The 115,343-nt window shown below is 72.4% G+C and carries 97 protein-coding genes and 1 riboswitch (2 of these 98 running past the window's edge); of the genes, 60 read left to right on the top strand and 37 right to left on the bottom strand.

The features are described from left to right. Both KUM42_RS04235 and KUM42_RS04230 read left to right on the top strand, forming a co-directional pair. Positions 1-1,432 carry the end of an ExeM/NucH family extracellular endonuclease gene (locus KUM42_RS04235; RefSeq protein ID WP_237495219.1) on the top strand. The gene continues 1,535 nt to the left of window position 1, outside the view, so the window shows 1,432 of its 2,967 coding nt (coding positions 1,536-2,967); its start codon lies beyond the left edge, outside the window; its stop codon occupies positions 1,430-1,432. 101 nt (positions 1,433-1,533) lie between these two features. Beyond that, on the top strand, positions 1,534-2,139 hold the full coding sequence (locus KUM42_RS04230; protein ID WP_237495217.1) for a GNAT family N-acetyltransferase: 606 nt from the start codon (positions 1,534-1,536) through the stop codon (positions 2,137-2,139). Here KUM42_RS04230 and KUM42_RS04225 read toward each other — a convergent pair. Further along, complete coding sequence (locus KUM42_RS04225) at positions 2,126-2,902, bottom strand: hypothetical protein (protein WP_237495215.1); 777 nt, start codon at positions 2,900-2,902, stop codon at positions 2,126-2,128. The two genes, KUM42_RS04230 and KUM42_RS04225, sit on opposite strands and share 14 nt — an antisense overlap. A gap of 51 nt (positions 2,903-2,953) precedes the next feature. Beyond that, a complete protein-coding gene (locus KUM42_RS04220) occupies positions 2,954-3,994 on the bottom strand; it encodes a glutathione S-transferase family protein (protein WP_237495212.1) in 1,041 nt (346 codons plus the stop codon). Between the two features lie 143 nt (positions 3,995-4,137). Here KUM42_RS04220 and KUM42_RS04215 point away from each other — a divergent pair, with 143 nt between their 5' ends. After that, the gene (locus KUM42_RS04215) at positions 4,138-4,434 is read left to right on the top strand and encodes a hypothetical protein (RefSeq protein ID WP_237495211.1); all 297 of its coding nucleotides are present in this window, start codon (positions 4,138-4,140) and stop codon (positions 4,432-4,434) included. Here KUM42_RS04215 and KUM42_RS04210 read toward each other — a convergent pair whose 3' ends face one another. Next, positions 4,435-5,283 carry a formate/nitrite transporter family protein gene (locus KUM42_RS04210; RefSeq protein ID WP_237495209.1) on the bottom strand — a complete coding sequence of 283 codons (849 nt, stop codon included), beginning with the start codon at positions 5,281-5,283 and terminating at the stop codon, positions 4,435-4,437. A 176-nt stretch (positions 5,284-5,459) separates the two neighbouring features. Here KUM42_RS04210 and KUM42_RS04205 point away from each other — a divergent pair, with 176 nt between their 5' ends. Next, a complete protein-coding gene (locus KUM42_RS04205) occupies positions 5,460-5,717 on the top strand; it encodes a hypothetical protein (protein ID WP_237495207.1) in 258 nt (85 codons plus the stop codon). A gap of 8 nt (positions 5,718-5,725) precedes the next feature. Here the strand turns inward: KUM42_RS04205 and KUM42_RS04200 are convergent, their stop codons facing one another. Genes KUM42_RS04200 through KUM42_RS04185 form a run of 4 tightly spaced genes read right to left on the bottom strand, consistent with a single transcriptional unit; the run spans position 5,726 to position 10,726 of the window. Further along, positions 5,726-6,313 carry a helix-turn-helix domain-containing protein gene (locus tag KUM42_RS04200; protein ID WP_237495205.1) on the bottom strand — a complete coding sequence of 196 codons (588 nt, stop codon included), beginning with the start codon at positions 6,311-6,313 and terminating at the stop codon, positions 5,726-5,728. A gap of 31 nt (positions 6,314-6,344) precedes the next feature. Then, positions 6,345-8,201, bottom strand: coding sequence for a glycoside hydrolase family 15 protein (locus tag KUM42_RS04195; RefSeq protein ID WP_237495202.1), 1,857 nt, complete (start codon positions 8,199-8,201; stop codon positions 6,345-6,347). Beyond that, positions 8,198-9,091, bottom strand: a complete 894-nt coding sequence (locus KUM42_RS04190; RefSeq protein ID WP_237495200.1) for a glucose 1-dehydrogenase — start codon at positions 9,089-9,091, stop codon at positions 8,198-8,200. The genes KUM42_RS04195 and KUM42_RS04190 overlap by 4 nt, the downstream gene beginning before the upstream one ends. 54 nt (positions 9,092-9,145) lie before the next feature. Further along, positions 9,146-10,726, bottom strand: a complete 1,581-nt coding sequence (locus KUM42_RS04185) for a protein kinase (protein WP_237495199.1) — start codon at positions 10,724-10,726, stop codon at positions 9,146-9,148. A 132-nt stretch (positions 10,727-10,858) separates the two neighbouring features. On the opposite strand from KUM42_RS04185, the gene KUM42_RS04180 reads away from it, so the two are divergent. The 4 genes from KUM42_RS04180 (at position 10,859) to KUM42_RS04165 (ending at position 14,669) form a co-directional block, all read left to right on the top strand. Then, a complete protein-coding gene (locus KUM42_RS04180; protein WP_237495197.1) occupies positions 10,859-11,389 on the top strand; it encodes an NUDIX hydrolase family protein in 531 nt (176 codons plus the stop codon). An 81-nt stretch (positions 11,390-11,470) separates the two neighbouring features. Further along, on the top strand, positions 11,471-12,988 hold the full coding sequence (locus KUM42_RS04175) for a DUF4407 domain-containing protein (RefSeq protein ID WP_237495196.1): 1,518 nt from the start codon (positions 11,471-11,473) through the stop codon (positions 12,986-12,988). A gap of 83 nt (positions 12,989-13,071) precedes the next feature. Beyond that, positions 13,072-13,632 (top strand): sigma-70 family RNA polymerase sigma factor, encoded by a 561-nt coding sequence (locus tag KUM42_RS04170; protein WP_237495193.1) that lies wholly within the window; start codon positions 13,072-13,074, stop codon positions 13,630-13,632. 23 nt (positions 13,633-13,655) lie between these two features. Continuing rightward, positions 13,656-14,669 carry an LLM class flavin-dependent oxidoreductase gene (locus KUM42_RS04165; protein ID WP_237495192.1) on the top strand — a complete coding sequence of 338 codons (1,014 nt, stop codon included), beginning with the start codon at positions 13,656-13,658 and terminating at the stop codon, positions 14,667-14,669. Between the two features lie 23 nt (positions 14,670-14,692). On the opposite strand, the gene KUM42_RS04160 is transcribed toward KUM42_RS04165, so the two are convergent. The 6 genes from KUM42_RS04160 to KUM42_RS04135 all read right to left on the bottom strand — a co-directional run bounded on the left by KUM42_RS04160 (position 14,693) and on the right by KUM42_RS04135 (position 19,997). Next, the gene (locus KUM42_RS04160) at positions 14,693-15,943 is read right to left on the bottom strand and encodes an MFS transporter (protein ID WP_237495190.1); all 1,251 of its coding nucleotides are present in this window, start codon (positions 15,941-15,943) and stop codon (positions 14,693-14,695) included. A 147-nt stretch (positions 15,944-16,090) separates the two neighbouring features. Continuing rightward, entirely contained in the window at positions 16,091-16,747 is a 657-nt protein-coding gene (locus KUM42_RS04155; RefSeq protein ID WP_237495189.1) for a response regulator transcription factor, read from the bottom strand. After that, a complete protein-coding gene (locus KUM42_RS04150) occupies positions 16,744-17,916 on the bottom strand; it encodes a sensor histidine kinase (RefSeq protein ID WP_237495187.1) in 1,173 nt (390 codons plus the stop codon). The genes KUM42_RS04155 and KUM42_RS04150 overlap by 4 nt, the downstream gene beginning before the upstream one ends. A gap of 32 nt (positions 17,917-17,948) precedes the next feature. Next, positions 17,949-18,776, bottom strand: coding sequence for an ABC transporter permease subunit (locus KUM42_RS04145; RefSeq protein ID WP_237495185.1), 828 nt, complete (start codon positions 18,774-18,776; stop codon positions 17,949-17,951). After that, on the bottom strand, positions 18,773-19,690 hold the full coding sequence (locus KUM42_RS04140) for an ATP-binding cassette domain-containing protein (protein ID WP_237495183.1): 918 nt from the start codon (positions 19,688-19,690) through the stop codon (positions 18,773-18,775). Before KUM42_RS04140 ends, KUM42_RS04145 begins: the two co-directional genes overlap by 4 nt. A 109-nt stretch (positions 19,691-19,799) precedes the next feature. Continuing rightward, complete coding sequence (locus KUM42_RS04135; protein WP_237495181.1) at positions 19,800-19,997, bottom strand: hypothetical protein; 198 nt, start codon at positions 19,995-19,997, stop codon at positions 19,800-19,802. 137 nt (positions 19,998-20,134) lie between these two features. Between KUM42_RS04135 and KUM42_RS04130 the strand changes: the two genes are divergently transcribed. Both KUM42_RS04130 and KUM42_RS04125 read left to right on the top strand, forming a co-directional pair. Further along, positions 20,135-22,819: a S8 family serine peptidase gene (locus KUM42_RS04130; protein WP_237495179.1), complete on the top strand. Its 2,685-nt coding sequence runs from the start codon at positions 20,135-20,137 to the stop codon at positions 22,817-22,819. An 83-nt stretch (positions 22,820-22,902) separates the two neighbouring features. Further along, positions 22,903-23,778, top strand: a complete 876-nt coding sequence (locus tag KUM42_RS04125) for an alpha/beta hydrolase (RefSeq protein ID WP_237495178.1) — start codon at positions 22,903-22,905, stop codon at positions 23,776-23,778. Between the two features lie 30 nt (positions 23,779-23,808). Here the strand turns inward: KUM42_RS04125 and KUM42_RS04120 are convergent, their stop codons facing one another. Both KUM42_RS04120 and KUM42_RS04115 read right to left on the bottom strand, forming a co-directional pair. Continuing rightward, positions 23,809-24,267, bottom strand: coding sequence for a hypothetical protein (locus tag KUM42_RS04120; RefSeq protein ID WP_237495176.1), 459 nt, complete (start codon positions 24,265-24,267; stop codon positions 23,809-23,811). Positions 24,268-24,320: 53 nt separating this feature from the next. Further along, the gene (locus KUM42_RS04115) at positions 24,321-25,685 is read right to left on the bottom strand and encodes an amidase (RefSeq protein ID WP_237495174.1); all 1,365 of its coding nucleotides are present in this window, start codon (positions 25,683-25,685) and stop codon (positions 24,321-24,323) included. A 162-nt stretch (positions 25,686-25,847) separates the two neighbouring features. On the opposite strand from KUM42_RS04115, the gene KUM42_RS04110 reads away from it, so the two are divergent. Together KUM42_RS04110 and KUM42_RS04105 are read left to right on the top strand one after the other, a co-directional pair. Continuing rightward, positions 25,848-26,255 (top strand): hypothetical protein, encoded by a 408-nt coding sequence (locus KUM42_RS04110; protein ID WP_237495172.1) that lies wholly within the window; start codon positions 25,848-25,850, stop codon positions 26,253-26,255. Between the two features lie 33 nt (positions 26,256-26,288). Beyond that, complete coding sequence (locus tag KUM42_RS04105; protein ID WP_237495170.1) at positions 26,289-27,848, top strand: helicase HerA-like domain-containing protein; 1,560 nt, start codon at positions 26,289-26,291, stop codon at positions 27,846-27,848. A 46-nt stretch (positions 27,849-27,894) separates the two neighbouring features. Here KUM42_RS04105 and KUM42_RS04100 read toward each other — a convergent pair whose 3' ends face one another. Next, entirely contained in the window at positions 27,895-28,902 is a 1,008-nt protein-coding gene (locus tag KUM42_RS04100) for an alpha/beta fold hydrolase (RefSeq protein WP_237495168.1), read from the bottom strand. 53 nt (positions 28,903-28,955) lie between these two features. On the opposite strand from KUM42_RS04100, the gene KUM42_RS04095 reads away from it, so the two are divergent. The 3 genes from KUM42_RS04095 (at position 28,956) to KUM42_RS04085 (ending at position 31,635) form a co-directional block, all read left to right on the top strand. After that, positions 28,956-29,504, top strand: coding sequence for a GIY-YIG nuclease family protein (locus tag KUM42_RS04095; RefSeq protein WP_237495166.1), 549 nt, complete (start codon positions 28,956-28,958; stop codon positions 29,502-29,504). 71 nt (positions 29,505-29,575) lie between these two features. Then, a complete protein-coding gene (locus KUM42_RS04090) occupies positions 29,576-30,808 on the top strand; it encodes a Tm-1-like ATP-binding domain-containing protein (protein WP_237495165.1) in 1,233 nt (410 codons plus the stop codon). Between the two features lie 2 nt (positions 30,809-30,810). Next, positions 30,811-31,635, top strand: coding sequence for a phosphoenolpyruvate hydrolase family protein (locus tag KUM42_RS04085; protein WP_237495163.1), 825 nt, complete (start codon positions 30,811-30,813; stop codon positions 31,633-31,635). Positions 31,636-31,676: 41 nt separating this feature from the next. On the opposite strand, the gene KUM42_RS04080 is transcribed toward KUM42_RS04085, so the two are convergent. The 4 genes from KUM42_RS04080 to KUM42_RS04065 all read right to left on the bottom strand — a co-directional run bounded on the left by KUM42_RS04080 (position 31,677) and on the right by KUM42_RS04065 (position 39,048). Next, positions 31,677-32,897, bottom strand: a complete 1,221-nt coding sequence (locus KUM42_RS04080) for an NADH:flavin oxidoreductase/NADH oxidase (RefSeq protein ID WP_237495161.1) — start codon at positions 32,895-32,897, stop codon at positions 31,677-31,679. A 735-nt stretch (positions 32,898-33,632) separates the two neighbouring features. After that, positions 33,633-36,587 carry a Z1 domain-containing protein gene (locus tag KUM42_RS04075; protein ID WP_237495158.1) on the bottom strand — a complete coding sequence of 985 codons (2,955 nt, stop codon included), beginning with the start codon at positions 36,585-36,587 and terminating at the stop codon, positions 33,633-33,635. Then, positions 36,587-37,561, bottom strand: a complete 975-nt coding sequence (locus tag KUM42_RS04070; RefSeq protein WP_237495156.1) for a PD-(D/E)XK motif protein — start codon at positions 37,559-37,561, stop codon at positions 36,587-36,589. Before KUM42_RS04070 ends, KUM42_RS04075 begins: the two co-directional genes overlap by 1 nt. Next, positions 37,558-39,048 (bottom strand): ATP-binding protein, encoded by a 1,491-nt coding sequence (locus tag KUM42_RS04065; protein WP_237495154.1) that lies wholly within the window; start codon positions 39,046-39,048, stop codon positions 37,558-37,560. Before KUM42_RS04065 ends, KUM42_RS04070 begins: the two co-directional genes overlap by 4 nt. A 534-nt stretch (positions 39,049-39,582) precedes the next feature. On the opposite strand from KUM42_RS04065, the gene KUM42_RS04060 reads away from it, so the two are divergent. Continuing rightward, positions 39,583-40,536 (top strand): HNH endonuclease, encoded by a 954-nt coding sequence (locus tag KUM42_RS04060; protein WP_237495153.1) that lies wholly within the window; start codon positions 39,583-39,585, stop codon positions 40,534-40,536. On the opposite strand, the gene KUM42_RS04055 is transcribed toward KUM42_RS04060, so the two are convergent. The 5 genes from KUM42_RS04055 to KUM42_RS04035 all read right to left on the bottom strand — a co-directional run bounded on the left by KUM42_RS04055 (position 40,520) and on the right by KUM42_RS04035 (position 52,887). Continuing rightward, positions 40,520-41,611 (bottom strand): DNA cytosine methyltransferase, encoded by a 1,092-nt coding sequence (locus KUM42_RS04055; protein ID WP_237495151.1) that lies wholly within the window; start codon positions 41,609-41,611, stop codon positions 40,520-40,522. The genes KUM42_RS04060 and KUM42_RS04055 overlap by 17 nt on opposite strands. A 128-nt stretch (positions 41,612-41,739) precedes the next feature. Continuing rightward, the gene (gene drmB / locus KUM42_RS04050) at positions 41,740-43,545 is read right to left on the bottom strand and encodes a DUF1998 domain-containing protein (protein ID WP_237495149.1); all 1,806 of its coding nucleotides are present in this window, start codon (positions 43,543-43,545) and stop codon (positions 41,740-41,742) included. Then, entirely contained in the window at positions 43,542-46,658 is a 3,117-nt protein-coding gene (locus KUM42_RS04045) for a helicase-related protein (RefSeq protein ID WP_237495148.1), read from the bottom strand. The genes drmB and KUM42_RS04045 overlap by 4 nt, the downstream gene beginning before the upstream one ends. Continuing rightward, complete coding sequence (locus KUM42_RS04040; RefSeq protein ID WP_237495146.1) at positions 46,655-48,238, bottom strand: nuclease-related domain-containing DEAD/DEAH box helicase; 1,584 nt, start codon at positions 48,236-48,238, stop codon at positions 46,655-46,657. Before KUM42_RS04040 ends, KUM42_RS04045 begins: the two co-directional genes overlap by 4 nt. Next, positions 48,235-52,887: a DEAD/DEAH box helicase gene (locus tag KUM42_RS04035; protein WP_237495144.1), complete on the bottom strand. Its 4,653-nt coding sequence runs from the start codon at positions 52,885-52,887 to the stop codon at positions 48,235-48,237. The genes KUM42_RS04040 and KUM42_RS04035 overlap by 4 nt, the downstream gene beginning before the upstream one ends. 313 nt (positions 52,888-53,200) lie before the next feature. Here KUM42_RS04035 and KUM42_RS04030 point away from each other — a divergent pair, with 313 nt between their 5' ends. Together KUM42_RS04030 and KUM42_RS04025 are read left to right on the top strand one after the other, a co-directional pair. Beyond that, a complete protein-coding gene (locus KUM42_RS04030) occupies positions 53,201-53,632 on the top strand; it encodes a very short patch repair endonuclease (RefSeq protein WP_255557572.1) in 432 nt (143 codons plus the stop codon). A gap of 10 nt (positions 53,633-53,642) precedes the next feature. After that, a complete protein-coding gene (locus tag KUM42_RS04025; RefSeq protein ID WP_237495142.1) occupies positions 53,643-54,758 on the top strand; it encodes a DNA cytosine methyltransferase in 1,116 nt (371 codons plus the stop codon). Between the two features lie 183 nt (positions 54,759-54,941). On the opposite strand, the gene KUM42_RS04020 is transcribed toward KUM42_RS04025, so the two are convergent. From KUM42_RS04020 to KUM42_RS04010, 3 genes are read right to left on the bottom strand one after another with little or no spacing between them, the layout of a single operon-like run. Then, entirely contained in the window at positions 54,942-55,085 is a 144-nt protein-coding gene (locus KUM42_RS04020) for a hypothetical protein (RefSeq protein WP_237495141.1), read from the bottom strand. Next, on the bottom strand, positions 55,082-55,777 hold the full coding sequence (locus KUM42_RS04015; RefSeq protein ID WP_237495139.1) for an HD domain-containing protein: 696 nt from the start codon (positions 55,775-55,777) through the stop codon (positions 55,082-55,084). Before KUM42_RS04015 ends, KUM42_RS04020 begins: the two co-directional genes overlap by 4 nt. A gap of 25 nt (positions 55,778-55,802) precedes the next feature. Further along, positions 55,803-56,528 (bottom strand): hypothetical protein, encoded by a 726-nt coding sequence (locus KUM42_RS04010; protein WP_237495137.1) that lies wholly within the window; start codon positions 56,526-56,528, stop codon positions 55,803-55,805. A 1,594-nt stretch (positions 56,529-58,122) separates the two neighbouring features. Between KUM42_RS04010 and KUM42_RS04005 the strand changes: the two genes are divergently transcribed. From KUM42_RS04005 to KUM42_RS03945, 12 genes are all read left to right on the top strand, one after another. After that, complete coding sequence (locus KUM42_RS04005) at positions 58,123-58,698, top strand: hypothetical protein (protein WP_237495135.1); 576 nt, start codon at positions 58,123-58,125, stop codon at positions 58,696-58,698. Positions 58,699-59,065: 367 nt separating this feature from the next. Further along, positions 59,066-60,337, top strand: a complete 1,272-nt coding sequence (locus KUM42_RS04000; protein WP_237495133.1) for a hypothetical protein — start codon at positions 59,066-59,068, stop codon at positions 60,335-60,337. A gap of 92 nt (positions 60,338-60,429) precedes the next feature. Next, on the top strand, positions 60,430-60,816 hold the full coding sequence (locus KUM42_RS03995; RefSeq protein WP_237496635.1) for a VOC family protein: 387 nt from the start codon (positions 60,430-60,432) through the stop codon (positions 60,814-60,816). Between the two features lie 104 nt (positions 60,817-60,920). Next, a complete protein-coding gene (locus tag KUM42_RS03990) occupies positions 60,921-61,358 on the top strand; it encodes a VOC family protein (RefSeq protein WP_237496634.1) in 438 nt (145 codons plus the stop codon). After that, positions 61,355-62,227 carry an alpha/beta hydrolase fold domain-containing protein gene (locus tag KUM42_RS03985; protein ID WP_237495131.1) on the top strand — a complete coding sequence of 291 codons (873 nt, stop codon included), beginning with the start codon at positions 61,355-61,357 and terminating at the stop codon, positions 62,225-62,227. The genes KUM42_RS03990 and KUM42_RS03985 overlap by 4 nt, the downstream gene beginning before the upstream one ends. 82 nt (positions 62,228-62,309) lie before the next feature. Then, positions 62,310-62,501 (top strand): hypothetical protein, encoded by a 192-nt coding sequence (locus KUM42_RS03980; RefSeq protein WP_237495129.1) that lies wholly within the window; start codon positions 62,310-62,312, stop codon positions 62,499-62,501. A gap of 123 nt (positions 62,502-62,624) precedes the next feature. Beyond that, on the top strand, positions 62,625-62,933 hold the full coding sequence (locus KUM42_RS03975; RefSeq protein WP_237495127.1) for a hypothetical protein: 309 nt from the start codon (positions 62,625-62,627) through the stop codon (positions 62,931-62,933). Between the two features lie 152 nt (positions 62,934-63,085). Beyond that, positions 63,086-64,579 carry an amino acid permease gene (locus KUM42_RS03970; protein WP_237495125.1) on the top strand — a complete coding sequence of 498 codons (1,494 nt, stop codon included), beginning with the start codon at positions 63,086-63,088 and terminating at the stop codon, positions 64,577-64,579. A gap of 164 nt (positions 64,580-64,743) precedes the next feature. Next, positions 64,744-66,591 (top strand): DUF1524 domain-containing protein, encoded by a 1,848-nt coding sequence (locus KUM42_RS20230; protein WP_304610742.1) that lies wholly within the window; start codon positions 64,744-64,746, stop codon positions 66,589-66,591. Between the two features lie 181 nt (positions 66,592-66,772). Beyond that, positions 66,773-67,756 carry a GGDEF domain-containing protein gene (locus KUM42_RS03955; protein WP_237495124.1) on the top strand — a complete coding sequence of 328 codons (984 nt, stop codon included), beginning with the start codon at positions 66,773-66,775 and terminating at the stop codon, positions 67,754-67,756. Between the two features lie 136 nt (positions 67,757-67,892). Then, on the top strand, positions 67,893-69,623 hold the full coding sequence (locus KUM42_RS03950) for a bifunctional diguanylate cyclase/phosphodiesterase (RefSeq protein WP_237495122.1): 1,731 nt from the start codon (positions 67,893-67,895) through the stop codon (positions 69,621-69,623). Between the two features lie 103 nt (positions 69,624-69,726). Continuing rightward, the gene (locus tag KUM42_RS03945; protein WP_237495120.1) at positions 69,727-70,608 is read left to right on the top strand and encodes a matrixin family metalloprotease; all 882 of its coding nucleotides are present in this window, start codon (positions 69,727-69,729) and stop codon (positions 70,606-70,608) included. On the opposite strand, the gene KUM42_RS03940 is transcribed toward KUM42_RS03945, so the two are convergent. Beyond that, positions 70,605-71,690: an epoxide hydrolase family protein gene (locus KUM42_RS03940; RefSeq protein ID WP_237495118.1), complete on the bottom strand. Its 1,086-nt coding sequence runs from the start codon at positions 71,688-71,690 to the stop codon at positions 70,605-70,607. The genes KUM42_RS03945 and KUM42_RS03940 overlap by 4 nt on opposite strands. Before the next feature lie 184 nt (positions 71,691-71,874). On the opposite strand from KUM42_RS03940, the gene KUM42_RS03935 reads away from it, so the two are divergent. Continuing rightward, positions 71,875-73,080, top strand: coding sequence for an HNH endonuclease signature motif containing protein (locus tag KUM42_RS03935; protein WP_237495116.1), 1,206 nt, complete (start codon positions 71,875-71,877; stop codon positions 73,078-73,080). Between the two features lie 209 nt (positions 73,081-73,289). Further along, positions 73,290-73,811: a DUF4234 domain-containing protein gene (locus tag KUM42_RS03930; RefSeq protein WP_237495114.1), complete on the top strand. Its 522-nt coding sequence runs from the start codon at positions 73,290-73,292 to the stop codon at positions 73,809-73,811. A 57-nt stretch (positions 73,812-73,868) separates the two neighbouring features. On the opposite strand, the gene KUM42_RS03925 is transcribed toward KUM42_RS03930, so the two are convergent. Further along, positions 73,869-74,963, bottom strand: a complete 1,095-nt coding sequence (locus KUM42_RS03925) for an ATP-binding protein (RefSeq protein WP_237496632.1) — start codon at positions 74,961-74,963, stop codon at positions 73,869-73,871. A gap of 181 nt (positions 74,964-75,144) precedes the next feature. On the opposite strand from KUM42_RS03925, the gene KUM42_RS03920 reads away from it, so the two are divergent. Both KUM42_RS03920 and KUM42_RS03915 read left to right on the top strand, forming a co-directional pair. Next, positions 75,145-76,902, top strand: coding sequence for a bifunctional diguanylate cyclase/phosphodiesterase (locus tag KUM42_RS03920; RefSeq protein ID WP_237495112.1), 1,758 nt, complete (start codon positions 75,145-75,147; stop codon positions 76,900-76,902). A 75-nt stretch (positions 76,903-76,977) separates the two neighbouring features. After that, entirely contained in the window at positions 76,978-79,707 is a 2,730-nt protein-coding gene (locus KUM42_RS03915) for a glucosidase (protein ID WP_237495110.1), read from the top strand. Between the two features lie 58 nt (positions 79,708-79,765). Here KUM42_RS03915 and KUM42_RS03910 read toward each other — a convergent pair whose 3' ends face one another. Continuing rightward, the gene (locus tag KUM42_RS03910) at positions 79,766-80,269 is read right to left on the bottom strand and encodes a C40 family peptidase (RefSeq protein WP_237495108.1); all 504 of its coding nucleotides are present in this window, start codon (positions 80,267-80,269) and stop codon (positions 79,766-79,768) included. Positions 80,270-80,311: 42 nt separating this feature from the next. Further along, positions 80,312-80,422, bottom strand: a riboswitch (cyclic di-AMP (ydaO/yuaA leader). 437 nt (positions 80,423-80,859) lie between these two features. Between KUM42_RS03910 and KUM42_RS03905 the strand changes: the two genes are divergently transcribed. The 8 genes from KUM42_RS03905 to KUM42_RS03870 all read left to right on the top strand — a co-directional run bounded on the left by KUM42_RS03905 (position 80,860) and on the right by KUM42_RS03870 (position 89,297). Then, a complete protein-coding gene (locus KUM42_RS03905) occupies positions 80,860-81,531 on the top strand; it encodes an aspartate/glutamate racemase family protein (protein WP_237495106.1) in 672 nt (223 codons plus the stop codon). Continuing rightward, positions 81,528-82,976: a four-carbon acid sugar kinase family protein gene (locus KUM42_RS03900; protein WP_237495104.1), complete on the top strand. Its 1,449-nt coding sequence runs from the start codon at positions 81,528-81,530 to the stop codon at positions 82,974-82,976. Before KUM42_RS03905 ends, KUM42_RS03900 begins: the two co-directional genes overlap by 4 nt. After that, entirely contained in the window at positions 82,969-83,832 is an 864-nt protein-coding gene (locus KUM42_RS03895; protein ID WP_237495103.1) for a class II fructose-bisphosphate aldolase, read from the top strand. Before KUM42_RS03900 ends, KUM42_RS03895 begins: the two co-directional genes overlap by 8 nt. A gap of 29 nt (positions 83,833-83,861) precedes the next feature. Beyond that, positions 83,862-84,881 carry a sugar-binding protein gene (locus tag KUM42_RS03890; protein ID WP_237495101.1) on the top strand — a complete coding sequence of 340 codons (1,020 nt, stop codon included), beginning with the start codon at positions 83,862-83,864 and terminating at the stop codon, positions 84,879-84,881. Positions 84,882-84,912: 31 nt separating this feature from the next. Continuing rightward, positions 84,913-86,421 (top strand): sugar ABC transporter ATP-binding protein, encoded by a 1,509-nt coding sequence (locus KUM42_RS03885; RefSeq protein ID WP_237495099.1) that lies wholly within the window; start codon positions 84,913-84,915, stop codon positions 86,419-86,421. A gap of 19 nt (positions 86,422-86,440) precedes the next feature. Beyond that, positions 86,441-87,457, top strand: a complete 1,017-nt coding sequence (locus KUM42_RS03880; RefSeq protein WP_237495097.1) for an ABC transporter permease — start codon at positions 86,441-86,443, stop codon at positions 87,455-87,457. A gap of 50 nt (positions 87,458-87,507) precedes the next feature. After that, complete coding sequence (locus KUM42_RS03875) at positions 87,508-88,290, top strand: FadR/GntR family transcriptional regulator (RefSeq protein WP_237495095.1); 783 nt, start codon at positions 87,508-87,510, stop codon at positions 88,288-88,290. Positions 88,291-88,409: 119 nt separating this feature from the next. Further along, entirely contained in the window at positions 88,410-89,297 is an 888-nt protein-coding gene (locus KUM42_RS03870) for an NAD(P)-dependent oxidoreductase (protein ID WP_237495094.1), read from the top strand. On the opposite strand, the gene KUM42_RS03865 is transcribed toward KUM42_RS03870, so the two are convergent. Further along, on the bottom strand, positions 89,294-90,190 hold the full coding sequence (locus KUM42_RS03865) for an NAD(P)-dependent oxidoreductase (RefSeq protein WP_237495092.1): 897 nt from the start codon (positions 90,188-90,190) through the stop codon (positions 89,294-89,296). The genes KUM42_RS03870 and KUM42_RS03865 overlap by 4 nt on opposite strands. A 165-nt stretch (positions 90,191-90,355) precedes the next feature. Here KUM42_RS03865 and KUM42_RS03860 point away from each other — a divergent pair, with 165 nt between their 5' ends. The 13 genes from KUM42_RS03860 (at position 90,356) to KUM42_RS03800 (ending at position 101,890) form a co-directional block, all read left to right on the top strand. Beyond that, positions 90,356-90,931 (top strand): TerD family protein, encoded by a 576-nt coding sequence (locus KUM42_RS03860; protein WP_237495090.1) that lies wholly within the window; start codon positions 90,356-90,358, stop codon positions 90,929-90,931. Positions 90,932-91,006: 75 nt separating this feature from the next. Then, positions 91,007-91,585 (top strand): TerD family protein, encoded by a 579-nt coding sequence (locus KUM42_RS03855; protein WP_237495088.1) that lies wholly within the window; start codon positions 91,007-91,009, stop codon positions 91,583-91,585. A 57-nt stretch (positions 91,586-91,642) separates the two neighbouring features. After that, entirely contained in the window at positions 91,643-92,317 is a 675-nt protein-coding gene (locus KUM42_RS03850; protein WP_237495087.1) for a hypothetical protein, read from the top strand. An 82-nt stretch (positions 92,318-92,399) separates the two neighbouring features. Then, positions 92,400-92,978, top strand: coding sequence for a TerD family protein (locus KUM42_RS03845; protein WP_237495085.1), 579 nt, complete (start codon positions 92,400-92,402; stop codon positions 92,976-92,978). Between the two features lie 34 nt (positions 92,979-93,012). Further along, a complete protein-coding gene (locus KUM42_RS03840) occupies positions 93,013-94,242 on the top strand; it encodes a toxic anion resistance protein (protein ID WP_237495083.1) in 1,230 nt (409 codons plus the stop codon). Positions 94,243-94,281: 39 nt separating this feature from the next. Next, a complete protein-coding gene (locus KUM42_RS03835) occupies positions 94,282-94,770 on the top strand; it encodes a hypothetical protein (protein ID WP_237495081.1) in 489 nt (162 codons plus the stop codon). Between the two features lie 10 nt (positions 94,771-94,780). Further along, positions 94,781-95,344, top strand: coding sequence for a TerD family protein (locus KUM42_RS03830; RefSeq protein WP_237495080.1), 564 nt, complete (start codon positions 94,781-94,783; stop codon positions 95,342-95,344). Positions 95,345-95,357: 13 nt separating this feature from the next. Beyond that, positions 95,358-96,611 (top strand): hypothetical protein, encoded by a 1,254-nt coding sequence (locus tag KUM42_RS03825; RefSeq protein ID WP_237496715.1) that lies wholly within the window; start codon positions 95,358-95,360, stop codon positions 96,609-96,611. A gap of 115 nt (positions 96,612-96,726) precedes the next feature. Then, the gene (locus tag KUM42_RS03820; protein ID WP_237495078.1) at positions 96,727-97,881 is read left to right on the top strand and encodes an HpcH/HpaI aldolase/citrate lyase family protein; all 1,155 of its coding nucleotides are present in this window, start codon (positions 96,727-96,729) and stop codon (positions 97,879-97,881) included. Beyond that, on the top strand, positions 97,878-99,263 hold the full coding sequence (locus KUM42_RS03815) for a phosphoribosyltransferase domain-containing protein (protein ID WP_237495076.1): 1,386 nt from the start codon (positions 97,878-97,880) through the stop codon (positions 99,261-99,263). Before KUM42_RS03820 ends, KUM42_RS03815 begins: the two co-directional genes overlap by 4 nt. Beyond that, on the top strand, positions 99,260-100,396 hold the full coding sequence (locus KUM42_RS03810) for a cysteine protease StiP family protein (RefSeq protein WP_237495074.1): 1,137 nt from the start codon (positions 99,260-99,262) through the stop codon (positions 100,394-100,396). The genes KUM42_RS03815 and KUM42_RS03810 overlap by 4 nt, the downstream gene beginning before the upstream one ends. Continuing rightward, positions 100,393-101,253 carry an HAD family hydrolase gene (locus tag KUM42_RS03805; protein ID WP_237495073.1) on the top strand — a complete coding sequence of 287 codons (861 nt, stop codon included), beginning with the start codon at positions 100,393-100,395 and terminating at the stop codon, positions 101,251-101,253. The genes KUM42_RS03810 and KUM42_RS03805 overlap by 4 nt, the downstream gene beginning before the upstream one ends. A gap of 133 nt (positions 101,254-101,386) precedes the next feature. Beyond that, the gene (locus KUM42_RS03800; protein WP_237495071.1) at positions 101,387-101,890 is read left to right on the top strand and encodes a hypothetical protein; all 504 of its coding nucleotides are present in this window, start codon (positions 101,387-101,389) and stop codon (positions 101,888-101,890) included. 60 nt (positions 101,891-101,950) lie between these two features. On the opposite strand, the gene KUM42_RS03795 is transcribed toward KUM42_RS03800, so the two are convergent. After that, positions 101,951-102,787 (bottom strand): hypothetical protein, encoded by an 837-nt coding sequence (locus KUM42_RS03795; RefSeq protein ID WP_237495069.1) that lies wholly within the window; start codon positions 102,785-102,787, stop codon positions 101,951-101,953. Positions 102,788-102,975: 188 nt separating this feature from the next. On the opposite strand from KUM42_RS03795, the gene KUM42_RS03790 reads away from it, so the two are divergent. Both KUM42_RS03790 and KUM42_RS03785 read left to right on the top strand, forming a co-directional pair. Further along, positions 102,976-104,778: a metallophosphoesterase gene (locus KUM42_RS03790; protein WP_237495068.1), complete on the top strand. Its 1,803-nt coding sequence runs from the start codon at positions 102,976-102,978 to the stop codon at positions 104,776-104,778. Positions 104,779-104,934: 156 nt separating this feature from the next. Then, positions 104,935-105,699 (top strand): biosynthetic peptidoglycan transglycosylase, encoded by a 765-nt coding sequence (locus tag KUM42_RS03785; RefSeq protein WP_237495067.1) that lies wholly within the window; start codon positions 104,935-104,937, stop codon positions 105,697-105,699. Positions 105,700-105,733: 34 nt separating this feature from the next. Here KUM42_RS03785 and KUM42_RS03780 read toward each other — a convergent pair whose 3' ends face one another. After that, complete coding sequence (locus tag KUM42_RS03780; RefSeq protein ID WP_237495065.1) at positions 105,734-106,897, bottom strand: RtcB family protein; 1,164 nt, start codon at positions 106,895-106,897, stop codon at positions 105,734-105,736. 157 nt (positions 106,898-107,054) lie between these two features. On the opposite strand from KUM42_RS03780, the gene KUM42_RS03775 reads away from it, so the two are divergent. From KUM42_RS03775 to KUM42_RS03765, 3 genes are all read left to right on the top strand, one after another. Next, on the top strand, positions 107,055-107,522 hold the full coding sequence (locus tag KUM42_RS03775; protein ID WP_237495063.1) for an NUDIX domain-containing protein: 468 nt from the start codon (positions 107,055-107,057) through the stop codon (positions 107,520-107,522). A gap of 77 nt (positions 107,523-107,599) precedes the next feature. Continuing rightward, complete coding sequence (locus tag KUM42_RS03770) at positions 107,600-108,568, top strand: TIGR03557 family F420-dependent LLM class oxidoreductase (RefSeq protein WP_237495062.1); 969 nt, start codon at positions 107,600-107,602, stop codon at positions 108,566-108,568. A 90-nt stretch (positions 108,569-108,658) separates the two neighbouring features. Further along, positions 108,659-108,805 carry a hypothetical protein gene (locus KUM42_RS03765; protein WP_237495060.1) on the top strand — a complete coding sequence of 49 codons (147 nt, stop codon included), beginning with the start codon at positions 108,659-108,661 and terminating at the stop codon, positions 108,803-108,805. 59 nt (positions 108,806-108,864) lie between these two features. Here the strand turns inward: KUM42_RS03765 and KUM42_RS03760 are convergent, their stop codons facing one another. The 3 genes from KUM42_RS03760 to KUM42_RS03750 form a co-directional block, all read right to left on the bottom strand. Continuing rightward, positions 108,865-109,869 carry a zinc-binding alcohol dehydrogenase family protein gene (locus tag KUM42_RS03760; RefSeq protein ID WP_237495058.1) on the bottom strand — a complete coding sequence of 335 codons (1,005 nt, stop codon included), beginning with the start codon at positions 109,867-109,869 and terminating at the stop codon, positions 108,865-108,867. A 55-nt stretch (positions 109,870-109,924) separates the two neighbouring features. Next, a complete protein-coding gene (locus KUM42_RS03755; RefSeq protein ID WP_237495057.1) occupies positions 109,925-112,210 on the bottom strand; it encodes a GAF domain-containing SpoIIE family protein phosphatase in 2,286 nt (761 codons plus the stop codon). A gap of 95 nt (positions 112,211-112,305) precedes the next feature. Beyond that, positions 112,306-115,343, bottom strand: partial view of a DUF4011 domain-containing protein gene (locus KUM42_RS03750; protein ID WP_237495055.1) — the end only. The gene runs 3,289 nt beyond the window's last position; 3,038 of the gene's 6,327 nt are visible here — the last part of the coding sequence; the start codon falls outside the window, past its right edge; its stop codon occupies positions 112,306-112,308.

The raw sequence follows: 115,343 nt of genomic DNA, 5'->3' as shown, positions 1-115,343 counted from the left end.
CGAGGTCGTCACCCTGCTGGAGATCGAGGACACCGACTCGACCGGCCTCACCCCCGGCAACGCCGACACCGCGCTGGCCGACCTCGTGTCCCGGCTGAACACCGCCGCGGGCAGCACGAAGTGGGCGTACGTGCCGATGCCCGACGAGCTGTACGGCGTCGACCGCGACGTCATCCGCAACGGGATCATCTACCAGCCCGCGGCCGTGCAGACCGTGGGCGACCCGGTCGGCCTGGTCGACGAGACGGTGTGGTCCAACGCCCGCGAGCCCCAGGCGCAGACCTTCCGCGCCCAGGGCGACACCTTCACCGTGGTGGCCAACCACCTCAAGTCCAAGAGCACGGGTGCCGCGACCGGCGACAACGCCGACGCCGGTGACGGGCAGGGCCAGTGGAACGGCGACCGGGTGCGGCAGGCGCGCTCGCTGGCCGCGTTCAGCCAGCAGCTGCGCACCTCCAGCGGCGACCCCGACGTCGTGCTGATGGGCGACTTCAACGCCTACAGCCAGGAGGACCCGATCCAGACCCTGCGCGAGGCCGGGTACACCGACCTGGGCGAGCAGTTCGACCCGGGCCGCTACAGCTACGTGTTCGACGGGCTGTCCGGCTCGCTCGACCACGCGCTGGCCACGACCGAGCTGACCGCGAAGATCACCGACGTCGCGCACTGGAACATCAACTCGGTCGAGTCCTTCGCCTACGAGTACGACGGCGCCTCGGACCTGTACGCGCCGAACCCCTACCGCTCCAGCGACCACGACCCGCTGGTGCTGGGCATCGACCTGCAGACGCCGGTGGTGGCCGTCCGGCCGGCCATCAACAGCAACGTCAAGGCGCAGGTCGTCGACGGCCAGGTGTCGCTGGCGGAGTTCGCCGAGAACACCGGCGACGTCCCGCTGACGGTCAAGTTCAACGCCACCGCCGACTTCCCGGCCGGGCAGCCGGTCACGCTGGCCCCGGGGGAGCGCAGCTACGTGTTGGTCCCGTCGGGCAGGACGTCGGTCGCGGCGTCGAAGGTCTACGTCAACGTCGTCTACACCGACGAGACCGGCACGCGGCGCAGCCTGAACCAGGTCGAGGAGTACGCGGCCACGGCCGTCCCCGCCCCGGTGCTGTGCCAGGGCCTGGAGCCCACCGTCGTCGGCACCGCCGGCGACGACGTGCTGCGTGGCACCACCGGTCGTGACGTGGTCATGGGCCTGGGTGGCAACGACACGATCACCGGCGGCAACGGCGATGACGTGGTCTGCGGCGGCGACGGCAACGACACGATCACCGGGGGCAACGGCGACGACGTGCTGTTCGGCGGTGCCGGCGACGACACCCTGCGCGGTGAGAACGGCAGCGACACCCTGATCGGCGGCGCCGGCACCGACGTCCTCGACCAGGGCAAGGGGAAGGGCCGCGAGGAGCAGGCCGGCGCCGACTCCTGACCCCACCCGACCACCCGCCGACGGCGGCGTCCCGCACCCGCGGGGCGCCGCCGTCGGTGCGTTCCCGGGCAGGATGGGCGGCCCGACGTCAGGAGCAGCAGGTGGCGACGATCCGCCCGTACCGGCCCGCCGACCGGGCCGCGGTGTACGACGTCTGCACGCGCACCGCCGACGCCGGGGGCGACGCCCGTGGGCAGTGGTCGACCGACGACCTGATGCCCGACCTGTTCGCCGGTCCCTACGTCGACCTCGAGCCCGAGCGGGCGTTCGTGCTGGAGGACGGTGGCCGGGTCGTCGGCTACGTGATCGGCACCGCCGACACCCCGGCGTTCGTCCGCACCTGGCGGGAGCGCTGGGTGCCCGTGCTGAGCCAGCGGTACCCGGTGCCACCGGACCCGCCGTGCACCGCGGAGGAGCGGATGCTCACGCTGGGCCACCGGCCCGAGCGCATGCTGCTGCCCGAGCTCGCGCCCTTCCCGGCCCACCTGCACATCGACCTGCTGCCCAGCCACCAGCGCGCCGGACACGGCCGGGCGCTGGTCGACACGTTCCGCGCCGCCGTCGCCGCAGCCGGTGCGCCGGCGCTGCACCTCGGGATGGTCCCCACCAACCGGGCGGCCCGTGCCTTCTACGACCGGCTCGGGTTCACCGAGATCGCCGTCCCCGACGCAGGGGAGGTCACCTACCTGGGGATCACGACCCGCTGAGCCGGCGCCACTCCTCGGTGCCCTCGCCCAGGGCCACGGCGGTGGGCAGCCGCAGCGTGCCGGACAGCCAGACCAGCAGGTCGTGCAGCCGCAGCCGGGTCAGCGGCGCGGCCGGGAGCAGCGCGGCGACCGCCGTCTCCAGCTCGGCGAACGCGGCGGCGTTGGCCCGCAGCTCCCGGTGGGCGACCGCGGCCACGCCACTGTCGCCCTCCCGCAGGTGCGCCACGCTCTGCAGCCAGGTCGCCCGGGTCAGCAGCGGCACCAGCTCGGGGTGGCGGTGGTGCAGGGCGGCGAGCACGTACCGGGGCTGCGGCTGGGGCAGCTCCGCCAGGTTGCGCAGTGCGGCACCGACCGTGCCCGGCTCGCCCAGCACCGACAGCTCGTCGGCCGGCAGCTCCCAGAACGGCCGCCCGGCGGCACGGGCGACCAGCGCGTCGGCGACCGGCTGCGCCTCGTCCAGCGCGCGCCGGACCGCCGTCCAGCTCTCCGGGTCCAGCCGGCCGTGCAGTCCCTCGGCGACCAGCACGTCGTCGTCCCCGAGCGGGCCGGACGGCACCGGGCGGGCGTCGAAGCGCTCGTGGCCGAAGGCGGGCACCTGCACCCAGCGGCCCTCGCGCTCGTTGGGGGAGCGGTACCGCAGCGGCCGCCGCCCCCGCGCGTAGCCGAGGACGGCGGCCAGCGCCGTCCGGCCGGTCAGCGGCTCGGGGCCGGCGCTGGGCAGGTCGAGCGCGAGCCGGACGTCGCCGGCGGAGAGCGTGCTCACCGGTCCAGCATGCGCCCGGCACCCCCGCGGGGGAGGCGCCGGGCGCACCGGTCAGCGGTGGCCGATGCCGCCGGGGCCGTGCTCGGCGGGGACCTCCTCGCCGGCCGCGACCGGGCCGGGCGGCGTGCCGTCGCCGAACGGGCTGCCGCCGAGCTCCTCGCGGCCGTGCGGGGTCAGCCAGTTCGACGTGTCCGGGCCCATCGGGATGACCTGCGTCGGGTTGATGTCGGCGTGCACCACGTAGTAGTGCTCCTTGATCTGCGGGAAGTCGGTGGTGTCACCGAACCCCGGGGTCTGGAACAGGTCCCGGGCGTAGCCCCACAGTGCCGGCATCTCGGTGAGCTTCTGCCGGTTGGCCTTGAAGTGGCCGTGGTAGACGGCGTCGAAGCGGGCCAGCGTGGTGAACAGCCGGACGTCGGCCTCGGTGATGGTCTCGCCCATCAGGTACCGCATGTCGGTGAGGCGGTCCTCGAGCCAGTCCATCGCCGTCCAGAGGCGGTCGTAGGCGCGGTCGTAGGCCTTCTGCGAGCCGGCGAAGCCGCAGCGGTAGACGCCGTTGTTGACCTCGGTGTAGACCCGCTTCATCACCTCGTCCATCTCCTCCCGCAGGTGCTCGGGGTAGAGGTCCGGGGCGCCGTCGCGGTGGAATTGCGTCCACTGGGTGGAGAAGTCCAGCGTCATCTGCATGAAGTCGTTGGTGACCACGGCCTTGGTGGGCAGGTCGACCATCGCCGGCACCGTGATGCCGCGCGGGTACTCCGGGTCGCGGGCGAAGAAGGCCTCCTGGAGCCGCTCGTAGCCCAGCACCGGGTCGCGGCCGCCGGGGTCGAGGTCGAAGGTCCAGCTGCGCTCGTCGTGCGTGGGGCCGCAGATCCCCATCGAGATCGCCTGCTCCAGACCGAGCAGCCGCCGGACGATCGCCGCGCGGTTGGCCCACGGGCACGCGCGGGCGATCACCAGTCTGTACCGGCCGGCCTCGACCGGCCAGCCGCTCGCACCGTCGGCGGTGATCCGGTCGGTGATGTAGTTGGCGTCCCGCTGGTACTCCTTGCCGGGTTCGACGTATCCACTGCCGCTCTGCGTGGTGCTCATCCCCTCACCATCGCCGACCGCGCGCCGCCGCGCTCGTCCGCCCCGCCCGGACAGGCAGTGATCTCGGTCGGCCGCCACCCCGTCGGAGGGGCGCACACCGCCGGGGACGCCGTCGAGGGGACGCCGGTGGCTACTGTTCCGGGGTGGCAAACGGACCTGTGCGACCGCCCTGGCTCGGCAACTGGGGCGTGCAGCTGCTCGGCGTGGGCCTGTCGCTGTACAACGCCGTCCAGCTCGTCCGGCACCTCGTCGACGGCGAGTACGGGTCGGCGTTCCTGAGCTTCGCCTACGTCGTCGTCTTCGGGTATGTCGCGCTGGAGTCCTGGCGCACCCGGCAGGAGCTGGCCGCGAAGCGGGCTGCGGACGGGCCGGCACCGATCGACCCGCCGGCGGGGCCCGACCGGCCGGCGCCGACCGACGGGCCGGCGCCGACCGACTGATCAGGCGCGCTCGGCGTCCGGGGCGCCGGCGGGTGCCGCTGCCTGCGGCTGGTCCTTGAGGAACAGGTACCAGTAGGTGGTCGCGACGAAGACCACCGCGCCGACGAGGTTGCCCGCACCGGCGAGCAGCCAGTTCAGCAGCGTCTCGCCCCAGGTGACGTCCGGGACGCCGGCGAAGATGGCCGCCGGCAGGAAGAACATGTTGGCCACCACGTGGTCGAAGCCCATGGCCACGAACGCCATGATCGGGAAGAAGATCACGATGACCTTCCCGGCGACGTTCTTGGTCGCCACCGACATCCAGACGGCCAGGCAGACCAGCCAGTTGCAGCCCATGCCGCGCAGGAACGTCTGCCACGGGGACTCGGTGACGGCCTTGCCCGTGGCGATCCCGGCCAGCCGCTGGTAGACGAGCCCGGCGGTGCCGCTGGAGCCCGCGTGCCCGATGACGCCGGTCTGGATGGCCAGGAAGTAGGCGACGAACAGCGCGCCGATCAGGTTGCCGATCAGCACCAGGACCAGGTTGCGGGCGACGGACCCCAGGCCGACCTTGCGGTTCATCGCGGCCAGCGGGACGAACATCATGTTGCCGGTGGCCAGGTCGGAGCCGGCGATGAGCACCAGCACCAGGCCGAGGGTGAAGGCGCCGCCGAGGAAGAGTGTCGGCAGCGTGCCCCAGGTGGCCGGGTCGAGGCCGGAGGAGACGGTCATCGCCACCAGCCCGCCGAAGGCGATGTAGGCCCCGGCCAGGAACGAGCTGACCAGGACGCGGTCCCAGCTGCGGTGCACCTTCTTCGCGCCGGTCTCGGCGGCCGCCTGGGCCATCTCCTGCGGTTCGCGGTCGGTCATGTGCTTCTCCGGTGTCGTGGTCCTCGGGCCGCCCGGTCTCGGCGGCCCGGACCAGCCTCGCCCCCGACGCGGCGTCCCGCTCGTTGGAAGCTGCAACCAAGTGTTCGCTGTGCGGGACTGGCGCGGACGGCACCGGGACGGGAGGCTCCCGGCATGACCCTGTCCGGAGGTGTGCGGTGAAGTACCTGATCGTCCTGGTGCTGATCGCGGTCGTGCTGTTCGTCGTGGTGCGCCGCACGGGGGCCCCGGCCAAGCCGCCTCGCCGGTCCTCCGGCGACTCCGGTGCGCCGGTCGCCTGGGGCGGCGACGGCGGTGCCTCCTACGACAGCGGGCCGGGTCACGGCCACGGGCACGGCGGTGGGTTCGACGGCGGTTCGGACGGTGGCGCCGGTGGCGGGTCCGACGGCGGTGGCGGTGGGGGCAGCGGCGACTGAGTCGCCGGTCAGTCGGCGGCGCGGGCCGGGCGGGCCCGCACGTGCATGCGCTCGCCCTGCGGGCCGAACAGCGCGAGCAGCTCGACCGGCGCCGGTCCGGGGTTGGACAGCAGGTGCGGCACGTGGGTGTCGAACTCGACGACCTCACCGGGCATGAGCACCAGCTCCTGGGTGCCGAGGTGCAGCACGAACCGCCCGTTGAGCACGTACAGCCACTCGTAGCCCTCGTGGGTGCGCAGCTCGAGGTCCCCGGTCGGCAGCCCCGGCGGGATGATCATCTTGTAGGCCTGCAGCCCGCCGGGGCGCCGGGTGAGCGGCAGCATGGTCATGCCGTTGCGCTCGACCGGGCGGGGGTGCACCCGCGGGTCCGTCGAGGCCGGCTCGTCGAGCAGGGAGTCCAACGGCACCTGCAGCGCGCGGGTCAGCGGCAGGAGCAGCTCCAGGGTGGCCCGGCGCTGGCCGGACTCCAGCCGGGACAGCGTGCTGATCGAGATGCCGGTGGTCTCCGACAGCTGGGTGAGGGTGGTGTCCCGCTGCAGCCGGGCGGCCCGCAGCCGCGGACCGACCGACTGCAGGACGGCGTCGACGTCGCTCATCGGGCCATTGCCACATCGGCAAGCCAGTTTGTCAAGCGACCGCGGACTCCATCGCCTCCGACACGGTGATCGCGGCGTTGACCAGCGCCAGGTGCGACAGCGCCTGCGGGACGTTGCCCAGGAAGTCGCCGGACCGCGGGTCGAGCATCTCGGCCAGCAGCCCGACGTCGTTGGCGGCGCCCATCAGCTCGTCCATCAGCTCCCGCGCCTCGGCGACCCGCCCGCACAGCGTGAGCGCGGAGACCATCCAGAACGAGCAGGCCACGAAGGTGCCCTCCTCCTCGGCCGCCCCGCTGAACCGGTAGAGGTGCGGGCCGTCGCCGAGCTCGGCGCGCAGGGCGTCCAGGGTGCGGCTCATGCGCTCGCCGCGGTCGAAGCCGCTGATCGCGTGCAGCACGATCGAGGCGTCCAACTGGTCGCTGCCGGGGTACCAGACGTAGGCGCCCTTCTCCTCCGACCAGCAGTTGTCCTCCACCCAGCGGCGGATGCGCTCGGCCTCGCTGCGCCAGCGGGCGTCGTCGCCGGGCACGTGACCGCCCTCGGCGAGCTCGACGGCCTTCGTCAGCGCCATCCAGGCCCCGAGCTTGGAGGTCGTGTAGTGCCGGGCCTCGGGCAGCTCCCACATGCCGGAGTCCTTGCTCTGCCACCGGTCGCAGGCCAGGTCGGCGATGCCGGCCAGCAGCCGCCCGGTGTACGCGTCGAGCACGTTCCCGTTGGCGGTGTAGAGCGCGACGATGGAGAACAGGTCGCCGAACACCCCCAGCTGCAGCTGGCTCGCGGCGTTGTTGCCCACGGCGACCGGGGTGTTGCCCCGCCAGCCCGGGACGTCGCGGAACGCCGCCTCGGGCACCAGTCCGCCGTCCAGGGTGTAGACCACCTGCGGCTCGGGGCCGTGCTCGCGGATCGTGGCGAGCAGCCAGCTGATCGCCCCGTGGGTCTCCTCGCGCAGCCCGAACCGGAACAGCGCGGTCAGCGCGTAGGCCGAGTCACGCACCCACGCGTAGCGGTAGTCCCAGTTCTTGCCGCCCGCCGGGTTCTCCGGCAGTCCGGTGGTGGCCGCGGCGACCATCGACCCGCTGGCGGCGTGGATCAGCAGCTTGAGGGTGAGCGCGCTGCGCCGGACGGCGGTGTCCCAGGGACCGTCCCAGTCGAAGGTGCGGCTCCAGGCCGCCCAGTTGGCGATGGTGCGGTCGACTCCGGCGTCGATGGCGTCGGCGGGCGGGAGGAACAGCGGCTCGCTCTCGGTGGCGACCACCGCCAGCAGCTGCCGGGAGCCCGGCGAGGTGGTGAAGACCGCGTCGATCCGCCGGTCGCCGGCGGTGACGTCGTCGGCGTCCAGGGTGCGCACGGCCAGGGTCACGGAGTCCACCCGCAGCACCGGGCCCTGCGACGTCTGGTGCACCCAGGGGGAGACGGTGTTGAGCGCGGTGCCCGGGCGGACGGCGGCGCGCATCGCCACCGAGCCCTCCAGGCCCTCGATCCGGCGGGCGAGCTCCGACCACGGCAGCCGGCCGGCGACGCCGCTGTTGAGCGAGTCGGTGACCCGCACCCGGCCCGCGGCGGTGGTGAACGTCGTCGTCAGCACGTTGGTGTGCTCGACGTACTCACGCTCCGCGGTGAAGTCCCCGGCCGGGCACAGCTCGATGCAGCCGCCGTTCTCGGCGTCCAGCAGGGCGCCGAACACCGGCGGGGCGTCCATCTCCGGCAGCGGCAGCCAGTCGATCCGGCCGTCGCGGGCGATCAGGGCGATGGTGCGGCCGTCACCGATCGGGGCGTAGGAGCGCAGGTCGGCGTAGCCGTCGGCGTCCCGCTCGTCGACCGGCCCGGCCCCGGCGCCGTCCGCACCCCAGTGCAGGTGCGGACGGCGCCGCGAGGTCGGGGACGTCACGGCGTCGGCATCCCACCGTTGACGTTGAGGGTCTCGCCGGTGATGTAGCTGGACTCCTGGGAGGCCAGGAAGACGTACACCGGGCCGAGCTCGGCCGGCTGCCCGGCGCGGCCCAGCGGGGTCTCCTTGCCGAACTCCGGCAGGGCCTCGGTGGGCTGGCCGCCGCTCGCCTGCAGCGGCGTCCAGAACGGGCCGGGGGCGACGACGTTGACCCGGATGCCCTTGGGGGCCAGCTGCTGGGCCAGCGCCTTGCTCATCGTGTTGATGGCGGCCTTGGTGGTCGCGTAGTCGACGAGGCCGGGGGAGGGCTGGTAGGCCTGGATGGAGCTGGTGTTGATGATCGTGGCGCCGGCCGGCAGGTGCGGCAGCGCCTCCTGGACGATCCAGAACAGCGCGTAGACGTTGACCTTGAACGTGGAGTCGAACTGCTCGGTCGTGACGTCGGCGAGGTCGTCGACGTAGACCTGCTTGCCGGCGACGTTGGCGATGATGTCGATGCCGCCGAGGGCGTCGAGGGTCTTGTGCACCAGGGCGCGGGCAGCGGACTCGTCGGAGATGTCGGCCGGGGCGAGCACGGCCTTCTGCCCGGCCGCCTCGACCAGCGCGGCCACGTCCTCGGCGTCGGCCTGCTCCTCCGGCAGGTAGTTCAGCACCACGTCGGCGCCCTCGCGGGCGAAGGCGATGGCCGCCGCACGGCCGATGCCGGAGTCCGCCCCGGTCACCAGCGCCCTGCGGCCGGTGAGCCGGCCGGTGCCGCGGTAGGTCTTCTCGCCGTGGTCGGCGGTGACCTGCAGGTCCTCGTCCAGGCCCGTGCCGTCCTGGTGCTGCTCGGGGAAGCCGTCGGCGCGGTACTGGGTGGTCGGGTCGGTGAAGGTGTACTGGTCGGCCATGGGCTGGGCGTGCCCCACCCGGCCGCGCGTCACACACCACGCCCCGGCAGTGGGTCAGCCGTTGCCGCGGTCCTTGCCCTTGTCGCCCTTCTTGCCGGGCCCGTTCTCGTCCGGCTCGTCCTCGTCGGGCTCGTCCTCGTCCGTCGGCGTGGCCGTCGCGGTCGGCGAGGGGGTGGCGGTGGCCGGAGGCGGGGTCGGCGCCGCGGTGGTGGTGGGCGCCGGGGGAGCGGTGGCGTACCCGACGGTGACGAGGCCGCCCCCGGGGAGCGCACCGTTCGGCTCGACGCTGAGCACCGTGCCGGGCACCTCGTCGGCGACCTGCTGGGGACGCTCCCGCACCTGGTAGCCCATGGCCTTGAGCCGTGCGCTGACGGCGGACACCTCGAGGCCGATGTAGTCGGAGGCCCGCAGCCGGGTCGGCTGGGTCGTCGGGGCGGCCGAGCTGCGCGGCGCCGTGCTGGTGGCGGTGGGTGTGGCGGCAGCCGACGTGACCGGCGCCGCGGGTGAGGGCGCCGGGTCCGCTGCGGTGCCGCCCGACCGGTCGCCCAGGACGACGACGCCGACCACGATCGCGGCGATGGCCAGCACCGCGAGCAGGGGCAGCAGCAGCCGGCGCCGGTCGCGTGGCGGGGGTGCCACCGGTGCGGGCCGCGCGGTGGACAGGGCGCGGGTCGTGCGCGGTGGCGTCGTTCCGGCCGCGGCGGTGCGCACCGACACGGTGCGGTCGTCGGCCGGGCCGGCGGCGAGGCCCGGGACGGCGGGCAGCACCGCCGTGCGGGGGCCCTCGGCGGCAGGTCGCCGACCACCGCGCAGGGCGTCGACGGCGTCGCGGAACGCCGCGCCGTCGCGGAACCGGGCGGCCGGGTCCTTGGCCATGGCGGTCTCGACGAGCCGGCGCACCGGCGCGGGGACGTCGTCCGGCAGCGGGGCGGGGGTGTCGTGGATCTGGGCCATCAGCACCTGCACCGAGCTCTCGCCGTCGAAGGCGCGCAGCCCGGAGAGGCACTCGTAGCCGACCAGGCCGAGGGCGTAGACGTCGCTGGCGGGGGTGGCCCGGGCACCCTGGGCCTGCTCGGGGGAGAGGTAGCTGGCGGTGCCGATGACCTGGCCCACCTGGGTGAGCTGCTGGCTGGCGGCGGTGACCGCGACCCCGAAGTCGGTGACCTTGACGGTGCCGTCGTCGGCGAGCAGCAGGTTGCCCGGCTTGACGTCGCGGTGGACGACGCCGGCGGCGTGCGCGGCGGCGAGCCCGGCCGCGCTCTGCCGCAGCACGTCCAGCGTGCGCTCCGGGCTCAGCCGGCGGTCGCGGTGCAGGACCGTGCCCAGCGACTCACCGCGCACCAGCTCCATGACCAGGTAGGCGAGGTGCTCGGCGGCCGGGTCGGCGGCGGGCACCTCGCCGTAGTCGAAGAGCGTGGCGATGTTGGGGTGCACGAGGCCGGCGGCGAGCTGGGCCTCGGAGCGGAAGCGGGCCAGGAAGGTCGGGTCGCCGGTGAACTCGCTGCGCAGGACCTTGATCGCGACGTCGCGGGCGAGGACGTTGTCCCGGCCCTGCCACACCTGCCCCATGCCGCCGGTCGCGATGAGCCCGGTCAGCTCGTAACGGCCCCCGAGGAGCCGGCCGTTCGGTTCCATGCCGCTCCTGCCTCCGACGGACCTCCATGAGACCAGGACGGTGCGGGCGGAGCGACAGGGGGAGGGCGTCCGTCGGGCAGGTCACTCGGTGCACCGGCTGACCGGCGGCGCTGCATCGGCTAGACAGTGCACATGACCGAGGTGACGAACTCCGACACTGGCTGGCTCTCCCGGGAGGAGATGGACTCCGCGCGCGAGCGGCTGCCGATCCTCTACGTCGACGCCGTGCCGGTGCGCGTGGACGACCACGGCGTGGTCACCGCCATCGGCCTGCTGCTGCGCATCGGCGGCGACGGGCAGGTCAAGCGGGCGCTGGTCTCGGGCCGTGTGCTCTACCACGAGCGCGTCCGGTCGGCGCTGCTGCGCAACCTGGAGAAGGACCTCGGCCCGCTGGCGCTGCCCCGGGTCCCGGCCGCCCCGCAGCCGTTCACGATCGCCGAGTACTTCCCGACGCCGGGCGTCACGCCGTTCCACGACCCGCGGCAGCACGCGGTGTCGCTGGCCTACGTCGTCCCGGTCGAGGGGGACTGCGCGCCGCAGCAGGACGCCCTCGAGCTGACCTGGTTCTCACCCGAGGACGCCCGCAAGCCCGAGGTGCTGGCCGAGCTGGCCAACGGCCAGGGCACGTTGCTGCTGCAGGCGCTCGCGCACCTCGGCGTCTGACCTCACAGCCGCCGGGGGGTACCGGCGGGGCGACGGGCGACCGATACCGGTTCTGCACTGAACCGAGAGGACGTCGTCTGCATGAAGGTCCGCAATCGCACCACCGGTGACCGGCTGGCCGTGCTCGCAGGTGCCCGGCTCGACGTGCTCGCCGTCGCTCCGGGCGCCCGCGCGAAGTTCGTCGCCCTCGGCGGCGTGCTCGTCAGCACGGGTGGCCTGGCGGCGCTGTCCATGGCGTTCGCGCTGCACATGGCGCTGGGCGTCTGGTGGCCGCTGGCCGCGCTGATCGGCGTGGGCTGGGGGATGGTGATCATCAACCTGGACCGGATGCTGCTGGTCGGGATGGCGCACGACTCCTCGTGGCTGCGCAACGCCGCGATGGCCGTGCCGCGCATCGGCCTGGCCGTCCTGCTGGGCACGGTCATCTCCACCCCGCTGACGCTGCAGGTGTTCAGCAAGGAGATCGACACCACGATCGTCACGCTGCAGGCCGAGGCCGCGGAGCGGTTCACCGACGAGCTGGGTGCCGACGCCCGCTACGCGCCGATCCCGGTGCTGGAGCAGCAGATCGCCGAGGAGCAGGCTGTGCTCGCCGGCGGGGGCGCGGGCGACGCGAACGCCGACCCGCGGGTGACCGGTGCGCAGACCGAGCGCGACGCCAAGCAGGCCACCTACGACGCCGAGGCCCAGAAGTACTCCGACCTGCGGACCAGGGCGCAGTGCGAGCTCGACGGCACCTGCGGCTCGGGTGAGGAGGGTGAGGGCGCGGCCTACTTCGGTGCCGCCGCTGCCGCCGACGCGCAGGCCGACGTCCGGGACGCCGCCAAGGCCGAGCTGGACGCCGCCGACCGGGCGCTGCAGCAGGCCCGGGACGCCGCCGAGACCGACGCGGTGAGCGCCGGTGCGCGCAACGTCGCGATGGCCCAGACCGACCTGGCCACCCACACCGCCGAGCTGCAGCGGCTGACCACGGCCAAGGTCGGCGAGCAGGCCGCCTTCGACGCGCAGAACGCCCAGAGCGACGGGCTGCTGGCCCGCATCGAGGCGATGGACCGGCTGGCCCAGGACCGCCCGGCGGCCGGCACGGCACACCTGCTGCTGTTCCTGCTCTTCCTGTCCGTCGAGCTGCTGCCGGTGCTGATGAAGGTGATGCTCAACTTCTCCGACCCGACGGCCTACGACCGGCTGGAGGTGCTCCGCGACGAGGAGGACGTCGCCGCGGAGGAGATCCGCCGCAACGGCCGGCAGCGCGCCCAGCAGGCCCGGGCCGACCTCGTCGTCGCGGCCGAGACCGACCGGATGGCGCGGGAGATCCTCGACCGGGAGATCGCCGCCCGCGAGGAGGCCGAGCGGGCCGCCGAGCGCAAGGCGCGCCGCCGCGAGGCCCGCAGCCTGCGCCGGGTGCTGGGCCGGATGGTCCGCACGCCGGGTGCCGAGGCCGACGAGTCCCCGGCGGCGAAGCTGGAGCCCACCCTGGACACCGGCGAGCTCGAGGCCATGATGGTCGCCCCGTCAGCGGTCCGGCCGTGGGGCACCGCGGCCAACCAGCCGCCGGTCCCCGCGCCCCGCTCCGCCGCCACCGTGTCGGCCGACAACTGAGCGCGGCTCCTCACGAGGACGCCCCGTCACCCGAGAGGGTGACGGGGCGTTTGCGTGAACCAGTTGTGCACCATCTTCCAGAGGTGACACTCCTCGCCGGTCCGGACCAGGGCCGCACGGCCGAGCCCCTCGCCGAGCTGCTCGACCGCTGGACGGGCCCGGCGCTGAGCCTGGCCCGGCGGGTCGTCGCCGACGACCGGATCGCCGAGGACGTCGTCCAGGAGGCGTTCCTGGCGTACTGGCGCAACCCTGGGGCCTTCGCCTCCGCCCGCGGGTCGTTCGGGGCGTGGTTCCTGTCGCTGGTGCACCACAAGGCCGTCGACGCCGTCCGGCACGAGGCGTCGCTGCGGCGGCGCACCGACGCCGACGCCGAGGACCGGGCCCGCACCGACGAACACGGTGCACCCGACGTCGCCGAGCTGGTCACCGACCGGATGGGCGACGCCCGCGTCCGGCGGGCGCTCGAGGAGCTGCCCGAGGCCCAGCGCGAGGCGCTCGTGCTCGCCTACTGGGGCGGGTACACGCAGCGCGAGATCGCCGCGCGCACCGGCGCCCCGCTGGGCACGGTGAAGACCCGGATGTTCGCCGGGATGCGCCGCCTCCAGCAGGTCCTGGACGGCGGGGGTCTCACCGCCGTCGTCTGAGGGCCACCGGGCATGATCGGGGCATGCCTGCTCCCGGTGTGCCGCTGCAGAAGCTCGGGTTCCTGACCATCGGCGTCTTCGACGACGCCGACCCCCGCGCCGGGCACGAGACGACGCTGCGGGTCATCGAGCTGGGCGAGCAGCTGGGCCTCGACAGCGCCTGGCTGCGCGACCGGCACCTGCAGTACGGCATCTCCTCCCCCGTCGCGGTGCTCGCCGCGGCCACCCAGCGCACCTCGCGGATCGAGCTCGGCACGGCGGTCATCCCGATGGCCTGGGAGAACCCGCTGCGGCTGGCGGAGGACCTCGCCACGGTCGACGTCCTGTCCGGTGGGCGGCTCAACCCCGGGGTGTCGGTCGGCCCGCCGATGCACTGGGACGACGTCAAGGCCGCGCTCTACCCCGACACCGCCGACGTGGAGGACTTCTCCTACGAGCGGGTCGCCCGCTTCATGCGCTTCGTCAACGGCGCCCCGGCGTCGAGCTTCCGCGGCAAGGAGGGCGTGGTCGAGGAGTGGTCGGACCGCGTCCAGCCGCACGCGGCGGGCCTGCGGTCGCGGCTCTGGTACGGCGGGGCGTCGCTGCGGTCGGCGCAGTGGGCGGGGGAGAACGGGCTCAACTTCCTCACCTCCAGCGTCGTCAAGGCCGAGGCGACCGAGGACTTCGCCACCGAGCAGGCCAGCCAGGTGCAGGCCTACAAGGCCGCCCACCCGGCGGGGCGGGTGTCGCAGGGGCTGGTGGTCATCCCGACCGACTCCGCGACACCGGAGCAGCGGGCCAAGTACGAGGCCTACGCCGCCGAGCGCACGCCGCGCACCCGCTCACCGCAGGGCCCCGGCCGGCTGATGTTCGCCGCCGACCTGGTGGGCACGGCCGAGCAGGTCGCCGAGCAGCTGTACGCCCACGCCGGCTTCCGCGAGGTCGAGGAGGTCGTCTTCGCGCTGCCCTTCAGCTTCGAGCCCGAGGACTACGTGCAGATCCTCACCGACATCGCCGGCAAGCTCGGCCCGGCACTGGGCTGGTCACCCGCCGGCTGACCCCTGCCTCTCGGCGGTGCGGGTCAGTGCGCCGGGACGGCGACCCGCGGGACGGCGACCGGCCGGTGGGCGGCGAGCGCGTGCGCGACGCCTGCGGCCACCACGAGCCCCGCGGCGACCGCGGGCAGCGCCAGCGCGGTCGCAGCACCGAGGCCGTCGATGACCAGCCCGGTGACCGCCGAGGCGACCGCCTGGCCGACCACCACGGCGGAGCCGAGCATCGTCATGGTGGTCGCCGCGCGGCCGGCCGGGCTCAGGCGGGTGCCCAGGCCGTAGAGGGTGACCAGGGTCGGTCCGACCCCGCAGCCGAGCACGGCGAGCGCCACGACCAGCCCGGCCTCCGAGCGCGCGGTGGCGAACAGGACGGCGGCGGCCAGCAGCAGCCCACCGAAGGCCAGTGACCGGGCGGGCAGGGTGAACCGGGTGGGCAGCGCCGCGGTGCCCAGCGCGAGCACGGCCGAGCCGATGCCCATCACGCCGTAGAGCAGGCCGGCCCGGTCGCCGTCGCCGTCGGCGGCGAGGAAGCCGGTGAGCGAGGTCAGCGTCGCGCCGAAGAACAGCCCGACGCCGAGCGTGCCGGTGACCACCGTGAGCAGCGGCAGGCGGAGCAGTTCGCGGGCCGGTGCCTGCGCGGTGACGGTGCGGGTCGCCGTGGGCTCGAGCCGCCCGGAGGGGTGCAGCGCGAACCAGGTGACGAACACCAGCGTGAGCACCGCCGCGGCCGCGACCGCCAGCCAGGGGGCGAGGGCGGTGGCGAGCAGCCCGACCAGGAACGGGCCGACGACGAACACCGTCTCGTCGGCCGCGGACTCGTAGGCCATCGTCCCGTTGACCAGCGTCTCGCGGCGGTCCGGGGCGACCGACCGGCGGATCAGCCCGACCAGCCGGGTGCGCGACATGGGGCTGATCTGGGGTGCGGAGACACCGATCAGCACCGACAGCGCGAGCAGGGCTGCGTCAGGTGCAGCGCTGGTGACCACGAAGGGGAACGTCCCGAGCAGGGCGGCGTTGACCAGCCCCACCGGGACGAGCACCCGGCGCTGGCCGAGCCGGTCGACGGCCGCGCCGAGCAACGGGCCGGCCAGTGCGGTGCCCAGGCCCGCGGCCGCGGAGTTGAGCCCGCCGAGGGTCAGCGAGCCGCGCTCGGCGACGACCAGGGTGAGCACCCCGACGGTCATCATGGCGAACGGCAGCCGGGCGATGAAGGCGAGCGGGAAGTACGAGAGCCCTGCGGCGCGCACGAGTGCGTTGCCGGGACGGCGCGTGTGGAACATGACCTCTGCCGGGTGGAGTCAGGCGTGCCGCCTTGGTCCACCGGCGGGATGCCGGCACAGCAGGTAGATGCACACGGTGCGTTCAGGTAACACGATCGTAACCGGCGGTCCCCGGGGCGGCAGCCCGACTCACCCGACCGGGCCGGGTCAGTCGGGGACGACCAGCCGCTCCCGGTAGGCGAACACGGCGGCCTGGGTGCGGTCGCGCAGCTCCAGCTTGGTCAGCATCCGGCCCACGTGGGTCTTCACCGTCAGCTCCGAGACGGTGAGCTCGACGGCGATCTCGGCGTTGGAGCGGCCGGTGGCCACCTGCTGCAGCACCTCCCGCTCCCGGTCGGTGAGCCGGGCCAGCCGCGGGTCCGGCGTCCGGTCGGGGGCGCCGAGCTGACCGGCGAAGGTCTCCAGCAGTCGCCGGGTGACCCGCGGGGCGACGACGGCGTCCCCGCTGGCGACGGTGCGGATCGCGGCGACCAGCCCGGCGGGCTCGGTGTTCTTGAGCAGGAAGCCGCTGGCACCGGCCTGCAGCGCGGCGAAGGCGTACTCGTCCAGGTCGAAGGTGGTGAGCACCACGATCCGGCTGGGCAGCCCCGCGCTCACGATCTGCCGGGTGGCCTCCACGCCGTCGAGCACCGGCATCCGCACGTCCATCACCACGACGTCCGGGAGCAGCCGCCGGGTGAGCTCGACGGCCTCGGCGCCGTTGCCCGCCTCGCCGACCACGGTGAGGTCGGGGTGGGCGGCCAGCACCATGCCGAAGCCCAGCCGCAGCAGCGGCTCGTCGTCGACGAGCAGGACGGTGGTCACGGTGCACCCACCGCCGCGGGCAGCGGCAGCGAGGCGTCGACCAGCCAGCCGCCGGACGCGCGACCGGCGGACACCGCACCGCCGTGGGCGCCGAACCGCTCGCGCATGCCGACCAGGCCCTGCCCGCCGTGCCCGCTGACCGGTGCCGCGGCGGTGCCGTCGTCCCGCACGCGGACGTGCAGCGCGGCGTCGTCCCAGGCGAGGGTGACCTCGGCGTGCCGGGCGTCGGGGGCGTGCTTGCGGGTGTTGGTGAGCGCCTCCTGCACCAGCCGGTAGACGGCCAGCTGGGCGGTGGCGCCCAGCGGTGCGGGCCGGCCGGTGACGGTGAGCGTGGTGGGCAGCCCGGCGGCACGGACCTGCTCGACCAGTGCGGGCAGGTCGGCCAGGCCGGGTGCGGGGGCGCGGGAGGAGTCGTCCTCGGTGCGGAACACCCCGAGCAGCCGGTGCATCTCGGCGATCGCGCCGCGGCCGGTGTCGGCGATGGCGGCGACGGCCTCCCGTGCCTGCGGCCGGCCGGCGTCGGTGGCCAGGGCGAAGCCGGCGCCGTCGGCCAGGGCGGTCATCACCGAGATGTTGTGCGAGACGACGTCGTGCACCTCGCGGGCGATCCGGCTGCGCTCCTCGGCGACGGCGATCCGAGCCTGCTGGTCGCGTTCCTGCTCGGCCCGCTCGGCGCGTTCGCGCAGGTGGGTCACCAGCGCGTGCCGGGTGCGCCGGTTGCGGCCGAACAGCGCCGCGGCGACGGTGATCGCGGTGAACAGCCCGACCGGGTGGCCCTCGTCGGCCGGCGCGGCGCTCAGCGGGTCGCCGAGCAGGCTGCCCAGCACCAGCAGCTCGCAGACCGCGGTGGCGGCCAGGGTCGTGCGCAGCGGCCGCAGCTCGGCCACCGCGGCGAGCGTGACCCAGAGCGCCAGGTCGGCCGGCAGCAGGTCGTCGGCGTCCAGGCCGGCCGGGACCCAGTGCGCCGCCACGAGCACCGCGGTCGCCGCGAACGCCAGCACCGGGGCGCGGCGGCGGGCCAGGGCGGGCAGCCACAGCGCGATGCTGAGGGCCAGCTCGCCCGGGCTCACCGCGCCGTCGCGCACCCGCATCAGCGCCCCGGTGGTCAGCACCGCCAGCAGCAGTGGCGGGCCGACCTCCCGCAGCAGCTCCCGTCGACCTCGGTCCATGTGCGGGATGGTGCCTGCTGCGGCCGGTCGCGTCACGCGTCCCGGCGGCGGAGCAGCACGACCGCGGCGGTCGCGGAGACCACCAGCCAGGCCAGCAGCACGGCGCCACCGGTCCACGGGCCGAGCGCGGAAGGCTCTGGGACGATCGTGGCGATCTGCTGGCCGGCCTCGCCCGGCAGCAGCCGGACGACGTCGGGACCCCAGCTGGCGGGCAGCAGCTGCCCCAGGCCCGGCAGCAGCAGGACGAGCGCGAACAGGGTGGCGATGCCGGCGGCGGTGGAGCGCAGCAGCCAGCCCAGCGCCATGCCGAACAGCCCGATCGCGGTCAGGTAGGCGGCGGTGCCCAGCAGCGCCCGGGGGACGCCGTCGGCGCCGAAGCCCACGCCGAGGTCGCCGAGGGAGGCCTGCCCCACGACGAAGGAGACCACCGAGGCGACCAGCGAGCTCACGAACACCAGCACGCCGAAGACGACGGCCTTGGCCAGCACCACCGGCCAGCGGCGCGGGACGGCGGCGAAGGTGGTGGTGATGGTCTTGGTGGCGTACTCACCGGTGACCAGCAGCACGCCGACGACGCCGATGAACAGCTGGGCCAGCCGGAAGCTGGCCAGGCTCAGCCCGATCGGGTCGGTGGCGGCCAGCGAGCCCGGCCCGCCGCCGTCGCCGCCCGGGCCGCCGCTGTCGGCGGTCGCGGTGAACAGCCAGGTCAGCAGCACCATGAGCACCAGCCCGGTGCCCAGGGCGATCCAGGTGGAGCGCAGCGAGCGGAGCTTGACCCACTCACCGCGCAGCAGGCCGGTCACGCCGCCGCCGGTCGCGGCGGTGTGCGAGCGGGCCGGGGCGTCCAGGACGGCGGTCATGCGGCGATCTCCTCGTCGGTGCGGTACTCGCGCTCGTCGCGGGTGAGGGTCATGAAGGCGTCCTCCAGCGAGGGCCGGACGACGGTGAGCTCGTGCAGCGCGATGCCGGCGGCCAGGGCGCGGTCACCGATGGCGGCGGCGTCCAGCCCGCGCACGTCGAGCACCCCGGTCTGGCCGGAGGTGACGGTGACGCCCTCGGCGGCCAGCAGCCCGGTGAGCTCGCCGGCCCGCGGGCTGCGCACCCGCACCGACTCCCCGCCGGCGTGGTCGATGAAGTCCGCGGTCGAGGTGTCGGACAGGAGCCGGCCGCGGCCGACGACGATCAGGTGCTCGGCGGTCTGGGCCATCTCGCTCATCAGGTGCGAGGAGAGGAAGACCGTGCGGCCCTCGGCGGCGAGCCGGCGGGTGAGGGTGCGGATCCACAGCACGCCGTCGGGGTCCAGGCCGTTGACCGGCTCGTCCAGGACGACGGTGGCCGGGTCGCCGATGAGCGCGGTGGCCACGCCCAGGCGCTGCCCCATGCCCAGGGAGAACCCGCCCACCCGGCGGTCGGCGACGGAGGTGATGCCGGCGAGGTCCAGGACCTCGTCGACCCGGCCCTTCGGCAGGCCGGCGGTGGCGGCGAGGGCGGTGAGGTGGGCGCGGGCGGTGCGACCCGGGTGCAGCGCGCGGGCCTCCAGCAGCGCGCCGACCTCGCGGAGCGGGGCGCGGTGCTCGGCGTACCGCTTGCCGTTGACCAGCGCGGTGCCCGAGGTCGGGTGGTCCAGGCCCATGATCATGCGCATCGTGGTCGACTTCCCGGCGCCGTTGGGCCCCAGGAAGCCGGTCACGACGCCGGGCCGGACGGTGAAGGTGAGGTCGGCGACGGCGGTCTTCTCGCCGTACCTCTTGGCCAGCTGCTGTACCTCGATCATGCCGACGACGCTACGGAGCGCGCGGGCGCCCGTCGTCGTCCGCGAGGCGTGACCCGCAAGCCGTGCGACTGCTCCTGCAGGAGTACGCGCACCGCCCCGGGGGAGGAGGTCAGTCGGTGGGCTCGGGGGTCCAGTGACCGGTGTGTGACGCCTCCTCGGTGGAGGGTCGCTGGCAGGTGGGGCAGCAGGCGTCGTCGGTGCGCTCGGCCTCGGAGCGCAGCTTCGTGCGGAGCCGGCGCATCGAGGACTCGCCGCCGGTCAGCTCGGTCAGCCAGCTGTCGAGGGCGTCGGTCTGGGTGGTGCTCATGCACCCCGTCATCGGCAGTCCCGGCGTCTGGTGGGACCGATCCCGCGATGTCACCCGGACGGGCGGTCCAGTTCCGGCCGCCGACGGTCGATGTCCTCTCGATCCCTGTGTGGGACCTGAGCGAGGACGGGACGACGATGAAGGCGACAGCACCGCGGCAGCGGCGGGGGACGACGGCGAGCAGCCGGGTGAAGGCGGTCGCCGTGCTGGCGGCCGCGGTGACCGGCTTCGGCACGGCGGCCGCCGTCGACGCGCTGGCCCGCACCGACCTGCCGGTGGCGGTCACCGCCGCGGACTTCGGCCCGGCCGGTGACGGCCTGACCCGGCTCGTGGTCGGCGCGGTCACCGACGACCAGCTCGCCGCGCTGCAGGCGACGCCGCGGGTCGTGTCGGCCCAGCGGCTGTTCGACGGCTCGGCGCTGGTGGCCACCGAGGGCCTGGCCCCCGCCGACCTGTCCGCCGTCGTCCCGGGTGCTGCGGTGGTCGTGTCCGAGCCGGGCACGGTGGCCGCCGCGACCATCAGCGACCCGTACTGGTCCCGCTACGGCTACAACCTGCAGAACACCGGCAGCAACTCCTACACGAAGCCCGCGGTGGCCGGCGCGGACGTGGGCGCCCCGACCGGCTGGCAGGCCGGCACCGGCCGCGGCACGGTCGTCGCGGTGGTCGACAGCGGGATGATGGTCGACCACCCCGACCTGGCCGGGTCGCTGTGGACCAACCCCGACGAGGCCTGCGGCACGGTCGACACCGACCGCGACGGCCTGGCCGGCGACTGCCACGGCTGGAACTTCTACGCGAACACACCCGACGTCACCAACGGCGGCGGGGACAACAGCCACGGCACCTCGGTCGCCGGGGCGGTGGGCGCCCGGGCCGGCAACGGCACCGGGACCGCCGGCATCGCCCCCGACGTGACGATCATGCCGCTGGTGGTCGGCTCGGGGATGAGCGTCGACGTGTACGCCGGCGCCCAGGCCATCCGGTACGCCGCCGACCACGGCGCCGACGTGGTCAACGCCAGCTGGGGCGGCAACGGTGGGGTGCAGATCCTCACCGACGCCATCAACTACGCCAACAGCAAGGGCGTCGTCGTGGTCGTCGCCGCCGGCAACGACGCCAAGGACCGGGACGCCGCCCCGATGTACCCGGCCAGCCTGGACCTGCCGAACATGGTCACGGTGGGCGCCAGCACGCCCAGCGACACGATCGCCGGCTTCTCCGCCTACGGGGCGCGCACCGTCGACCTGTTCGCACCCGGTGACTACGTGTTCGCCCCGCTCAACGACGGCGGCTACTTCCTGGTCAGCGGCACCTCGATCGCCTCGCCGCAGGTGGCGGGGGCGTTCGCGCTGTACCGGGCGGCGCACCCCGACGCCACGGCCGCGCAGCTGAAGGCGCTGCTGTTCGCCGACACCCAGCCGGTGCCCGCCTTCGCCGGCCGCTCGGTGACCGGTGGCCGGCTGTCGCTGGCGGCGCTGGGCAACACCGCGGCCGAGGTGCGCTACACGTTCACCGGCATGACCGCCGTGCCCGGCGTCGTCTCCCCGCAGCTGACCGTCAGCGGCGATGCCCCGGCCGGCGCCTACTCGGTGACCTTGGGCCTGGGCATGGAGCAGGCCGGTGAGGTGATGGCGCTGGCTGACCAGCCGGTCGCCGTCGCCGGGACCACCGTGCGCACCGGTGAGGACGGCCAGGCCACCTTCGCCCTGGGTGCGCGCCCGATGCTGGGCTCCCTGGTGGTCAGCCCGACCGCCGAGCTGCCCGAGGGCCGGTTCGTGCTCATGGCGCAGCTGCAGCGGGACGGCGTCCCGGTCGGCCGCCCGTACGCCGCACCGCTGCTGGTCGGCGCACCCGCCCCGACCCCCGCGCCGAACACTGCCGCGCCGACGTCGTCCCCGACCGGTCCGGTGCCGGCGACGACCAGCCCGCGGACCACCGCCCCGGCGAGCTCCACGCCCACGGTCGCCGCGCCCACGGGCCCCGCGCCGACGGTCCCCGTGACCGCCTCGCCGACCGGCGCACCGGGCACGACCGCTCCGGGGACCGCCGCTCCCGGGACGACCGCGCCCGGCACGACGGGTCCGAGGACGACGTCCCCGGCGACGGCTCCCGCCGTCCCGACCGGGACGGCGGCGCCGACGACCACCCCGGCCACGACCGTCCCGGCCCGGCCCGGGACGACCGCGCCGGTGACGTCGGCGCCCGCGTCGTCGGCACCCGGGACGCCGACCGGTGCGCAGCCGACCTCCTCCACCGGCACCCCGGCGCCGGGGACGACGGCACCGGCGACCACCGCACCCGCGACGCCCACCGCCGCGCCGCCGACCACGGGCGGGACGACGCCCTACCCGGGCACCGACGCGTTCCGGATCACCGCGATCAACCCGACCCGCGTCGATGCGGCCGGGGGCACCCGGGTGACCGTCACCGGCGGTGCGCTGCCGGCCGGGGCCCGGGTGCGGGTGGGCCTGACGGCGGCGGCGACGGTATCGAGCGCGACGGCCACCCAGGTGGTCTTCACGACGCCGAAGCTGGTCGCCGGCACCTACGACGTCTACGTCTTCGCCCCCGACGGCACCTCCGCGGTGCTCACCGCGGCCCTGACGTACGTGTCCGCCACCCCGGCGCCCACGACGACGCCGGCCCCGGCCAGCACCCCGGCCGCGACGCCGACCGCGACGCCCACGTCAGCGGCGCCGACCGGACCGGTCGTGCTGCCGGGTGGTCAGCGGCTGGTGCGCTCGGCGCTGTTCGCCTCGCTGGCCCCGGCGGTCTGGAAGGTGAACTGCTCCTCGGTGTGCAGCGGCCTGGCCGTCTGACCCCTGCCCGACTGCCCCCGGCGTGCTCCTGCGCCGGGGGCGGTCGGGTGTCGGGCCCTGAGTGGGCCTGGGAGAGTGCGGCCATGAGCCTGTACCGCGAGTTCGCCACCGTCGACGAGCTGACCACCCAGTACGACATCGAGGCCACCGTCCCCGACTTCGGGGTCTACGCCACCGACTACGTCACCCGCAGCGCCGCGACCCGGCAGGCGCTGGGCGGCACGCTGGACGTGCGCTACGGCGCGACGCTGACCGAGACCTTCGACGTCTTCCCCGGCCGGGCGGACGGCGACGAGCTGCAGCCGGCGCTGTTCTTCGTGCACGGCGGCTTCTGGAAGGCCACCGACTCCAAGGTGTGGAGCTACGTCGCCGACGGCATGGCGCCGCACGGGGTGACCACGGTGGTGGAGAACTACACGCTGGCGCCGGCGGTCACGGTCGCGGAGATCACCCGCCAGCACCGGGCCGCGTTCGCGTACCTGTACCGCAACGCCGAGTCCCTCGGCGTCGACCACGACCGCATCGTCATCGCCGGGCACTCGGCGGGCGGGCAGGCAGTCGGTGCGCTGCTGGCCACCGACTGGGTGGGGGAGTACGGCCTGCCCGCGCAGCCCTTCGTCGGCGCCCTGCCGGTGAGCGGGGTGATGGACCTGCGGCCGCTGGTCTACTCGTTCGTGCAGCCTTGGCTCAACCTCACGGTCGAGGACACCCTGGTGCTGTCGCCGCAGCTGAACCTGCCGGAGGTCGCCCCGCCCACGCTCGCGGTGGTCGGCACCCAGGAGACCGACGAGTTCGAGCGCCAGTCCCGCGACTGGGCCGCCGCCTGCGCCGACGCCGGGCTGCCGGTGGAGTTCCGGACCCTGGAGCGCAACCACTTCGACATCCTCGACACCCTGGCCGACCCCGACGGAGAGCTGGCCCAGGCAGTGCTCGGCTTCCTGGCGCCCCCGGTCGACTGATGCGCGGCGCCGGCTGTCGGCGCATCACGGTCAGGCGCCCGTCGCACGGCCCTGCGCCGGCCAGCTGCCCCGCGGCAGCAGCGGGACGGCGGTGCGCCCGTTGCCGACGTGGACGCTGCAGTCGAGGCCTCCGCGTCCGCCGACGATGGACTCGATCGCGGCGCACCACGCCTCATCGTCCGGGGTGGGCGTCGGCGGCCCAGGGCGCTCCAGGCACGTGGCCAGGTGCAGGTCCGCGTCGTCGACGTTCTCGGCCTCGGCCACGACCGCGTGCAGGCCGGCGACGTTGCCCAGCGCCACCCGGTCGGGCTCCAGCGGCAGCTCCTCGACCGGGATGAGCAGCTCGACCATCGTGCCGTCGCGGCGCAGCCAGATGAGGAACAGCCGACGCTGGGACGGCGGGCCGTCGAGGTGCAGCAGGTCGCGCCACCGAGCGGTGAGCTCGGCGTCGCTGGTGACCGGGACGTCAGGGCGCGGTCGCGTTCTCATGGCGGAGCACTCTGCCGCGCATCGGGACCCCGCCGCTGGCGTCGTCCACAGGCTCAGCGCAGCGCGCGCTCGATCCAGGCGGCGGCGGCCAGCAGGGCGGCGTCCTCGCCGGTGCGGCCGATGAGCTGGACGCCGAACGGCAGCCCGTCGTCGGTGCGCCCGGCCGGGAGCGAGAGCGCGGGCTGGCCGGTGACGTTGAACGGGCCGGTGAACAGCCCCTCGACCTCGCCCTCGGGGGTGTCGATCGGCGGGGTCAGCTCGGGCGCCACATAGGGGGCGGTGGGCCCGAGCAGGACGTCGAGCCCGTCGAGCAGCGCCGCCGCGGCGGGCAGCAGCTCGTCGCGCCGGGCCAGCGCCTCCTCCCGCGCGGCCGGGTCGGCCTCGCCGGCGGCCTGGAACAGCCGGAGCGTGTCCGGGCCGTACCAGCCGGGCTGGCTGCTGACGCGCTCGCCGTGCACCGCCCACGCCTCGGGCAGCAGGATCGGCACCAGCAGGTCGCCGAGCTCGAACAGCACCGCGTCGTCCACCTCGACGACGGTCGCGCCCTGCTGGTCCAGCCGGTTGATCAGCGCGCGGGTGCGGCGGGCCAGCTCTGGGTCGAGCGCAGGGTGCGCGAGCTGGCCGGTGAGGACGCCGATCCGCGGGACCGCGGGCTCGGCGGGCACCGGCTGGTCGGCGAGGACCGCGAGCACCCGCGCGGTGGTGGCGACGTCGCGGGCGAGGACGCCGACGTGGTCCAGCGACGGCGACAGCGGCGTCACGCCGTCCACCGGCACGAGGCCGAACGAGGGCTTGAGGCCGACGACGCCGCAGTAGTGCGCCGGCAGCCGGATCGACCCGCCGGTGTCGGTGCCCAGCGCCGCCGGGACGACCCCGGCGCCGACGAGCGCGGCGGACCCGCCGCTGGAGCCACCCGCGGTCCGGTCGGGGCGGACGGGGTTGAGCGCCTCGGGCAGGTCGGGGTGCGGGGCGCCGGCGGCGTACTCGAGCAGCGAGGTGGTGGCGACGACGTCGGCCGCGGCGGTGCGCAGCCGCGTGATGACCGGGGCGTCGTGCGCGGCGGGGGAGCCGCCCATGGCGCTGGGGTTGCCGTCGCCGCGCACGGCCCCGGCGACGTCGATCATGTCCTTGACCGCGACCGGCACGCCCTCCAGCGGTCCGTGCGGCGCTCGCGGCGGGGCGTCGAACACCTCGACGACGGCGCGCAGCGGACGGCCGACGCGGTCCAGCGCCTCGTAGGTGGCGAGCAGGTCCAGGACGTCGGGGCCCGGCTGCCGGTCACCGCGTTCGATGGCGGTCTGCAGCGCCTGCACGTGCCCGGTCAGCGAGGGGAGCGCCGTCCAGACGGCGGCCCAGCGGGGGTCGGCGGCGGGCAGGCCGCCGAGCAGTCGGGCGACGTCGTCCGGGGTGGTGGGCATGTCACTCCTCGATCGCGGTGCCGGTCACCGGACGCTAGCCCGGCCAGATGTCACGGCCATTGCGTGAGCAGGTGGTCACGGACTGTCCGTGAGCGCGCTCTCAGCAGAACCCGTCGGTACCAGAACCTGTTCGGATCCTGTGCGCACCGGCACGATCAGCGCATGACGTCAGCGGAGGTGGTCGGCAGCCGGCCGTCCCGTCGCGCGCGCTCCCGGATCGTCGTCGCCCTGGACGGCACGGCGGCCACCTCGGCCGAGCTGGTGCGTGCCCTGCGGGACGCCGCCCGGCAGGAGGGCTCGGTGCTCGCCGTCGCCGTGGTGGGGCGCCGGGCCGACGACGTGGAGCGCGGCCTCGCCGAGGCGGCGCTGGACGAGCAGGTGGCCCGGGCGGTCGCGGAGAGCGGCGTCCGCGGGCGCACCGAGACCACACTGCTGGACCCGGTGGTGTTCGAGGCGCTGTGCGACACCGCCCGCGGCGGCACCCTCGTCGTCGTCCACGAGCACCGCCGCACCGCGCTGCGCCCCGCGCCGCCGCGGGTCGTCGTCCGTCCGCTCACCCGGCACGGCTGACCGACGGCGCCGTGCGGCGCTAGTGTCCGCACGGTGACGCAGCCTCCCGCCCCTGAAGACGCCGCCACGCGGATCGCCGCCGGTTACGCGACGGCCGGTCCGTCGCTGGTGCTCGGCTCGGTGGTCCACGACGGTCAGCCGCACCCCGACAGCCAGGTCCGCGTGCCGCTGGCGATGCTCAACCGGCACGGGCTGATCGCCGGCGCGACCGGTACCGGCAAGACCAAGACGCTGCAGCTGCTGGCCGAGCAGCTGTCGGCGGCCGGCGTCCCGGTCGTGGTCGCCGACGTGAAGGGCGACCTGAGCGGCCTGTCGGCGCCGGGCACCGGGGGAGACCGGGTCACCCAGCGCGCGGCGAACACCGCCGACGACTGGGCGGCGAGCGCCTTCCCGACCGAGTTCCTGTCCCTCGGCGGGATCGGCCCGGGTGTGCCGGTACGGGCGACGATGACCCAGTTCGGCCCGACGCTGCTGGCCAAGGTCCTGGACCTGAACGCGACGCAGGAGAGCTCGCTCGGGCTGGTGTTCCACTACGCCGACGGGGCGGGCCTGCCGCTGCTGGACCTCAAGGACCTGCGCTCGGTGATCAGCTGGCTGGTCAGCGACGAGGGCAAGCCGGAGCTGAAGGCGCTGGGCGGGCTGTCGGCGAGCACCGCCGGGGTGTTGCTGCGCGAGCTGATCGGCCTGCAGGAGCTGGGCGGCGACGTCTTCTTCGGCGAGCCCGAGTGGGAGCCGACCGACCTGATGCGCGTGGGTGCGGACGGCCGCGGCGTGATCAGCGCGGTCGAGCTGGCCGCGGTGCAGGACCGTCCGGCACTGTTCTCGACGTTCCTGATGTGGCTGCTCGCCGAGCTGTTCGAGGAGCTGCCCGAGGTCGGTGACGTCGACAAGCCGAAGCTGGTGTTCTTCTTCGACGAGGCGCACCTGCTGTTCTCCGGCGCCAGCAAGGCGTTCCTCGAGTCGGTGACCCAGACCGTGCGGCTGATCCGGTCCAAGGGCGTCGGCATCTTCTTCGTCACGCAGAACCCGACCGACGTGCCGAGCGCGATCCTCGGCCAGCTCGGCAACCGGGTGCAGCACGCGCTGCGCACCTTCACCCCCGAGGACGCCACCGCGCTGCGCAAGACCGTGTCGACGTTCCCGAAGTCCAAGGACTACGACATCGCCGAGATGCTGACGTCGCTGGGCATCGGCGAGGCGGCGGTGACGGTGCTGTCGGACCGCGGGACGCCGACCCCGGTCGCCTGGACGATGCTGCGCTCGCCGCGGTCGCTGATGGGCCCGGTGGAGCCGGCGGTGCTGCAGCAGGCGGTGGCGGGCTCGCCGCTGCAGGCGAAGTACGGCCAGCCGGTCGACCGCGAGTCGGCGTACGAGCGGCTGGCTGCGCGGCTGGCGCCGCCCGCTCCGCCGCCGGTCGCCGAGGAGCGCCCGGAGGAGCCGGAGCGGCGGCCGGAGCCGGAGCCCGAACAGGACAACGTCGTCGAGAAGGTGCTCGGGTCGGCGGCGTTCAAGTCGTTCGCCCGCTCGGCGGCGTCGTCCCTGGGCCGGGAGATCACCCGCGGCCTGTTCGGCACCCGCCGGCGCCGCCGCTGAGGCACGGTCGCCCCGGTCACGTGGCCGGGGCGACCGTGTCGCGAGGTCAGCTGTCGAGCCACGCCCGGACGGCTGACCGCAGGAAGGTCAGGTCGTCGGGGTTGGTGCTCGGGTTGCCGGCGCGGTGCCCCCACACGCTCGGGATGAACCGCAATTCCGCCGAGGCGAGGTGCGGCAGCTCGGCGGCGTTGTCGGCGACCCGGAAGTACAGGTCGGTCTCGCCCGGGAGGAGCAGCACCCGCGCGCGTATGGCGTTCAGCGCGCGAGTCAGGTCGCCGTCATAGATCGACGCGCTGATGTCGGCGTGCGTCCAGGTCTGCAGCTCGGCGTACAGGTCGGCGGCGGCGAGGGAGAAGCCGCCCTCCCAGTCGGTGCGCAGGTACGTCTCCAGGTCCGGTGCGCCCAGGGCGGTGCGGTAGAGACCCTCCCGGTAGAAGTCCTGGCTGAGGCCCCAGCCGGCGTAGACGTGGGCGAAGGCGCGCAGCGCGGCCACCGGCTCGGCGGAGAAGCGGCCACCGCCCAGGTGCTCGGGAGCGGCCTCCAGGATGCGCAGCAGGCCGGACAGGAAGACCTTGTTGTGGTCGGCGGTGCGGGCGCTACCGCAGACGACGATCGCCCGCTGCACCTCGTCGGGGTAGAGGGCCGCCCAGTGGTAGGCCTGGATCGCGCCCATCGAGAAGCCGTAGACGGCCGCGACCGACGAGGCACCGAGGTGCTCGGTGACCAGCCGGTGCTGAGCGCGCACGTTGTCCGCCGCCGTCACGACGGCCGGGTAGTCGTCGGTCTGCGAGGCGCTGCTGGAGCGGCCGTTGGAGAACATGTCCGGGACGACGACGAACCACCGCGTCGGGTCCAAGACGCCGTCCGGGCCGATCAGCCAGGCGAGGTCGTCGGCGGTCGCCCCGAAGCTGCAGGGGTAGACGACCACGTTGTCGCGGGCGGCGTTCAGCGTGCCGTGGGTCTGCCAGGACAGCCGGGCGTCCCGGATCGTGCCGCCCCGCTCCACCGCCAGGTCGCCGAGCTCGAACACGCCACGCTCCACCGGCCAGGTCATGCCGGGACGCTACCGCCGGTGTCCGGGGGTGCGCCGAGCGCTTGACTGTCGGCATGGACCCCGTGCTCGACGCCCTGCGCTCGCTGCCCATGTCGCTGGACGAGGCCCGCACGACCGTGCCCGACGAGCCCGGCCTGTACGCCGTGTGGGCGCGCTTCGGTGCCCTGCCCGGCATCTCCGGCCCGCGGCACCCGACGGCGCCCCTGCAGCTGCTCTTTGTCGGCACCGCGCCCAATGGCGTCGAGGCGAAGGCGACGCTGCGCAGCCGGGTGCTGGGGGAGCACCTCCGCGGGACGACGGCGACGTCTGCGCTGCGCCGCACGCTGGCCGCACTGCTCAGCGAGCGGCACGGCTGGCAGAGCCGCTGGACGACGAAGCCGGTGCTGGTCAACCGCGACGAGCTGGCGCTGTCGGAGTGGATGGCGGAGAAGCTCGACCTGACCTGGGCCGAGCACCCCCAGCCGTGGACGGTCGAGGCCGCGGTGGTCGCCGAGCTCGAGCCGCCGTTCAACCTCGCCGAGGACCCGGCCGACCCGCTGCACCCCGTCGTCCAGGCGGCACGCAAGCAGTGGCGGGACGCCGCCCGCGCCGCCCGGCCCTGACTCGCGCGACCGCCGTCCTGCGGAGAGGCTGGCCCCGCCGGCACGGGGCCGGTCGCGAGAGGAGGCGGTCGATGGCGACCGTGGTGCTGGTGGGCACGTTCGACACCAAGGGTGCGGAGTACGGCTGGTTGCGCGAGCAGCTAGAGGCGGCGGGCTGCACGGTGACCGCCGTGGACGTCGGCAGCTTCACCGACGGCACCCCGGCCGACGTCCCCGCCACCGAGGTGGCCGCCCGCTCGGGTGTGAACGTCGCCCCGCTGCTGGCCGCCCGCGACCGCGGCGCGGTGATGACGGCGATGGGCGCTGGCGCGGCGGTGGTGCTCCGCGAGCTCTACGACCGCGGCGAGCTCGACGCCGTCCTGGCCGTCGGTGGGTCCGGTGGCTCGTCGGTGGCCGCACCGGCGATGCAGGCGCTGCCGGTCGGCGTCCCGAAGCTGCTGGTGTCGACGATGGCCTCGGGTGATGTGGCGCCCTACGTCGGGCAGTCCGACGTGACGCTCATGTACTCGGTGGTCGACATCTCCGGGCTCAACTCGATCTCCCGCGCGGTGCTCGGCAACGCGGCGGCCGCCGCGGCGGGCATGGCGCTGGCCCACGAACGCCGGACGGCGTCCCCCGAGCCGGCCGGCGCACCGCTCATCGGCGCGTCGATGTTCGGCCTGACCACGCCCGCGGTCGACGAGGCGCGGGCCTGGCTGACCGAGCTCGGCTACGAGGTCCTGGTCTTCCACGCCACCGGCGCCGGCGGGCGGGCGATGGAGGGCCTGGCCGACGCCGGTCTGCTGACCGGGGTGCTCGACCTGACCACGACCGAGCTGGCCGACGACCTGGTCGGGGGAGTGCTCACCGCAGGCCCGCACCGCCTGGAGGCCGCCGGACGCCGGGGCATCCCGCAGGTGGTCAGCGTCGGCGCGCTCGACATGGTCAACTTCGGCGGCCGCGAGACGGTGCCGGCGGAGTTCGCCGACCGGCAGTTCCTGGTGCACAACCCCACGGTCACGCTGATGCGCACCACGGTGGGGGAGAACGCCGAGTTGGGACGGCGGATCGCGGCCAAGGTCGCCGCGGCCACCGGCCCGGTCGAGGTCTTGCTGCCGATGGGCGGGGTGTCCGGCATCGACGTCCCCGATGGCCCATTCGTGGACCCGGACGCCGACGCCGCCCTGTTCACCAGCCTGGCCGACGGACTGTCCGGCACTGACGTGCCGGTCGTCGAGTTCGACGGCGCGATCAACAACCCCGGCTTCGGCCGCCTGGCCGCCGAGCGGCTGCACGCCCTGATCACCGCTGCGAAGGAGAACTGACCGTGGACGCAACGACCGCCCGGGCCCAGCTGCTGGCCACCGCCGCGGCGGGCCGGCCGATCATCGGCGCGGGCGCCGGGACGGGCCTGTCGGCGAAGGCCGCCGAGGCCGGCGGGGTGGACCTGCTGATCATCTACAACTCCGGGCGGTACCGGATGGCCGGGCGCGGGTCGCTGGCCGGGCTGATGCCCTACGGCGACGCGAACGCGATCGTGGTCGACATGGCCCGCGAGGTGCTGCCGGTGGTGAAGCGGACGCCGGTGCTGGCCGGGGTGTGCGGCACCGACCCGTTCCGGCTGATGGGCCCTTTTCTCGACGAGCTGGTGCGGATCGGCTTCGCCGGGGTGCAGAACTTCCCGACGGTGGGGCTCATCGACGGGACGTTCCGGGCCAACCTGGAGGAGACCGGGATGGGCTTCGACCTGGAGGTCGAGATGATCAGGGCGGCGCACGAGCGCGGCCTGGTGACCGCGCCCTACGTCTTCGACCCTGAGCAGGCGGTGGCCATGACCGAGGCGGGCGCGGACATCCTGGTGCCGCACATGGGCCTGACCACCAGCGGCACCATCGGTGCGCAGACGGCGATGACCCTGGACGAGGCGGTGACCCGGGTGCAGGCGATGCGGGACGCCGCGGTGGCGGTGCGCCCCGACGTTCTGGTGCTGTGCCACGGCGGCCCGATCGCCGAGCCCGCCGACGCGCAGTACGTGCTCGAGCGCACCACCGGCATCGCCGGCTTCTTCGGGGCGTCGTCGATGGAACGGCTGCCCACGGAGAAGGCGATCGCCGGCCAGGCCGAGGCGTTCAAGGCGCTGACGCTCGGCTGAGGGGGTGCCGCCCCGGCCGCGTGGCCGGGGCGGCACTCGCCTTACGCGCTGACCGGCACCTCGCCGAACTCTGCGATCGGGACGTCCGCCTCGGCGGCCGCGCGGACCTCGGCCGGGGTGGGCGGGAGCCCGATGCTCGGGGCGTGGCCGCGGAAGTTCGACAGCCACCAGCGCCAGTCGGCCGGCACCAGATCGAAGGGCGCCTCGTGGCCGAGCTCGCGGGCGGCCCAGACCGGCCAGTGCGGGTTGGACAGTGCGGGGCGGCCGATCATGGCGATGTCGATGAGCTCCTGGCGGATGACGGTGTCGGCGGTCTGCGGGACGCCGAGGTTCCAGCTGGTGGCGACCGGGATGCCGACCTCGCGGCGCACCCGGGTGGCCCGTGAGACGAAGCCGGCCGGCTCGTTGAAGAACGAGGGGTTGACCATGTCGTCGGTGTTGCCGCCCATGGACAGGTCGGCCAGGTCCAGGCCGTGCTCCTTCATCCAGCCGATGGCCTCGATGGAGTCCTCGAACTGGGTGCCGGCGGGGTGGAAGTCGTCGGAGCCCAGCCGCATGGTGAGCGGCAGGTTGTCGGGCCAGACCTCCCGGACGGCGTCCAGTGCCTCGAGCAGGAAGCGCGCCCGGTTGCGGTTACTGCCGCCGTACTCGTCGGTGCGCTGGTTGGCGAGTGGGGAGAAGAAGCTGGCGGCGAGGTAGCCGTGCGCGAAGTGCATCTCCAGCCACTCGTAGCCAGCATCGGCGGCGCGGCGGGCGGCGTCGGCGTAGCTGCGGTGCAGCGACTTGATCTCGTCCACGGTGAGCGCGTGCACCGGGAAGGAGTGGTCGCCGCCCGCGGGGATGTTGGAGGGGCCGACGGTCTGCCAGCCGTCCGGGTGGTCCGGCGGGAGGGCCTTCCAGCCGCCCTGCGCGTTGGTCTCCTTGTGCGGCGGGACCTCGCTGCCCTTGCGCCCGGTGTGGCCGAGCTGGATGCCCGCGACCCCGCCGAAGCGCTTGATGATCGAGGTCACCCGCTTGTGACCCTCGATCTGGTCGTCCTTCCAGATTCCGGCGCAGGTGGTGGTGGTGCGCCCGTCGGGGGTGATGGCGATCTGCTCGGGAAAGACCAGCCCGAAGCCGCCGGCGGCGCGGGCCCCGAGGTACATGACGTGGTAGTCGTCCATCTGGCCGTCGACCGAGCCGTACATGGTCATCGGCGACATGGCGATGCGGTTGCGCAGCGTCACGCCCTTGAGCGTGAAAGGGGAGAAGAGGTCGGGCACGCGAGGTCCTCTCGTGGAGCGGCAGGTTCCTCCCGAGTCGATCTCGTCCGGACGCCGTTCTCGTTACGGGCGCCGGGGACGTCGGTCAACTTTTTCGCACAGTGCCGGTGGGCGGCCGTGCGGATTGGGTCCGCAGTGTTCCGGGCGCTCAACTGTCGGCAGGGACCTCGTTGCAGAGCAACGGGCGGCTGTTGTCCTGTTGCTCTGACGGCCCCTCTCGCTCACTGGCCGCTCGTTGGTCGTGTCCGTCCATCGGGTGCCGAGGTCGATCTTCGGGTCAGCGGTTGTGAGTGGGGACACGGTGCGTCCGGGTGTCAATGCGCCCATGTCTGACGACAGGAAGGCGAGCGCTCCAGCAGCTTCCTCGCTCCTCGTCGGCTCGGTCGCGTACCGGCTCCACCCCGACGACGCGACCGCCGGCTCGTAGGACTCGTCAATCGCAGGGGGGCACCAGCTGTAGCCAAAGCGCAGCTGCTGCTCAGGTGGCGGCAGGAGGACGTCGCTGGCTCCGCGAGCGAGCTCAGGCGAGGTCGACGAGTGCATGGGCCGTCGCTTCGACCACAGCTCAGGGCTCGGGAGCAGCGACTGGAAGTTAGATCGCGCCGTGAGCTACCCGCACCGATGGGCCGCGAACGGGGTGGCGTTCCCGGGAACGCCACGCCGTCCGCGGCCCGTGAGTCAGGTAAGGGACCTTGGCGCGGGTGTCACATGCGCGTTGAACACACGCCCACCACGTCAGGCTCCGTCGCTGTCGTCGTCCGCGTCGATGATCGGCTGGGTCAACGCGCTGTTCCTGGCACGGAACGTGACGAGCTGCCTGGTGCGGCCAATGGCTGACTGTGGCGTGATGGCCGTGAAAGCGATGACCACGCGGCTGGGGTCGGCTTGTCCCTGCGGGGTGTACCCCGGCTCGATGACGGGGTAGAGAAGCAGGACGCCTCGCCGTTGTTGAGCCAGCTGGCGCGCGACAGGGTCGGTCCCACCACCTCGCGTGGCAACCATGATGCCCGCGCGGCGATGCCTGGGTTCGCTGATGGCGCCGAACATGGGCGCGCGCCGCCGCTCACGCTTGAAGAGGCTCCGTGACCCGACGTCGGGCAGCGCCGCTGACGTGCCCAGCGTTAGCTGTGGAGCCAGCAGCACCCAGTCGTCCAGTTGTCCGGTGATCTCCTCGAGGTAACGCAGGTCCGGGGAGAAGTAGTCGTTCCTCAGCCATGCGAAGTTGCGAAGCGTGTCGAGGACCTGCTCGTGAGGCACGACGCCGGTCAGAGCGATGAAGCTGGACGGGGAGGGCGCATAGCTCAAGTTCGGGCTCGGCACGAGCAGTGTTCGCTGCGTAGACGCTGCCTGCAGCAACGGGACTGCAGCCTCGTAGTTCGCCTTTACTCTCAGCGGCTTGTCGGGGTAGGCCGTTGGCTCGAGCGGGGTACCCGGTGAGCGGCGGACCTGTAGCTCGGCGTTGTACATCTTGTTGAGGGCCGTCGGCCGGAGCGTCGGGAGATGCTGCGAGACCAGGGGTGGGATCTGGTCCGGGCGGATTTGAGGCTCGCCGTCCACCGGCTTGGCGTACTGGCGGAGCTGCTCGCGGAAGGCCTCTTCATCGCGGACGATCGCTTCGAACTTGGCGTACAGGTCGTCGAACGTCTGCCCGATCCGCTCACGCCGGCCGATGTACAAGCGGACCAGATCGCTGTACCCCTCGCGGAAACCGAACCACCGACCCATCTGCATCAAGGTGTCCGCAGCTCCGGTCCGCCGACGGTAGTACGAGGTGGTCAGCCCTTCGACCGTGAAACCGCGACTCAACTTCGTGCCCCCGACGAGGATGCGCCAGACGTCGTGAGCGTCGAAGTCCAACGCCTCCTGGAGCAGGTCCTGATCCCCGTTCACGATGAGGACCGGATCACCCCCCGCGCCCACCATCTTCGCGATGGCCTGTCCGACGAACGGCTCCAGCTCGACGAAGTCGACCGGGTACGGAAGGCCTCCCGCGCGCTCATCCGAGACTGGCCGGAAGTCCGAGTCGTACAGCTTGCGCAGGACGGCGAGACCCTTGGCCGAGGCATAACCGCGTCCGCGCCAAGCGGCGATCACGTTGTCCCGCGTGTCCCGGTGTTCCTGCATCCTGACCGACTCGTGCACGAGCATCGTGTGGTGTCGGAACCGACCGGGCTGTCCGAGGCGAGCCTCGCGGTAGAGCTTCAACGTACCGGCCAGGACGTAGGAGTCGATGGCGGCGGTCAGGTCGTCCTGTCGTTCGTCATTCGTCTGCCCCAAAACGGGCCGGACGAAGGCGGCTTCCTGAGAGTTGGCAGGCGTTCGATCAGCGGGCTCCACATCACTGTCGATGTCATGGAAGTCGCTGACGCCCATGTAGCCCACCGGTCGCTCGAGGCTGATCAGGAAGTCCTTGGGGAAGATGTCCTCGGCGTCGCTGGGGTCGATGAACACGTTGGCGAACGGAGTGGCGGTGTACCCGACGTACTGAGCCCGGGGAAGCAGTCCCAGGATGTCGGAGATCAACTTGTTGATCTTCGTCCTGTCCGTTTGGCCGGCCTGCCACCTCGCCGGGTTGCTCGTGTTGACCGATGCCTGATCCGACTCGTCGTCGATGATCAGCACCGGGATGTCGGAGAGATTGGCCGTGATGCTCTTGAGGTCTTGTACGAGCTTCGTGAGAACGGTCGCGTTCTTCTTGATGACGGCCAGGCGAGCGTCGCTGGCGAACAGGTTGACGGGGTTGTAGAGCGGCTTGTGCTTGTCCGTGCGTGCCACGTCGAGTGCGACGATGCCCGTGTTCAGGCGTCGGTAGTCGTTGCGGCTCGTGGTCAGTCGGACGATGTCCGCTGCGCCCAGCAGCGACGGCTGGTGCCCGTGCCTGACGAACTTCCCCTTGATCCAGTCGTTGTCCTCCTGGTAGTCGACTCGGCCGGCCATTTCGGGATCGGTCAGGTCGACGCCGCGCTGGATGTTCTCCACGCCGACCAACTCCATGTCGAGGCGGCGTTGCGTCTGCTGGCGCAAGAGATCGACGGTGCCCGTCAGGACGATCACGAGTCGGTAGCCGGCATCGATCGCCTTCGCGATCACACCTGTGAAGTTGGCCGTCTTGCCACTCTGCACGTACCCGACGACGAGGCCCTTGGCTTGATATGCCTGCGGACGCGTCGGGTCGGACAGTCGCTCCACTACTTGGCTGCTGGCCGTGTCGAGACGCACGACGGCCTCTGGCCCCCAGCCGCGGACATCCAGCAGATAGTTGCTGTACACGTTCCAGTAGTGGCGTCGCTCTTGGCGCCGCTCCGGGGTGTACCAGTCCTCGAACTGGTCGCTGATGACCGAGCCGCCGGCGGTGGCGATGGGGAAGACGTCCTCGAATGCAGATACGGAGGGTCCGTCGAGCTGCAGGCGACTGTAGGTCTCGTTCCTACGCTCGCGCGTGTACGGGGTCGTGCCAGGCGCCCACGCGGCTGTCTCGGCCGAGTCCCAGCGCAGGATGGCGACGTGCAGCTGGATGCGCAGTGAGTCGTTGACGTCAGCAGCCGCGAGGTAGGTGACCAATTGGGAGAGGCTCACGTCGGCTTGTGGGTCCTCCTCCTCGGCAATGAGCTGCGCACGACGCTCCAGGGGCTTGGGGGCGCCTTCGCCCAGACTGAGCAACGCGGCGCGGTACGCGTCGATGAGCGACATCAATTGGCTCCTGTGGGTGCGAAGTCGTCGGTTGATATGTCAGCTGCAGGTAGACCCGTCACGTCGATGCGGTATCGCACATCGTGGAGGCGTGCGATGTCGACCCCGGTGGCGGCGAGCGTCTCACTGGTCAAGGCAGGCAGGCATCCACTGTTCACGCACAGCGGGTGACTCCGAAGTCGCCAGCGTTGCCAACGTCGGCCGTGGTCGTCACGCCACCCGGAACTGCGCACGTTGTCGTCGAAGGCTGATCTGAAATCACCGAGGATGATCCGTATCGCCTCGATCAGCTCTTCCAGGCTGCGACCAGGGCCAGCGCCGGCCAACGTGATCTGAAGACTGAGCAGGAACAGATCGCGTCCCGGGGACGGGCTCAGCTGATCCAGTCCGCTGATCCAATGGATGCGGTTCTCGCTGCCCGTCGTCTTGACCTCTAGATCACCGACGGGCAAGGCGAAGTCGTGCTCGGCCGCCTCCGGTCCGAGCCATGCCGCGAGGGCGGTCTCGGGGCTGACTCGAGAGAGCAACCGCTCCAACACCAGGAGCTCGCCATAAAGACCAATCTCGCGCTCCCGCGACAGCTGTTCTGCCTTATTGAAGAGCGTTTCGAAGGAGGCCAGCACCTCCGTCACGGCAACTGAGAACGCTTCGTTCAGCAGCTGCATCCGGTCGGCGAGTGCCGCGAGCAGCGGATGAGCATCGTCCAAGAACTGACGCCCCGTGACCTGAAGACGCGCCCAGTTCACGCCGTCTCGGAAGACGACGTCACTGTCGAGATGTTCGTACGCGGAGAGCTCCGGTACGGCGATGCCGTCCCAGGGTGTGTCCACGCACATCGACCCATTCGCGCCGTCGATGACGAGCACGACGACGGGATCTCCTGGAACAGGGACAAGCGCGCGCGACCCCTGATCGATGTACTGCCGCAGCGCTTCGGCGGTGAGGTGTCTGCCGTTGCTCTCCGGACCGGTCACTGTTGAGCCCGCACAGCGGCTGTGAGCACACTCTGCCAGAGGTCCATGTTGTCCTTGTCGCGAGATCCCATGTAGTGACCCTGGAAGATGTTCTCCACCAGTAGATAAAGACAGGTCTTGACCAATGGAGCGTCGTTCAGGCTGCCTGTCGTAGACCCCGTCACGACAGTTCGGTAATTGCGATTGAGAGTCAGCTGTCGGGCATCTCGATCGATGTCGAAGAGGACGTCGCCGTCCACGCGGCCCCAGCGTATGTCGATGGGTTCCTCGTTGGGGATCGGGCGCAATTCTGTGCGAAGTGCGCGCTTCACCGCGGGTGGCAGGCCCCGGCCCGGCGGGATCACTCGCGGACGTTGAGCCTCACGGCGCCGACCGCGTTTGTACAGCGCGCGCGCGTCATCGAGGTAGTCGTCAAAGGTGAAGTCTTCCCCGGCCGCCTGCTGAAGTGCGCGGACGAACGATTCATCGGGCTCGATCCGCGACTTCTCCGGGTTCAGACGAACGTGGGCTTCCGATCCGGGAGCCAGGTCCACGACCACCCGAGCCAACTGCAGGTCTTTGGCGTCGTGGATGACTCCATTCCACCCGCCTGCCTGGATCAGGCGACCATTTCGGTACACGTAGAAGCCTTGGTGTCGTTCAGGCCTGTCGTTCAAGCGGAACTGACGAGTTGTAGACCGAGGGGGCCACAGATGGCAGACGAGTTGATGGGGCGGGTCGCTGACGACCTGCAGCGTCTTCGGGTACTCCGGGTGTCCGGAATGGGCATAGTCGAACGGGTCGAGGGATTCGACCGGAACTGCCGAGCCGACCGCGTCCATGTCGGCGTCGAACTCGTCGATGAGGATCTCCACCACCTTCGCCGCGAGGAGTCGGTGGAAGACCAACCCGAGGTGGCGTCGGAGCTTTTCGACGGTCTCGGTGAAGAATCGATTGGTCTCTCGCTCGTCGTGGACCACGGGGAAGGTGCGCACGCTGTCCCAGCGGATGATCGTGCCCGAGTCATTACCCGCTGCGGGTGGCTGGGTCGCGAGCTCACGGCGAGCAAAGTCCTGATCGACGACATCGCACTCGAAACCGGATTGTGCGCCTTCGAGCGTCCAACGCCGACCGGTGTAGCTCCCGTCGGCCGTCTTCGATACCACCGTCAGTTCATCGGCATGGCCGAAGCTCGCTGCCTTCAGTCCCAGACCGAAGTGCCCGAGTTCGCCGGGGCCGTACCGACGCACGCCGCCGATGGTCATGGCGGTGTTGATGGCGGCGCTGCTGATGCCTCGTCCGTCGTCCGTGACGTACAGCCGCACCAATCGGTTGTCGCGTCTGACGAATCGGATGCGGACATGACGGGCCCCGGCGTCGATGCTGTTGTCGACGAGGTCCGCTAAAGCACTTGGCAGGTCGTGATTGCGCCCCAGGCTCCTCAAGAGCCGGGGGTCAGGCTGCAAGGTGACGCGGCTTGTGATGGGTACTTGATCGTCCTTGATCACCGAGTGCCTCCCTTCTTTGCTGTCCGCGGGCTTCGGCGCCGCGACCTTACGCACGCCGTCTCCCGACGAGTGGAAGGCCGGCTGGTATCGCCTGGGTGAGGTCGAGTTGAGGCGCGGATTCGAGCTGTGACCTCAGCTCACGTCCCCATCGGCTCGGTGAGAGTCCGCGGTGAATCGGCAACCAGCCACTCCCACCCGCAGGAGGGAGGCGAGACGGACGTCGATCGAGGTGCCCGATCGCCCCACAGGGAGGGCTCCCGTCGTCGGTCAAGAGCTCCTGACCGCTGACTCAGGAGCGATGCCACGGACGTAGCGCCATGCGGCGCCCTTCGTCAGCACATCTTCTAGCGGGGTCGGGGTGAAGCGCGGATCGAGAAGTCGACGGCGAAGCACCGCGGCAGGTGTCAGCTCATGCGACTCGATACTCGGCGCAGGTGTTGGAACGGTGCATCCGTCCTGTCGGACCACCGCGTCTTGCTGGGTCGTCGGCGATGCGTACGCCGAGACGAACAGGCCACGGCTAGCGTCCCGGATGTGGCCCTTACAGACCCGTATGTCGACTTTGAGCGAGCCCTGGAGCGTCTGGACGCTTTGCGCCACAGTGTCGCGACCGCGCGTGAGGCAGACGCTGTATTCGAGACGCTCGCCGACCTTCACCTGGCCTTGATCCGTTCCTATGGCGGCCGCAAGCCAAAGGCACCGTCAGGCCTCGGAGCGCAGACCCGGATCTTGCAGCACCTGCAAGCACGCTGTGGCGAGTGGGTGTCGGGGGAGGAACTGGCGGCGGTCTCGAGGATCGGGGAGTGGGCTCGGCGGGTGCGTGAGCTCCGGGTCGAGCGCGGTTATGACATCCAAGAGGACGGGGGTCTCTACCGCCTCGTGTCAGTCGAGCCCAGTGAGGGAGCAGCTCAGCGGTGGCGGCTGTTAAATGAGATGCGCCGAACCGACGGTTCGCCGAGGGATCGGGTGCTTGCCCTGCTGACCCACTTCGAGGGCGGTGTCGTCTCGCAGGATGAGCTCGATTACGTGAGCCGCGGCCGCGACTCGGGTCTGCGCGTCAGGGAACTCCGCGACGACGAGTGCTTTCCCATCGAGTCCTCGGACGATGCTCCCGACCTGGAGACGGGGGAGTTCCGGCTCGTCTCCTCAGCGCAGGAGGACCGACACGATCCCCGGCAACGGTTGTTCGACGAGCGGGTCCGCCAGCAGGTGTTCCAGCGGGACAGCTTCACGTGTTGGCGGTGCCGGCGCAACAAGCAGATCGCTGGACGGGAAGGCGATGCAGGCTTCCATCTTGAGCTGCACCACCTCGAGGCTGTCGGGGAAGCATTGGACCGACTGCCCGTCGAGCAACTCAATGACCGTGCACAGCTGGCGACCTACTGTCGGACGTGTCACCGCCAGGCGGCCAACGACTCGCACCGTCAACGGCGGATCGCCCGTTCCGGCGATCAGGGATGGCTTCCGGGATTCACAGGTACTGCTTGACGTGCCTGGCCACAGCGGCAGCGAGACCAACCGGCACCGCATTGCCGATCTGGCGGGCGATCTCGATCTTCGATCCGCACCAGACGAAGCTCTCCGGGAAGTCCTGGAGGCGAGCGGCTTCGAGATGCGTGATCGGACGGTTGACGCGAGCCGTGGAGTCCTCCCGCTCCCACTGGGGATGTAGGTACTGCCCCTTCTCGGGCTTGAAGAACTCGGTGCGAATGGTCAAGGAGGGGGCGTCCCACTTCATCCGACCCATGACATCTGTCGTCCCGGTGGGCTTGTTCGCCCAGCAAGCCGGCAGGAGGTCATCGGGAAGGTCGAATCGGCCGCCACCCGGCGGAATGGCGTCGTAACGGAGCAGACTCCGAGGCTGCGGCTGCCGTCCGAGATGGAGGTCCTCAGACTTGAAGACGCCCGGCACCTTCTGGCCGAAGAAGTTGGCGGTGCTCGCGGGCAGCGCGGTCGTGAGCGGCTCGGCGGGGTAGCCCTCAATGCGTGAGCGAACGGTCTCCCACATCTCAAGGCCGAGCATGGGCTGCTTGGCGTGAGTCGGCGGGGGTAGGGGCACATCGCCTATACGACTACCGATGACGATGGTGCGTGGCCTGCGCTGCGCTACCCCGTAGTCAGCTGCAAGCAGAACGCCGTGGTGCAACTTGTACCCAGAGAGCAGGCCTCCGTCCACCTCGGACAGCAACAACTCGAACTCGCTGCTACGTCGAAAACGCTCGACGTTCTCGAGAATGAAGATCTTGGGGTTGGCGGCCTTGACGACCCGGAGGTACTGCTTCCAGAGCTTGTTCCGCGGGTCCTCGATGTCACGACTGCCCAAATTGGAGAAGCCTTGGCAGGGGGGGCCCCCGATGACCAGGTCTGCCTCGGGGATGTCTGAGGTCGGTAGAGCTTCGATGTCGCCCCAGTAGGTGTGCTCCTCGCCGAAATTCGCGGCATAAGTGGCGGCAGCGTGCAGGTTCCACTCGACCGCGAGGGTCGACTCGAAGCCCTCCTGGTGGAAACCCTGGCTCATGCCGCCGCACCCGGCGAAGAGATCGATCACGCTGGCTACCGGCATGCCGTCAGACTAGGGGGCAGGACTGACAGTCCTGGGTCGGGCCCAGGACACACTCGGCGTGTCGGTAGCCGCAACACCGAGTGTGTCCTAAGTCCCCTGATTCGACGTGCTTCCTGAGTCGGGTCCAGTCACTTCACTGCTGCTGCAGCGGCGTCTCTCATGGCCGTGAGGGTCGGCGCGAAAAAGCCAGGGGTCCGTTGATCGCCGATGACCAGGACCCGGTCGAGCAGGACGTTCGAGCGCTCGCACGACGTCTCGGCCACTAGACAACAACCGTGGCAGCCTGCGAGGTTGAGACTGCCGAGGCCCTGTCCGCGACTCTCGCGACAGACCGGGTCGGCGGAACACCAAGCAGCGTCTTCCAGTGATCCGAGCAGGGTGTTGGCCAGGCGAGGCTGCTCGCCTTGTCTGACGAGGCCCCCGAGCGTGCCCTCGGCATCCCCAGCTGCGGTGTAGAGAAGGACGCCCGCCTCTTGCGCGGATCCAGTACCTGCATACACGCGTTCCCGGATCGACGCTGCCGAGTAACCCGATGTGAAGGCCAGTCGCCTCATCAGCAGATGGGCCAGGGTGTGGAGGAGGACCAGCCGCGGTGTTGCCTCAGCGAACCGAGAGCCGATGAGACTGTCTCGGCGTCGACCTTCGATGACCCTGACACGCTTGAGGACGTCCTCGTCCTCCTCCCAATCCGCGAGCCTCTCCGGGTCGAGCGTCATGAAGACGCCCTCCCCGAAGGACTCCACGGCAGGCAACCACCGTTCGCGACCTCGGGGACCCAGGTCGACGTCCACGAGACTCGCTTCAAGATCGTAACGGCGGAAGCCGTGGAGGACCCGGACTTCTCGAAGTCGATGAACGAGCACGACGTTCCTGACGCGTGCCTCCAGCGACCTGTAGACCTCGCCGTCCAGTTCGGTCGCAAGATCGGTGGCCGACACGACGAAGTCAGGCGTCCCCGTGGGCTCGCCCGGATGATCGACGGCCTGCATGAACGCTTGCCACTCCGCTGTCAGGAGTCCGGTGCGAGCAGTTTCCAACCCGTCGTTCTGCTCCGCGCTCGAGGCGACCACACGGCGAACCAGGTCCTCCGACACCTTCAGGTCTTCGGCTATCAACTCCATGAGCATCGTCGCCCGCGGGCCGCCAGGGGCGGTGCTCACGTCCTCGAAGTTCCGGTGCTGTCGGATCTCTGCATCCAGGTCTCGCGACTGACTCGTCGGTTCGGGAATGTCGAGCGCCGTAGTCGTCTCACTCAGCGTCACGTTCGTGGCGCCGCGCTGCAACACCTCAATGCGCTCGTCGCAGGGATTTGCCGTACTCCGCTGCCAAGGTTGCTTTCCCGAGCACCGGACGCCGATGCGCTTCAACGACTCTCGGCTCGGCAGGTCCCCGAGGTGCCGGCTCGCCCGACAAGTCGTGCAGCGAACGACGAGGCTGGACAGCCCTTCGGAGCCGCCGCGGCTGGTCTCGAACAGGAGACGCGGCGATCTGCACCTGTCCTGGTCGGCGTTCTCGTGTGACGAGTGAGCCCACCTGTCCCACGGCACGTCCATTGCATGACCGCGCGTCGTGCAGACCGCGATGAAACGCATCGGCACCAGCTTCCCTCGGCACTCCTTGCACGTCGGTGCCTCGCCGGTCTCCTCGTTCCCGAACACGAACCGCATCAGGCGGCAGTCCTGACAGAAGAGCCAACGGGGGAACCGCTGGTAGTAGATGCCGGGGGTGTTGGTGGACGGATACGACGGAACGCTGGGTGCGGATCGCAACTCGCGTACGCCCAGTGCCTGTTCGAGGCGCGCGGACTCGACTCGTTCAGTCTTCTCATACGGCCATTCGCTGATGTCCGCGCCCATCAACGACTCACCCAGTACATCCAGGACGCTTCCGACCCCGAACGGCGAGATCGTCTGACTCAAACGCATCATCCTCATCGCAGGGTCTCCCCGATGGCGAGGACGCGGACCTGTCGGTCGACTGATCTCATTGAGTGCATGGTCTCCCAGCCTTCCTTCTTCTCCCCGAAGTCACAGAGCAACGCTGGGCCGTCCTTGCTCGACGACTCGTACTTGAGACGCATGCCCAACGCTTCGGCTGCGCGCGCTCGGTCGTCCCATTCGCCGACGAGCCGCTGTAGGTCGGCAGCCACGCCTGGCGCTTCATCGGGATCCGATCGCTGGGCCCATGAGTTGAGCTGTGCCACGGCTCGCTGCACGCCGGGATCCTCAGCTCGGAAGTCGCCCGCCTGATCGTTCTGCCGGAGGCCTACCCCGTGCCTCACCAGCAAGGTCAGAGCGGCATGGAGCGACCGCCGCCGGGAAGCCAGGGACCACGGGGTGACGCTGGTCGGTTCGACATGTCGGTAGAGAGCCTGGTGGTAGGCCAGAAAGCCCTCGTAGTGTGAACGATCACGCGGCTTGCTGGCACGTAGCAGCGTCACCACCAACCCGGGGACGTCAGAACGGCCGACACGACTCGTGGCCTGGATGTACTCGGATGTGGTCTTCGGTTGCCCGTTCATGAGCATCAGCCCGAGCCGACTGATGTCGATCCCGACACTGAGCATGTTGGTGGTCGCGACGACGTCCACCGTGTCATCGCGCTCCACCCCGTGTTCGAGCCGCTCGAGGATGCGGGGCAACTGGCTGGCGGAGACGTTGCTCGTCAACTCGATCACCCCGTCGCGGCGCAGGCTCCGGGCGACCATGTCACCGCGGTCACGCGCCTGCAGCATGCTCTCGACGTCGTCTCGCGCGATCGTCACGGTTCGACCGAGCTCGCGCAGGCTGTTGTGGTAGGCGACGAGCGTCCAGTAGGCATCCAGCGATCTGGCTGAGACACCGAGCGCCAACGGTCCCTGCAGTAGGGCCACACAGGCCAGCACTGTGGCGAACGAGGGGCTGTGGGCCTGCGGCATCAGCCCTAGGTAGAGCCGCCCAGGTGCTGCAGGATCGGGTTCTGCGAAGAAGCTGTTGTCGGCCGTCAGCCCACTCGGAGGGAAGAGATTGACGGGTGCTCCGTAGAGGCTGCGGATCTGGTGATCGGCAGCTCGGATGGTCGCTGTCGACGCTACGATCTTGGGCCTCTGACCGCCCCAGCCGATGAGGCTCTGTACCGCTGACTCGTACAACGCAACGGTGGTGCCCAGGGGGCCGGACAAGAGATGCAACTCATCCTGGATCACGAGGCCGGGCGGGTCGTACGACACGTTGTGCTGGCCGAAGAGGGAGCCGGCGCTCGACACCCATGGCAGCCGAGCGAACTTGTCGACGGTCGCCACCAGGAGCGTCGGTGGCTCCGCGAAGATCTGTTCGTCCACGACGCTGACTGGGAGCGCTGGATGGAATGGGCACTGATCATGGGTGCAGAACAGCTCGAAGCTGTGCTGGGTCGACCTGACGCCATATGCGCCTGCGTCATTGACTCGGCGGCGAGGCAGCAGCGGGGTGCCGCACCAGGGGCATGACTGGATCTGGAAGGGACTCTCCGGCGTCTGCGTTCGCCGGAGCTCCAGGACGCGCTTGTGGGCTGTCGCCAAGTTGTTCGGCGTCGTGTCTCCGCCGACCCACATGCCGATGCTGAACGGGGAACTGTCGAGCAACGCCGGGTGGCGATGGCGTAACCGCTCCAGCGAGCAGATGAGGGTTGCGGACCGCTGGAACTGCTGTGTGGTGAGCAACCGCAGGGTGTAGCGGGTGAGGACGGCGGTACCCCCGCCCTTGACGCCTCGAGTCAGCCTCCTGCGGATCATCTCGAATGCAGCGAGCCCGAGGTACGCCTCGGTCTTGCCACCGCCGGTCGGGAACCACAGCAGGTCGACCGTCTGGCGATCGACGTGCTCCGCCTGGGCAGTCGATGCCAGTGAGAGCAGCTGAAAGCCCAGCTGGAACGGGTGCCACCGAGGCTCTGGTGCAGCAGCCGCGCGCGCGGCCAGCGTTTGGCCACGCCGGCCCACGTTGTCTCGGACGTGCCTGCTCTGGAGCATCTGCTCTCGCATCGCGGCATTGGCCAGGCGAAAGGCCAACAGCGAGTCAGCATCATCGCCGAGCAGGTCGACTGCGCTCAGCATTCGGCGCAGCGCCGACCGCATACGACCGACGAGCCGCTCGGCAGCAGGCCGGTCGGATGTCTGGAGCCCTTCGGCGTCCTCCGCCTGCCCCTGCACCCATGTGCCGTAGACGTGCACGAAGTCGCGGAGTTCCCCCAGGAGGATCTCCGCGGGAAGCGCTTCGTCGGCCAACCGTTCCAGGCGCAGTACAGGTAGGTCCAGCCCAGCCGCTCGCACTGCCGGGACAACGGTGGTCGGGAGCATGTCGGTCGTGACTGTGCGCACGGTGCCGTCCTCGGCAAGTCGCCAGCTCACGGAGCACCCGTGGCCGGTGCCGTAGGAACGACGGTCTCGGTACAGGAGCCGCAGTTCTTGGTCTTCGGGATCGTCACTCAGGTCGGTGCTCGTGGGGTAGGGGAGAGCGACCCCGTTGCGCACCGTGCAGGACATGTGGACCTGGAAGAGGCAGTCCTCGATCGAGACCTGCGATTCGGCATCATCGTGTACTGCTTTGTTCTCGAGGGCCGCGGTGACCAGCCACTTGCCATCGAGAGGGCGCCAGACGACGACCAAGCGTGCGCGACCATCAAAAACGTCGTGGGGCTCTGTGTCGTCCGACGTGACGGTGATGTCGTCATGGACCAGTGGTTCCCGCGCCCAACTGTGATCGGCGCCTTCACTGGCATAGACGCCGGCCGTCAGGGTGCACGAGAGGCTGTCGCCGTCGTGGAAGAACGAGATGGCGGCTGAGGCGGGTTGCCACGCGTTGGCGAGTTCAACCGGTTCGTCGAGCTCGTCGTCATGTGCGACCTCGCCCAGCTCGTCGCCGTCGAGCCGAGTCGCACTCTGTCCACGGGGGAAGAGGGTGCCGACCAGATAGATCCGGTCCGGCCGATCCTGAAGTACTTCCAACTCACCGTTGGCGGGCCCCAGGTACTGCCTGCGGAGATAGTGAACGAGGTCCTCGCGTACCCCTGCGAGTTCATCCTTGAGTGTCATGTCTGTGCTCCCGTCTGCGATCCGCTTGCGATCTGGCTCCATGCAGTGGGACTCAGGCCGATCCACAGGCTGATCCGAGCCCGGGTCATGGCCACGTAGAGCCGCGCTCGCGCGTGAGGGTCCTCGACGTCCTCCACGTCGACGACACACACGTGAGCTGCCTCGAGGCCCTTGATCTGGGTGGCGGTCGTCAGTCGGATCTTGCCGGCTGTCTCCGCAGCAGGATCGAGGACCGGTAGGAGTCGACCGGTGCGAAAAGCCTTCGACTCCTGGGCTGCGCTGTCCGCAATGGCGTCGCGAACCGTGACCACCACGATGTCCCCTTCGTCCACCTCGGCTTGGCGGAGATGCTTGAGATGAGCGTCGAGGAGGCGGGCGGTGGCGTCATCGTCAGGGCATTGTTTGTACTCGACAGGGGGCCCTTGACCAGCCCGTGCGACACCGATGTCAGCACCGGTGATCATCTGGGTCTGGTGCACGATCGTCGCGGTGTTCCGACAGTTGAACGGGAGTTCGACGACCGTCGCCGTGGCGGCCAGCTCATCGAAGACTGATCGATCGAAGGTCCCGTCGACGTTTGCCTGGTTGTTGGCGTCGCAGAACAGGCGCCACCGGCCCCTCTCCCATCCTCCAACAACGAGCGCGTCCAGCTGCGCATAGGACTGGAGGTCCATCAAGTCCTGGGCCTCATCGACGATGAGAACGTCGACGGGTTCTGTATCGGAGATGCTCTCGAAGGGCAGGCAGGTGACGCTCGATCCTGCCAGGGCATGCTGGAGGACGCTGGCCAGCGCCTTCGAGCGGCACGTCAGCAGAACGCGATCGCCGCCGACGGCCGCTCGTCGCGCCGTCTCGACGGCGAGCAGCGTCTTACCCGACCCTGCCCCCCCGAGGCAGACGATCCGGCGATTGCGCTCGGCCACGAGAAGCAATTCGTACTGTCGATCCGCGAATCTCACGTACTCGTTCTCGAGGCTGGCAATTCGGCTCGCCATCGACGGCACCCGATCGAAGTCAGGACGCAACACAGACAGAAGGTCACGGTGTGCGTTGCCGACCGGACGCCGCGACTCCTTGTCGAGCCAGTAAGAACGAGCTGCCTCAAGCGCACGTTCCAGCCCGCTGACCGACATCGCACGCGGACCTGCCAGGACCTGCGGATCCCACTCCAGGTCGCGCCCCAGTTCCTGGTCCGGCGTTACGACGAGATAGCCGAAGGCCACGTCCAGCGCCGGAAGTCTCGTCCGCAGGCCGTCCCGAAGAGCGTGCATGGCGGTTCGGGCTTGTTCGAACGGACCCTCGCGCTTCTCGGATGTCTCGCCGTACCTGTCCGTGAAGGTCCAGGCACCCGCGCGGCGACTCAGTCGGCCACCCTTCACCTCAATGACCAGCACAATGTCGTCGTAGACGATGAGGAAGTCGATCTCCGACATCCGCTTGTACTCGTGCCGCGGGAGGTGGACGGAGTACAAGCACGTGGCCGGTCGGCCCGGGACCATCTGGGCGATCAGCTCAGCGACGCGGAACTCGCCGCGACTCTCGATCTGTCCCAATTGCGCCAGTGAGGGAATCAGTTTCATCGGAGCCTCCCACCCTGCTTGCGCCAGAGGTAGTCGAACTCCTTGTACGCCAGCTTGTCACCGAACTGGTCGAAGGTGTCGGCAACGTTGACAATCCGACACTTCTCCTTGCCGCCATTGGCCGGGCCGCGGAGCCCGCGGCCGACCATCTGAATGTAGGCATTAGGGCTGAACGTCGGCCTGGCGATGTACAGGGCGCGCACAGCCGGGGCGTCGAAGCCCTGAGTCAGGACGTTGCAGTTGGTCAGGACCTTGATGTCCCCCTTCCGGAATGCGTCGATGCTCCGACGGCGGTCGTACATGCGCGTCGTACCGCTCACCGAAGCTGCTTCGATCCCCCGTACCCGCAGCAGTGCTGCGAGCGTCTGCGATGAGAGGACGGACGCTGTGAACACGAGAACCGGCCAGTCATCGGGCAGTCCCGTGATGTGGTCGAGCAGACGTCGCGTCCGTTCTTCGTCCTGCCCCACACGCTCCAGGACCGCCTGAGGGATCGCTCCGAAGGTCTCGACCTGCTTCGCTTCACCAGACTTGAGGGTGATCGAGACCCCATCGAGAACCTCGTGTTCGATCTCGGCGAGAACGCCGAGGCGCTGCAACTCGCCATACGGGTCGTCGCCCAGAACGTCCAGTTGGCGTTTCCCGAAGCGAACTGCCAGGCGCTTGTTCGCCTCCGTACCGGTCCCCTTGAAGGGGGTGGCCGTCAGGCCGAGCAGCGGGCGGGCGGTCTTCCCCTGCTCGATACCGAGCCACGCCAGGGTCTCAGTGATCCCTGCCCCTGTGGCCGTGTGCGCCTCATCGATAACAACCGCCGCCGATTGCCGAAGCCAGTCGTACTCATCGCGGTTCAGCTTGTCCAACTTCGCGTCGGTCGCGACCACGACGGTCAGTGCCTCATCACTCCTGGCCACCTCGTTGGTGCTCCAGAGCCTGCACACGCGTAGCGGCCGATCACCGAACTCGCGCCACACGAGACTCCAGGTTTGGACCGCTTGCTCACAGAGTTCCTCCGTCTGCGCAATCCACAGGAGCGGTCCCTGAAAGCCGTCCTCGATGAACGCCTTGGTCAACGCTTCGACGGTGACGCGGGTCTTCCCTGCGCCTGTGGGCAGGAAGAGCATCGCGCGATCCGGTGAGGCAGTTGCGCTCACGAGGTCCCGGATCTGGTCGGCCAGCTCGGCCTGATATCCGTGGAGGGGGTCGAGTCGGGGCGGACCGAAGACCGTGAGGTCGGGATCCAAGGAGGCGCCCCGGATGCCGGCGTACTCGCTCGGAAAGCCGAGACGACGGACGAAGGCGACCGCCGGCGACGACCCGGCCCATCGGTCGGGCACGGGATAGCCCGCCGACTCCAGGACATGACGCAACTCGGAGAGGACGTTGTAGCCGTGTACGTGCAGCAACAGTTCTGCGACCTGCTCAGGGCCAGTGTCCTCCCCGATCCTCCGCACCGTGACCAGCAGGCCCGACGGAAGGAGGGACTCCAGGACCGGCCCCGGGAGGAGTGCGAGGAGCTTGCGGGAAGGTGTGATGGCGGCCCGACAGGCCGCCATCCGACCGTTGACCTGCTCGTCCTGAGCATCATCGAGGACGCGCTGGATGACCGTGGCGGTCAAATCAAGGCCGAACTCGTCCGACAGTCGTCCCAACAGCTCGTCGTCATGCACGGTGCTGACGTAGAACACCGTCTTCCCACGCCGGGCGAAGTCCGCAGCCTGGGAGTGCAGACCGTCGGGCCCTGTCACCTGCCGAGCCAAGTCGGAGCACTCGATCAGCTCCACACCGTCCAGCTGACCGCCTGCGAGCGCACGAAGGCCGCGGAATCGGTCGAGCAGGACGATCGGCTCACCAGGCGTCTCCGTTGCGATCTCGACACGCAGGACCGTGGATGCGACGGTGCACCCCCACCGCCCCGTCAGCAGGGTCTCCGCCTCATCGCTCCTCATGCCCACATGGGGCAGGCCGCGCGCTGAGAGGGCGCGCTGCTCCTCCTCCGTCCTGGCGAGCAGAAGCTCACGCGTGGGTACGAGTCTGAGGTCCCCGCCAACGTGGGGAAGAGCGACCGGCGACTCCTCAGTCGGCAGTCGGCGGCACGCCTCGACCAGTAGGTCGCCCAACAACCACGCGTCATCGCTCTGGCTCGTCCTGCCGAGGAACTCGCGCCACAGGTCCAGTGGCACCTCGTTCAAAGAGCTGATGGTCCGCACCTGGGAGGAGGAGGAGCGCGTGGCAACCGGCAGCAGAGACGCGTATCGGGTGAGCTCATGACTCAGGCATCCGGCAGGCGGTCGGGGTCCCCACGACGACTCGAGGAGCCCGTACCTCTCGGCTGCCCACAGATGCGGCGCGAGAACCGACCGAGGCTCAAACACCCGGGGGTTAATGTGGCCCAAGTGCCAGCGGCTCGGCGCCTGCGCCTCGAGCAGCTCCGTGGTCCACACGACCTGTGAAGCGACGTCCCCCGTATCGCCGAAGCGCCGGAGGACGTGCAGGGGCCCGAGTGCGGCGGGTTCTTGGAAGTGGAGTGCCGATGCCTCGGGCCTCCCGCGCGGCGGAAGACCGTCCAGCGCTGCAGAACGCTGAATCCGCAGGTACTCGAGCAATGTCATGTCCTGCGAGTTCGCCCGGGAGACGACGGGCCGAACCGCGGTGCCGAGAGACTTCAGCAGGCTGAGGTGGAACTCGTGGAACTCGACATCGAGGGCAAGGGATGAGTCCATCGGCTCCACCAGGCCTGGGACGACGACGGTTCCCACGTCCTGCCAGCGACCACCTGCCGAGCGGACCTTCAGGGGCGCGCCTGCCGCGACGTGGTCCACGAGGATCTTCTCGGCCTCGGTGACCGTGACCTCCTCCACCAACCCCCAGAAGGCGGTCCATTCGGTGGCCGACCACTTCCGGGCCGCCGCCGTTGCCAGCTTCCGCAGTTCCTCCTGGGGCTCAACGTCCTTGAAGCCGATGGCCTCCAGCCGTTCGGCGACCTTACCGAGCGCCAGGAGAGAAGGACGCAGAAGCGCGAGGCCGGCCGCCGAGCTGAGCAGGTTCCCCCGCAGATAGAGGGTGCTGGTCGCGTTCAGTCGGTGGAGAACTCCCGTCGTGTCCGGGAGGATCCTGGCCGTCAACATGTCGCGCCTGACGGCGTCATCGCTGACGGAGAACACCGTCTTCAGGGCCGCGTCGACCTTGTCGTCTCGACCATCGCCGGCAATGCGTTCGACCCACTCGGCGGCACCGAGCTCTCGATCGGACGTCTTCGAGTCGTCCACCCGGATGAGACTCCTCAGCCGAGCTCGCCGAGTCGGCGTCTTGTAGCAGGTCCAGTGCGGTGCATCGGTAGGGCGCTGGGGCGCTGCATCCCACAGGCCGAAGGTCTGGAGGTCGAGGCGCAGGTCGGCGGCCGGGTAGAAGAGTCTGTTCGGTCGTTGCAGGGTCCCGATCGCGTCCGGGATGCATGCCGTCACTCGCGCCCTGGGTGGCACCACGTCCGCGAGGTACTTGTCGGCCCCGTTCGGCGCTTCGCGACCACGAGCGGGCAGGTAGTCGAAGTGGCGGGCGGGGTCGTCGGGATCGGTGAGTGAGGACAGCCCAGCCACGATCATGTCTGCGAGGACATCGAGCAGTTCCTCGTTGAACAGTCCGTCCAGCAAGTTCGTGCGGTCGTCGTTGATACGCCAGGGCGCGTTGTGGATGCCTCGGGCGGATGTCACGTCCTGCAGCGGGAAGTAGGCCCAGAACCGGCCCAGTGAGGATGCGTCGTCGAGTGGTACTGCGTATGAGACCCGCACCTCGTCTCGCCGCAGAGCTTCCCCCAACTCAGCGAGCGCGAGCTCGCTCGGGTGATGTTGTCGATGCCAGACGAGCCAGTCGGCTTCTTGCCCGTCCTCACTGACGAGTGTCATGCGGTTGTCGTCGTGTGCGACGCAGGCATGTTCGATCGAGGCGCTGCCGTGCTGGCCACTGACCTCGATGCGGAGCCGTTCGACACTCGGTGCGAAGAGCAGGAACTCGTGAGGGAACTTGTACAGATCCGTGAACAGTCGGTCAGGAATTGACGCGAGAGGAAGTCGGATCACCGTGACTGCCCACTCGGCGAGCTCAGCCAACACCTCATCGGCGGCGAACTCGGCTTGGACGTCCAGCGGCACGGGCAGGCGTAACACCGGATAGAGGGAGGCGTTGGGCTGGATTGATCGCAGGGCCCGCGCGGACGTGCCCGCGTCGAAGCCAAAGCTCACCGACGTGCTAAACACAGCGGGTCTGTCGGTCACCGCCAGGACCGACTTGAAGCCGAGTCCGAAACGGCCGATCTCGTCGGCGCGCTTGTCGCTCATGTACGCCTGACACACTGCCTCGAGTCCACGTTGTGTGAAGGGTTCCCCGTCGTTCGCGCAGTAGAGCGCGTCGGAAGTCAGACGAAGCTCGATCCGACCGCGTCGGCCGCTGCGTTGCTGAGCGTCCGCAGCATTTTGGATCAGTTCGAGGACCTGCCGATTCGCGTAGCCCCCTGTCCGGAAGCTGTCTTCTTGTCGTCCGTGCTCCGAGACCAGGAGAGGGTTGGCGCGGTACGACTGCAGGGCGTTCTCGCGGTGAGTCGTCAGCCACCTGTTCAGTGAGGCGTCGGGCTGCTTCCACCGTGTGGGGTCCGTCACGAGATGCAGTATCCCGGTAGGTCTGACGACACGGTGGAAGGCGTGCGAATGAGGACATCGTTGATGTCAGATAGCTGCTTGCGATTGCGGCACAGGCGTCGACGCAGCTCTGTCCGACGGCGGTCGACTCCGGGCGGCGGCACGGTCGGCGTTTCCCCGATGCGCCAGGATTGCAGGTGAGCGGCTCCAGTTCAGTGGATCATGATCCGCGGGAGCAGGAGGCCGCAGAAGTTCCACCTGCTTACGATGTCGGACGGTGACTGGAAAATCTCTGCAACCGCCGGTGCCGAGCTCCCCAGCCGTGGCAGCGCGGATGAGTCGTCAGGCACGTGCGGACACCGCACCCGAGATGGCGCTCAGACGGATGCTGCATGGTCGGGGCAAGCGCTATCGCGTCTCCTGGCCTGTCCCGGGACTCAGGCGGAGGACGATCGACATCGCCTTCACGCGGTCCCGAGTGGCCGTCAACGTGCACGGCTGCTTCTGGCACGGCTGCCCGGAACACGGAACTTGGCCGGTAGCCAACGCCGTTTGGTGGAAGCAGAAGATCGATCAGAACAAGGTTCGCGACGCGCAGACGCGGCGGCACCTCGAGGACCTGGGATGGACTGTCCTGGAGATCTGGGAGCACGAGCCCCCCGACGTGGCCCTCGGTCGGGTCCTCGAGGCGCTTCAAGGGGTGCGTGGAACTTCATCACGCGCCACCTGCCGGGTCGGCGCTGGTGATGAGTTCACGACTGACTAGCGTGGGGTCGGTGCTGGCGCCGAGTTTTCAGATGCTAGATCTCTTCGCCGGCTGCGGGGGGCTCACGCGGGGGTTCCTGGATGAGGGGCACTTCCGCGTGGCTGCCGCCGTGGAGCGGGATGTGTCGGCTGCGGCGACTTATGCGGTGAACTTCGACACCGCGGGCCAGCACACCTTCGCCGGCGACATAGCGGCCTTCGTCGACGTGCCACCGGCGGACGTCGTTGTCGGCGGGCCTCCCTGTCAAGGCTTCTCGGCGCTCGGCCGGCGGGACCCTGCCGACGTGCGAAATCAGCTGTGGCGCGAGTTCGTCAGGGTCGTACGCGAGTCTGGCGCGCAGATGTTCGTGTTCGAGAACGTCGACCGGTTTGCTCGCACGCCCGAGTTCCAGCTCCTGCGACGAGCAGCTGATGAAGGCGGGGAGCTGTCTGACTTCCGTTCACAGGTGTTCCGGCTCAACGCCGCAGATTTCGGGGCACCTCAGAAGCGTGTCCGGACGGTCGTGGTCGGTTCGCGAATCGGTCCGGTGGTAGATCCCGTGATGACGCACGGTAAGAATCCAGGCGCCGGCCTCGAAGCTTGGCGCAGCCTGCGCCAAGCCTTCTTGGAGGGGCCTGTGGTGTTGGAGCCCGACGTTCGCGACGTCTGGCTTCCCGAGAGCGCCATCGACTTTCAAGGCGTGCCGGTCGCGGGACCGTTCAAGCTTCGCGACCTGCACGTCACGCGGCACTATGACGTGCTCTCGGAGATCCGTTATGCACACATCGCGCCTGGGCAAGGTCGCTTCCAGCTCCCCGAGGAGCTCCAATACCCGTGCTGGCGGCGCCACTCAAGCGGCGCGGGAGACGTCTTGGGTCGTCTGCGCTGGGATCAACCGTCGGTGACCATCCGCACCGAGTTCTTCCGACCGGAGAAGGGGCGCTTCCTGCACCCGCAGTGGGAAAACGGTGGCCTTCAAGTGAACCGTGCCCTCACGCATGCCGAGGCGGCTGTCGTTCAGGGCTTCGATGAGCGTCACCTGTGGTGCGGATCCAAGGCTGCCATCGCCCGCCAGATCGGTAATGCTGTTCCGCCCCCGCTCGCTGCGGCTGTGGCGGCGGCTGTCGCTGGTCGGCTCAACGCCTGATTCAAGGCACCCAGCAGCGGATCGGCGACGCTTCCGCGGCGGCTGCCGTGATGGCGCCCCGGTGGCAGAGCAAGTGATCGTCCCGTGAAGCTCCCAGCTGGCAAGGTTGGACCGCCACCAGGCCCCAGGATGATCGGGCCGATTGGAGGACTTGCCAGTCCGGTCCTCCTCCAACCAGCGGTCCTATTCGGGGTCGTACGGCTCGCCGTTTGCGTCGGCGGTGTGCTTGCGGAAGGCGACCTCGTCCTGCAGCGCTCGGCCGGTCAGTGGCTCGATCTCATCGACCGGCCCCGCGTAGGAGTCCAACGGGCGCCATTCCTCCGTCACGGTGCGTCTTTCACCCGGGGCGAGTGGTTGGTCGGGGCGGCTGGCACCGGGTCGAATTCCGCCGAAGTCACGAGATCAGCGACCACGCGGTGGAGCGCTTCGGCGATGGTGCTGCCGGGCAGCCGATCGGACACCGCGGCGTCGACGCTCCTGTAGTACCAGAGCAACTGGTCCGCGCCGGCGTTGAAGGTCGACCAGAACTCCGGGCCGAACTTGCGCAGGTCGGCGGCGATCCGCGATCCGTTGTGGATCTTGTCGGCGGCCGTCACGAGCAGTGCCTCGTTCGACTTCTTCGCCGGGTCGAGCAGGCCCTCGACGTACGGCATCTTGCGCTCCGCCCAGGTACCACTCCGGTTGCCGGCCGCGTCGAGTCCGTCCGAGCACGCTTCGACGATGGCGGCCACCGGCTCGCCGAACTGTTCGCGGATCTCTGCCAGCACGCGCGGGCCCTCGCCGTCAGGTGCGTCCTCGACGGTGTCGTGCAGCAGGCCGGCGATCGCCTGGTCCTCGCTTCCGCCGTGCTCCAGGATGATCGCGCTGACGCTCATCAGGTGCGACATGTACGGCACCCGCGATCCCTTGCGCAGCTGCTCCCGGTGGTGCCGCGAGGCGTATGCCAGCGCTTCGTCGAACCGCTCGGTCAGCGGCCCGGCGCCCGTCGTCTTGCGTGCCTCGAGTGCGGCAGCCGTCATGTGGTGTCCCTTCGTCGTGGTGGTGTCAGGAACGTGGGGCCGCGATGGCGGCCAGTGTCGGCGCTCCGGGCAGCACCCGTCGACGAGGGCGACGCGGCCAGGATCCGGCGTTCCATCGCGTACTCCGAGTCGTCAAGGCGTCCGGGTCGTCGTCCGGCAGGTAGTACCGCCGTACCTCGACCTCCTCGGCAGCACTGGACTCGCGGATGACCTCCGCCCAGTTGCCCCGGCCGGGCAGGTGGACGGTGAGCGTCTCGGACTGGCCGCCGACCCGCCCCAGCTCGCTCCCTCCGACGCTGTCCACAGCGGCGAGCACGTCGAGCAGGACGTCGTCCGAGCCGACCCGGTCACCTATCGCACCGATGCACTGCAGCCGCGCGTGCGTCGTCCCGCCGACCTCGTCCACCGACAGCAGCCGGTACTCGCCGCCGGCGATGAGTTCCTGCTCGCAGGCCTTGAAGCCCGACGCCACCCACGCCGGGACGGCCGGGAAGTCGCCGACGATCTCCAGCGGGAAGCGGGTGCCGAAGCTGGTCGCGATACCCGGGTCGAGCGAGACGCCCCGCAGTGGCATGGTGGTGCTGCCGCGGCTCAACTGCCGGGGGACCTGGTCGAACTCCTGACCGAGACGGTCGAGGAGATGGCGCGTCGGAGCCGTCGGACGTTCCGGTGGTGCCGCACGTGTCGCACCCTCCACCGGCCCGAGCACATGCACGACCGGCGCGACTGCATGGGCTGCGCGGCCGACCACCGCGGCGTCCGTTACTAGCCCGACGTCAGCGCAGGCGACTGTCCGTCGACAGGCTGACGGACCCTGGCTCTCTGTACCCGCGTCAGGAGCAGCGGCATGTGCTGGTGAGTGTCAGCCGCATCTCGCACGAGGGACACAGATCCGTCGCCGGGACGATCCGGCTCCGCTGGGCATCCGCGGGGAGGCGGAACACCGTGGCCGGCTTACGAGGCAGCGGGGCCGGTGCCACCTTGCGCTTCCACCCCGAGTTCGGGTGGGCCAGGACGTCGGCGACCTGCGCCCTCGTGATGTTGAGGCCGTCCGCTTTTAGTGTCCGGGCGAGCTGCTTGTACCCGACTCCCGGGTGGGTCTCGGCGGCTTGGCGCACCCGTGCCTGCACCCCTGCCGGCAGGGTGGAACGTGGTGTTCCCGGCCGACCTGATCCGCTCGTCGCAGGTCCGCGCGGTGCCGGAACCACGGGTCGATCCGCGGGTCGGGGCTGCCCCCCGGCGCCACGGCGGCTCGGCCACGTGCCGGACCGGGTGGTCCTACGGTCAGCACGAGCCGTCGACCGCCCGAGCGCCTGCAGGTCCCAGGGAGCCTGCCGTTCGACGACCTCGTCGTCGAGGCGATCACCGAGCGAGCCGTCGGCATGATCATCGAACCAGTCACCGATGGACCTGGCCACCTGTCCTCCTCACCACTCGGTCGAGGCGTCATGGCAGCACGCCGGGCCGGTGGTGCGTGGTCGAGAGTCCGCCGTGTCACCGGACCGAGTGAGCGGCCCGCGTGGTGACGGCTGTCCCGTGCCTCGGCGCCCCAGCCGGCGCGGCGGGCGGCGCTGTCAGCCGGGCCCTTCGCCGTGGCGGTGGTCGTGTCAGTGCTGTCCGCTCTACTCGGGTCACGTCGTCACTGGTCACGGCGTCGAGGAGCTGGTGGACGAGTTGGTCGGGGTGGCTGGAGCCGGTGTGCTCGTCGTTTTGTCGCGTTCCTGTCGTCGGTGCCGGTGGTCGCGACGACGCCGTCCGGTGGGCGGCGCTCGGGCGCACGCGGGCCGCGGCCGGGTAAGTCGACGCTGCTCACCGCCCCCGGGCGCCCGGACGTCGACGTGACGGCCATCTCCGCGCGGCACGGTCCACCGCTGACCGCCCGGTCGTCGGGGACGTTGTCGGCTCGCACTGCGGTGGGACGGCGGCTCGCTGTGGGTCTTCGGCGACACTTCGCCGTTCCGCGGGTAGCGGGAGGTCATCGAGCGGCTGCAGGTCGCCGTCGCCGACCTAGATCTGGGCGGTGTGCAGTTATCCGGTCACCGGGCCGCTGCGGTACTCGATGACCGGCCGACAGGCGGCTCGGCTGGCCGCCCCGGTCGTCGTCCCGGTGCCCTAGGAAGGGTGAAGCGACTTCCTGCAGGTCTCCGCCGCGGGCGAGCGGGAGTCGACGCAGACTCCGAAGACGCCCGGCGTCGGTTCCGCTGGCTGCCGATGGGGGAGCCGGTCGAGGTGGGGCCGGTCCACCGTTGATGAGAATCGCTGGTGTGGCAGTCGCGGGTCCGCCTACCCGTTTGCAACCCTGAGTTGGCTCGCTGGTGCCAGCGATGCCGAGGGAAGGATCGCGAGTGGACGCTGCGTCACCGTCATTGTTCGACGAAGCAGTCGAGCCAGCACCGGACCACGTCCGGCGGATCCCCGATACCGAGCGGCCGCCGGTGCCGACGCCGGTCGAGCGGTGGACCAGCCTGTCCGCGTGCGTCCTCGACGCCGTGTGGAGCGTCGGCGCCGACCACGACCGAGTGGTCGTGCCGCTGGTACACCGGGTCTTGACGTCTGGCGCGACCGGGCCGCTGCTCGCGGACTCCCTGCCAGAGGTCGACAGTCACCCGTTGCCGCGGCTGCTCACCCGCTTCCCGGACGAGCAGGCGCTGGAGGCGGCCGCGCAGAACAGGCAGCGGACGTCGACCCGCGGCGGCGTGACCAAGGCGGACGCCGCACTGCGCTACGCGCGCACCCTGGTCACGCACGGCGTCCTCGGAATGGAGGACCTGCCGCGGCTGGTGGCAGACCCGGCACTTCGGTCACGCCTCGACCGTGCGCTGAGTCGAGTGCCGGGGGAGGGACAGCACGGAGCCCGGCGCAGCCACTTCTGGTCGCTCTGCGGCGTCACCGACAAGCCTTCGTCAGTAGGCGGCCATTGACGCCACGGTTGGCCGGTGCCGTGTGTGGTCGTCAGTCGCTGGTCACGAGGCCGCGCACGTAGACAGCTCCAAGTCGCAGTCGGGCGGTCGGACACGGAGAGGCAGCCGCTCGACGTTTCTCGAGCATCGTGGCCGGGCGACGACCGAGCCAGCCGATGGCATGACCTGCGGGTCGTCCACCGTGAGCGCGGCGCGGCGCGGCGCTGTCGGGTAGTGAGTCGCGGAGTCGTGCCCGACGTGCGGTGCGGTGCTCGTGGTGCCGATACACCTGGTGAGGCGCGGACGAGCGCCCCGCCGCCACCTGGGCTGTCCGTCTGGACGGTGGCACGTGAGGGACGCGACAGCGCCCCAGACGAGAGGTGCACGTATGCCGACGTCCAACTCCCTCGTGACGCTGCTCGAGCAACTGCCCGGCGTCTCGCAGGTCGACGCCACCAGCGACCGGGTCAACTCGATCGGGAACACGGTCGTGCGGTGCGTGTACGACGGCAGACGAGCAGTCGCCGTCGGTGCTGACGGCAGGACGGAGATCGATGCACTGCTCGACCTGGTCGACCTGCACCTGCACGGCGCCGGCGTCGTCGGCGACACCGCGGTGGTCGCGGATGAGGTCGTGCTGCTCCTGGTCCAGGACGCGTGGGACACCGAGGCAGAGGGCGCGCTACGGACGCTCGCGGCCGAGCTACGGGCTCCTGTCCGGGTGCTGCTGCGCCGGCTGAACAGTCGGGGTGACCTGCTCCCCATCAGCGCCAGCGGTCTCGACGACATCGGCGATCACGAGAAGTACCGCTACACCGAATGGTTGCGCTACCTCATGGACCTGGGCGATCGTCCTCCGACGCTGGTCAACCGTGTCCTGGCCGGCGTCACGCGCCCCGAGTTCCGCGCCTATCCGATGCTGACGCGTAAGAACTGGTGGTCCCTGCGGCTCGAGGGCCTGGAGGTCGCTCAGGTCGGCGCGCAGCAAGGTCGTGTCGACGTCGGTCAGGACTACGACGGGCGTCGCGGCCCCGAACGGGCTGCCTGGCTGACCGCCGTCCCAGAGGGACGGCTGGACATCACGGACGACGACTCGTCCGTGGCTAGGGCTGCCGGGGCCATCAACGCCTTCGCCGACGCCTGGGACGGGGAGGTCCCGGCCACCGGCAAGCACAACGAGCACGTGCTCGAGTCACGGATCCTCCGTGGCATCGTGCCGGTCCGGACGTCGGAGGGTGCCTTGACGCTCCTGCGATCCCCGGAGGAGCAGCGGGTGAGCTGGGGCAGTCAGTTCCCGACTCGCTGGGGGCTGACCAAGTCCAACAGCGGTCGCTACCTCGACGTCCTCCTCCGGGACGGTCGGACGCCCTGGGCGTTGGAACTGAAGGTCGATGGCAGCGCCGGGGTGGCCGGGTACTACCGGCACGGCGTCAAGCAGGCCGTCTTGTACAGGCACTTCATCCGGCACGCCACGTACCTCGCGCCGTGGTTCGAGCGGTTCGGTCTGGACCATGCGGCCTGTCGTGCGGCTGTCGTGGTCCCGGAGTTCCAACCGGACCAGGAGCGTTGGCGGGACCGCCTCCAGCGGGTGTGCGACGCCTTCGACGTCGAGCTGATCACGGTCCCCGAGCACTTCGCGCGCCAGGGGACGATGCGCTGACCTGTAGGGACCGGCCCGCAGTGACCGGTGCGCTGATCAGCCCGGAACCCCGTCGTACCGACCGGCTGGACGGCAAGATGCCAGTCGTGGACATGAAGCTCGAGCTCGTGCCAATCCCTGTCACCGACGTCGACCGCGCCAAGGCGTTTTACGTCGACCGGCTCGGCTTTACGGCCGACGTCGACGTGCAGCCGGCCGACGGCGTCCGCGTCGTCCAGCTGACCCCGCCCGGGTCGGCCTGCTCGATCGGCTTCGGCACCGGCTTGCCGGTCTACGCGGCCGAGCCTGGGTCGGTCCGCGGGCTGCACCTGGTCGTCGCCGACATCGACGCGGCCCGTGCCGAGCTGGTCGGCCGCGGGGTCGACGTCGGTGAGGTCACCGACGTCGGCGGGGGAGTGCGCTACGCCGGGTTCGCCGACCCCGACGGCAACGGCTGGACCCTGCAGGAGATGCCCTGGCGCACCGGCGACGCCTTCTGACCAGCGCGTCGCCATCTCGTCGTCGTCCGGCTGGGCGATGACTGACGTGCCGCGACCGGGGCCGCGTCTACGGCCCCGAGAGTGGCAGGGTGCCTCGCGTGGACATGAAGCTGGAGCTCGTGCCGATCCCGGTTGCCGACGTCGACCGGGCCAAGGCGTTCTACGCCGACCAGCTCGGGTTCACCGTCGACCTCGACCTGCGCCCGGGTGACGGGTTCCGCTTCGTGCAGGTGACCCCGCCGGGCTCGGCCTGCTCGGTCGGCTTCGGCACTGGGCTGCCGGTGTACGCGACTCCGCCCGGTCCGGTCAGCGGGCTGCACCTGGTCGTCGCCGACATCGAGCAGGCCCGCGCCGAGCTGGTCGGCCGTGGCGTGGAGGTCAGCGACGTCGTCGACGTCGGCGGCGGGGTGCTGTACGCCGCGTTGTCGGACCCCGACGGCAATGGGTGGGCGCTGCAGCAGATCCCCGCTGACCGATCTACGGCCCAGTCCCAGGTGTGGCGGAGGCCCGCCCTCCGGACCGACGACACGGCGGCGCCGTGAGCCTGCTGATGCGTGCGCTCGAGGTCGCCATGCGGCTGGCCTTCAAGCCGCGGATGGCCACGGTGGCCCGAGCCCGGAAGCGGCTCGCCGCCCCGAAGGCGAGCACCGAGCCGCCGGCCCGCTTGCGGAAGCAGCGCGACGTCCGTAGCCGGCAGCTGAACGGCTTCGAGGTGCACACCGTGCTGCCGCGCGGCCGGACGCCGCAGCGCGCCGTCCTCTACGTGCACGGCGGCTCGTACGTCAGCGGCATCGCCCCGCAGCACTGGGCGCTGATCGGCGCGCTCGCCGATGCCGGCCTGCGGGTCGAGGTGCCGCACTACGGGCTCGCCCCGCAGCACACCCACCGGGACGCCTATCCGTTCGTCACCGAGGTCTACCGCCAACTGCTGGACGACGCGGACGGCGTGACGATCGCCGGTGACTCCGCCGGTGGGGGGCTCGCGCTCGGCCTGGCGCAGACGCTGCCCGACGCCGGCCTGCCGCAGCCCGAGCGCATCGTGCTGCTATCCCCGTGGCTGGACCTGACGCTGAGCCACTCCGGCCTCCCGGCCGTCGAGGCGCACGACCCGTGGCTGTCCAGCGTGGGGCTGCGGGTGGCGGGGGAGGCGTGGGCCGGTGGTGACGACCCGACGCAGCCGCGGCTCAGCCCGGGCAACGGACAGCTCGCCGGGCTCGCACCGATCGACGTCTACGTCGGCACGCACGAGATCGGCCTGCCCGACGGCCGGCTGCTCATCGAGCGGGCTCGGGCCGCCGGCGTCCTCGGGCACGCGGAGGTGTGCGAGGGCGCCGTCCACGTCTACCCGCTGACCCCGACGCCGGAGGGCCGCGCGGCGACGCGGCGGATCGTGCAGCGCATCGCCGGCTGAACCGCATCGGCGGAACTGTCGGACGCCCGTGCCAGGTTCGCGGGGCGCACGGTAACGGGGGCGATCTCGGCAGGAGGTACGGGTGGGCGAGGTCGGGGTGGTCCGCGGACAGGTGTGCCCGAAGTGCGGCATGGAGGACGCGGTCCGCGTCGTCCCCGGCCTGCCGGACCCCGGGCTGCTCCGGGCCGCCGAGCGCGGGCTGGTCGTGCTCTGCGGGTGCGTGGTGGTCGACGGTCAGCCGGAGTTCCGCTGCCGGGCATGTGCGTACGAGTGAGGGTCTCCCGACGACCCGACCACCGACGAGCAGGAGCTCGCCGACCTCATCGGTGTCCGCCCCGAGGACGTCGTCGCGGCGGTGGGCACGGGCTGGCGGCGGGCGGACGACGCGGATGGCGGGATGGCCTGGTTCGTCAGCGGCCGCCCCGCCCAGGTCGCGCTCGGGGTCGGGGGCGGGATGGTCGTGCTCCGCGCGGTCACCGCTGGCGAGCTCCCCGACGTCCATGACGAGGGCCGGGTGTTCAGTCGGGACGACTTGCTGTGCGCCCCCGACTGGCTGGCCCAGGCAGCCGACGAGATCGCCCGTGCGCGCCGGCGCAGCTTCCGCTGGTGCCCGGTCTGCCGGGAGCCGCACCCACCCGAGGAGTTCGCCGGGTATCGCGGGGTCTGCGCCGACTGCGCGCAGCGCCACCACGGTCTCGAGCGGTGACCGGACGACGGGTGCACGCGCCCCCACTGCGGAGGGCCGCGGCGTGCGTCGCCGGACACGGAGACGTTCCTCCGGCGTCGCACAGCTGACACCAACGCGGGACGGCGCAGCCCTAGCGTCCGCGGCCACGAGTCGCTGACCAGGGAGTGCGCATGACCAGTGCCAAGAACGGCGTCACCTACGCCGCCGCGGACGAGGGCTACTTCGAGAAGCGCGGCCTCGGCCGCACCGCCGGGTTCTGGGGACTGTGGGGGATGGGCGTCGCCGCCGTCATCTCCGGTGACTTCTCCGGCTGGAACGTCGGCGTCCTGGGTGCCGGGTGGGGCGGGTTCCTCGTCGCCTGCGTCATCGTCACGGCGATGTACCTGGCGATGATCGCCAGCATCAGCGAGATGTCGGCCGCGATGCCGCACACCGGCGGCGCCTACTCCTTCGCCCGCGCCGCGATGGGGCCGTGGGGCGGGTTCATCACCGGCCTGGCCGAGACCATCGAGTACGTCGCCACCACCGGCGTCGTCGTCTACTTCTCCGCCACCTACGCCGACGGCATCACCGACGAGCTCTTCGGGCTGTCGATGCCCGCGTGGATCTGGTGGGTGATCCTCTACGCCGTCTTCCTCGCGGTGAACGTCTCCGGCGCCGAGCTGTCGTTCAAGGTCGCCACCGTCGTCGCCGTCCTGTCCCTCGGCGTGATCGCCGTCTTCGGCGTGATGGCGCTGTTCTCCGGGGCGCTGGACTTCGGCAGCCTCTTCGACATCGAGCCCGACCCGGGCAACTCCACCTTCCTGCCGCACGGCTGGTGGCAGGTCGTGCTCGCGCTGCCGTTCGCGATGTGGCTGTTCCTCGGCATCGAGGAGCTGCCGCTCACCGCCGAGGAGGCGCACACCCCGGCCCGCGACATCCCCAGGGCCGGCATGTGCGGGATGTTCACCCTCATCGCCAGCGGCGCCGTCGTCATCGTGCTCAACCCCGCCGTCACCGGGTCGGCCGCGATCGGGGAGTCCGGGGAGCCGCTGCTCGACGGGTTTCGCGCGATCCTGCCCAACAGCGACGTCGCGGCCGTCCTGTCGGCCTTCGCGCTGATCGGGCTGCTCGCCTCGCTGCAGGGGATCATGTACGCCTACGGCCGCAACATCTACTCGCTCTCCCGCGCCGGCTACTACCCCAAGGCGCTGTCGGTCACCGGCACCCGCAAGACCCCGTGGGCGGCCCTGCTCGTCGGCGCCGTCATCGGCTTCGTGGCCCTGCTCGGTGTCCAGTTCGGTGGGGACGCCGCGGGCAGCATCGTGCTCAACATCGCCGTCTGGGGCGCGGTCATCGCCTACGTGCTGCAGATGGTCAGCTACGTGCTCCTGCGCCGGAAGTACCCGAACGCCGAGCGGCCGTACAAGAGCCCGGTCGGCGTCCCGGGGGCGGTGTTCGCCGGGGTCATCGCGACGCTGATCTTCATCGGGGTCATGACCAACGAGGACTACCGACCGGCGATCGTCGCCATCCTCGTCGTCTTCCTGCTCGGGCTGATCGGATTCGCGCGCTTCGGGCGGCACCGGCTCGTGCTGAGCCCGGAGGAGGAGTACGCGATGACCGGCGGCCTGCACGGTGCGGTCGCCGAGACCGGCGAGCCCGTGAGCACGCCGATGACCTGATCGCCTACTGGCCCCACCAGGGCGGACCCGTCCCTGGTGGGGCCCGGGAGACGGGTGGGACGGCGCAGCGGACGGCGGAGCGGTGACCCGCATGTCCTCGCTGGTGGACGCCGCGATCCGGCACACGATGAGCCGGTTCACTGCATCGCCAACGGGGGTCCGGAATGTCGTCAGCACGTCCATCAGCGGTCGAGGAGCGCCTGGCCCGCTGGGCGCAGAACAACCCGGCCAGCCCGGTCGGCGCGGTCGTCGACCACGCCGTCCAGCTCGGCTACGTCGTGCTGGCGCCCGAGGGGGACGCCAAGTACCTGCGGCTGGTCCTCGACACCCCCGCCGGCCGGGGCGCCACCCTCTACGTCGACAACTTCGGCCTGACCGCCGCCAGCGCGTCGACGCGGGAGCTGACGGCCGCGATGCCGGGCGCCGTCGTCCGCTCCCGGGACGTCCGGCTCCCGTTCGACGCCACGGACCCGATGGCGCTTCTCGACTCCTTCCGCCGTGGCGTGACCGGCGGACCGGCCGGCCCGCCGCCCGTGGTGCCGATGCAGGCGACGGTGCAGTACCCGATGCCGCAGCAGGCGACGGTGCAGTACCCGGTGCCGCCGGCCGGGGCTTCCGCCGTGGGCACCACGCGGCGTCCGTCGACCCGGCTTGCCGTCATCGCAGCCCTGGTCCTCGCGCTCGTCGTCTTCGGCGCCGTCGACAGCGGGTTCGGCGGAGCGATGTCCGTGCTCGGTCTCGCGGTCCTCGTCGTCGGGGTGCTGGCGGCCGTCCGTGGCGGCGCCCACTGGGCGCACATCGCCTCCCGCCGCGTCGGTGGGATCGTCGCTGCCGCGGGCCTGGTGGCCCTGATGATCGGCGGCGCCACGCTCCCGGCCGAGGCTCCGGTGACCACGGTCGCCGCCCCGCCGCCGAGCGCGCTGGTCGCCGCACCGGCCCTCGACACCGAGGCCGCCACCATGGCCGCCGAGGCGCAGCTGCTCGTCGCCGAGACCGAGGAGGCGACGCCTGCTGCGGCGTCGGACCTCGCGACCGGGCTCCTCGGCGACACAGCGGCCCAGACCGCCGTCGAGACCGCTCAGCCCACCACCGCCCTCGCCGCACTGGCCGCCGTCCCGGTCAAGGGACGCGCACCGAAGACCGGCTACAGCCGCGACCAGTTCGGCGCCGCCTGGACCGACGTCGACCGCAACGGCTGCGACACCCGCAACGACGTGCTCGGGCGCGACCTGACGGCGGAGGCGTTCAAGCCGGGCACCCACGACTGCGTCGTCGTCTCCGGCCAGCTCGCCGACCCGTACTCCGGGAAGGCCATCAGCTTCGTGCGCGGCCAGGACACCAGCGCCGCCGTGCAGATCGACCACGTCGTCGCGCTCTCCAACGCCTGGCAGACCGGCGCGCAGGCGCTCGACGCCGCCCGGCGCACCGCCCTCGCCAACGACCCGCTCAACCTGCTCGCCGTCGACGGCCCGCTGAACATGCAGAAGGGGGACGGCGACGCCGCGACCTGGCTGCCACCGAACAAGAGCTACCGCTGCGCCTATGTCGCCCGGCAGGTCGCGGTCAAGGTGAGCTACGGGCTCTGGACGACGCAGGCCGAGCACAACGCCATGGCGACCGTGCTGTCCTCCTGCCCGGCCGAGCCGCTGCCCGGCGGCGTCGTCGCGAACGTCCCAGCCCGGACGACGGCCGCGCCGGCTCCGGTCGCGACGCCCACTCCGGCTCCTGCGCCGAGGACGAGCGCTCAGCCCGCGCCCAAGCCGGCGCCCGCTCCCGCCCCGGCGCCGGTCATCGTCGCCCCCGCTCCGGCCCCCACGCCCGAGCCGGAGCCGGCGCCCGAGCCCGAGCCCGTCGTGGAGCCCGAGCCGGTCGAGGACCCCGAGCCGGTGAGCACCTCGTACGCCAACTGCAGCGAGGTAAAGGCCGCGGGTGCCGCGCCGATCTACGCCGGCGAGCCCGGCTACAGCAGGAAGCTCGACCGCGACGGTGACGGCGTGGCCTGCGAGAAGTGAGGACTCCCGGTGGCCGGCCGACGACGTCGGCCACCGGGAGGTGAGCTGGAGCACCGTACGACTGCCCAATGAGGGGAGCGACTGGTCGGTGGCGGACCCGGGGTCGCCCAGGCGGGTGAGACAACGGCACTCCCGAGTTCCACAGGTCGTGCGCGCGGCGGCGCAGGTCGATGATCGTCCCGTGGACAGGACTGTGGCGCCGGCGGTGGCGACCCCGCGCGTGATGGCCAACGTCCTCAGCGTCTTCTACCTCGCCGGCGGCGTCGCCGGTCTGCTGGGCGCCTCGGGCGCCACGCACGGCACCGGGCGCGGCGTGCTCTTCGCGCTCTCGCTCATCGCGCTCACCGCCGCGGCGGTGGTGGGCTTCTTCGGCCCGCGCTGGCCGCGCGACCTCTTCCACCTCCCGGTGGGGCTGGCGGCCGGGCTGATCGGCATCGCCGTCCTGGCGAGCCCGGACGCCCCCACCGCCGTCCTCGCCGCGGCCCTCATCACGCTGGTCTCGGTCGACGCCTGCTACTTCTTCCAGCTCCCGCAGGCCCTCGGTCACCTGGCATTCGCCCTCACCGTGGTCACCGCCGCGCTGGTCTCACACCCCGAGGTCGATCCGCGCACCGCGCTGGCCCTGGACGTCATCGTGCTGGCTCTCGCCTACGTCGCCCGGGCGCTGGTGCTCCGGGCCTCCGGCGCCAGCCGCGACCCGCTGACCGGGCTGCACAACCGGCTGGGCTTCGACGAGGCGCTCGACGAGCTGATGACCGCCGTCGCCCGCGGCGGTGCGCAGCTGTCCGCGGCGCTGCTGGACCTCGACCACTTCAAGCAGATCAACGACACCGCCGGGCACCAGGCCGGGGACCGCATGCTCTGCCAGGTCGCCGACGTCTGGCGCGCCGAGCTCCCCACGGACGCCGTCCTCGCGCGGCACGGCGGCGACGAGTTCTCACTGCTGCTGCCCGCGATGAGCGGCGCCGACGCCCTGGCCCTGGTGCGCCGGGTCAGCACGCTGCACCCCGGGATCGGGCTGTCGGTCGGCGTCGCCGAGCACCGCCCCGGCGAGACCGGCTCGCAGCTCATGCGCCGCGCCGACCGTGCGCTGTACGCCGCCAAGGCCGGTGGTCGCGGGCGCAGCGTGCTCGACGGCGACCGCGCCGGCCGCGCCACCTCCTGACCGGTCTCACCCGGACGGGCCAGTCGCGCCCGCCGTCCCGCCCCGGACGGTCAAGCAGCACCGCGCAGACACCGAGTGCAACCAGGTGAACCTGCTGCGCGCCCCCGAGGGAGCCACGCCGAGATCGCTGGCCGCCATGGTCGCCGTCTTCTACCTGGTCGGCGGGCTCGCCGGGCTGCTCATCACCTGGGGCGGCCACCTGGTCGGGACGCCGCGGGCGGTGCTGATCGGCATGTCGGTCAGCGCGCTGCTGTCCTCGGGCGTCGTCTTCCGGTGGGGCCGGCGCTGGAGCCGCAACGCCTTCCACCTGCCCATCGGCTCGGCCGCCGGGCTCATCAGCACCGGCGTGTTCCTGTCCCCGGACTCCGGCACCGCCGTGGCCTGCGCCGCGATCATCGCCTTCACCGTCATGGACGCCGTCCTGCTGTTCAACCTCGTCGTCGCCGGGGCGCACATGCTCCTCGGGCTGGCCGGGGTCACCGTCGCGCTGATGGTGCAGGACAGCGTCAGCCTGCCGACCGCGCTGGCGTTGGACTCCGTCGTGGTCGCGCTCGCCGTGGCCACCCGCGTCCTGGTCCTGCGCGCCGCCGACGCCGGCCGCGACCCGCTCACCGGGCTGGCCAACCGGCGCGGCCTGGACGAGGCGCTGCAGCAGCTGCTGACCGACCTGCCGCGCAGCGGTGACCGGCTGTCCGCGGCGCTGCTGGACCTCGACCACTTCAAGGCCGTCAACGACACCCGCGGCCACGGCGCCGGTGACGCGCTGCTGTGCCAGGTCGCCGACGCCTGGACCCGGGCGCTGCCCTCCCGCGCCGTGTTCGCCCGGCACGGCGGCGACGAGTTCGCGCTGCTGCTGCCCGGGCTCGCCGGTCCGGCCGCCCTGGAGCTGGTCCGCCGGCTGTGCGCCGAGCACCCCGGCGTCCGGATGTCGGTCGGGGTGGCCGAGCACCGGGTCGGCGACAGCGCCGCCCAGCTCATGCGCCGCGCCGACCAGGCGCTCTACGCCGCCAAGGACGCCGGACGTGGCCGATGCGAGCTAGACGGCGTCGACTCCGACTGGGACCTGGCCCGCGACCTGGCCGCGGCCGTGGCCGCCAGCAGGATCGCCGTGCACTTCCAGCCGATCGTGGACCTGGGCTCCGGCGACGTCGTCGGTGTCGAGGCGCTGGCCCGCTGGACCCACCCCGAGCTGGGTGCGGTGCCGCCGCTGGAGTTCATCACCGTCGCCGAGCAGCACGGCCTCATCGGCGCGCTCGGTGAGCACGTGCTGCGCGCGGCCTGCGCCCAGCTCACCGCCCTGCGTCGGCAGAGCGGCCGGCAGCTGCGGCTGGGCGTCAACGTGTCCGGGCTCGAGCTCTGCGACCCCCGCTACCCCGCACGCGTCGCCGCCGTCCTCGAGGAGACCGGCTGGCCGGCCGAGGAGCTGGTGCTCGAGGTGACCGAGAGCCTGCTGGAGGCCGACTCCGAGGTCGCCGTCGCCACCCTGCACGCCCTGCGCGCCCTGGGCATCCGGATCGCGCTGGACGACTTCGGCACCGGCTACTCGTCGTTCAGTCGGCTCGACACCCTGCCCGTCGACGTCCTCAAGGTCGATTCGTCCTTCACCGCCACCGTCACCAGCTCGGCGCGCCGTGGGCAGATGCTGCGCAGCATCGTCGGCCTCGCCGGAGCGCTCGGCCTCGACGTCGTCGCCGAGGGCATCGAGACCGCCGAGCAGGACGACCTGCTGCGCAGTGTGGGCTGCACCTTCGGCCAGGGCTGGCTGCACGGCCGTCCGGTGCCGCTGCCCCAGCTGGCCGCAGCGCTCGCCGCCCGGTCGCTCGGCCTGCAGCCGCTCGCCCCCCGGCCGCTCGCCGCCGCCGGCTGAGCGCCACGCAGTCCGCACGACGCAGACGATCGACCACGGGGGGAACGTGCAGCAGCAGGGAGGACGGGCGCCGGCCGGTCTGCGGACGTCGCCGAGCGGCCGCGTGCCGCAGTGGGTCCTGGACGAGGCGGACGGCCGGGCGCCGGCGGTCGAGCAGTGGCGGAGCTGGACACCGGCCCCACCGCCCCGGCAGCGGCGGCGACGGAACTGGACCGGCCTGGGCACCGCCGTCCTGGTCGTGGCGGTGGTGAGCCTCGGCGTCGTGGCCGACCACCACGGTCTCCTGCCCGGGGCGCGGCCGGCCGCCTCGGCCGACATGCCCACCCCGGGCGTCGACGCCGCCGACGACCCGCTCGGCACACCGCCCCTCGCGCCGGTGGGCGCTGGCGCGTACGACTTCCTGGCCGTGCAGGACGACGGCGTCACCCCGGTCGCCTACGACCCCTGCCGCCCGGTGCACTACGTCGTCCGCCCGGACAACGCGCCGTTCGGTGCCGACCAGCTCGTGCCGGACGCCGTCGCCCGCGTCTCAGCCGTCACCGGCCTGCAGTTCGTCTACGACGGGTCCACCGACGAGGCCCCGAGCCAGCCGCGGGACCTCTTCCAACCCGACCGGTACGGCGACCGCTGGGCTCCGCTGCTCATCACCTGGGACGAGGTGTCCGAGAACGCCGACCTCGCCGCGGACGTCGCCGGACTGGGCGGCAGCACGCCGGTGGGGCGCGCCGGCGGTCCGCTGGTCTACGTGACCGGGTCGGTGGCGCTGGACGCGGCGCAGTTCACCGACATCCTGGCCCAGCCCGGTGGCGCCGACGTCGCCCGCGCGATCGTGTTGCACGAGCTGGGTCACGCGGTCGGGCTCGGGCACGTCAGCGACCCGACCCAGCTGATGTACCCCGAGGCGTCGTCCGTGTTCGACTTCGCCGCCGGAGACCTCGAGGGACTCGCGCGTCTCGGCGCCGGGGCGTGCGAGCCCGGTCTCTAGCCGGCCGAGGCGCCCAGCGCCACCGCCGTCCGGACGAACCCGACGAACTCGTCGGGGCACTCCCACGCGGCGAAGTGCCCACCGGCGCTGCCGTGCTCGAACACACGCAGGTCGAACAGCCCCTCGGCCACCGAGCGCGGCGCCTGCACCAGGTCGTGCGGGAACTGGTTCACCACCGTCGGGACGTCGATCCGCCCGAGCGGCGGGGCCTGCCGGGCGTAGGGCGCGAACGACGTCCCGATCGCGCCGGTCACCCAGTACGCGGTGACCCAGGTGAGCAGCTCCTCGCGCGGGAACACCGACTCGACGTCGCCGCCGCAGTCGCTCCACGCGCGCAGCTTCTCCACGATCCAGGCCGCCAGTCCGGCGGGGGAGTCGCCGAGCGCGACCGCCAGCGTGTGCGGCCGGGTCGACTGCTCGTGCATGTACGCGCCCTCCGCCTCGCGCCACCGCTCGACCTGCCGGCGCAGGTCGCGCTCGTCGTCGGTCAGCGCCGCCGGTTCACCGGCCAGCACAGTGCCGGTCGGGACGTCGGTGAGGTGCAGAGCCGCCACCCGGTCGGGGTGCTGTGCGGCCAGCGCCGTGGCCACCCCGCGGCCGATGTCGCCACCGGAGACGACGTACCGCTCGTGCCCCAGCTCGGCCATCGCCTCGGCCATCGCCGCCATGTCGGCCGAGGAGAGATCGCGCTCGGGCAGGGATGCGGCGAACGGGTAGCCGGGCAGCGCCGGGACGACGACGTGCAGGTCGGTCAGCAGCGGCAGTACCCGCTCGTAGCGGAGCACCGAGTCCGGCCAGCCGTGCAGCAGGACGACGGCGGTCGCACCGGGGTCCGCCGCCCGCTGGTGCACCAGCCGCATGCGGGCGGTCGGCTCCCACGGCAGGGCGCGGATGCGCTCCTCGTGCGGACGCCAGTCGTAGTCGGTGGCCCAGTCGTTGAGGAGGTCGGCGAGGTAGCCGGGCTCGGTGCCGCGGTCCCAGCCGGCGGTGCCGGTCAGCTCGACGCGGCGCCAGCGCTGCAGGCGGTGACGGAGGTCGTCGAGCACAGCCTGGTCGACGGGCGGGGGAGCGGCGTCGGTCATGGCCGGAGCCTCGCACCTGCCGACGGACGATGCGTCTTGGACGGCGCTGTGTGCGGATGGCCGGCGCCCTGTCCGGCGTGCCGCCGGACATCGGATCAGGCCCTCTGAGCAGCACTTTTGTCTTGCTGGCCTGGTCGCCTGACGGTAGGATTCGAACAAGCGTTCGAACGGGTCGGGAGGTGTGATGGACGAGCTGCAGTCGGCGGTCGACGCCCTCGTCTCCGACGACCTCACGTCGGTGTTCGGGCCGCAGCTGCTCGAGCGCCTCACGCCGCTGCTGCGAGCGCACACCGCGCTCGTCGCCGCGATCACCCGCACCGTGCGGGAGTGCGAGAGGACCGGCGCTGCCGAGCACGACGGGCTGAAGACGATGCAGTCCTGGCTGCGCGGGCACGCCCGCTGGTCGAAGAGCAGTGCGGTCCAGCTGGTCGCGAACGGGCGTGCGCTCGAGCACCTGCCGGCCGTCGCGACCGGCTTCGCCACCGGCGCGATCACCGCCGACCAGGTCGCTGTCGCAGCCCAGGTCGCCACGCCCGCACGGCTGGCGCAGGCAGCGGAGCGGGGCGTCGACCTGGGCGGCTTCGACGAGGCGCTGGCCGAGGCGGCGATCAACTCACCGGCCCGGCTGTGGGAGGTGGTCGAGCTCGTCCTCGCCGCACTCGATCCCGACGGGCCGGAGCCCGACCCGACCGAGGGGCGTCGGCTGAGCATCGCGAAGCACGCTGACGGCAGCGTGTCCGGCCGGTTCGACCTCGACGCGGTGGGCGGGGAGAAGGTGCAGGCGGCGCTGGAGTCGATCGTGCAGGCGTCGCGGCCGAAGGGCGACGAGCGCACCCGCGCCCAGCAGAACGCCGACGCCTTCGTGCAGCTGTGCGACAACCAGCTGGCCAGTGGTGACCTGCCGTTCCTGCGCAGCGAGAAGCCGCACCTCGTCGTCACCATCGGCATCGACGATCTGCTCGACTCGAGCACCGGCGCGAACGCAGCCGAGACCGGCTTCGGCGCCACCATGTCCGCGGCGGCGGCCCGGTGGGCGGCGTGCGACGCCAAGGTCTCCCGGATGGTGCTGGACCCAGACGGGCTGCCGCTGGACGTCGGGCGCAGCAAGCGGCTGGTGCCCGCGCACATCCGCCGGGCGGTGGAACGCCGCGACCGGCACTGCGTCTTCACCGGCTGCTCGGCGCCCACGCACTGGTGCGACGTCCACCACCAGCTCGAGTGGCTGCGCGACCACGGCGACACCAGCCTGGAGAACTCCGCACTTCTCTGCGAACGCCACCACACCAAGGTCCATCACGGGTTCCGGGTCGAACGACCACCGGACGGCCGATGGCGCACCTACCGCCCCGACGGCTCGCAGATCCTCATCGGTCCTGCCCTGCAGGTCTGACGTCCTGCGCGCCCCGGGGCGACGAGCGGGACGATCGCGTCGGCATGCCCGGCTCCGGCCGGGCCGCGCGCGAGCGACGGGTGGGGCGGATGTGCCGGACGCGGGACGAATGCGTCCGGAAATGGGTCCGAGCGGCCGGTCGACGCCTAGCGTCTGCGACCGCTGCCGGACGTGCCGGCGGCTCGAACGGGGGTTCCACGATGTCCGCGATGGAAGAGCAGCCGACCAAGCCGGCCTACGCGCCGGCCCCGCCGCCGCCCGCCCACTACGCGCCGCAGCAGCAGGTCGCCGGCTACGGGCAGCAGCCGTACGGCATGGTCCCGGCGCAGCCGATGCAGCACGGCGTCGCGCCCTACGGCCGCCCGCTCGGCCCGGTGGGCAAGGTCCGCAGCACCTGGGCCGTCATCGGGCTGAGCATCATCACCTTCGGCCTCTACTCGCTGTACTACTACTTCGCCACGCACGAGGAGATGAAGCAGCACTCCGGCGAGGGCGTCGGCGGCGCCATCGGCCTGGTCCTGGCCCTCTTCACCTTCGGGCTCGTCACGCCCTTCGTGCTGCCCAACGAGGTCGGCAACCTCTACGCCCGGCAGGGCCGCCCCCGTCCGGTCAGCGCCACGACCGGACTCTGGGTGCTGCTCGGCTCCTTCATCCTCATCGGCCCGCTGGTCTGGCTGATCAAGACCAACGGTGCGCTCAACGCCTACTGGCGCAGCATGGGCGCCGTCTGACCGAGACCGGCTTGACGCCCCGCTCCCGGACACGGGAGCGGGGCGTCGTCGTTCCGGTCAGAGGTAGCCGCCGATGTCCGGTGCCCGGTCGCTGTGGTCGGCGCGCTCCTCGCGCAGCGCGTACAGCTCCGCCAGGGTCGCCGACCCGGGCGGTGCCGTGGCGGCCGCACCCAGCCACGCCTGCGCCTCGGCGTGCGCGAGCCGGGCGAACTCCACCCTGCTCAGGCACCGTCCCGGCCGGGTGATCGCCGGGTGCAGGCTGCCGACGTCCTCGTTGGTGGTCAGCAGCACCACCACCCGCAGACCGTGGCCGAGGATCCCGTCGCAGAGGTTGAGCAGCCGGCCCAGCGACGCCCCGGCCCGCAGCTTCGCATCGGTGCGCAGGTACTCGTCGCAGTCCTCGGCGATCACCACCCGCCACCGCTTGTCGTCCCTGCGCTCCCGGGTGTCCTGGTCGACGCCGGCCACCTCCAGCAGGTAGCCGGGGTCCTCGAACAGCCGCTCGGGGTCGGTCACGTAGTGGGCGTCGGCCCACCCCGACCACTCACGGCTCAGCGCCCGGGCCGCCGTCGTCTTCCCGGTGCCCGGCTCGCCGTGCCACAGCACCAGCCGGCCGGCCCGCCCGGACACGTCCGGCAAGCCCATCAGCCCACCCAGCCGGGCAGCGGTGCGCGCGGCGTAGTTGCCGGCGACCTCCGACCACGCCGGCGCCGTCACCTCACGGGAGGACATCGACCCGTCGCCGTCCTTCGACGCGGACCAGAAGCGCATGCGCACCGTGTCCTCCGGCACCGTCACCGCGGTGCGGGCCGCCGCGATCGCCGAGGCGACCACCGACTCGACACCGGTCGCGGTCGCGCCCACCGCCCGCACCCGCGTGACGTTGCCCCGCCGTTCCAGCTCCAGCAGCACCCCGGGCAGCTCGACGCACAGCGAGGCGTGGTGGTCGAACCGCTGGTCGACCCGCACCACGGCGCCCTCGGGCACCAGCGCGGCCAGGTCCTCGACGGCGCCGGGCACGGAGTCGGCGCGGTGGTACGGCATCGCCCCGGTCCACTGGGCCTGCACCATCAGCGCCGTGGCGACGTCGTCCAGGTAGTCCAGCGACAGCCGTGGCACGAGGACGTGCGGGGCCGGGCCGGTGCTCGGCATCGTCACGGCAGGTCTCCGTTCGGGGCGGGGAGGGGAGCCGCTGGAACGTACGTGCCGGCACCGACACGATCCAACGCATTGCCCTCGGGCGCGCAGCCCGTGCGTAGCTCCGCCGGGTGAGTGGGGGAGCCGACGGGCGGGACACGATCAAGTTGTCGGTGGTCGAGCCGATGATCGACAGGTGAGCTGGTCGACGGCGCCTGCGGTGGCGACACCCCGCATGATGACCCGCACCCTGGCGACGTTCTACGTCTTCGCCGCGGTCGCGGGGCTGCTGGCTGCGCTCAACACCGGTTTCACCGTGCAGGTCCGCTGGTCGATGGTCGCGCTGTCGGCGAGCGTGCTGGCCTGCGCCGGCATCGCCGTCCGCTGGGGGCCGCGCTGGCCGCGCAACGCCTTCCACGTCGCCGTCGCCTCGGCGTCGGTGCTGATCGTGGTGGCGATCCTGGTCAGCCCCGACCCGGCCACCGCCATGGCTGCGGCCACCCTCATGTCCTTCATCGCCGTCGACGCGTGCTTCTTCTTCAGCCTGCCGCTGGCCTGGGCGCACATGGTGCTGGCCCTCGGCGGCATGACCGTCGCGCTGCTGGTGCGCGGCGAGGTCCCGGCGTTCGTCACGCTCACCCTGGTCCCGATCATCATCGCGCTCGGCAGCGTCACCCGCGGCCTGGTCATCCGGGCCTCCAGCGCCAGCCGTGACCCGCTCACCGGGCTGGCCAACCGGCGCGGCTTCGACGACTCGCTGCAGGAGCTGCTCGCGGCCACGTCGCGCAGCGGCGACCGGCTGTCGGCGGTGCTGCTCGACCTCGACTTCTTCAAGCAGGTCAACGACGCCCGCGGCCACGAGGCCGGTGACCTGGTGCTGTGCCGGGTCGCCGACGTCTGGCAGCGCGAGCTCCCCGAGGGCGCGTTCTTCGCCCGGCAGGGCGGCGACGAGTTCGCCCTGCTGCTGCCCGGCGTCCGCGGCGTCGACGCCCTCGCCCTGGTGCGGCGGATCGTCCCCCTGCACCCGGAGATCTCGATGTCCTGCGGCGTCGCCCAGCACGAGCGCGGTGAGACCGCCGCCCAGCTCATGCGCCGCGCCGACCGCGCCCTCTACGACGCCAAGGCCGCCGGTCGTGGCCGCTGCGAGCTCGACGGCGACGGCGGCTCCCCGCTGGCCGGCGACCTCGCGCTCGCCCTGGCCGCCGGCGAGGTGCAGGTGCACCTGCAGCCGATCGCCGACACCACCGACGGCGCCGTCGTCGGCGTCGAGGCCCTCGCCCGCTGGACCCACCCCGAGCGCGGCCCCGTGCCGCCGACGGAGTTCGTCGCCGCCGCCGAGCAGAGCGGCCTGATCGCCGTCCTGGATGCGCACGTCGTCCGGACGGCGTGCGCGTCCCTGGCCGGCGTCCGCACCACCCGCGGCGAGCAGCTCACCCTCGGCGTCAACGTCTCCGGCCTCGAGCTGTCCGACCCCGGTTACCCGGCCCGGCTGCAGGCGCTGCTGGCCGAGACCGGCTTCCCGGCCGAGCACCTGGTCCTGGAGGTCACCGAGACCCTCATCGAGGCCGACTCCTCGATCGCCGTCGCCGCGCTGCACACCCTCCGCGCCGCGGGCCTGAAGGTCGCCATCGACGACTTCGGCACCGGCTTCTCCTCGCTGAGCCGCCTGGACACCCTGCCCGCCGACGTCATCAAGCTGGACCGCTCGCTGGTGGCCAGCATCGACTCCTCGCCGCGCCGCCAGCAGATGGTCGGCAGCCTCGCCGCCATGTGCCGCGGGCTGGGCCTGGACGTCACCGCCGAGGGCGTCGAGACCGCCGGGCAGGCCGCGGCGCTGGCCCGGATCGGCTGCGCGTTCTCCCAGGGCTGGTTCCACGGTCGCCCCGTGCCGATCGCCGAGCTGCTCGCCTCACCCGCCGTCTCCCAGCGCGCCGAGGTCGACTGCCGGGGCTGACCCCGGCCGGTGATGCTGGTCTCCGACCGCCCCGCCACCGAGAGGCCCGAGCCGGCACATGGCACTGTGGACGTCGTGTCTGCCGCCACCTCCGGGTACGACGAGTCCACGAGCCCCCCGGGTCCGCAGGACGCCGACACCCCCCGATCCGCCGAGCACGCCCGGCTGGCCGAGTCCGCCGAGATGTCCGCACCCTGGCGCATGTGGGGTCCCTACCTCGCCGGCCGCCAGTGGGGGACCGTCCGTGAGGACTACTCGGCCGACGGTGACGCCTGGGCGTCCTTCCCCTTCGACCACGCCGTGGCCCGCGCCTACCGCTGGGGTGAGGACGGGCTGGGCGGCATCTGCGACCGCTACGGGTTCCTCAACTTCTCCGTGGCGATGTGGAACGGCAAGGACCCGGTCCTCAAGGAGCGGCTCTTCGGGCTGACCAACGCCGAGGGCAACCACGGCGAGGACGCCAAGGAGCACTGGTGGGCCGTCGACGGCACGCCGACGCACTCCTGGATGCAGTGGCTCTACCGCTACCCGCAGGCCGAGTACCCCTACGCCCAGCTGCGCCGGGAGAACGCCGAGCGCACCCGCCTGGAGCGGGAGTACGAGCTGTCCGACACTGGTGTCCTGGACGAGGACCGGTTCTTCGACGTCCAGGTCACCTACGCCAAGAACGCCCCGGACGACGTCTGCATCGTCGTCAGCGCCACCAACCACGGCCCGGACGCCGCCCCGCTGCACCTGCTGCCGCAGGTCTGGTTCCGCAACACCTGGTCCTGGGGCCACGACAAGCGGCAGGGCACGCTCACCCAGCTGCTCGCGCCCACGCTGACGGTGAACGGCGTGGAGGCGGTCGAGGCCGAGCACGGCTACCTCGGCCGCTACGTGCTGACCGCCGAGGGCACCCCCGAGGTGCTGTTCTGCGACAACGAGACCAACGCCGTCGCGCTGTTCGGCGCGCGCAGCAACACCACGCGCTACCCCAAGGACGGCATCAACCGCCGCGTCGTCAACGGTGAGAAGTCCGCGGTGAACCCGGCCGACACCGGCACCAAGGCCGCGTTCTGGTACTCCTGGGACGCCGTCGCGCCGGGGGAGACCGTGACGGTGAAGCTGCGGCTGCGCCCGGCCGAGCCCGACACGGAGATGTTCGGCGCCGAGTTCAACCGCGTGCTGCGCACCCGGCGCACCGAGGCCGACGACTTCTACGCCAACGTCATCCACCCCGAGCTGTCCGCCGACGACCGGCACGTGGCCCGCCGCGCCTACGCCGGGCTGCTGTGGACCAAGCAGCTGTACCGCTTCGACGTCGCCCAGTGGCTCGACGGCGACCCCGACGTCCCGGCCCCGGAGTCCCGGCGTGGCAGGGGCGGGCGCAACACCAGCTGGCGGCACCTGGCGCTGGCCGACGTCATCTCCATGCCCGACGAGTGGGAGTACCCGTGGTTCGCCGCGTGGGACACCGCCTTCCACACCCTGCCGCTGGCGCACGTCGACCCCGACTTCGCCAAGGAACAGCTCGTGCTGATGTGCCGCGAGTGGGCGATGCACCCCAACGGTCAGCTGCCGGCCTACGAGTGGGCCTTCGGTGACGTCAACCCGCCGGTGCACGCCTGGGCCGCCTGGCACGTCTACCGGATCGACGGCTACCGCGACCGCGCGTTCCTCATCCGCGTCTTCACCAAGCTGCTGCTGAACTTCTCCTGGTGGGTCAACCGCAAGGACGCCGACGGCTCGAACGTGTTCGAGGGCGGCTTCCTCGGCATGGACAACATCGCGCTGTTCGACCGCTCCGCGCCGCTGCCCCCGGGCTACCGGCTGGAGCAGTCCGACGCGACGAGCTGGATGGCGTTCTACTGCCAGCAGATGCTCAAGATCGCCCTGGAGCTGTCCCGCGAGAACCAGGCCTGGGACGGCGTCGCCACCAAGTTCTTCGAGCACTTCCTCGCCATCGCGGAGGCGATGAACGCCTTCGGGTCGCAGGAGGTCAAGCTCTGGCACGAGGACGACGGCTTCTTCTACGACGTGCTGGTCGCCCCCGACGGGACGGCGGAGCCGCTGCGGGTGCGGTCGATGGTCGGGCTGCTGCCGATCCTGGGCGCCACCGACATCCCGGCGTGGGTGAGTACCCAAGTTCCCGACGTCGCCGAGCGCGTGCGGTGGCTGCAGAAGCGCCGTCCCCAGCTGATGGGCCCGCTGCGCAGCCGGTCGGCACCCGAGGGCCGCAAGATCCTGCTGTCGCTGGTCGACCGGGACCGCCTCGCCCGGATCCTGCAGCGGATGTTCGACACCGAGGAGTTCCTCTCCCCGTTCGGCATCCGCTCGCTGTCGAAGTCGACGGGGCAGGTGATCGCCAAGGTCGGCGGCCGCGACGCCTCGATCGAGTACGAACCTGGGGAGTCCCGCACCGGGCTGTTCGGTGGCAACTCCAACTGGCGCGGGCCGGTGTGGTTCCCGGTCAACGTGCTGCTGGCCGACAAGCTGCGCACCCTGGGCAGGCACTACGGCGACACGTTCACCATCGAGATCCCCACCGGCTCGGGCAACCGCTGCACGCTGGTCGACGCCGCGGACCTCATCGACGCCAGCCTCACCCGGCTGTTCCGCCCGGTCGACGGCAAGCGCCCGGCCGACGGCGACCGCATCGAGTCCAGCGACTCCCCGCTGTGGCGCGAGCACCCGACGTTCAGCGAGTTCTTCGACGGCGACACCGGCGAGGGCCTGGGCGCCACCCACCAGACCGGCTGGACGGCGCTGGTCGCGCACCTGCTCAACCCGCGGCTCCCACCCGACCCCCGCTGGGCCGGCTGACCGGCTGATGGAGTCCCAGCGCTGCAGAAAGCGAGCGTTGGGACTCCATCAGCGGGGGTCAGGCGATGCGGCGGGCGGAGTTGAAGCCCCACATCCGGTCGACGCTGGCGATGCGGACGACGTCACCGGTCGTCGGCGCGTGCACCATCTTGCCGTCGCCGATGTAGATGCCCACGTGGCCGACCGGGTTGTAGAAGAACACCAGGTCACCGGGGCGCAGGTCGGCCTTGGAGACGGGCGTGCCCACGGTCGCCTGCGCCCGTGAGGTGCGCGGCTCCGAGATGCCGGCCGCCCGCGCGGCGTACTGGACGAGGCCGGAGCAGTCGAAGCCCCGCGGGCTGGACCCGCCCCAGGCGTAGGGGGTGCCCTGCTGGGCGAGTGCGGTGTCGACGATCTTCTGGGCGGCCCAGTTCGGTGCGACGACGTGGCTGGGGGCCGACACCGCGGGGGCGCCGCCCGGAGCCGAGGCCTGGGCGGCGACGGGGGTGAGCATGAGGCCCGCGCCGGTGAGCAGGGCGAGAGCCGCTGCCCGGGTGGAGCGACGGGACGTGGCAGTGCGCATGGTCGTCACGGACGACGTTTCTCCTGGTTCTCCGCAACCGCCTACCGAGTTAGCTGACGGGTTCGGGCGGGGAACTCGCCCGGCGCGGCGGCACACGTGTGCCGGTCGCGCTTCACCCCAGAACTGCGATGGGTCCCCGGCCCGGGCTCGCGGCCGCCGGTGCTGCGCGGCCGTCCGCCCGGTTCGGCGGTCCCCGCCGGCTCGTCGCCGTGATCGGCGACAGGTGGAACACAGCGGGTTCCCGGAACGTATGGCGGACTCCCGGTGATCGCATGGGCACGCGCAGCGTCGTGAGGGGCTCCGCCACGCCGACCGACGGACGACTCGCCGGAGCTGACCTGGGTGGCTCCGCGGCGAGCGGTGTCCCGAGCACGAAGACGCCTTGTCGTCCCGCTGCGCGCGTTGCCGACACAGCGTGACCGGCCGGACACCCCGACGGCCCGAGGCGGGCGACGCGCGGTCGGCTGCGCCGGCTGCTCCCGGTCGCCTCCGGCAGTTTCGTGGCGTGGACCACAGAAAGTCCTTGACGACGAGCATGACCGGGGTCATAGTCCTCAGACATCTGAGCAACACATCAGAGGGGTTGGGACATGCCGAAAGTGGCCGTGCTGCACACGAGCTTCGTCTTCGTGACCGTCGAGCCGGTGATCACCGACCTGATCGGGGAGTTGATCCCGGACGCCGAGATCCTGCACTTCGTCGACTCCGACGTGCTGGCCACGGTGGTCCGGGAGCAGGGCATCTCGGAGAGTTCCGAGGCGCGGATGGTGCACCTGGCACAGGCGGCCGAGGCCGCGGGCGCCGACGTCATCTTCAGCGCCTGCTCGTCCCTGGGGCCCACGCTGGACGCCGCTCAGCGCGCCGTCGGGGTGCCGGTCGTGAAGATCGACCAGGCGATGGCCCGGGAGGCGGCGACCTTCGACCGGATCGGTGTCCTGGCCACCGTCCCGACCACCCTGGGCCCGACCAGCGACCTCATCGCCGCCAGCGCCCGGGAGGCCGGCCGCGACCCGCAGATCGTGCAGCGGCTGTGCCCCGGCGCCTTCGACGTCCTCATGGGCGGCGACCGGGCCGCGCACGACGACATGGTCGCCGAGCAGGCCGCGGCGCTCGCCCGGGAGGTCGACGTGATCGTCCTCGCCCAGGCGTCGATGCGTCGCCTGGTCGGCCGGCTGGAGGAGGAGACCGGGCTGCGTGTGTTCTCCAGCCCGCGCTCCGGTGTCGAGCTGCTGGCTGCCACGGTCCGCGAGACCGTGCGGTGACGGCAGCCGCCCTCCGCCCCCGGAGCCATCGCGAGCTCACCGAGGGGCAGGCCGCCCCGCGGCCCGTGCCGGGGGCCCGGCAGCGCATCCGCGAGATGAACGCCCGGGCCGGACGCCGGATCGTCGTCCTGGACGACGACCCGACGGGCAGCCAGGTCGTGCACGACGTCCCGGTCCTCACCAGCTGGGACGACGAGGACCTGCGCTGGGCCTTCGCGCAGCCGGCCGGCACCTTCTTCGTGCTGACCAACAGCCGCAGCCTCGGCGAGCAGGCCACCCGCGACCTGCTCGAGGACGTCGACAGCCGGCTGCAGCGCGTCGCGGCCGAGCTGGGCACCGAGGTGGTGGTCCTCAGCCGCTGCGACTCGACCCTGCGCGGTCACTACCCGCTGGAGACCGACGTCCTTCAGGCTGCGGCCACCCGCCGCGGCACGCCCTACGACGCGGTGCTGCTCGCCCCCGCCTACTTCGACGCCGGCCGCGTGACCGTCGACGACGTGCACTACGCCCGGGTCGACGACAGCTTCCTGCCGGTCGGGCAGACCGACTACGCCACCGACGACGCCTTCGGCTACGCCAGCTCGAACCTGTTGGAGTGGGTCCAGGAGAAGTCCGGTGTCGACGCCGCGCTGGTGCACCGCATCTCCCTCACCGACATCCGCACCGGCGGGGTGGAGCACGTCACCGACCTGCTGCTCGAGGCGCGGGACGGCGCGGTCGTCGTCGTCAACGCCCTGGAGGAGAGCGACTACGAGATCGTGGTGCTCGCCCTGGGCGCCGCCGAGGCCACCGGGTGGCGGGCGGTGTGCCGGGTGGGTCCGGGCTTCGTGCCGGTGCGGGCCGGGATCGACCGCCGCGCGCCGCTGGAGCCGGCCGAGATGGCGGCCGGCCGCGGGGGCCGGGGCCTGGTGGTCATCGGCTCGCACGTCCAGCTCACCACCCGTCAGGTCGACGCGCTGCTGGAGCTGCCCGACCTGGTCAGCGTCGAGCTCGACGTGCCGGCGCTGCTCACCGACGACGGGGCCGCCGAGCTGGAGCGCTGCGGCACCGCGCTGCTCGCCGCCGAGGGCGACGTCGTCCTGATGACCAGCCGCACCCGCTTCGTCGGGGCCGGCGGCGAGGCCAGCTTGGACGGCGCGCGCAGGGTCTCCGCCGGGCTGGTCGAGCTGACCCGCCGGGCCGTCGGCGCCACCGAGCTCGCCTGGGTGGTGGCCAAGGGCGGCATCACCTCCCACGACGTCGCCACCGAGGGACTGGAGATCCGCCGCGCCACCGTGCTCGGGCAGCTCTTCCCGGGGATCGTCTCGGTGTGGCGGGCCGAGCCGGCCGCGGACGGCGACGACCGCCTGGCCGGCCTGCCCTACGTCGTGTTCGCCGGCAACGTCGGCGACGACACCACCCTCCGCGACGCGGTGCAGGTGCTGCGGCAGGTGCCCGGTGCGTGACCGGGGCACGGGGACCCTGACCCGGGCGTACCGGGAGGGCTGGGCGCTGGGCGCGTTCTCCACCTACACGCAGGAGATCACCCAGGCGATCTGCCGGGCCGCCGAGGACGCCGGGCGACCGGTCGTCGTCCAGGCCGGCGCGAGCGCCTTCGTCCACGCCGGGCTGGAGGAGCTCGCCGCGCAGGCGGTGCTCGCCGCCGACCGCGCGACCGTGCCGGTGGGGGTCCACCTGGACCACTCCCGGGACCTGGCCCAGATCGAGGCGTGCCTGCGGGCCGGCTACACCTCCGTGATGGTGGACGGGTCGCACCTGCCCTTCGAGGACAACGTCGCGCTGACCCGCGAGGCGGTGGCCCTGGCCGCGGCCCACGGGGCCTGGGTGGAGGGCGAGCTCGGGGCCGTCCCCGGTGACGAGGACGTCTCGCAGTCCACCGCCGCCGGGGAGCTGACCGACCCCGCCCGGGCCGCGGAGTTCTCCGCCCGCACCGGCATCGACGCCCTGGCGGTGGCCGTGGGCAACGTGCACGGCACGGCCGCGGGCCCGACACCGCTGGACCTCGACCGGCTGGCGGCCATCCGCGCCGTCGTGGGCGTCCCGCTGGTGCTGCACGGCGCCTCGGGACTGCCGGTGCCCGAGCTGCACGCGGCCCGGGCGCTCGGGGTGGCCAAGGTCAACGTCAACACCGAGCTGCGGGTCGCCTTCCTGGCCGCCCTCACCGAGTCGCTGCCCGAGGTCACCCCCGGAGCAGACGTCGCCCGTGCCCTGGGACGTGCCCGTGAGGGCGTCCAGGGTGTCGTACGCACCAAGATCTCGGCCCTCTCCGACGCCGTCGGTGCCGAGTCCGCACGTCCGTGAACCGTCCCCACTCTCCACGAGGAGTCGCCATGCGCAGCGTTGCCATCCGCGGATCTCTGACCGCCGCCGTCGTCCTGTCCCTCGCCGCCTGCAGTTCCGGGGCAGGCAGCCCGGGCACCGGCAGCGCCGACGCGGCCGGAGCCGGGGCCCAGGTGCAAGGTGGGTCGGCCAGCGACGTCGGGAGCGACACCTACGTCTTCCTGCCCAAGTCGCTGAACAACCCCTACTGGGTCGACGCCCGCAAGGGCATGGAGGCCGAGGCGGCGAAGCTGGGTGTGAAGGCCCAGTTCCTCGGGCCGGACACCGACGACGCGGGCAAGCAGGTCGAGATCTTCGAGTCGGTGCTCGCGCAGAAGCCGGCCGGCATCGCGGTCTCGCCCAACGACCCGGCCAGCGTCATCAACATCGTCTCCCAGGCCCGGGCCGCCGGGATCCCGGTCATCTCCTGGGACGGCCCCGTGCCCGACAGCGAGGTGATGGGCTACATCGGCACCGACAACGTCGCCGCCGGTGAGCGCCAGGCCGAGGCACTGGTCGCCGCGATGGGGGAGACCGGCAAGATCGCGATCGTCACCGGCTCGCTGTCGGCCACCAACCTCGTGCAGCGCCTGGACGGGCTGAAGAAGGGGCTCGCCGCGCACCCGGGCATCGAGATCGTGGCCACCGAGACCTCCGACGAGTCGATCGCCGGGGCCCAGTCCAAGGCCGAGACCCTGCTGCAGGCCCACCCGGACCTCACCGGCATGGCCGGCATCAGCGGGTCGGACCTCCCCGGCATCGCCGGTGCGCTCAAGGCCGCCGGCAAGTGCGGCGACATCAAGGCCGTCGGCTTCGACGTCGTCCCGCAGAACATCACGGCCATGCAGGAGAAGTGCGCCGACGCGGCCATCGCGCAGAAGCCGTACGGGATGACCGCGCAGGCCCTGGACATCCTCAAGGGCCTGCACGAGGGGAACTCCGACCAGCCCGCCGACTTCAACGTCGACACCGGCGTCGAGGTGGTCACCCCCGCGAACCTCGACGACTACATGGCCACCGGCCCGCACTGACCCGGTCCAGCGAGGCAGAGGCAGGAGGGTCATGACGGCGCCACAGATCGCGATGCGCGGCATCGTGAAGAGCTACCCGGGTGTCAAGGCACTGCGCGGGGTCGACCTGGTGGTCGCCCCCGGGCAGGTCATGGGCCTGGTCGGGGAGAACGGCGCGGGCAAGAGCACGCTGCTGAAGGTGCTCGCCGGGGCCGTGTCGGCCGACGAGGGGACGATCGAGGTCGAGGGCCGGCCCGTCGACTTCCGCTCCCCGCGGGACGCCCAGGCGGCGGGGATGGCGGTGATCTACCAGGAGCTCATGCTCGCCGAGGACCTGTCGATCGCCGAGAACGTCTACGCCGGCCGGGAGCCGATGACCCGCTTCGGCACGGTCGACTTCCGGACCATGCGGCGGGACACCGCACGGCTGCTGGCCGAGCTGGGGATCGACGCCCTGCCCACCCAGGAGGTCGGCCGGCTGAACGTCGCGCGGCGGCAGATGGTCGAGATCGCCAAGGCCCTGTCGATGGACGCCCGGCTCATCGTGATGGACGAGCCGACGTCCTCCCTCACCGAGGACGAGGTCGAGACGCTGCTCGACGTCGTCCGCGGCCTGCGGGACCGGGGGGTGAGCGTGGTCTACGTCAGCCACCGCATGCGGGAGGTGTTCGCCGTCTGCGACGCGATCACCGTGATGCGCGACGGGGAGCTGGTCGGCGTCACCCCGGTCAGCGACACCACCCCCGACCGGGTCGTGAAGATGATGGTCGGCCGCGACCTGGTCGACATGTACGGCCAGCGGTCGGCCCCCCGGCCGGCCGGCACCCCGGTGCTGGAGGTCCGCGGCCTGTGCGCCGGCCCCCGGGTGCAGGACGTGAGCTTCTCGGTGGCCCCCGGGGAGATCGTGGGGATGGCCGGGCTGATCGGGGCCGGGCGCAGCGAGACGGCGCTGGCGGTCTTCGGCGACGGCCGGGTCACCGGTGGGCAGGTGCACGTGGACGGCGTCCAGGTGCACCTGCGCAACCCGCGGGAGGCGATCGCCGCGGGCATCGCCTACGTGCCGGAGGACCGCAAGCAGCAGGGCCTGTTCCTGGGCCTGCCGATCCGCAGCAACATCTCCTCCGCCTGCCTGGACGAGCTGTGCAGCAAGGGCGTGGTGTCCGGCCGCAAGGACCGCACGCTGGCCCAGCGCATGTCCGAGGACCTGCGGGTCAAGGCGGCGTCCCCCGAGGTGGCCGTCGGGACGCTGAGCGGGGGCAACCAGCAGAAGGTGGTCCTCGCCCGGTGGCTGGCCCGCCAGCCGAAGGTGCTGATCCTCGACGAGCCGACCCGCGGGGTCGACATCGGGGCGAAGGCCGAGATCTACCGCCTCATCCGCACGATCGCCGCCGATGGCGTCGCCGTGCTGATGATCAGCTCCGAGCTGCCCGAGGTCCTCGGGCTGGCCGACCGGGTCCTCGTCATGCGCGAGGGGCACCTGGTCGGCGAGTTCGGCTACGGGCAGGCGGACGAGCAGCAGGTGATGGCGCTTGCGACCGGACTCCACGAGATGGCCTCGTGACCAGACAGGAGACGACGACGTGTCCACGGTGATCGGGGCCTCCGCGCCCCCCACAGCTCCCCAGGGTGCGGGCGACCGCTCCCGCAACCGCCTGCGCGCCGTGCTCGGGGCGCGCGAGGCAGGCCTCGCAGCCGTCGTGCTGGTGGTCGTGCTCTTCCTCGCCCTGCGGGCGCCCTTCTTCCTGACCAGCGGCAACCTCATCGTGGTGGGGCGCCAGGCGTCGCTGTCGCTGATCATCGCGGTCGGGATGACCTTCGTGATCCTGGCCGGGGGCATCGACCTGTCCGTCGGTTCGACGGTGGCGCTGGTCAGCATCATGGCCGGTGAGTTCATGGTGAACATGCACGTGAACTACGTGCTGGCCGCCGTCCTCGCGGTGCTCGTCGGGGTGGTGGTCGGCCTGGTCAACGGGGCCATCGTGGCGGCGTCGTCGATACCACCGTTCGTCGTCACGCTCGGCATGCTGGCCGTGGCCCGCGGGCTGGCGCTGGGGATCACCCAGGGCCAGACCCTGAGCGGGCTGCCGGCGGACTACCTCGTGCTGGGCCAGGGCTCGCTCGCCGGCATCCCGATCCCGATCTGGATCGCCGTGGCCGTGGCCGTGGTCGCCCACCTCGTCCTGGCGCGCACCCGGTTCGGTCGCAACGTGTACTTCGTGGGCTCCAACGAGCAGGCCGCGACCCTGTCGGGCATCCACGTGCGCCGCACGAAGGTGGTCATCTTCGCCATCGCCGGTGGGCTGGCCGGCCTGGAGGGCATCATCGAGACGGCCCGGCTCAGCGTCGGGCAGCCCGCGGCCGGCAACGGCTACGAGCTGGTGGCGATCGGGGCCGTGGTCATCGGTGGGGCCAGCCTCTTCGGTGGGCAGGGCAGCATCCTGGGCACCGTCCTGGGGACCCTGCTGCTCGCCCTCATCCAGAACGGCCTGATCCTGCTCGGGATCTCCGCCTACTGGCAGCAGGTCTTCAGCGGTGTCGTCATCGTGGCCGCGGTCGGGCTGAACATGTGGCGGCAGACGCGCGGGCGGGGCAAGTGAGTTGCACCTACGCTCCACAGGTCAGTCATCAGAGGTGGGGAGGCGTGAGGATGGGCAGTCGACGAGCTCTGGCCGAGGACCTGGCCGACGAGATCGTCAACGACATCCTGGCCGGCACCTACCCACCGCACGCCCCGCTGCCGAGCGAGACCGAGCTGGCCGAGCTGGCCGGGGTCAGCCGGCTGACGGTGCGCGAGGCGGTCAAGGCGCTGGCGGCCAAGTCGGTCGTCCGGGTCGAGCACGGTCGGGGGACCTTCGTGAACCCCTCCGACCACTGGTCGGTCCTGGACCCCGTCCTGCTGGTCGCCCGCTCCTCCCAGGGTGAGGACCGGCTGGCGCTGCCGCGCAAGCTGATCGAGGCGCGGCGGGTGGTGGAGGTGGCGGTCGCCGAGCTCGCCGCCGAGCGGCGGTCGCCGGAGGACGTGCAGCTCCTGGAGGGCTCGCTGGCCGACATGCGGGCAGCGGCCGAGGCGCAGGACACGGCCGCGTTCGTGGCCGCCGACATCGCCTTCCACCAGCAGGTGATGGACGCCGCGGGCAACACGTTCCTGGCCTCGCTGTTCGACCCGCTGGCCCGGATCCTCCAGCTCACCCGGCACCAGACCAGCGCGCACGCGCCGGTCCGGGCACACGCCATCGAGCACCACGAGCGCATCCTCGAGGCCGTGCGCCGGGGGACCCCGACCACGGCCGGCCGGATGATGCGCGACCACATGAAGCAGACCGAGCGCGACATGGACACCTACGTGCTCGACCCCGGTGCGGCGATGCTGGACATCCGCGCCGGCGACGGACGTGTCGGTGGCCCGGTGGGCCCCCGCACCACCCGCTGAACCGTCCCCCCTCTCCACCAGTCAGCCCGTGCACCGGCCGCCCTTCGGCCGGTCTCGAGCGATCCCTCCTGCCGGTCCCTCCCGGGACCCGGCTCCCTCCCAACCGCAGAGGAACCCCCATGACCACTCTCGTCACCGGTGCGCACGGCAAGGTGGGGCGCGCCGCCGTCCAGGCCCTGCTCGACGACGGACAGGACGTCCTCGCGACCGACCTGACCCGCTCCAGCTTCGAGCGCCGCGAGCCCGGCACCGCCCGGTACTACCAGGCCGACCTCACCGACGCCGGTGAGGCGTTCGCCGTCGTGCGCGGCGCCGACACCGTCGTGCACGTCGCCGCCATCCCCGAGCCCGGCGGCAACCCGCCGCACGTGGTGTTCCAGACCAACCTGATGGCCACCTTCAACGTGCTGGAGGCCGCGATCCGGTTCGGGGTGAAGCGCTTCGTCTACATCTCCAGCGAGACCGTCCCGGGCTTCTTCTTCCCCGAGCGGCCCTTCCTGCCCGAGTACGCACCCGTCGACGAGCTGCACCCGGTCCGCCCGCAGGACCCCTACGCGCTGTCCAAGGCCTTCAGCGAGCAGCTGATGGACGCCGCGGTGCAGCGCTCGGACATCCAGGTCATCTCCCTGCGGCCCAGCTGGGTGCAGAACGTGGACAACTACGAGCGGAACCTCGGCCCGCAGATCCGGGACGCGTCGGTGCTCAGCCCGAACCTGTGGAGCTACATCGACGCCTACGACCTGGCCGACGCGATCGTGCTGTCCACGAAGTCCGAGCTGCCGGGCCACGAGGTCTTCTACATCGCCTCACCGGACAACGTCGGCGGCCACGACTTCGCCGCCGTCCTGCACCAGTACTACGGGGACCAGATCGAGCTGCGGCCCCTCGACCGGGTCGACGCCTCCGGCATCAGCTCCAAGCTGGCCATGGAGAAGCTGGGCTGGACCCCGAAGCGCTCGTGGCGCGACTACCTGGACGCCGACGGGCGCGCGCTGCCCAAGGACTAGTCGTCCTGCGGGTCGGGTGGCGGCTGCCGGTCGCCACCCGACCCGGAGCGCACGTGGTCGAACAGCCGGGCGTCGTCGGCCCGCAGCAGGCCGGCGTCGCCCGCGTCGGCGAACAGCCGCGCCGCCGCAGCCGCGACCGGCGTCTGCAGGCCGGTCCGGTCGGCCTCGTCCAGCACCAGGTGCAGGTCCTTGACGAACAGCTGCACGGCGCTGCGCACGGTGCCGTCCGGCCCGGCGACCATGCGGGCGCCCCGGTCCTCGAGCATGAAGGAGGCCGCCGCGCCCTGGCGGACCGTGTCCCAGGCCAGCCGCGGGTCGATGCCCAGTCGCTCCGCCAGTGCCAGCGCCTCGGCGGCGGCGGCGATGTGCACCCCGCACAGCACCTGGTTGACCAGCTTCATCGCCTGGCCCTGCCCGGGCTCGTCCCCGACGGGGACCACCTCGCCGAAGACCTCCAGCAGCGCGGTGTCCTCCGCCCGTGCACCGGCGGCCATGACCAGCAGCTCGCCGGTGGCCGCACGCGTGACGCCGCCGCTGACCGGCGCGTCCACGACGCGGACCCCGTCGGGCAGCTGCAGCCCACGCACCCAGTCGGGCCCGAGGGTGCCGAGCAGGACCACCCGGCTGCCCGGCCGCAGGGACGCGGCGGCGCCGTGCTCGCCGAACAGCGCCTGCGTGGCCTGCTCCGGCGTCGCGACCATCACCATCAGCACGTCGCAGCCGGCCGCGGCGAGCGCCGGGGTCCCGGCGCCGACCTCCGGACCGCCGTGGGGGTCGTACGCCCGGACGTCGTGCCCGGCTGCCCGCAGGCGCGCGGCCATCGGGGTGCCCATGGCGCCCAGCCCCAGCCAGGCGACGATCTGCGGGTGGTCGGTGGCGACGGGTGCGGACACCACCGCACGGTAGCCCCGCGGGAGGGGGAGGAGGGGAGCTCCCGGTCGTCCACCCGAGTGGGCGACGACCAGCTCCTGCACAGCCGTCCTGCCTAGTATCGGAGCCGAGAACGCCGGGTCGGCAGGTGCCGGAGCGGCCCGCGCAACCGATCGAAGGAGATCCAGGTGGCTGTCAGCCTCAGCAAGGGCGGGAACGTCTCACTCACCAAGGAGGCCCCCGGGCTGAAGACGGTGATCGTCGGGCTGGGCTGGGACGCCCGCACCACCGACGGCAAGCCCTTCGACCTCGACGCCTCCGCGATCGGCCTCGGCGCCGACGGCAAGGCACCGGCCGACGAGTACTTCGTGTTCTTCAACAACCTGCGCAGCCCCGACGGCGCCATCGAGCACACCGGCGACAACCTCACCGGTGAGGGCGGCGGCGACGACGAGCAGATCAAGGTCGACCTCGCCGGCGCCCCGGCCACCCTGGACCGCGTGGTCTTCCCGGTCTCGGTCTACGAGGCCGACGAGCGCGGGCAGAGCTTCGGCCAGGTGCGCAACGCCTTCATCCGCGTGGTGAACGCCGCGGACAACCGCGAGATCGCCCGCTACGACCTCTCCGAGGACGCCTCCACCGAGACCGCCATGGTCTTCGGCGAGCTGTACCGCAACGGCAGCGACTGGAAGTTCCGCGCCGTGGGCCAGGGCTACTCCGCGGGCCTCGGCGGCATCGCCCGCGACTTCGGCATCAACGTCTGACGTCGCAGCCGGCGGCGGTCACCCGCCGCCGGCCCCCCCCGCGGGTGCCACACGGACAGAGAGAAGGAGCTCGACATGGGCGTCAGCCTCGCCAAGGGCGGCAACGTCTCGCTGACCAAGGAGGCCCCCGGCCTCACCGCCGCCGTCGTGGGCCTGGGCTGGGACGCCCGGACGACGTCGGGCTCCGCGTTCGACCTCGACGCCTCCGCGCTGCTGGTCAACAGCGTGGGCCGGGTGCTGTCGGACGAGCACTTCGTGTTCTTCAACAACCTGACCTCGCCCGACGGCTCGGTCGAGCACACCGGCGACAACACCACCGGCCTCGGGGACGGCGACGACGAGGCGATCAAGGTCGGCCTGGCCACCGTGCCCGCCGACGTCGACAAGATCGTCTTCGCGGTGTCGATCTACGACGCGGAGACCCGGCGGCAGTCCTTCGGGCAGGTGCGCAACGCCTACATCCGGGTGGTGGACGCCGACGACGGCGCGGAGCTCGCCCGCTACGACCTGTCCGAGGACGCCTCCACCGAGACGGCGATGATCTTCGGCGAGGTCTACCGGCGCGGCACGGAGTGGAAGTTCCGCGCGGTCGGGCAGGGCTACACCTCCGGGCTCGCCGGCATCGCCACGGAGTTCGGCGTCAACGTCGGATGAGCGTGGTTGGCTGCACGCGCGGGGCGCCGGTGCCCCGCGTCCGGAAGGGAGCCTGAGGTGCCGATCGACTACACCAAGAAGCCCCGCGAGCAGGCCCCTGCCGCGACGGCGCCCCCCGCGGCGACCCCGGGCAAGGTGACGCTGACCAAGTCCGCGCCCACCGTGTCGCTGACCAAGTCCACCGGCGGCGGCGGGGTCCTGCGGGTCAACCTGAACTGGACCTCGCGCCCCAGCGGCGGCTTCCTGCGCAAGCGCGAGCCGGACGTCGACCTGGACCTCGGCTGCCTCTACGAGTTCACCGGCGGGCGCAAGGGCGTCGTCCAGGCCCTCGGCAACGCCTTCTCCGTCACCGCGCCGGGTGCGGCCTCGCCGACCATCTGGCTCGACGGCGACGACCGCTCGGGCAGCAACTCGGCGGGGGAGAACCTCCACGTCGACCTCGGCCAGGCCGCGGCCATCTCGCGGGTCCTGGTGTTCGCCTACATCTACAAGGGCTCGGCCAACTGGGCCGGCGCCGACGGCCTGGTCACCCTCACCCCGGCGTCCGGGCCCTCGATCGAGGTGCACCTCGACGAGCCCCGTGACGGTGCCCGGACCTGCGCGATCGCGCTGCTCACGCCCACCGGCGGCGACCTCGCGGTGCGCCGCGAGGTCCGCTACGTCGACGGGACCCAGGCCCAGCTCGACGCGGCCTACGACTGGGGCATCCGCTGGGGCGTGGGTCGCAAGTGAGCGGTCCGGGAACCCCGGACGCCCCGCCGTCGTCTGACGGGCCGGACCACGTGCACGGGACAACCACAGAGGAGTGGCATCGATGAGCGTCAACCTGAGCAAGGGCCAGAAGGTCAGCCTGTCCAAGCGGGACGGCGGCTCGCTGACCCGCGTCCGCATGGGCCTGGGCTGGGACGCGGTCAAGAAGAAGGGCTTCTTCGGCGGCGGCAAGGCCCAGTCGATCGACCTCGACGCCTCCGCGCTGCTGCTGGACGCCTCCGGCAACCTCGTCGACCAGGTCTGGTTCCGCCAGCTGCGCAGCTCCGACGGCTCGGTCCTGCACACCGGTGACAACCGCACCGGCGCCGGTGACGGCGACGACGAGGCGATCCAGGTCGACCTGTCCCGCGTGCCGGCCTCGGTCACCAACGTCGTGTTCACGGTGAACTCCTTCACCGGCCAGGACTTCTCCTCGATCGCCAACGCCTTCTGCCGGCTCATCGACGAGACCACCGAGACCGAGATCGCCCGCTACGAGCTCACCGGCTCCGGCTCGCACAACGCGCAGATCATGGCGCGGGTGACCCGCGACGGCGCCGGCTGGTCGATGACCGCGCTCGGCGTCCCGGCGTCCGGGCGCACGTTCCGCGACCTCATGCCCGCGGTCTCCAGCGCCCTGTAGTCCACCCGACCGATCCGTCGTAGGAGGAACCCCCGTGTCCGAACTGGACCTCAGCGCGTCGTCGGGCACCCCGACGGCCACCCCCGCCGCCGCGCCGGCGGCGGGTGCGCTGGTGCTCGCCCCGCCGGCGCCGGTCGTCGTCGTGGCCCCGGAGCAGGCCGCCGGCGCCGTCCCCCTCGACGACGGCAAGGCGGTGGCGCTGCGCAGCCGGGCCGACGCCTTCGTCGCCGACCTGGTGTCGCTGGACTCGAAGTCGCCGGCCTTCGCCGAGAAGGTCGCGTCCATCACGAACATGGGCGACAAGGAGATGCGCTCCTCCGCGGCGGTCTCCAACCGCATGCTGGAGCGCCCGGCCGCGGCGATGGGCAAGGGCGGCAAGGTCGCCGACGCCCAGACCCGGGTCTCCAACACCCTGGTCGACCTGCGCACCACCGTCACCGACCTGGACCCCAACCGGGCCGACCTGACCGGGGTCAAGAAGGTGCTCAAGTGGATCCCCGGCGGTGACAAGGTCGACCGCTACTTCGCCAAGTACCAGTCGGCGCAGTCGCACCTGGACTCCATCATCAAGGCGCTGGACTCCGGTCAGGACGAGCTGCGCAAGGACAACGCGGCCATCGAGACCGAGAAGACCAACATGTGGGCGCTGATGGGCACCCTGCGCGAGTACAACGAGCTCGCCGCCGCCCTCGACGGTGCCCTGGAGCAGCGGATCGCCGAGCTCGAGGTCGCCGGCCGCACCGAGGACGCGAACACCGTGCGCTCCGACGCGCTGTTCCCGGTGCGCCAGCGGCGGCAGGACATCCAGACCCAGCTGGCGGTCGCGGTGCAGGGCTACATGGCCCTGGACCTCATCCGGCGCAACAACCTGGAGCTCATCCGCGGGGTCGACCGGGCGCAGATCACCACGATCGCCGCGCTGCGCACCGCGGTCATCGTGTCGCAGGCGCTGAGCCGGCAGAAGCTGGTGCTCGACCAGATCAACGCGCTGAACACGGTGACGTCGAACCTGATCGAGTCCACGTCGGAGCAGCTGCGCATCCAGGGCGGGGCGATCAACCAGCAGGCGGCGTCGGCGACCATCGACGTGGCCAAGCTGCAGGCCGCCTTCGACAACGTGTTCGCCACCATGGACGCCGTCGACACCTTCCGCGCGCAGGCCGTGGACTCCATGGCGCAGACGGTGCAGGCGCTGGAGGGCCAGATCCAGCGGGCGCAGCCCTACCTGGAGCGCACCCGCCGGAACGAGATCACCGGCGGGTGAGCGCACTGACCGGTGCGGGCAGCGGGGGGAGGGACGGCGGTGGCGTGGTTCAAGCGCCCTGAGGTCGCCTCCCGCGTGGTCGCCGAGCTCACCCCCGAGCCCGAGGACAGCCCGAGGGCCCTGCGCGCGGCGCTCACCGACGTCGACCGGTTGGTCAACGCCTCCGCCGGCCGGCTGCCGCTGGCCGCGGTGGTCGCTGCGCGGCGGGTGACCGACGCGCTCCGCGAGGTCGTCGACGCAGCCGACGTGCGCCCGCTGGACGTCTACGCGGTCATCTCGGTGCGGGCCACGGCCACGGACTACCTGCCCACCACGGTGCGCAGCTACCTGGCCGTGGACGACGACCTCGTCGACGTGCCACGGGCCAGCGGCCGGACCCCGGCGGAGTCGCTCCTCGAGCAGCTCGACGCCCTGGAGACCTCGGCGCTGGCGGTGCGCGACGCCGCGCAGCACCAGGACGTCGACGCGCTGATGACCCAGGGCAGCTTCCTGCGCACCAAGTTCTCCCGATCGGACCTCGAACTGTGAAGGACGCCTGATGGCGGCGATGAGCCGCGGTGCCAACGTCGCACTGACCCGGGAGATCCCGGGACTGACCCGGATCGTCGTCGGGGTCTCCTGGAACGCCGGGGCCGAGCGGCTGGTGCAGGACAACCTGGTGCTCGGCACGGTGCTGTGCGACGCCGACAGCAGGGCGCTCTCGGCCGAGCACTTCGTGTTCTTCAACCAGCTCACCTCCCCGGAGGAGTCGGTCGCCCAGCGGGAGACCGCGCTCGCGGGCGACGACGAGCAGGTCGAGATCGACCTGGCGGGCGTCCCGGCCGAGGTCAACCGGGTCGTGGTGGTGCTCTACCTCAACGACGGGACGGCGCAGCGGCGCACGCTCGGGCAGCTGCGCGAGCTCACCGTCGTGGTGCGCGACGCAGCCGACAGCCGGGAGCTGGTGCGCTCGGAGAACCTGGCCACAGCGCTGTCGGGGGAGACCGCGCTGGTGCTCGGTGAGGTCTACCGCCACCAGCGGGACTGGAAGTTCCGGGTGCTGGGTGCGGGCTACACCAGCGGGATCGCCGGCATCGCCGCCGACTACGGCCTGCCGCTGTGACCGGGCTGCCGCTGTGATCGGGCAGCCGCCGGCGTCGGCGCCGCCGCGGCCGGACCTGGCCTGGCTGCGGCACCGCACGGTGCGGCCGGTCCCGGGCACGGCCCCTGCACCCGAGCCGTCGCGGCCCGCCGCCACGCCTGCCGCGCTGCCTGCTCCGCCGGCTGCCGCCTCGCCTGCCCGGTCCGTCGGGCTGGACCTGTCGGAGCCGTCGTCCGGGCTCGACCTGTCGGCGTCCGCGCCGTCACCGGCCCGCCCGGCGTCGTCGCTGGACCTGTCCTCGTCGCTGGACCTCTCCGGGCCGCCCGCCGCCCCGGCGCCGGCCGCACCGCGGCCGGACTCGCTGGACCTCTCCGGGCCGCCGGCCGCTCCACGGCCGGACTCGCTGGACCTCTCCGGCCCGCCGGCCACCCCGGCGCCGGCTGCCCCGCGGCCGGACCCGCTGGACCTCTCCGGGCCGCCTGCCGCTCCGGCGGCTGCCCCGCGGTCGGCGTCGACCGCCCAGCGGTCTGCACCGCTGGACCTGTCGGACCCCCTCGACCTCTCCGGTCCGGCGGCGCCCGCGCCGTCCGCCGTCCCCACGGCCTCGCGGGACCTGTCGAACCCGCTGGACCTCACGCCCGCGCCTGCATCGGCAGCGCCTGCAGCAGCGGCGCCGGTCCGGGCGCCTGCGGCTGCCGAGCCGCCGGCCCGCCGGACGGTGCCCCGGCTCGCCCCGGGCGGCCGGGTGATCCTGACCCGCCGCGACCCCACGGTGACGCTGACCCGGGTGCAGTCCGGCGTCGGCACGCTGACGGTGGAGGCGATCGCCTCGGCCGCGGTCGGGGACGTGCGGATCGGTGCGCTCTACGAACTCGCCGACGGCACCTCCGGCATCGTGCAGCTGGCCACCGGCATCGGCACCGCCCCGCCGCAGTCCCGCCGTCCGGTGGTCACCGGGGCGCAGGGCGCGCACGAGAGGCTGACGGTCGACCTGCGGCAGTCCCGCGCGCTGCGCCGGCTGCTGGTCTACGCGTTCTCCGAGTCCGGCCGCGAGCTCGACTGGGGCGGCACGCTGCGGGTGACCACCTTCGGCGGCGCGCGGGTCGAGGTGCCGCTGGACGTCGGGCGGCACGCCGGTCCGGTCGCGGCGCTGTCGCTGTACGCGATCGCCGGGGAGCACGTGCTGCGCGCCGAGCGCGAGCTGGTCACCGGCGCGGTGCGCGAGGTCGCCCAGGCGTTCGGCTACGACCGGATCACCTGGGCCGACGGCGCCACCCCCGTCCTGTGAACCCGAGAGTTCACGCGGCGGTGGGCGACCGCGCCCGCTGAGCCGCACTAGCGTCGGCCGCCCGTCCCTGACCCGCACCCACCCAGCCACCGGTGGTCGTCCTCCCGAGGTCCTCATGCGCCACTTCGACAACCTGACCGGCGCGGACGAGGCGCGGCTGTTCGCCCTGCCGCCCCAGCCCTTCACCGCCGCCGACGACCCGGCCGTGCTCGGCCTCGCCCTCGGCGCCACGCTGTACAGCCCGGCCACCCGGCCCGCGCTGGCGGCCGACCTCGCCCGCAACCGGGCCGCCGGCGTGCTCAGCGCCGTCCTGTGCCTGGAAGACGCGATCGCCGACGCCGACGTCCCCGCCGCCGAGCAGAACGTCGTCGCCCAGCTGCGCCGGCACGCGGCCACCGCCCCCGACGGCCCGCTGGTGTTCATCCGGGTGCGGTCTCCGGAGCAGGTCCCGGCCCTGGTGGCGGAGCTGGGTGAGGACGTCGGCGTGCTCACCGGCTTCGTGCTGCCGAAGTTCACCGCGCGCACCGGCCCGGCGTTCCTGGCCGAGGTGGTCGCCGCCAGCGAGCGCACCGGCCGGCTGCTGCGGGTCATGCCGGTGCTGGAGTCGCCGGAGATCGCGCACACCGAGACGCGGGCGGCGGCGCTGCTGGGCATCCGTGACCTGCTCGCCGCCCACCGGCAGCACGTGCTCGCCGTCCGGATCGGCGCCACCGACCTGTCGGCGACCTACGGGCTGCGCCGCAGCCGGGAGCTCACCGTCTACGACGTGCGGGTGCTGGCCGACGCCATCGCCGACATCGTCAACGTCCTCGGCCGCGCCGACGGCACCGGCCACGTCATCACCGGCGCGGTCTGGGAGTACTTCTCCAGCCCCGAGCGGCTGTTCAAGCCCCAGCTGCGGCAGACCCCGTTCGACGAGCACCAGGAGCGCGCGCTGCGCACCGAGCTGATCCGCCGCGACCTCGACGGGCTGATCCGCGAGGTGGTGCTCGACCGGGCCAACGGCCTGTCTGGCAAGACGGTCATCCACCCCTCGCACGTCGCCGCGGTGCACGCGCTGTCGGTGGTCACGCACGAGGAGCACAGCGACGCGCTCGCCGTGCTGGGCACCGGTGGCGCCGGTGGGGCCGCCGCGTCGGCGTTCCGCAACAAGATGAACGAGTCCAAGCCGCACACCGCCTGGGCGCTGCGGACGCTGCAGCGGGCCGCGGTGTTCGGCGTCGCCCACCCGACGACGTCCTTCGTCGACCTGCTCGGCGCGGCCCTGTGACGGTCTGGAGCGGGCAGTGGACCGCCGACCGCCTCGACGCCCGGCTGACCACCACCGCCGGGGTGGGCGGCCTGGTCGCCGAGGACCTCGTCGGGATGGCGCTGCGCCGCAACCCGCGCCGCGCGCACCTGCTGGTCAGCCGGGTGCTGGGCAAGCACGTGCCCACCGACCCGCGGCTGGTGCACGGCGCCGGCCGGCTGCTCGGCGCCCTGGTCGCCGACCGGCTCACCGGGACCCCCGGCGGCCTGGCCGAGGAGGGTGGCGCGCTGGTCGCCGCGGCGCTGCGCGGGGACCCCACGGCGTCGTCCCGGCTGCTGGCCGCCCTCGACGCGCAGCTGCCGGCCACGACCGCGGACGCGCTGGTGCTCGGCTACGCCGAGACCGCCACCGGGCTCGGGCACTCCGTCGCCGACCAGCTGCGCGCGCCCTACCTGCACTCCACCCGCCGTCCGGTGCCCGGGGTGGCAGCGGTGGGCGCCTTCGAGGAGTCGCACTCGCACGCCACCAGCCACCTGCTGCTGCCCGAGGACCCTGCACTGCTGGCCGGGCCGCGGCCGCTGGTGCTGGTCGACGACGAGCTGTCCACCGGCGCGACCGTCATGGACACGGTCCGCGCCGTGCAGGCGGTCGCCCCCCGGTCGCGGTACCTGGTCGCCGCGCTGGTCGACCTGCGGTCGGCCGCCGACCGCGCCGCGCTGGCCGGGTTCGCCGAGCGCACCGGCGTGCAGATCGAGGTGGTCGCCCTGGTCAGTGGTGCGATCGCGCTGCCCGCCGACGCCCTGGCCCGGGGCGCGGCCCTGGTCGAGCAGCACGGCCGGCCGGCGGTCGAGGCCGGCTCGGCCGCGGCGGAGGTGCGCTCGGTGACCGGCTGGCCCGCCGGCGTCCGGGACGGCGGCCGGCACGGCTTCCCCGACTCCGAGCGGCCCGCCTTCGACGCCGCGGTGGCCGCCGTCGCCGCGCAGCTGCGGCCCGGCCTGCCGGCAGGAGCGGGGGAGCGACTGCTGGTGCTGGGCACCGAGGAGCTGATGTACCTGCCCACCCGGCTCGCCGCCGAGCTCGCCGGGCTGCTGGCCGGCGACGGCGTCGAGGTCGTGTTCTCCAGCACCACCCGCTCGCCGGTCGTCCCGGTCGACGAGCCCGGCTGCGCGATCCGCACGGCGCTGACCTTCCCCGCCTCCGACGACCCCGCCGACGGGCCCGGCCCGCGGTTCGCCTACAACGTCGCCCCGCCCGCCGGCGCCGCACCGTTCGACGCGGTGCTGCTCGTGCTCGACGACGCGAGCACCGGCCGGGACGGCGACCTGCGCGCCCAGCTGGCCGCGGTCAGCGCGGGGCCGGTCACGGTGCTCACCGTCCCCGGTTCCCGCCCGGGCGCCCGGTGACCGGCGCCCTGCCCGACCCGCTGCACGGCCCGGCGTTCGGCTCCTACCGGGCCGAGGAGGTCAGCTGGCTGCTCACCGACCTGTCCGGGGCCGACCTGGAGGCGCCGGTCGAGGAGCGCGAGGAGGCCGTGCAGTCCGGCGCTGCGCACTACTCGGAGTCGCTGCCGGTGGAGTACCAGCCGGGGCCGGCCTACCAGCAGCTGTTCGACCGGGCGCTGGCCGACTCCGCCGAGACGCTCGCGCACGCCGTCGGGCTGGTCACCGAGCTGGTGCTCGCCGAGCGGGAGCGGCCGCCGGTGCTGGTCTCCCTGGCCCGGGCCGGCACGCCGGTCGGGATCCTGGTGCGCCGCTGGGCGCAGGCGGCGCACGGGCTGGACCTGCCGCACGCCGCCCTGTCGATCCTGCGCGGGCGCGGCATCGACCAGGTGGCGCTGTCCTGGCTGGCCGCCCACCACGACCCGCGCGACGTGGTCTTCGTCGACGGCTGGACCGGCAAGGGTGCGATCAGCCGTGAGCTGGCCACGTCGGTGGCGCAGGCGAACGCCGCGCTGCCGGCCGGGCGGGGCTTCGCACCCGACCTGGCGGTGCTGGCCGACCCCGGCTCCTGCACGGCCACCTTCGGCACCCGGCGCGACTTCCTGATCGCCTCGGCGTGCCTGAACTCCACGGTGTCCGGGCTGGTGTCGCGCACCGTGCTCACCGACCGGCTGATCGGCCCCGGCCAGTTCCACGGCGCGAAGCACTACGCCGACCTGGCACCGGCCGACGTCTCGGCGCGCTTCCTGGACACCGTCAGCGGCTCCTTCGCTGCTGTCGCGGACCGGGTGGCGGCCGACCTGCCCGCGCTGCGGGCCTCCGACCGCACGCCGACCTGGTCGGGCTGGGCGACCGTGCAGCGGCTGGCCGCCGAGCACGGCGTCGCCGACCTGAACCTGGTCAAGCCCGGGGTGGGGGAGACCACCCGGGTGCTGCTGCGCCGGGTGCCGGAGAAGGTGCTCGTCCGGCGGGACGCGGTGCCCGACCTGGCCCACGTGCTGCTGCTGGCCGACGAGCGCGGCGCCGCGGTCGAGCTCGTCGACGACATGCCCTACGCCTGCGTCGGCCTGATCCGCCCCCTCGGGAGGGACGCGTGACCCGCACGCTCATCGCCAGCGACCTCGACCGCACGCTCGTCTACTCCGCCGCCGCCGCGCCCTCGGGCGGCCTGGTCGCCGACCCCGCGGGCCCGGGCACCGCCGGCCTGGTCGTGGTGGAGCGGCACGAGGGCCGGGACGTGTCGTTCATGACTCCTGCCGCCGCCACCGCGCTGGCCGCGCTCGCCGCCCGTGAGGTCGTCGTCCCGGTCACCACCCGCACGCCGGCGCAGCTGGCCCGGGTGCGGCTGCCCGGACCGCCGCCCCGGTACGCGGTCGCCGCGAACGGCGGCGTGCTGCTCGTCGACGGCGTCCCCGACCCCGCGTGGGCCGGACAGGTCGCGCGCGCGGTGGCCGGGGTCGCCCCGCTCGCGGCGGCGCTGGCCGAGCTGACCGAGGTGTGCCGACCGGAGTGGGCCGGGCCGCCCCGGGTCGCGGCCGACCTGTTCTGCTACATGGTCGTCGACCGGGCGGCCCTGCCGCCGGCCGCCGTCGCGCGGCTCACCGCCTGGGCCCGGGACGGCGGCTGGTCGCTGTCGGTGCAGGGCCGCAAGGTCTACCTCGTGCCCCTGCCGCTGCAGAAGTCCGCGGCGGCCCTGGAGGTGGCCCACCGGGTCGGCGCCGAGGTCGTCCTGGCCGCGGGGGACTCCCTGCTCGACGTCGACCTGCTCGCCGCCGCCGACCGGGCGGTGCACCCCGGGCACGGCGAGATCGCCGCCAGCGGCTGGTCCGCACCCTGGGTCGAGGCGCTCACCAGCACCGGCGCGGCCGCCGGGGAGGAGATCGTCGCCTGGTTCGCCGCGCACACCCAGGGCGTGGCGCCCCGCGACCGCAGCGCCGGCACCGCCGTCCGGTAGGCCGGGACCCGGCACACACCTCGTTGTGGCAGTGTCGTGACGGCCGGTGCGCGCGCCAGCACCCAGACCCCCACCACCCCCACCACCCTGCCGCGGACCCCGCGGCGCCCGACCAGAGCGAGGCACGCACCCGATGAGCACCGACGGCAGCACCCACCCCACCGAGCCGGGCTCGACCGGGCACGTCCCCACGGCCGGCGCCACCTCCGTGGGCACCCCCGAGGTCACGCCCGCCCCCGGCACCGACGGCACCGCCCCCTACGGCACGACCAGCGACGGCACGACCAGCGAGGGCACGATCGGCGACGGCACGACCGGGGAGACCAGCGGCTCCGGTGAGCCCGGCTGGGTCTCCCGCAACACCAACCTGCTGATCTCGGCGCTGCTGGTGGTCATCGTGGCCGCGCTGGCCATCGCGGCGGTCGTGCTCTACCGCAACCAGCGCGACGACTCGAACGCCGACACCGAGGCCGCCGTGACCCAGTTCCTGTCCGGGCAGAACCTGCAGGTCGAGACCATCGACTGCTCCGGCGACACCTGCGCGGTCATCGTCGGCGGCCAGGCCGCCACCGTGCTCGTCCAGGAGGACGACAAGGGCGACCAGCACTTCGGGGTCAGCGCCTACAGCGGCAACTGACGCCCCGACGACGAACGCCCCGCACCCGGTCTCCGGGGCGGGGCGTTCTGCGTCGGTGGCTCAGCTGCGCGAGAGCACCGGCTGGGTGCGGGCCCACTGGAGGAACTTCGCGGCCTCCTGCAGGTCGGGCAGCTCGTTGCCGACCAGCGACCGCAGCAGGTCGTTGCTCCAGACCGCGAGGCGGCCGACCGTCCAGGCGGACTTCTCCACCGGCGGGAGGTCGAGCTCGAAGACGGCCTTGGCCAGCTCCTTCTTGCCGCCGGCCGCAGCGGTGTACTTCACGATCGGCAGGAAGCGCTCGGGCTCGACGACGCACAGCACCTTGGTGAGCAGCGACTCCTTGAAGGAGGGGAAGCCCAGCCCCTTCTTGGTGCCGTCGACCAGGTGGGTCATGCGGTCCTCGAGCTTGAGGCTCTCCGGCCCGAACAGCAGGTACTCGATGGTGGCGCGCACCTGGGTGGCGGCCTTGTCCGGGCCGGCGGTCTTCCACGCCCGGTTGAACCCGGAGATGTTGCCCGGGTCGGCCACGGTCGTGGAGTTCGCGAAGTGCAGCAGCTGCTCGGCCGTCGCGGAGGACAGGCCGTCGCGGGTGAACAGCGCGGCGTAGCGCTCCCGGTAGGCGGCGACGTCGGGGTCGGCCTCGGGCCGCTCCATCAGGAACTCCGAGGTCAGCAGCGCCACGCGCTCGCGCACGTCCGGACGGACGTCGGCCACGGTCGGGAACGTCGCGTGCAGCGACTCCGAGGTCTGGACGGCGGGTCGCGCCGGGTCGCGGCGGGCCTCGCCGCGCAGCCACTCGTGGCCGCAGTCGTTGCAGTGGATCAGCAGCCGGCTGTCCGGCTGCGGCGTGCCGTTGATGTCGTCGGAATCGCAGGTGGGGCAGGTGATCAGTGCCAAGGGAGCCCCGTTCGTCGGCGACGAGTCGGCGAGTGCGTCGTCGTCGGTTCACGCACAGCGTCCCACGGATCGCCGCCCGGCCCGTCGGCCGCGACCCTGCGCCCACCCGGACGGGCCGCCGGCGATGTCGCCGGGACCACCCTCGTGGTCGCCCCGGCCGGGTACTGCGGCACGGGATGATGGACGCGATGGCGCACAACCGGCACGACGTCCAGCAGCTGCCGCTGCCGTTCCCGGCGACCCGGCGCCAGCGCGCCGAGCACGCCGCCCGGCGGGCCGGTGACCTGGCCGCCGCCGCACTGGGGGCGATCGTCCGGTGGCTGCTGCGGATCGCGCTCCCGCTGGGCGGCGCGGCCGCGCTGCTGCAGGCGTTCCCGTACCACGCGACCGTGCAGGGCGTGCCGTTCGAGGTGCGGGGCTCGCTGTTCACCCGCCCTGGCCTCAGCGCGGACACCACACTGGGCAGCTGGGAGTTCCCCGCCGTCAGCGGCGTGCCGTTCGGGGTGCACATCAGCCCCGAGGACGTCGACGTGCTGGCGCTGACCCGGCTGGCCGGCGGGAACGTGCCCCGCTTCGTGCAGCGGTTGCAGGCCGACGTGACCGAGCAGGCGCCCACGATCATCGGGTGGCTGCTCGCCGAGCTCGTCCTCGGCGTCGCCCTCGGCCTGGCCGCCGCCGCCGCGGTGGACATGTCGCTGCGCTACCTGCGCGGTCAGCCGCGCCGCACCCACGAGCTGCGCCGCCGGGTGCGGCAGGCCGGGGCGGCGGTCGTCGTCGTCCTGGCCGTGGCCGCGTACGGGGCGCTGAGCTACGACCCGAACTGGGTGCGGGAGTCCCGGCTCACCGGCACGCTGGCCGCCGCGCAGCTGTTCCCCAGCGAGCTGAGCCAGTACTACTCCCAGCAGTCCAAGGCCCTCGACGTCCTCGGCTCGGTCGTGGGCATCCAGGCGGCGCTGCAGGCCCAGATCGAGGACGAGCAGACGCCGCAGACGGCACTGCAGATCATGACCATCTCCGACATGCACCTGGCCGCGAACTACCCGCTGGTGGGGCAGTACGCGGCCAACTACGGCGTCGACCTGATCGTCAACGCCGGCGACGAGAGCGAGTTCGGCACCGCCGCCGAGCTCACCCCCAGCTACCTCGACGCCGTCCGGGCGCTCACCGCCACCACCCCGATGCTGTGGATCGCCGGCAACCACGACTCCCCGGCGACCGTGCAGGTGATGGCGGGCATCCCCGGGGTCACCGTGCTGGGCACCAAGACGACGGTGGGCGGTGGCGGGTACGCCGTCACCGCCGGGCTGGTCGACGCGTTCGGGCTGACCGTCGCCGGGCTGTCGGACCCGCGGGTCTACGGCGCGTCCGGCCGCTACGGCGCCGACGACCCCTCGGTGGTCGACCCGCTGCAGCAGGAGACCGTCCGCGCCGCGGTCGGCCCGCCGGCCGAGGACGCCGCCGCGTCGTCCTCGGCAGCTGCGGCACCGTCGTCCGCACCGGCGTCCGCACCGCCGGACGGCGCGGTGGCCGCGGCCACCCCGATCGACCTGTTCGCCATCCACGAGCCGGTCGCTGCGAAGGAGCTGCGCGAGGTGCTGCCCGGCCGCATCCGGCAGACCGTCTCCGGCCACGTGCACGCCCAGAACGACAGCGCCGACGTGCAGGCCGGCGACGCGACGATCGACCTGGTCGAGGGCTCCACCGGCGCCGGTGGGCTGGACAACATCGTGCGCGGCACCGAGCGGCCGCCGATCGAGTTCAGCATCGAGTCGGTGGCGGGCAACTGCCAGTTCACCCGGGTGGTGCGGTTCTCGATCGCCTCCGCGGCGCCCACCTTCGGCACCGCGCCGGAGGCGGCGACCACCCCGCAGGCCTTCGGCGACGACGTCACGGCCTCGACGCTGTACTTCCGCCCGCAGGACGTCGCCGCGGACCGGGTGTGCGGCCCGGAGCTGGGCATCGGTCCCGCGGAGCCCTGGCCCGGCAGCTGAGCCCTCCTCCTGCCGGGGGATGACGCGGTGCACCCCCAGGGGTGGACTCACGGCCTCCTCTTCTTCACTCCCCAGGGCGATCACAAGATCGCGTGCTGCCCTGATGCTGGACGTGCGCCTCACCGGGGTGGCACGGGGGTCGGGAGGAGGAAGTCGATGGCGTTCGATCTGCTGGACAGCCCTGAGGTGAGCCGGCCGCAGGTGGTGCGGCGGTCCCGCGGGGCGCGGGTGCGCCGTGGACTGCGCCGCGCGGCCCTCGCCCTGCTCGTCCTGGTCGCGCTCGCCGTCGGCGTCGGCTGGGTGGCCACGCCCTCGGTCGACGACGCACCCGACCGGGTCACCGCCTTCCTGATGGAGCACCAGGCCCCCGCGCTGACGGTCGCCCCGGCGTCGGAGCTGGTCGACGCCCTCGTCGCCGTCGAGGACAGCAGCTTCCACAGCAACCCCGGCATCAGCCCCAGCGGCGTCGTCCGCTCCTTCCGCGGGCTGGTCACCGGCACCGACGAGGGCGGCTCGACGCTGCCGCAGCAGCTGGCCAAGAACCTCTACCTCGACGGGCGGAACGGCCCCGTGCAGAAGGCCGAGGCCGTCGTCCTGGCGCTCAAGCTCGACGGGGCCTACAGCAAGACCGAGCTGCTGGAGATGTACCTCGACGACGGCTACTACGGCCACGGCTTCTACGGCCTGACCGCCGCCACGCAGGGCTACTTCGGCGTCGCCCCCGACCAGCTGACCTGGGCGCAGTCCTCGCTGCTGGCCGGGCTGTTCCAGGCGCCCACCGCCTACGACCCGCTGGTGCACCCCGACCTCGCCCGGGAGCGCCAGCTGCACGTGCTCGACCGGCTGGTCGCCGTCGGTGACCTCACCCGGGCCCAGGCCGACGACGCCGCGGCCGCCGACTGGGGCCTGGTCACCGGCTGACCGCCGGCGGCGCCCGGGAGGGCGCCGCCGCCGTTCAGTCGCCCTTGACGTTCACGACCTGGCGCAGGGTGTGCCGGACCTCCACGAGGTCCGCCGCGTCGGCCATGACCTGGTCGATCGGCTTGTAGGCGTCGGGGTGCTCGTCGAGGAACGCGTCGGAGTGGCCCCACGCGATCCCGGTCATCCGGGCGTCGAGGTCGGACCGGGTGAACAGCCGCCGGGCCGCGTTCCGCGAGTGGTTGCGGCCCGCGCCGTGCGGCGCCGACATCAGCGCCGGGACACTGCCCAGGCCGGCCACGACGTAGGACGCCGTGCCCATCGAGCCGGGGATGAGCCCCAGCTGGCCGCGCTGGGCGGAGATCGCGCCCTTGCGGGTCAGCCACACCTCGCGGCCGAGGTGCCGCTCCCGCTCGGTGTAGTTGTGGTGGCAGTTCACGGTCTCGAGCCGCTCGACGTCGGCGTGCAGGAACCGGCCGACCTGCTCGGCCACCCGGTCCATCATCTCCTCGCGGTTGAGGAAGGCGAACCGCTGTGCCCAGCGCAGCGCCTCGATGTAGGCGTCGAACTCCGGGTCGCCCTCCACGAGGTAGGCCAGGTCCGGGTCGGCCAGGCGGATGAACCGCTGGCGGCACAGCTCCTGAGCCCGCGTGATGTGCCGCTGGGCCAGCTTGTTGCCCACGCCCCGCGAGCCGGAGTGCAGGAAGAGCCAGACCCGGTCGGCCTCGTCCAGCGACACCTCGATGAAGTGGTTGCCCGAGCCGAGCGAGCCCAGCTGCTGCGGCCAGTGGCCCACCGCCTGGTCGGCCTGCTCGACGCCGGCCATCGCGCGGAGCTCCTCGACCCGTGCCGCAGCGGTGGCCCGGACGTGGGAGTTCCGGCCTCCCGCCGACAGCGGGATCGAGCGGGAGATCTGCCCGTGCAGCACGTCGAGCGGGCGGCCGGCGAGGTCGTCGGCGCTGAACTGCGTGCGCACGGCCATCATCCCGCAGCCGATGTCGACCCCTACCGCGGCCGGGATGATCGCGCCCTCGGTCGGGATGACCGAGCCGACGGTCGCGCCCTTGCCCAGGTGGGCGTCGGGCATGAGCGCCAGGTGCGGGTACACGAACGGCATCGCCGCGGTGCGCACCGCCTGCTCCCGGGTGGTGGGCTCGAGGATGGACGCCCAGTTGAGCAGGCGTCCGTTGATCTTCTCCATGGTCCTTTCTCTCTCTCGGTCCTGACCGGCCGCCGACGACGTGCGGACGTCGTCGGTGGCCGGTCGGTGCTGGCGCCGCGCGGCCGGTGCAGTCAACGCGGCTGCGGTTCGGACCGCACCTGCTTTACCGCGGCGACCGCTCTGGCACGCTGGCGGGATGCCAGCCAGGAAGAGCGCCGGGATCCTGCTGTACCGGTACACCGACGGCGTCCTCGAGGTGCTCATCGGGCACATGGGCGGTCCGTTCTGGGCCCGCCGGGACGCCGGCGCCTGGTCGATCCCGAAGGGCGAGTCGATGCCGGGGGAGGAGCTGGTGGACGTCGCCCGGCGCGAGTTCGCCGAGGAAATGGGGTCACCGGCACCGGCGGGGGAGCTGCTCCCGCTGGGTGAGCTGCGCACCTCCAGCAGCAAGCTGGTCACGATCTGGGCCCTGCAGGGCGACCTGGACGCCGCCGCGACCCGCAGCAACACCTTCTCGGTCGAGTGGCCGCCGCGGTCGGGGCGCGTCCAGGAGTACCCCGAGATCGACCGGTCGGCGTGGCTGCCGGTCGAGCAGGCGCGGGAGAAGCTGGTGAAGGGCCAGGCGCCGTTCCTCGACCGGCTGCTGGCGGCGCTGGCCCGCTGAGCCGGCCGGTCCTGTTTCCCCGTGCGGCCGCCCGGGCACCGGCTGCGGGACGCACCGGATCGACGAGGGGACGCACCATGCAGGTCGGCTACAAGATCGCCACCGAGGCATTCGGGCCCAAGGAGGTCGTCGCGCAGGCGGTCGCCGCCGAGGAGGCCGGCTTCGACTTCATCGAGCTGTCCGACCACTTCCACCCGTGGCTGGAGGAGCAGGGGCACAGCGGCTTCACCTGGACGATGCTCGGGGCGATGGCCGCGCAGACCTCGCGGATCGGCCTGGCCACCGGGGTGACCGCGCCGATCATCCGGTACCACCCGGCGGTCATCGCCCAGGCCGCAGCGACCACGCAGATCCTGTCGGACAACCGCTTCACCCTGGGCATCGGCTCCGGTGAGCGGCTCAACGAGCACGTCGTCGGGGCCGCCTGGCCGGCCGTGCGCATCCGGCACCACATGCTCCGCGAGGCCCTGGAGATCATCAACCTGCTCTGGCAGGGCGGCTACCAGTCCTACGAGGGCAAGTACCTGACGCTGGAGGACGCCCGGATCTGGGACCTCCCCGACCAGCTGCCGGTGATCGCCGTCGCCAGTGGCGGGCCCGGTGCCTCCAAGCTGGCTGCGGAGCACGGCAGCGGGCTGTTCGCCACCGAGCCGAGGAAGGAGCTGGTCGACGCCTTCGCCGAGCACGGCGGCACCGGCCCGAAGTACGCCGAGGTGCCGATGAGCTGGGCCCCCACCGAGGACGCCGCCGTCGAGGCCGCGCTGAAGACCAGCCGCTGGGCGCTGACCGGCTGGCCGGTGATGAGCGAGCTGCCCAACCCGGTGAACTTCGACGCCGCCAGCAGCACGGTCAACGGCGACGACATCCGCGGCCAGTTCTCCGTGGGACCGGACCTGGACGTGCACGTCCAGCAGGCGCAGCCCTACGTCGACGCGGGCTTCGACCACATCGTCCTGCAGAACACCGGGCCGGACCCCGACGGGTTCATGGCCGTCTGCAAGAGCGAGCTCATCGAGCGGGTGCGCGGGCTGACCCCGTCGTCCTGACCGCCTCCGGTTCGTGCCCGGCCCGCGGGGGCACTGACCGGTGACGGGTGCGGGTCTCGAGCCCGCGCCCGTCTACCGGAGGAGCACACCGTGGGACTGTTCAGCGCGATCACCAAGGGCGCCCTGGCCAAGAAGGCCATCGACGAGGCCCGCAAGCCGCAGAACCAGGCGAAGATCAAGAGCGCCATCGCCTCGATGCGCAACAAGGGCGGGAACGGCACCACCGGCCGCCGCTGACACCCCGGTGACGCCCGTGCGCTGCCCCTCGCGGGCAGCGCACGGGCGCGGGGGACCGGTCAGCCGGCGGCGAGGACGACCTTGCCGATGGTGGCGGAGGACTCGAGCAGGCGGTGCGCCTCCTGCAGGGTCGCCGCGTCGATCGGCGACAGCCGGGTGCCCAGCGTGCTGCGCAGCGTGCCCGCGTCGACCAGCCGGGAGACCTCGTCGAGCAGCTCGCGGTGGGCGGTGCTCTCCGGGTCGTGGATGACCCGGCTGAACATGAACTCCCAGTGCCAGCCCTGGCTCTTCCACTTCAGCGGCAGCGTGTCGACGCCCTCGGGCTCGTCGATCGCGACCACCGAGCCGCCCAGCGCCATCACCTGCGTGTAGGTCTCGACCATGCCGGCGGAGAACGGGCTGAGCACGAAGTCGACGCCGCGCGGCACGATCGCCGTCACCTCGGCGAGCAGGTCGGTGCGGTCGACGACGTGGTGGGCGCCCAGCTCGCGCACCCACTCGCGCGACTCGGGGCGGCCGACCGCGGCGATGACCGTCAGCCCGGTGAGCTGGCGGGCCAGCTGCACCATGATCGAGCCGACGCCACCGGCGGCGCCCATGACGAGCAGCGTGCCGGTGCTGTCGGCGCCCAGCCGCCAGCGCTCGAACAGCGTCTCCCAGGCGGTGATCGTGGTCAGCGGGAGGGCGGCTGCCTCGGCGAAGTCCAGCGAGGCCGGCTTGCGCCCGGCGACCTTCTCGTCGACCAGCTGGAACTGCTGGTTCGACCCGGGCCGGGAGATCGAGCCGGCGTAGTAGACCTCGTCGCCGACGGCGTAGGCGCTCACCTGGTCACCGACCGCCAGGACGACGCCGGCCGCGTCGTAGCCGAGGACCTGCGGACCGTCGCCGCCGGGGAGGGCGCCGCCGCGCAGCTTCACGTCGACCGGGTTGACGGAGACGGCGCGCACCTCGACCAGCAGGTCGAGCGGGCCGGGGGTGGGGACGTCGAGCTCGGTGTCGGTCAGGACGTCGACGGGGCCGCTCGCGGTGGCGACGACGGCCCGGTTCGTGGTGGGGATGGCCATGCCCCGACGGTAGAACGCGGCCCCGGGTGACCCGCGGCACGCCTCCGGCGGGAGGTCAGCAGCGCAGCACGAGCACGGCGACGTCGTCCTGCGCGCCGACCGCCAGGCGCTCCACCAGCACGTCGCAGACCTCCTCGGCGGAGCGGCCGTGCAGCTGCGGCGCGAGCTCGACCAGCCGCGCCGTGCCGTCGTCGAGGGTCTCCCGGCGACGCTCGACCAGCCCGTCGGTGTAGAGCACCACCGTCGAGCCCGGCGCCAGCACGGTGGCGTGGTCGCTGCGGCCGGTCGAGGGCAGGACGCCGAGGAGCAGGTCCGGGTCCCGCTCCAGCAGCCGCACCGTGCCGTCGGGGTCGATGACCAGGGGGGCCGGGTGCCCGGCGTTGGACCAGCGCAGCACCCGGCGACCGGCGTCGTCCACCTCCGGCTCCAGCCGGCACAGCACCGCGGTCGCCATCGTCGCCACCCCGAGCCGGTCCAGGGCGCGGTCGAGCTCACCCAGCACGGCCGCCGGAGGTTCGGCCAGCGTCTGGGCCACCCCGCGCAGCACGTTGCGCAGCTGGGCCATCTGCGCGGCGGCGTCCCCGTCGTGGCCGGCCACGTCACCCACCACGAGGACCAGGGCACCTCCGGGGACGACGAAGGCGTCGTACCAGTCGCCACCCACCTCCGCCTGGGCGGCCGCCGGGAGGTAGCGGACGGCGACCTCCAGCCCGGCCGGGCGGGCGGGGGCGCTCAGCAGGCTGTGCTGCAGCGTGGCGGCGAGGTCGCGCTGCTGGCGGTACAGCCGGGCGTTGTCCAGCGCGAGGGCGGCACGGGCCGCGACCTCGGTGGCCGCGGCCAGGTCGTCGTCGGTCAGCGGGCCGCGGCCCCGGCCGGCGAAGAGGGTCAGCAGCCCCACGACGCGGCCGCGGGCGCGCAGCGGCAGGACCAGCCCGTGGGCCGGGTCGAGCTCGCCGATCAGGTCGGCCGCCTCACCCGGAACCAGCACGGAGCGGATCGCGTCGGCCGCGTGCGGCGGGATCGGCACCGGCCCGGTCGAGGCCGCCGCCTCCAGCACGTACGCACCGGGCCGCGCGGAGCGCAGCCGCAGCTCCAGGTACCGCTCCAGGGTGGCCCGCTGTGCCGGCTCGACGTGCCAGGAGCCGATGTCGCGCAGCGACCGCGGGGTGCCTGGCTCGGCGTCGTCCTGCACCAGCGTGACGATGCAGAAGTCGGCCAGCGTGGGCACGACGAGGCGGGCCAGCCGGGCGACGGCCTGCTCGGCGTCCATCGTGCTGGCCAGCCGGTCGGACACCTCGCCGAGCAGGGCCGCCCGGTCGCGCAGCCGGAGGTTGTCCAGCGCCAGCCCGGCCCGGCGGGCCACCTCCTGGGCCGTGCGCAGCTCGTCGGCCGACAGGGCCGGTCGGCCACCGGTGCGGATCAGCGCCATCGCCCCGAGCGGGCGCCCACCGGTGCCCAGCGGCAGGACTGCGACCTGCTCGGGGGCCAGGGTGCGGAGCATCTGCTGCGCCGGCGCCGGGCCCACCCAGTCCTGCACGGGGGGCATCCGGGTGTGCACCTCCTCGCCGGTGCGCAGCGCCACGGCCACCGCGGCGTTCTCGCTCATCGCCGCCGCCTGGACCTGCGCGTACCGGGCGAGCGTGTCCTCCAGCTCCGGGTCGGAGTGGGCCCAGCCGACCGTGCGCCGCACCCGTCCGACCGGGGCGAGCGTGAGGGTGCACCAGTCGGCCAGCCCGGGGACGACCAGCCGGGCCAGCCCGCGGACGACGTCGTCCTGGCGCGCCGGGTCGTGGTGCCGGGCGAACAGGTCGCTGACGGCGTCGACCAGGGCCAGCCGCTGCGTCGACACCGCGGCCCGGGCGTCGGCGGACTCCACGGACACCCGGTCGGCGACCCGGACCAGCACCTGCGCGGTGACCGCGGCGACCGCGGTCAGCAGCTCGTCGCCGGGGTCCGGCCGGTGCTGTCCGTCGCCGGTGAGCACCAGGGAGCCGAGCACCGAGCCGGCGAGGACCAGGGGCACCGCGACCTCGCCCGGTGCGGAGGCGGAGCGGCCGGTGACCGCCGCACGCACGGCCGGCCCGCCGTCGTCGGTGCCCAGCAGGGTCGACCGCGTCGCCGGGGGCGACGAGGTCGGGTCGAGGGTCAGCGCCCGGACCGACGTGCCGTCGGGCTGGCGCAGGACGAGCCCGGCGGTGCGCGCACCCAGCAGCGGGGCGAGCCGGCCGGCCACCACCTCGAGGACCTGCTGCTCGTCCTCGGCGCCACCGAGGGCGGCGAGGGCGGCGGCCACCGCGGCCGCGGTACGGGCGTGGTCGTCGCGCGGGGGTGCACTGCTCATCGCGGCTGATCATCCCCGATCCGGGCTCGGGCCGGGCACGCCGCCGGCGGTGTCGCCCACGGTCCTGCGTTCCGGACGGGTGCGCCTGCGGGCGCTCAGGCCGTGAGAACGCCGTCCGGCCGCTCGATCAGCCGGCCCTCGGCCAGGGTCAGCTCGAGCGCCGCGTCCAGCAGCGGCAGCAGCCCCGCGGTGCGGCGGCGGTGCCCGAAGACGATGGCGGTGCGCGAGAACAGCTCGTCCCGGGGGAGCCCGGCGTTCGCCCGGCACAACGCCACCATCGCGTTGCCGATCTCGCGCGGTGCGACGTGCTCCAGCGGGCGCTCGGCGCTGATCGACTGCCGGCGGAACCACGCCCAGTCCGACCGGTCGACGCCGGCCGGCCACAGGAAGTCGCCGTCCTGGACGCCGGCCGGCAGCAGCGCCAGCAGCGCGTCCCGCCGGGCATCGGTGACCCGGGTCAGGCCGAACGCGTGCGCGGTGATCCGGGTGAGCCGGTCACGGTGCACCGGCCCCTCCGCCTTGAGCCCGGCGGTGAGCACCCGGCGCACCAGCCGGGCCACGGTCGGATCGCCGAGGCGGTCCAGCTGCCGCTTGTCACCGGCCGGCTTCGGCGTCCAGGCGATGAACGGCTGCTCCTCGTCCAGCGGCGCCGGCCGCGCGGCGCGCGAGCCGGTGCGGGCCCGCGGCCGTGCTGCGGCCGGGGGGCGGGCGACGGCGGGCTGCGTCTCGGGTGCGGGATCGACGACGACGGCGACGTCGGCCGCCTCGGCGGCGACGTCGGTCGGTTCGGCGACGGCCTCGGGCACGGCGGCCGGCTCGGGCTCGGGAACGGGCTCGACGGCCGGCTCGAGCGCGGGGACGGACTCGACGGCCGGCTCGGGCTCGACGGTGGGCTCAGGCTCGACGGTGGGCTCGGGCTCGACGGCCAACTCGGGCTCGACGGTGGGCTCGGGGACGGGCTCGGGGACGGGCGTGGGCTCCGGGACGGCGGTGGGGCGGTGCAGCTGGATGACGTCGGCGAGCGAGCCGTCCCAGGGCCCGTCCTCGACGGTGGCCGGCGTGACCCGGGGCAGGACGTGCGCCGGGCGCACCTCCGGCGCCGGCGCGGTCGGCTGCCCGTCCGTCCGGTCGGTCACCGGATCGGGCTCGGGGGCGACGGCTCCGGTGTCCGGCTCCCCGCCCACCACCTCGGCCGCGGGCCCGACCTCGACGACGGGCTCGACCTCGGGCTCCGGGTCGGGCTCGCGCGGGGTGGCGGCGGCGACCGCGTCGGAGAGCCGGTCGAGCACGGCCTCCCGGTCGGCGAGCCAGGTGGGCAGCCAGACGCGTTCGACGGCCGGCCAGCCCATCAGCTCACCGAGCACCTCGACCGGCAGGCCGTCCCGGTCGCCGACGGTCTCGCGCCGGGCCCACTGCGGGCCGTCGAGCAGCACCGCGAGCACGGGGGAGTCCGGCGCCGAGGCCGGGGCGACGGTGAGGTCGATGCGGAAGTCCGAGAGCCCGACGTCGGTGCGCACGGCCAGGCCGCGGGCGCGCAGCTCGGCGGCGACGTCGTCGCGGTGCCGGTCCTCCACGACCAGCCGGTGCGCGGAGCCCGGCAGCACGTCGGTGCCGTGCGCGGCCAGGTCGAGGTAGGCGCGCAGGTGCTTCACGCCCAGCGAGGAGGTCTCCTCGGCGCGCAGCTGCTCGGGGGTGAAGGAGTTGAACACCACGACCTGGCGCCGGGCGCGGGTGACCGCGACGTTGAGCCGGCGCTCACCGCCGCGGCGGTTGAGCGGGCCGAAGTTCAGCGGCAGCCGGCCGGCGGCGTCGGGGCTGAAGCCGGTGGAGAACAGCACGACGTCGCGCTCGTCGCCCTGGACGTTCTCCAGGTTCTTGACGAACAGGCCCTCGCCGTCGGTGCGGTCCAGCGCGCCCACGACGCGCTCGTCGCCGGAGTCGCGCAGCAGCTCCTCGATCAGTGCCCGCTGCGCGGCGTTGAAGGTGACCACGCCGATCGAGGGCACGACCGGCAGGCCGATCGAGGGCACCGGCGGGACGGCGAGGGCGAACCGGTGCAGCACCTCGTCGACGACCGCCCGGGCCTCGACCGGGTTGGTGCGCAGGCCCGGGCCCGAGCGCAGGAACGTGCCGGGCACCCGCACCAGGGAGATCCCGCGGCCACCGGCGACCGCGGACGCCCGGCCGTGACCGGGGGCGGGGAAGGTGGACAGCCGCCCGTCGTAGTACTGGGCGTTGCTGAAGGCGATCAGCGTCTCGTCCTGGCTGCGGTAGTGCCAGGACAGGTACCGCCGCGGCACCCCGGCCCGCACGCAGGCCGACAGGACGCTCTCCTCGTCGGGCTCGCCGGCCTCGGTGTCCGCGCCGGTGCCGTCGGCGATGGAGCTGGGCGGCAGCTGGCGGCTGTCGCCGACGACGACGGCGGCCCGCGCCCGGCCCAGTGCGCCGACGGCGTCGGCGACCCGGATCTGCGACGCCTCGTCGAACACGACGAGGTCGAACAGGTCGGGCGCGGCCGGCAGGAAGCGGGCCACGGTGTCCGGGCTGGCCAGCACGCACGGCATCAGCGTGGTGATCAGCTCGCCGTGGGCGGCGAGCAGGCCGCGCACGCCCAGGCCGCGGCGCTGCTCGGCCAGCTCCCGCCGCAGCGCGGCGACCGGGCCCTCGCCGGAGGCGGGGTCGACCGGGCGGGCGGCCAGCAGCCCGGCGGGCACCGCGGCGGCCAGGTGCGACCGGACGGCGCGCGAGGCGGTGGCGAACCGGTCGATGGTCTGCTCGTGCCGGCCGGCCTCGAACTCGTCCAGCCCCGTCGCCGCGCGCCGCTCGGCCACCGAGGCCTCGGCGAGACCGCGGTCGAAGGCGGTCACGGCGTCCTCGGCCCGCACCAGCCCGTGCCGCAGGAGCAGCCGCGCCTGGGTGAGCCCGGCCAGCCGCAGCGGCTCCAGGGTGTCGAGCAGGCTGACCCAGCGCCGCAGCGACAGCGGGTGCACGTACTCCACGCCCCGCTCGGGGCGGGTCATGGCCCAGCGCAGCACCAGGCCCTCCTCGCCGGTCCAGGAGGCCAGCAGCGCCGGGGTGCTGGAGCAGACCGCCAGCAGGTGCGTGACGGCGTCGCGCAGCCTGGCCACCGGCC

Source organism: Modestobacter sp. L9-4, from assembly GCF_019112525.1.
GTDB lineage: Bacteria > Actinomycetota > Actinomycetes > Mycobacteriales > Geodermatophilaceae > Modestobacter.
Note: the sequence above shows the minus strand (reverse complement) of the source record. Positions and strands in the feature narration are given on the sequence as shown.

Bases quoted from the DNA above. Each gene is read 5' to 3' on its own strand.
- KUM42_RS04220 (WP_237495212.1), bottom strand. From the start codon at position 3,994: ATGAGCACCACGCAGAGCGGCAGTGGATACGTCGAACCCGGCAAGGAG.
- KUM42_RS04210 (WP_237495209.1), bottom strand. From the start codon at position 5,283: ATGACCGACCGCGAACCGCAGGAGATGGCCCAGGCGGCCGCCGAGACC.
- KUM42_RS04200 (WP_237495205.1), bottom strand. From the start codon at position 6,313: ATGAGCGACGTCGACGCCGTCCTGCAGTCGGTCGGTCCGCGGCTGCGG.
- KUM42_RS04190 (WP_237495200.1), bottom strand. From the start codon at position 9,091: ATGGCCGACCAGTACACCTTCACCGACCCGACCACCCAGTACCGCGCC.
- KUM42_RS04185 (WP_237495199.1), bottom strand. From the start codon at position 10,726: ATGGAACCGAACGGCCGGCTCCTCGGGGGCCGTTACGAGCTGACCGGG.
- KUM42_RS04180 (WP_237495197.1), top strand. From the start codon at position 10,859: ATGACCGAGGTGACGAACTCCGACACTGGCTGGCTCTCCCGGGAGGAG.
- KUM42_RS04175 (WP_237495196.1), top strand. From the start codon at position 11,471: ATGAAGGTCCGCAATCGCACCACCGGTGACCGGCTGGCCGTGCTCGCA.
- KUM42_RS04165 (WP_237495192.1), top strand. From the start codon at position 13,656: ATGCCTGCTCCCGGTGTGCCGCTGCAGAAGCTCGGGTTCCTGACCATC.
- KUM42_RS04160 (WP_237495190.1), bottom strand. From the start codon at position 15,943: ATGTTCCACACGCGCCGTCCCGGCAACGCACTCGTGCGCGCCGCAGGG.
- KUM42_RS04150 (WP_237495187.1), bottom strand. From the start codon at position 17,916: ATGGACCGAGGTCGACGGGAGCTGCTGCGGGAGGTCGGCCCGCCACTG.
- KUM42_RS04145 (WP_237495185.1), bottom strand. From the start codon at position 18,776: ATGACCGCCGTCCTGGACGCCCCGGCCCGCTCGCACACCGCCGCGACC.
- KUM42_RS04140 (WP_237495183.1), bottom strand. From the start codon at position 19,690: ATGATCGAGGTACAGCAGCTGGCCAAGAGGTACGGCGAGAAGACCGCC.
- KUM42_RS04135 (WP_237495181.1), bottom strand. From the start codon at position 19,997: ATGAGCACCACCCAGACCGACGCCCTCGACAGCTGGCTGACCGAGCTG.
- KUM42_RS04130 (WP_237495179.1), top strand. From the start codon at position 20,135: ATGAAGGCGACAGCACCGCGGCAGCGGCGGGGGACGACGGCGAGCAGC.
- KUM42_RS04125 (WP_237495178.1), top strand. From the start codon at position 22,903: ATGAGCCTGTACCGCGAGTTCGCCACCGTCGACGAGCTGACCACCCAG.
- KUM42_RS04120 (WP_237495176.1), bottom strand. From the start codon at position 24,267: ATGAGAACGCGACCGCGCCCTGACGTCCCGGTCACCAGCGACGCCGAG.
- KUM42_RS04115 (WP_237495174.1), bottom strand. From the start codon at position 25,685: ATGCCCACCACCCCGGACGACGTCGCCCGACTGCTCGGCGGCCTGCCC.
- KUM42_RS04110 (WP_237495172.1), top strand. From the start codon at position 25,848: ATGACGTCAGCGGAGGTGGTCGGCAGCCGGCCGTCCCGTCGCGCGCGC.
- KUM42_RS04100 (WP_237495168.1), bottom strand. From the start codon at position 28,902: ATGACCTGGCCGGTGGAGCGTGGCGTGTTCGAGCTCGGCGACCTGGCG.
- KUM42_RS04095 (WP_237495166.1), top strand. From the start codon at position 28,956: ATGGACCCCGTGCTCGACGCCCTGCGCTCGCTGCCCATGTCGCTGGAC.
- KUM42_RS04090 (WP_237495165.1), top strand. From the start codon at position 29,576: ATGGCGACCGTGGTGCTGGTGGGCACGTTCGACACCAAGGGTGCGGAG.
- KUM42_RS04075 (WP_237495158.1), bottom strand. From the start codon at position 36,587: ATGTCGCTCATCGACGCGTACCGCGCCGCGTTGCTCAGTCTGGGCGAA.
- KUM42_RS04055 (WP_237495151.1), bottom strand. From the start codon at position 41,611: ATGCCGGTAGCCAGCGTGATCGATCTCTTCGCCGGGTGCGGCGGCATG.
- drmB (WP_237495149.1), bottom strand. From the start codon at position 43,545: ATGAGGATGATGCGTTTGAGTCAGACGATCTCGCCGTTCGGGGTCGGA.
- KUM42_RS04045 (WP_237495148.1), bottom strand. From the start codon at position 46,658: ATGACACTCAAGGATGAACTCGCAGGGGTACGCGAGGACCTCGTTCAC.
- KUM42_RS04040 (WP_237495146.1), bottom strand. From the start codon at position 48,238: ATGAAACTGATTCCCTCACTGGCGCAATTGGGACAGATCGAGAGTCGC.
- KUM42_RS04030 (WP_255557572.1), top strand. From the start codon at position 53,201: ATGAGTCGTCAGGCACGTGCGGACACCGCACCCGAGATGGCGCTCAGA.
- KUM42_RS04015 (WP_237495139.1), bottom strand. From the start codon at position 55,777: ATGACGGCTGCCGCACTCGAGGCACGCAAGACGACGGGCGCCGGGCCG.
- KUM42_RS04000 (WP_237495133.1), top strand. From the start codon at position 59,066: ATGCCGACGTCCAACTCCCTCGTGACGCTGCTCGAGCAACTGCCCGGC.
- KUM42_RS03995 (WP_237496635.1), top strand. From the start codon at position 60,430: ATGAAGCTCGAGCTCGTGCCAATCCCTGTCACCGACGTCGACCGCGCC.
- KUM42_RS03990 (WP_237496634.1), top strand. From the start codon at position 60,921: ATGAAGCTGGAGCTCGTGCCGATCCCGGTTGCCGACGTCGACCGGGCC.
- KUM42_RS03975 (WP_237495127.1), top strand. From the start codon at position 62,625: ATGGCCTGGTTCGTCAGCGGCCGCCCCGCCCAGGTCGCGCTCGGGGTC.
- KUM42_RS03970 (WP_237495125.1), top strand. From the start codon at position 63,086: ATGACCAGTGCCAAGAACGGCGTCACCTACGCCGCCGCGGACGAGGGC.
- KUM42_RS20230 (WP_304610742.1), top strand. From the start codon at position 64,744: ATGTCGTCAGCACGTCCATCAGCGGTCGAGGAGCGCCTGGCCCGCTGG.
- KUM42_RS03950 (WP_237495122.1), top strand. From the start codon at position 67,893: ATGGTCGCCGTCTTCTACCTGGTCGGCGGGCTCGCCGGGCTGCTCATC.
- KUM42_RS03940 (WP_237495118.1), bottom strand. From the start codon at position 71,690: ATGACCGACGCCGCTCCCCCGCCCGTCGACCAGGCTGTGCTCGACGAC.
- KUM42_RS03935 (WP_237495116.1), top strand. From the start codon at position 71,875: ATGGACGAGCTGCAGTCGGCGGTCGACGCCCTCGTCTCCGACGACCTC.
- KUM42_RS03930 (WP_237495114.1), top strand. From the start codon at position 73,290: ATGGAAGAGCAGCCGACCAAGCCGGCCTACGCGCCGGCCCCGCCGCCG.
- KUM42_RS03925 (WP_237496632.1), bottom strand. From the start codon at position 74,963: ATGCCGAGCACCGGCCCGGCCCCGCACGTCCTCGTGCCACGGCTGTCG.
- KUM42_RS03910 (WP_237495108.1), bottom strand. From the start codon at position 80,269: ATGCGCACTGCCACGTCCCGTCGCTCCACCCGGGCAGCGGCTCTCGCC.
- KUM42_RS03905 (WP_237495106.1), top strand. From the start codon at position 80,860: ATGCCGAAAGTGGCCGTGCTGCACACGAGCTTCGTCTTCGTGACCGTC.
- KUM42_RS03890 (WP_237495101.1), top strand. From the start codon at position 83,862: ATGCGCAGCGTTGCCATCCGCGGATCTCTGACCGCCGCCGTCGTCCTG.
- KUM42_RS03885 (WP_237495099.1), top strand. From the start codon at position 84,913: ATGACGGCGCCACAGATCGCGATGCGCGGCATCGTGAAGAGCTACCCG.
- KUM42_RS03875 (WP_237495095.1), top strand. From the start codon at position 87,508: ATGGGCAGTCGACGAGCTCTGGCCGAGGACCTGGCCGACGAGATCGTC.
- KUM42_RS03870 (WP_237495094.1), top strand. From the start codon at position 88,410: ATGACCACTCTCGTCACCGGTGCGCACGGCAAGGTGGGGCGCGCCGCC.
- KUM42_RS03855 (WP_237495088.1), top strand. From the start codon at position 91,007: ATGGGCGTCAGCCTCGCCAAGGGCGGCAACGTCTCGCTGACCAAGGAG.
- KUM42_RS03845 (WP_237495085.1), top strand. From the start codon at position 92,400: ATGAGCGTCAACCTGAGCAAGGGCCAGAAGGTCAGCCTGTCCAAGCGG.
- KUM42_RS03830 (WP_237495080.1), top strand. From the start codon at position 94,781: ATGGCGGCGATGAGCCGCGGTGCCAACGTCGCACTGACCCGGGAGATC.
- KUM42_RS03820 (WP_237495078.1), top strand. From the start codon at position 96,727: ATGCGCCACTTCGACAACCTGACCGGCGCGGACGAGGCGCGGCTGTTC.
- KUM42_RS03800 (WP_237495071.1), top strand. From the start codon at position 101,387: ATGAGCACCGACGGCAGCACCCACCCCACCGAGCCGGGCTCGACCGGG.
- KUM42_RS03790 (WP_237495068.1), top strand. From the start codon at position 102,976: ATGGCGCACAACCGGCACGACGTCCAGCAGCTGCCGCTGCCGTTCCCG.
- KUM42_RS03785 (WP_237495067.1), top strand. From the start codon at position 104,935: ATGGCGTTCGATCTGCTGGACAGCCCTGAGGTGAGCCGGCCGCAGGTG.
- KUM42_RS03780 (WP_237495065.1), bottom strand. From the start codon at position 106,897: ATGGAGAAGATCAACGGACGCCTGCTCAACTGGGCGTCCATCCTCGAG.
- KUM42_RS03775 (WP_237495063.1), top strand. From the start codon at position 107,055: ATGCCAGCCAGGAAGAGCGCCGGGATCCTGCTGTACCGGTACACCGAC.
- KUM42_RS03770 (WP_237495062.1), top strand. From the start codon at position 107,600: ATGCAGGTCGGCTACAAGATCGCCACCGAGGCATTCGGGCCCAAGGAG.
- KUM42_RS03760 (WP_237495058.1), bottom strand. From the start codon at position 109,869: ATGGCCATCCCCACCACGAACCGGGCCGTCGTCGCCACCGCGAGCGGC.
- KUM42_RS03755 (WP_237495057.1), bottom strand. From the start codon at position 112,210: ATGAGCAGTGCACCCCCGCGCGACGACCACGCCCGTACCGCGGCCGCG.